Raw genomic sequence first — 115,343 nt, 5'->3', positions numbered from 1 at the left:
AGTTTCTCGACATTTTTATGCTCGGATTCGGATTGCTCGGTGCCATCTTGGCAGGGGTCACCATCCGGTACTTGCGTAAGAGCGGTTACTCGATGTTTTAAAGACGACAGAAATGTTCGTCTTTTTTTGGTTTCTGCCTACTTTTTTAGAAGCTGAACCGATATACTAGATAAGATAACGATTTAATTAGTAAGGGATGCGATACGAATGACATTACCGATGTATACGATCAAAAAAGTGTTGAATAATAGCGTTGTCATTTGTCAACATGATACGGATCCGGAAGTCATTCTGCTTGGGAAGGGGATTGGCTTCGGCAAGAAAGCGGGCGATCTCGTCGACCCGGCCAGCGTCCCGGAGAAAGTGTATCAATTGACGGATAAGGAAGAGCAATCTCAATATCGTGAGCTCGTGAAGCACGTCGATGAAGACTTCATCGCCTTCATGCAAGACATCGTCGGCTTCATCGAGAGCAACACAGGAAAAAAAGTCGACCAACATATCCATATCGGCCTGACCGATCACTTGTTCTTTACGATGAAACGGATCGAGCAAGGGATGGAAGTGACGAATCCGTTCTTACTCGAGACTGAATCGCTCTATCCGAACGAGTACGCGCTCGCTGAACGGATCGTCGACATGATCCACGAGCGCCTCGATGTGTTGCTTCCTGATGCCGAGGTCGGATTTATCGCCCTTCATATCCATTCGGCGACGACGTTTAAAAACGTCCTCGAAGTCAATCGTCACAATCAAATCATCGGCCAGATCGTTCAGACGATTGAGAGTCGTTTGAACGTCAAAATGGACCGGACTTCGCTCGATTATAAGCGCTTACTTCGGCACTTAAGGTACGCCGTTGAGCGGGTTGCGACAGGTGAGACGGTCGAGGCCCCACAAAAAATAGAAAAGGTGTTGCGTGAAGAATATCCGCTATGCTATAGTACTGCTTGGGAGCTGATGGGCATCATGGAACGCGAATTAAAGCGTCCTGTCCCACGAGGTGAAGCGACATATTTGACGATGCATCTCCAGCGACTGACTACAAGTAGATAACTGATACCACGTATCTTACGTGTTACTGATTCGATCAGGCATGAGTAAGGAGTGGAACGGCTACGATTTCTCTATTGAGGAGAAGTCTACGTTCTATACCTTATTCATGCCTGTTTCTGTTTTTATAAACGTTCATTATGAAAACGTTTAGATACGTCGGTTGTCTGACATCTACGTTCGGTTTCAGAATAAACAATTACAAAAGGAGGATTTATCATGTTTAAGCAGATTTTTGGTGTTCTTCAAAAAGTCGGTAAAGCGCTTATGCTTCCTGTTGCGATCTTGCCGGCAGCCGGTCTTCTTCTCGCATTCGGTAACGCGATGCAAAACCCGGCCCTTACGTCACGCGCTGGTTGGTTGACGAACGCAGGCGTTGTCAAGTTTGCTCAGCTCATGGAGCAAGCAGGCGGAATTATCTTCTCGAACTTAGCACTCTTATTCGCAGTCGGTGTCGCGATCGGTTTAGCAGGGGACGGCGTTGCCGGACTCGCAGCCATCGTCGGGTTCCTCATCATGAACAAAGTCATGGGTGTTTGGCTCGAACTCACACCTGAGATCATCGCACAAGGTGACCCGGCTTACGCGTCAGTCCTTGGTATCCCAACACTTCAAACAGGTGTCTTCGGTGGTATCATCGTCGGTCTGATAGCGGCCTGGGCATACAATAAGTACTTCAACATCGAATTGCCACAATTCCTTGGCTTCTTCGCTGGTAAGCGTTTCGTCCCAATCGTCACAGCTGTATTGGCTGTCGTCGCTGGTTTCGTCATGCTTCTCATCTGGCCACCAGTTCAGCACGGTTTGAACACGTTCTCAAACTTCATGTTGGAAGAAAACCGTACGCTCGCAGCGTTCGTCTTCGGTTTGATTGAACGTTCGTTGATCCCGTTCGGTTTGCACCATATCTTCTACTCACCGTTCTGGTTCGAATTCGGATCATACACGGATGCAGCTGGCAACATCGTCCGCGGTGACCAAGCGATCTTCTTCGCTCAAATCCGTGACGGTGCCGAGCTTACAGCCGGTACGTTCATGACTGGTAAATACCCGTTCATGATGTTCGGTCTTCCTGCAGCAGCACTTGCGATGTACCATGAAGCACGTCCTGAGCGTAAAGCGGTCGTCGGCGGTCTCTTGGCTTCGGCAGCACTCACATCGTTCTTGACAGGTATCACAGAGCCGATCGAGTTCTCATTCTTGTTCGTAGCTCCACTCTTGTTCGCAGTACACGCAGTTTTCGCTGGTCTTTCATTCATGGTCATGCACATCTTGAACGTCAAAATCGGGATGACGTTCTCGGGCGGTTTGATCGACTACCTTCTCTTCGGTGTACTTCCTAACCAAACAGCATGGTGGCTCGTCATTCCAGTCGGACTCGCGTTCGCAGTCATTTACTACTTCGGATTCCGTTTCGTTATCCGTAAGTTCAACCTTAAAACACCGGGCCGTGAAGATGAAGTCGTTGAGCAATCAACAGCTACTGGTTCGGAACTTGCACAAGATATCCTCGTTGGTTTCGGTGGTTCACAAAACATCAAACACCTTGACGCATGTATCACACGTCTTCGCGTCGAAGTTAAAGATAAGAGCCAAGTGAACAAAGAAGAGTTGAAACGTCTCGGGGCAGCTGGTGTCCTTGAAGTCGGTAACAACATTCAAGCCATCTTTGGACCGCGTTCGGATGCATTGAAATCAGAGATGCAAGCGGTCATCGCTTCAGGTAACGAAAAGAAAGCAAACTAAGTATTAAGCCAATCCATTAAGGGTTGGCTTTTTTTGTATGGGGAAACGGTTTCAGCCTGGTATCAGATGGGGAAAAGTAAGTATTCTGACAAAAGGAGGAACCATGATGTGGAAGAAAGTGTTTGGCGTATTGCAGCGGATTGGGAAGGCGCTCATGCTTCCGGTTGCGATTTTGCCGGCAGCCGGTCTATTACTTGCATTTGGTACGGCGTTCCAAAATCCTGATCTCGTTTCGCTGTTACCTTTCTTGGCAAACGATGCACTCGTCCTCATTTGGCAAGTCATGACCGATGCCGGGGATATCGTGTTTGCCAATTTAGGTCTGTTGTTCGCCGTCGGGGTCGCCATTGGGCTGGCCAACGGAGACGGTGTTGCCGGGTTAGCAGCTATCGTTGGTTATTTGATCATGAACAAAGTTATCAGCACGTGGAACGGGATTACTGCAGAAATTGTCCAGGGGGATCCTGCCTATGCATCGGTACTTGGTATCCCGACGCTCCAAATGGGGGTATTCGGTGGTATCATCGCCGGTTTGATTGCCGCGTTCGCGTATAACAAGTACTTTAACATCAAGTTGCCGGACTTCTTAGGATTCTTTGCTGGGAAACGTTTCGTTCCGATTGCGACCGCCGCGTTCAGTTTAGTGATCGGGATCGCGCTCGCCTACATTTGGCCGCCGATCGGTACTGCCATTAATACGTTCTCGAGCACGATCATTGAGGCGAACGTCGCGGTTTCCGCATTCGTCTTCGGTTTGGTCGAACGGTCATTGATTCCTTTCGGTCTTCACCACATTTGGTACTCGCCGTTTTGGTTCCAGTTCGGGGAATATACGAACCAAGCCGGGGATCTCGTTCAGGGGGACCAACGGATCTTCTTCGCCCAGCTTCGTGACGGCGTCGAATTCACAGCCGGGACGTACATGACTGGGAAGTTCCCGTTCATGATGTTCGGGTTACCGGCCGCCTGTCTCGCCATGTACCACACGGTCCCGAAAGAGCGTCGTAAAGACGTGGAAGGACTTTACTTCTCAGCAGCCCTCACTTCATTCTTGACTGGTATCACTGAACCGGTCGAATTCTCGTTTGTCTTCGTCGCACCACTTCTCTTCGGTATTCACGCCGTGTTCGCTGGACTATCGTTTATGACGATGCATTTGCTCAACGTTAAAATTGGGATGACGTTCTCGGGCGGACTCATCGACTACCTGCTGTTCGGGGTATTACCGAACCGGACCGCTTGGTGGCTCGTCGTTCCAGTCGGTCTCGTCTTCGCGGTCGTCTATTACTTTGGATTCCGTTTCGCGATCACGAAGTTCGATTTGAAAGTTCCAGGTCGTGACGTCGTCGCCGAAGGGCGTGGCGCCCGAACGGTTGTCGACGATGACCTTCCGTACGAAGTGCTCGTTGGCCTCGGTGGCCCTGAGAATATCAAGCATCTTGATGCTTGTATCACACGACTCCGTGTCACCGTGAACGATGTCAAACAAGTCGATAAAGACTTGCTGAAAGATCTTGGTGCCGCCGGTGTGCTTGAAGTCGGGGATAACATTCAAGCCATCTTCGGACCGAAGTCCGATACACTCAAATCGCAAATCGCCGCCATCATCGAAGGTGGCGAGTACAAACCGAAAGAAAAAGCGGTCATCACGCCGGAAGCGGCCGAGCATGCCGACCATCGCTTCCTCGCACCGATGTCGGGTGTCATCTTGTCGCTTGACGATGTACCGGACCAAGTCTTCTCGGGCCGGATGATGGGTGAAGGGTTCGCGATCGAGCCGAGTTCCGGCCAAGTCGTGGCACCGGTCACCGGTCAGATCACGACGTTCTTCCCGACGAAACACGCGATCGGGCTGCTCGCGGACGACGGACGCGAGATTCTCATCCACGTCGGTCTTGATACGGTCAATCTGAAAGGGGAAGGGTTCGTCGCCAAAGTGAAAGAAGGCGACCGCGTCGAAGCTGGAGATATTCTGCTCGATGTCGACCTCAACTTGATCCGTGACAAAGTCCCGTCGCTCATCACGCCGATCATTTGGACGAACGGGGACGGCAAAGTCGTCGTCGTACCGTTCGGAGAGACGGTCGTCGCCGGGGAAGCGCTCGATTTTAGAACGGATGACAAAGGCGCGGAATAAGCGCAAAAAAAAGTGGCTCTCGCAAATTGCGAGAGCCACTTTTGATTATGCTTTAATATCGAATTTTTGGCTGATGAAGTTGACGACTTCTTCGGCTGTATCCATGTTGAGGACGTCGTTGACGATCGCTTCTGTTTCAGCTTTCGTCAAACGTTTCACGAGGCTACGTGCGCGAAGGACGCTTGAAGCCGACATCGAGAACTCGTCGAGGCCAAGTCCTAGCAGGATTGGAATCGCAAGCTCTTCTCCAGCCATCTCGCCACACATGCCGACCCATTTGCCTGCTTTGTGTGCTTCTGTGATGACGTTGTGGAGAAGGTTCAAGATGGCCGGGTTGAACGGCTGGTACAAGTACGAGACTTTCTCGTTCATGCGGTCAGCTGCCATTGTGTATTGAATCAAGTCGTTCGTGCCGACAGAGAAGAAGTCGACTTCTTTCGCGAATTGTTTCGCCATGACGGCTGTCGAAGGAATTTCGACCATCATTCCTGTCTCGTAGTTACCGACAGCGACGCCTTCTGCTTTCAACTTCGCTTCTTCTTCGAGAAGAAGGGCTTTCGCTGCGCGGAACTCTTCAAGTGTCGCAATCATTGGGAACATGATAGCGAGGTCACCGTGAGCCGAGGCGCGGAGAAGGGCGCGAAGCTGTGTGCGGAACAAGTCCGTTTCTTCGAGGCAAAGGCGGATGGCGCGATAGCCGAGGAACGGGTTCATCTCTTTCGGGAGGTCGAGGTAAGACAATTCTTTATCTCCACCGATGTCGAGCGTACGGATGACGACTTGTTTGCCTTCCATGCCTTCGATTACTGTTTTGTATGCCGTGTACTGCTCTTCTTCAGTCGGGAATGTTTCTGAATCCATGTAAAGGAACTCTGTCCGGTAAAGACCGATCGCATCAGAACCGTTTTTAAGAACGCCTTCAAGGTCGTTCGGTGTCCCGATGTTCGCCGCGAGTTTCACTTTATGACCGTCTGCCGTGACAGACTCTTCGTTGACGAGTTGTTTCAACTCTTCTTTGTAGGCTTCGAATGACGCACGTTTAGCGACGTATTCATTGACGAGTTCTTCAGACGGATTGACGAAAACGTCTCCTTCTGTCCCGTCGATGACGACGAGGTCGCCGTTCTTGATTTCTTCGAGTGCGACTTTCGTTCCGACGACTGCCGGGATTTCAAGTGAGCGCGACATGATGGCCGAGTGTGATGTACGACCGCCGATGTTTGTCGCGAACCCTTTGACGTATTTGCGGTTGAGCTGAGCCGTGTCAGACGGTGTCAAATCTTCAGCGATGATGATGACTTCTTCAGAAATTGAAGCAGGTGTCATGAACGTGACGCCGAGGATGTGGGCCATGACGCGTTTTGTGACGTCGCGGACATCAGCCGCGCGCTCGCGCATGTACTCGTTGTCCATCGATTCAAAGATCATGATCATCGTTTGAGCGACTTCATCGAGCGCTTTCGCAGCGTTCATGTGTTCGCTTTCAATTTTTTCGTTCACTTGCGAGACGATCTCTGGGTCTTCCACGATGAGCAAGTGAGCCGAGAAGATCTCAGCCTTGTCTTCTCCGAGTTCACGCAGTGTGATCTGGCGGATTTCTTCGAGTTCTGTTTTCGACTGAGCGATGGCTGCTTGGAAGCGTGCCTTCTCAGCGGCTACGTCCTCGATTTTGTTCGTCGGGATGTCAAATGAAGGTGTCTCCATGACGAATGCTTTCGCAACTGCGATTCCTGCAGATGCGCCAATACCTTTAATGTGTGACATAAGCGTAATCCCTCTCTTCAAAGAAATAGTGTTTTTTCCAACGTTACCTCGTTAGTTCTTACCCGAAATGAAAAAGGAACTAACGAAAACCCGGAAGATTAAAGTAGCAACGGTCTACTACTAGGGGAAGCCTCGACCGAACAAAATGGCCTCGCCTCGAGCACGAGGGATGCCTGATTGCGTACTTTCCTATCCTATCATAAAATAAAACATCGTCACAACGAGGAGATAGCCTTTGAATTTGAAGAATTAGCGACGATTGCGCATACTATTTCATTATTTCGATGAAGTTCGTTATGCTTACCTTATATAAAGAAGGGAAGTGGCAAATATGTATCAATTCGCTGAATTAGACTGGACCGGTTCACACGACACGGTCGTTGTCGGAATCGGGGCGGCCGACGCCGTCGAAACAGGGCTCGACACGTTGTTCAACGGGCGCGTCAAATCGCTCATCCAGTCAGCTGACATCTCGACGAAGACAGGGGAAGTCTCGATCGTGCCGACGTTTGAGGGGAACATCAAACGCGTGCTGTTCGTGGGTTTAGGACAACGCAACGATTCGTCCGTCGAAAACTTGCGGAATTGGTTCGGGAAAGTCGCGAAAGAAATCAAAGCCCGCGCCTTCACGGACGTCGCGGTCGCGCTCGACACGTTTGAACCAGGCGTGGCGAGCTTGTTCGCAGAAGCGTATGAGATGGCGACGTATGAGCATCCTACATATAAGTCGGCGCCAAAATCGGCGACACCGGACGTGACGATCACCCTTTTAGGAGACGCGAACGAAGCGGACGTCGAAGCGGGTGCCGCTTACGGGCGTGGGGTCAACGTCGCTCGGACGTTGACGATGATGCCGGCTAACATTTTGAACGCAGTGGCACTAGCCGACTACGCCGTCGACCTGGCCGAGCGTCATGGTTTCAGCCATCGAATCATTGAAAAAGAAGAGATGGAGGCGCTCGGTATGGGGGCGCTGCTCGCTGTCAATCAAGGTTCGGTAATTCCACCGAAGTTGATCGTGCTTGAGTACAACGGTGCCGGGGACGATGCGCCGATTGCCGTCGTCGGAAAAGGTGTCACGTTCGACACGGGCGGTTACTCGATCAAGCCGAAAGACGGGATCGTCGGGATGAAAGGTGATATGGGTGGTGCGGCCACCGTGCTCGGTCTGTTTGAGACGCTCGCGACGACGAAACCGGCTGTCAACGTGCTCGGTGTCATTCCTTCAACGGACAACATGATTTCAGGAGACGCGTTCAAACCGGACGACGTCATTACGGCGATGAACGGGAAAACGATCGAAGTGCTCAATACCGATGCGGAAGGACGACTCGTTCTTGCCGATGCGGTGACGTTCGCGAAGACGTATGAGCCGAAAGCCATCATCGACGTAGCAACGCTGACAGGCGGTGTACTCGTCGCGCTCGGTACTGAGGTGACTGGTTGCCTGACGAACGACGACTCGCTCTATGAGGCACTAGAGACGGCGAGCCGAGCAACGAATGAGCTCGTTTGGCAAATGCCTTACTTTGATGTGTTCATCAAGCAAGTTCGGAAATCTGAAGTCGCCGACTTGAACAACTCACCGGGCCGTTACGGTCATATGATTTTCGGTGGCGCGTTCGTCGGCGAGTTCGTCGGTGACACGCCGTGGCTCCACCTCGATATCGCGGGAACGAGCGAGCGCTCTTCGGCGAGTGACCTCGGTCCAAAAGGCCCGACTGGTGTCATGGTACGGACGCTCGCGTCAATGCTCGAAGGATGGAAGCGTTGAAATTCGGATTGATGTTAATCGGTTTGGCCATCGCCGCAGGCCTCGGCTATGCGGCTTGGCCGAGCCAGTTGTTGTTGGGGGTATCCGTCTTTAGTGCGGTGCTCGGAGTTTTGTTTTTGATTCAGGAGGGACGCCGTGGTCGGAGTAGGAATTGATGGGGCACGCGGAGGCTGGGTACGAATCACGTACGATAGCATCTCGCTGTGCTTGACCATCTCAGAACAGTTGGAAGATTTATTGATTGACGGGGCAATGCACTTCGTCGATATGCCGAACGATCTCGGGACGATCTCAAACCCGGACCGGACGTGCGATGCGTGGATGCGGGCCCAGTTGAAGCAACGGAAGTCGTCGATCTTCACGCCGCCGATTCAAGACGTCGTGATGGAACAGACGTATGAAGCCGCCAATGTGAGAAGCCGCGAACTGATTGGAAAAGGAATCAGCAAGCAAGCATGGAACCTCGTGCCGCGTATTCGTGAGTTTCAAACGATCACGGCTGAAGACGTGTATGAGTCGCATCCGGAGGTCTGTTTCGCCGTCATGACCGGACACGAGGCCGATTTCAGCAAAAAGACTGAGGCCGGCGAAGCCGAACGGATCGAGCTGTTGCGGCGCTATTCGAAAAGTTCGCCGTGGAAGTGGAAGATGTCGAACGTCAAAGTCGACGATATCATCGACGCATGTATCCTTGCCGTCGCCGCCTATGAGGCCGGGACGACAGGCTTAGAGACGCATCCGCATCAAACAGAGGGATTACCGTTCGTAGCGGTACCGAAGACAAAAGAGCGATGACGCGGTCATCGCTCTTTTGGTGTCTGGATCGGTCCGAGGACGAACTTCCATATGTAATGAAATACTTGGGCGTTGTAGAGTGCTTTCAGCAATACCGCGAGGACTGGTCCTAAAATGAAACCGAGGACACCGAACAGTTGCAGACCGACAAAGATCGAGATCAAAGCCGCGAGTGGATCGAGGCCGATATGAGAGCCGACGATCTTCGGCTCGGCCAAGTTGCGTTGGACGATGACGAGGATGTAGAGCACGAGAAGCCCGATCGCGCTGAACCAGTCGCCTGAGATGGCCGCGTAGGCTGCCCATGGCACTAAGAGTGTTCCGACACCAAGGTAAGGCAACAGATCAAAGAACGCGGCTAACAAGGCGAATGAGAACGGATTGTCGACACGTAGAATGAACATCCCGATCAAGACGATTCCGAACGTGATGGAAATGAGGGTCAATTGGGCCCGGACATAGCCGAACAAAGCCGAGCGTAAATTGAGCATGACGAGTTCGAACTCTTTAAAGCCTTTTCGTTTGTTCAACCGCTCGATCGAACGCATGTAAGACGGCCAGTCTTTCGTGATGAAGAACCAGGCTAGGACGATGACGACGAACAAGAGCAGGACGAGCGGGAGTGCGCTCAGGATGTCTTGCAGGAGCCCGGCGACACCTCGAGACAGGACGCCGATCGCGGCACCGAGTTGGACGCCGATTTCAGTGATGCCACCTTCGAGCGATGTCGTTTGCCCAGGGTTTAACCGTTGGATGCTGTCGTAGGCGTCGTTGACGAACGGGGCGATTTTTTGATTGAACATACGCTGCACGTAGGCAGTGAACGTCTCGATCTGGTCTGGAAGTTTTTCGGCCGCAATCGTCAAGTAACGAATCAATTGGGTGACGACGATGGCGATGACGCCGCTGACAAGACTCATAACGATTAGCAGTGAAACGAGGGTGCCAAGGGCACGCGGCATCTTCGTCTGACGCTCGAACAAGTTGACGAGGGGGACTGTCAACAAGGATAACAAGAAAGCGAACACGAAAGGATACGTGTACGTAAAGAGGACGCTCAGTCCCCAAATAACGAGCACGAGTCCGATGCCGACAAGGAGAAATCGAAGTAATTGCCAAAGTCTTACAGGAGACATGAGGGGTTGCCCCTTTCCTAACAATTGGATTGAGCATAGTATACCACGCAACTGGTAAATGAAGAGGATGGATAGGTGATTAAATATGAAGGAGATTCAACAGAAAATCGATCGGATGATTATCCACTTAGGAGGGTATTGGCGGCCGCTATCAGGCTTGGCCAGATTATTAGAAGAAGTGGGAGAAGTGGGTGGTGCCTTGCATGACCAGGACGAGGCAGCGCTCGTGGAAGAGCTGTTAGATGTATTCGTCATTTCAACTTGTCTCGCCAATCAGTATGCGATCGAACTTGACGATCAATCGAACGGACGAGGCGAGCGCCTCGTTCATCGCGCTTACTATTCGCTCGTTCGTGAAGCGGGGGAGGTGGCCCGGACCTTGAACGCCTACGAAGGGGATAAAAAATTGAAAGCATCATCGACGCCGGGTTCGTTACAGTATCGAATCGAGAGCGTCCAAGCAGCGGTGTTCGATATCGCACGCGAGATTGAGCTTGATTTGTATGCGGAAATCGGTTCGCTGATCGATGAGAAATCCGCGCGCGATTTCGGGCGGTTCGACCATACGCCTGACCCGATCACCGAATCGGCGGTGCGATTGTACACGCGTTTTAAATCTGGTCGATATTGGGGAGGAATTGAGGCTAAACCTTCGGAGGAAGCGAGCCGATATAGAGAACGAGAATATAACATGGAACGATTCTTTAAGATTGCCCATGTCGAAGGGCTGGATGGGTTCGTCATTCTTCAACCAGACGATCCGTTCATCATGACGTCCTCTCTCGAGCAAGACTGGAAGGTGCCGGAATCGTTCATAATCGACGAAGAATGGCATGGGATAGACAAATTTATTATTATTCGTAAAAACTGGTAGAAAAGTATTCCCCTTTTTATCAAAAATATTCATCTTTTTTTCAAATACTTACTTTTTTTTAAAAAGCGTTATGCTACTATGAAGGTGTTGTTAGTATAAATTAGCGCGAGAAGAAAGGAATATTTTGGATGAAAATGAAGCTATTGAAAGTTGCTCTCATCTTATCGCTGTTGTTGTTCGGTGCTCAAATCCCTGCGGTTGAGGCATCGACATTAGATGGCGAAACGACTGTCAATTTAAACGTTCGATCGACACCAAGCACGACGGGAGCGGTCATCACGACGTTACCGAAAGGCACAAAAGTAAAGTATGGGACTTATAACCAATCATGGCATAAAGTGTATCTAAATAGTCGCACTTACTATGCTTCGGCCCCGTACATTAAACGGATCGCCTCGTCACCGACGACGATCACGACGCAAGCAGCATCATCGACAGGCGTCACGACAGAAAACTTGAACATTCGAGTGACGTCACACCGTGATGCGAAAATCGTTACGACGCTCAAAAAAGGCACTGAAGTGAACTATGCCGTCCATAACTCATCATGGGCCAAAGTGTTCTTGAATGGAAAGACGTACTATGCGGCGAAAGCTTACCTTGCGCCAAAGTTAGTCGTTTCAGCGCCTAAAAAGCAATCGGGCTACACGAATCGCGACATTCAGCTGTTCAATCGCACGCTACAAACATCACCGGTCGCGAAAACGATCCCGGCCAAGCGCGCTGTCACGTTCAGCATCCACAACTCGAGCTGGTCGGTTATTTATGAAGGCACGAAGACCTACTACACACCGACTCGAGGAATTACAGCCGGAACACTGAAGCCGGCGACGACGACAGAGACTGGCTACGCGAACCGGGACTTGAAATTGTTCGATACGCGCAACCAGGCATCGAAAGTCGTTAAAGTACTCCCGTTGAACACGGTAGTCGCATCGAGTAAGTACAACTCGAGCTGGTCGACTGTCTATATCGGCAGCGACACGTACTATACACCGACGGCATGGATCACACCAGGCGTTGCCCCGGTTCAACCGCCGACAACGACAAAGCCAGTCGAGACGAAAGTTCAAGGATACGCCAACCGCAACATCAACTTGTTCGGTAAAACGCACCAGAGTTCGTCGGTATTGCTCGTCTTGCCGCAGTACACGGCCGTCACGTACAGCACATACAACTCAAGCTGGTCAAACGTTTTCGTCGGGACGAAGACCTACTTCACACCGACTTCATGGTTGACTGCTGGTAAGGCACCATCAGCACCCGCTGCATCGCCACAAGGGAAAGTGTATATCAACACGCCGGGTGATGTCTTGAACGTCAGAGCGACGGCTTCGGCCAGCTCGACGATACTCGGGAAACTTGCACACGGCACGCAAGTCGACCACTACGGTTCATCGAACGGCTTCTACAAGATTAAATACAACAACCGTGATGGTTACATCTCAACGGCGTATGCATCGGCTTCAAAGCCTAGCGTATCAAGTGGTGCGGTCATCGTTCTCGATGCCGGACACGGTGGAACCGATCCGGGTGCAGTGAGAAGTTCGCTTTATGAGAAAACGGTCGTACTCGACGTGACGAAACGTACGGAAGCGTATCTTCGTTCGAAGTATGGTTACGAAGTCCGGTTGACACGTTCGACAGACGTTTACTTGACGCTCAATCAACGTGTCCAAGCGGCCAGAAACTTACGTGGCGATCTCTTCGTCAGCCTGCATACGAACGCGGCGACGACATCCGCGGCGAACGGAGTCGAAACGTTCTACTCGACCTCGTCGGCCCATAGTGCCAAGAGTCGGGTGCTCGCAACGAACATCCAATCGAATTTGATGGGTGAAATGTCAGGGATGAGAAACCGCGGTGTCAAGACGGCGAACTACTACGTCATCACGTATAACACGATGCCGTCAGCACTCGTCGAACTCGGGTTCATCTCGTCTCCGCAAGATATTGTCCACCTTCGCAGTGAAGCATCGCGCCAGCGCATGGCAATCGGTGTTGCTGAAGGTATTGCCCAATACGTGAGAGCGTACCATTAATTCCAACCTGCTCGCGCAGGAGTATACAGAAGGCCCCAGCTCAACACGAGCCGGGGCCTTCCTTTTATGTAGTAAACAAGCCCTCGTCCGAATGGGCGAGGGCTTGGCTTATAAGTCGTCGAAACCGTTGGCGTCAGTCACTTTCGCGTATGAGCGTGATTTTTGTTCGAAGAAATCGGATTTCGTCGCGTTGAGCGAGTCGTCCGAATAGGCACGGATCCACGGCATGACGTCCTCGTTGAAGCCTTCATACAAATCGTTCAACCCGATGACGCGCAGGCGTTTGTTGGCAAGGTATTTGATGTAATCACGCATCTCGCTGACGTCGAGGCCATCGAGGTCACGGAGTACGTATTCGCACCACTCGATCTCGAGGTCGACCGCTTGTCCCATCGTGTCGTAGACGAACTGGCTGAAGCTTCCGTCGGCGTCGATTTCCGGGTTCTCGGTCAAGACGGCGCGAAGCAGCTGGCTGACGAAATGCGAATGTTGCATCTCGTCCCGTTGGATGTAGCTGATCATCGTCGACGTCCCGACCATCTTCTGATGACGGGCGAGGTTATAGAAGTAGGCGAATCCGGAATAGAAGTTGATGCCTTCAAGGATGACCGAGGCGACGAGAGACTTCGCGAAGTTCTCTGCGTTCGGCACGGCCCGGAAGTCTTCATACAAGTCTAAGATGAACTGATTACGTTTCATGACCATCTCGTCATCTTTGGCGATATCGAAGATGCGGTTCTGCTCGCTGAGCGGAACGAGACTCGACAACACGTAGCTGTACGATTGATTATGGACGACTTCTTGCTGGGCGATGATGGCGAGCACCGAGTGGACCGACGAGTCGGAAGAGAACATCGCCGACTCGAGAATGTAGCGCGTCTGCACCGAGTCGAGAATCGACAACAAGCCGATGATGCGCTTGAACGCGTCTTGTTCACGCTCGGTCAGTTGCGGCCATTGTTGCATGTCTTTTGACATCGAGATCTCATCTGGGATCCAAAAGTTAGACAGCAACTGTTTATAAATTGTATAAAATTGTGGATAGGCGATATCGTTCCAGTTGACGATCGAACTCGTCTCGCCACCGATAATGGCTGTCGCCCGATTAGGATGTTTGGGCGACAGTAGTTTGATCTTTTGAATAGTCATAGACGTGTACTCCTTCTTCGACGTTTCGTGCCAACCGTTCGGTCCAAGCACGGACGTTGTACGGTTGGTTGCGCGGCGACTGTTCGATTTTCAACAGTTCACCGGCAAGGGGGATTCCAAACTTCGAAAGGTGGTATGCCATCTCGTCGACAGCGCGGCAGAAATGAACGAACATCTTGTCACCCGTCCCGAAGACGGCGGCTTGACGAATCGGTACCGACTGCTCTTTCAAGAGAAGCCGGAACGTATCTTTCATCTCGTCTGGCAAGACGCCATCGGCCCACGTGTACGACCCGAAATAGACGAGGTCGTACGTGGCGAGCGCTTGGGCCTCGCGATGGCCGATGCGGTCCGCTTCGTACAAGACGGCACGGTCGCCCCGATTGACGTGGGTCGCCTGAATCAACTCGGCGACCTCTTCTGTATTCCCGCTCATTGAACTATAGACGATTGCGACGTTCATGGTTAGGTCCCACCTTTCGTTAAACAGATGTTACGACGAACACGATTCGCATTCATCGACTTCGACGGTCGTTGAACGCGTGTAATAGATCGATTTCATACCGAGCGACCATGCCTCGAGGTGCATCCCCAGCATTTCAGTCGCCTTCACGTCGTTCTTGACGTATAAGTTGAAACTGATCGCTTGGTCGATGTGGCGTTGGCGGGCCGCGTTTTGACGGATGCTCCAAAGTTGGTCGACTTCAAACGCTGATTTGTAGAACCAGTTCGTCTCCGAGTTGAGGTCAGGGACGGTCACTGGGATCTTATAATTTTTCTTCTCTTCCGAATATACTTTCTTATAGATCGGGTCGATCGAAGCGGTGCTGCCGGCGATGATCGCTGTCGACGAGTTCGGTGCGACGGCCATCATGTAGGCGTTGCGGACACCGTTTTGGTGAACCTCAGCCGCGAGTCCGTCCCAGTCGAGCTCGTCGTGCGACCGGTAGTTGCGGCGACTGAAGTATTCGCCCGTGTGCCATTCCGAACCTTCGAACACGCCGAACGCGCCTTTTTCTTTCGCAAGTTCCATCGAAGCGTGAATCGTGAGATAGGCGATTTTTTCGTAAAGTTTCTCAGCGTAATGGACGGCGTCGACCGATTCCCAGCGTATGCCTTCGAGGGCGAGCAAATGGTGCCACCCGAACGTGCCGAGACCGACAGAACGATATTTCTGGTTCGTGATCATCGCTTGCGGCACTTCGATCGTGTTGAGGTCGATGACGTTATCGAGCATTCGCATTTGAATCGGGATGAGGCGCTCGAGCACGTCGGATTTGACGGCACGTGCGAGCGCGATCGAGCTCAAGTTACAGACGACAAAGTCGCCTGGCGTCTTCGTGATAACGATTTTCCCGTCTGCTGTGTACTCTTCATCGATTGTCGTCGCCGACATGTTCTGGGCGATTTCTGAACAGAGGTTCGAGCTGTAAATCATACCCGCATGTTTGTTCGGGTTGGCGCGGTTGACCGCATCCCGGAAGAACATGTACGGCGTGCCCGTCTCGAGCTGTGAGCGCATGTAACGTTTGACGAGGTCGATGGCCGGCACGGTTACACGTGTGAGCTCTGGATTATTGACACAAGCCGTATATTTCTCGGTGAACGAACCGCCGTTGTCCGTCTCGTCGTAGAAGTCTTCAAGGCTGAAGCCCATGACCGTGCGGATCTCATGCGGGTCGAACAAATGCCAATCGCCCCGCGCTTCGACGGTACGCATGAACAAGTCCGGTAAACAGACGCCGGTGAACAAGTCATGAGTGCGGAGGCGCTCATCGCCGTTGTTCAACTTGGCATCGAGGAATTCAAAGATATCCTTGTGCCAGATGTCCAAGTAGACGGCGATCGAGCCTTGACGCATGCCGAGCTGGTCGACCGAGACGGCCGTGTTGTTCAACTGCTTCATCCAAGGCAACGCACCGCTCGAGACACCTTTGAATCCTTTAATGTCACTTCCGCGTGAACGGATTTTGCCGAGGTACACCCCGATGCCGCCGCCGCCTTTTGAAAGTGTGGCCACGTCCGTGTTCGAGTCGTAAATACCGCGGAGTGAATCATCGACCGTATCGATGAAGCAAGAGCTAAGCTGCCCGTACGATTTACCGGCATTCGAGAGCGTCGGCGTCGCGACGGTCATGTATAAGTTCGATAGCGCCCAGTAGGCTTCTTCGGCAAGTTGGACCCGTTTAGACGCGGCCTCGTTTTGCATGAGCGTCATGGCGATGACCATAAACCGCTCTTGTGGGAGCTCATATAAGTTTTTGACGTGATCGCGTCCGAGGTAACGGTCCGATAACGTCCGTAGGCCGATGTAAGTGAAGAGGCGATCGCGTGACGGGTCGATCAACGTCTCTAAATAAGCGATATCTTCTTTAGAGTATGTGTCAATTAACGCCGACGTGAAGATGCCTTTGTTCGTCAGCGTCTCGATCATCGAATAGAGTGAGCCGTAACGCATCGAAGCGTCATACCCGCGGTTGCGTGCTGCTTCAAGGTAGAGACGGTTTAAGTACATCTCGGTCGCGACGAACGTCCAGTCCGGCTCTTCAGCCTTCAACATATCGAGGGCGTGCATCGTCATCAAGTCATATACTACATCTTGTGTCAGTGATTTTGAATCGAGTGCTCGAATCAAACGTTCCTCGTAGCGTGCGACGCTGAGCTGCGGGTAGCGTTGTGTTAAGGATTGGATCAATGTTGCTACGTCGGCAAGGGTTGGTGTTGCCGGCAACATCGTCTCGTGGTGGATAGGGGATGTCAAAACGATCACTCCTTCTTCAGGTGTAGAAATTATAAAGGTATAGCGGAACTAGTCCGATACAACGTCAATGGGGATAGAACGTGATAAATATCCGTTAACTATATATTGACGTTTTATTCTCTTTTTAATCATAAATCACCCATATTTAGTTTTGCAATCTTTGAAATTCATAAAACTGTGACGCTATGAATTACTTTTACTCTAAAACGGCGCTCTCAACCGTTTTGAGACGTGATATGAGACGAAAAAAAGATTTACTGACTCCCGAGGTCAAAGCTGTCCGCTTTTTTTGTAAGCGTTCAATCCGATTTGTCAATACGGAAATCAAGAAGAATGTCACTGATTCAATAAATTATTAAAAAGGTTATGACCAGGAACCAATACTAGATATAGTGTTGGCTCGATTTGAAAAAGCGGGAAATCCGAGGTAAGGCTAGCGCCATCGTCAAAAGTGCGGTAGATTGAGGAAGTACGATATAATATCAAGGCTAAAAAGAAGGGTTTTAAAAATGCGTTCAGAAGATTTATTATTAGCATGGGACCCGCTCGGTTACGGGCTTGGGTCTTACGGGCCAGAGTTCGATGACATCACAGTGGCGCTCGTGCAGATCGACTCGGAAGCGGAGTTGAATGAAACGATTCGTCGTATTCTGACGGATTCGTTTGGAGAGTGCCCGTCTGAGGACGATACGCGCGCCATGGCCAGACAATTACTTACATCTTCAGAAGCTTGTCAATTATAAGGGGGAACCAACATGTTACGAATCGATCCAACACCTAATCCAAATGCAATGAAAATCACACTTCCTGAAAACGTCTTCGGAGCTAAGAGCCAAAGCGTGAAAGCCGGCGAATCAACAGAGCAACCGCTTCTCGCGAAACTCGTCACGATCGAAGGTGTCGAGAGCGTCTTCGCTTACGGCGATTTTGTCACAGTATCAAAAGAGAACGGCGTCAGCTGGGAAGCAATCTTACCGCACGTCGAAACTGCTTACCGCGGATGAACCCGCTCGTTTCGATCGTCATTCCGGCCTACGCGCGCGAGGCGGAACTGACGGAACTGCTCGAAAGTTTGACGGTACAGACGTTTCAACAGTTCGAAGTGCTTGTAGTAAATAATGATGGGCCGCCAAAGCAACATCTTTTGGCGCCTTTTTTGAATCGATTGTCGGTTCGGTTGATCGAGCTTGAAGAAAATCATCACGTCAAAGCGCGAAACCGAGGCGTGATGGAGGCAAGAGGCGAGTATATTCTCTTATTAGATGACGATGATTTACTAATGCCGACCCATATCGAACGAGCGCTCGATGATTTGACGACGGCAGACCTCGTCTTCACCGATGCGGAACTGTTTCGGTTCACATGGCAAGACGGGCGGCGGGTCGTCACGGAGTGGGAGGCGTTCGCCTACGAGCTCGACTTGGACCGGATTCGGCAAGACTCGACGTTCATTCCGTCCGGCACGCTTTACCGCAAGCGGCTTCACGACGTCATTGGCATGTTCGATGAGACGGTTTATAACTATTGGGACTGGGACTTTATCTTACGTGTAATCGAGCACGGGACGGTCGTTCATCCAGCCCGGGCGACGGTGCTCTACGCTTTTAACGGAACCGACAACTTATCGGCGAAACAAGATGAGGCGCGTCGACGCTATTTTGAGCGGTTTTGTCAAAAACACGGCTTGGTGAATATGGAGATGAAGAATTTTCATATCGTCCAGTCTGAACGGCGGGACTACGTGAGACAGACAGAAAGGTCGTTCGCAGGGACGTTTCCCGGTAGAACGGAAGGAGACAACTAATATGTACACAACAAAAGAGTTAGAACTTTTGGAATTGCTTGAAGAAAAAGGATACCTCGAGACGAAGTTGCTCGCGGACTTGCTCGCGACCGATGAGGCGACCGTCGAAGCGATGCTCGAGAAGTTCAAAGCGGACGGCATCTTGCTCGGTTTCCGGGCGATGATCAACTGGCAGAAGATTAACCGTCACGATGTCACGGCGTTCATCGACGTCAAAGTCACACCGAAGCGAGGTCGCGGGTTTGACGAGGTCGCGGAGCGGATTTACCGCTTCCCGGAAGTGACGGCTCTCTATTTGATGTCGGGCGCGTACGACCTGCAAGTCGTCATCCGGGCGAGTTCGCTCCAAGACGTGGCGTCGTTCGTCTCGGACAAACTGTCACCGCTTGACTCGGTCGTGTCGACGACGACTCACTTCAAGTTGAAGACGTACAAGCATGACGGTATTTTGTTCACCCCACAAGTCGAAGACAAACGGTTGAACATCACGCCATGAAGTCGCTATCGAATCAAGTCGTCTCGATGAAGCCGTCTGGCATTCGCCGTTTCTTCGATTTGGCACAGACGATGGAAAATGTCGTCTCTCTTGGGGTGGGAGAGCCGGACTTCATCACGCCATGGAACGTCCGCGAAGCGAGCTACGCGGCACTCGAGCAAGGCTATACGGCTTATAGTGCCAACGCGGGTCTGCTCGAGCTGCGTGAAGCGATTGCTCGTTACATGACCGACCGTTTTGACGTCACGTATGACCCGGCGACCGAATTGATCGTCACGACAGGGGCGTCTCAGGCGCTCGATATCGCCTTCCGTGCTTTATTGAACCCAGGTGACGAGGTTCTCGTCGTCGAGCCAGCTTTCGTCTCCTACGGGCCGCTCATTGAATTAGCCGGTGGGACCGTCGTCCCGGTCGCTTGTCGTCCGGAGTCCGGGTTTCGCTTGAATCGGGAAGACGTCGCAGCAGCGATCACGGAACGGACAAAAGCGATTTTGCTCTGCTTCCCGTCGAACCCGACCGGCGCGACGATGACGGGCGACGAACTCGCCGAAATCGCGGAACTCGCTACGAAACACGATTTGTGGGTTGTGAGCGATGAGATTTACGCGGAGCTGTCTTACGATGCCCCGTTCACGAGCTTTGCGACGCTCCACGACATGCGCGAGCGGACGATCGTCGTCAACGGTTTTTCAAAAGCGTTCGCGATGACCGGATGGCGCCTCGGCTTCACGTGCGCCCCGGAAGTCGTGACTCGGGAAATGCTTAAAGTGCATCAGTACGGCATGATGTGTGCGCCGACGCTCGTCCAATTTGGAGGGCTTGAGGCGTTGCGCAGCCGCGACCAACACGTCCCGAAGATGGTGAAGAGTTATCGCCAGCGTCGTAACTATTTTATCCAGGCGTTAAACGACGCAGGTCTCCCGACCCACGTCCCGGGTGGTGCGTTCTATGCATTCCCGTCCATCCGCCATACTGGGCTTTCGAGCGAGGAGTTCGCCGAACGGTTGCTGCTTGAAGAGCGAGTGGCGGTCGTTCCGGGCAATGCGTTCGGAGCGAGCGGGGAAGGCTTTGTCCGTGCGAGTTATGCGACGTCGATCGAGCAGCTTCAAGAAGCGATCCGCCGTATCGATCGGTTCATGAAACAGTTTGAACTGGCAACGTCAACGACAGACTCTCAGCGATGAGGGTCTGTTGACGTTTTAGCGATAAGGTGAATGGTGATCGCGCCTCGCCCACGACCGAATATCGACCGATTATTCTAAAATGGGTTGAACGATGTAACATAAAATGGGAAGATATACGAAAGTGGCGTGTGAATATAGATTATGGGGTCGAGATTGAGGGCGGATTAGAAGGTAAATGAGTGAAGCACCCGAACCTTGAACATTCGTACGAACCGACCGCGACGGACTTGGGGATATCGGTCGGTCGATTCGCGATGAGTTTGGACGAGATGGCTAGTGGGGATGTCTATGAAATCAGCTAGCAGCGGACGTTTGCGACATCTTAAAACAAAAAAAGGGCTAGGCGTTAGCCTAGCGGAATCAGGGGGGAATACTTGAAGTCTTGCTTGATTTGTATTTACCCTGAGGTGCGACTTTGAAACGTCAAAATAATCCTAAATAATCTTTTTTACTATTTTCTACACTTTATCGAAAAAAGTATGTTATAGTAAGTTGATGAATTTAGCATAGGAGTGTTTGTAATGGCAAAATACGAAAAAGATCAAGTTTTAAAAGGTAAAGTAACAGGAATTCAACCTTTCGGTGCGTTCGTCGCACTCGACGACGAGACACAAGGTCTTGTCCACATCTCTGAAATCTCACACGACTACGTGAAAGACGTGAACGAGTACGTTCAAGTCGGCCAAGAAGTTGAAGTGAAAATTCTTGATGTTGATGAAGCATCTAAGAAAATCAAGCTTTCAATGAAAGCGACACAAGAAGCACCAAAACGCGAGAAGTCGGCTAAGCCAGCTCGTCGTGGCGCACCACGCCGCAACGAAGCTTCAAACTTCAAGCAAGAAGAAGCGCCAGGCTTCACAGTCCTTAAGGACAAGCTCGAAGACTGGATCAAAAACACGAACTTCAAAAAGTAAGTGATGAAAGGCGGCCTATTCCAAATAGGTCGCCTTTTTTTTTGTACAGGAAATTGAACAGATGTTCCCGAAAGAGATAGAGAAAGGAGTAGATTTACATGAAAATTGGAATCATCGGGACGGGCGGTATCGCCACAAACGCACACATCCCGCATTACATCGCGGCCGGGGCGGACGTCGTCGCGGTCATGAACCGGACACGGGAGCGCGGGGAGGCGGTTGCCCGTCAGTTCGGGATCGAACGGGTTTATGACACGGTAGCGGACATGCTCGCAAACGAGCAGCTTGATGCGGTCAGCGTCTGCACACCGAACGCCCTGCATAAAGACCATGTCATCCAGGCGCTCGATGCCGGTTGTCACGTCCTTTGCGAGAAACCGCCGGCCATCTCGGAGCGTGAGGCGGACGAGATGCTACAAGCGGCCAAGCGGGCCGGCCGGACGCTCCATTACGGCTTCCATTTCCGGCATCGGACGGACACGCAACTGCTGAAACGTTTGATTGACTCAAATGAACTCGGTCACATCTATGCGGCGACCGCGCTCGCCCTAAGGCGCCGTGGCATCCCGGGTTGGGGCGTGTTCACGGACAAAGAACTTCAAGGAGGCGGGGCGCTGCTTGATATCGGCGTCCATATGCTCGACCTCGCCCTCTATTTGATGGATTATCCGAAACCGGTCGACGTGGTCGGTCACGTCGGACAGTATCTTGGGACGCGTCCTGGTGTCGGTCTGATGGGCGACTGGGACGCCGACAACTTCTCGGTTGAAGACACGGCCCGGGCGATGGTCACGTTCGAGAACGGGGCCTCACTCTTTTTAGACGCGAGCTTCATGGCGAACATCGGGCCGAAGGATACGATGAACGTGGAACTGAGAGGGACAGCCGGCGGGGCGTCGTTGTTCCCGCTCACGATCCATACGGAAGAACATGGCGCTCTGTTTGACAAGACGCCGGCTCATTTGACGTTACAAGACCCGTACGCGACACAGATTCGCTCCTTCCTTGAGGCGTGTCGGCATGAGCCGTCATACGAGCAGGCCGAACAGGCGGTCCTGCTTCATCAAATCATCGACCGCATATACAGTCAGGGCTAATCACTTTTCAATCCAGAAAAACAGGGTATATAGTGTAGGTGTTACATATTTTTGAAGGAGGATGACTTATGCACAACTTTGAATACAAAAACCCAACGAAATTGATCTTCGGGACGCATCAGATCGAGAAGCTCACAGGCGAGCTCAAAGCGCTTGACGCGAAGAAAGTGATGCTCGTCTATGGAGGCGGGAGCATCAAGAAGAACGGGACGTATGAGGAAGTCGTTGCTGAATTAAATAAAGCGGACATCGAGTTCGTCGACTTCTCAGGTGTCGAACCGAACCCGCGGATTGAAACGGTGAGACGTGCGGTCACGAAAGCGCGCGAAGAAGGCATCGACGCCTTGCTCGCGGTCGGCGGCGGTTCAGTCATCGATTGCACGAAATTGATCTCGGCAGCGATCCCGTATGACGGCGACGCATGGGACATCGTCCTCCGTGACCATATCCCGACTGAAGCGGTACCGTTCGGGACGGTGCTCACGCTCGCGGCGACAGGTTCTGAGATGAACTCCGGTTCGGTCATCACGAACTGGGAGACGCAAGAGAAATATGGTTGGGGCCACCCGCTCGTCTATCCGACGTTCTCGATCCTAGACCCGCGCTATACCGTGTCGGTGCCGAAAGACCAAACGATCTATGGCATCGTCGACATGATGAGCCATTGTTTCGAGCAGTACTTCCACCCGAACCACGCTCCGGTCCAAGAGCGGATGACCGAAGGCGTCTTGAAAGCGGTCGTCGAGTCGGCACCGAAGCTCGTCGACGACTTAGAGAACGTCGACTTGCGTGCCATCATCTTGTTCGCAGGCACGATCGCCTTGAACGGGGTCTTGCAGATGGGCGCTTCTGGTGACTGGGCGTCGCACAACATCGAGCACGCCGTTTCGGCTGTCCATGACATCCCGCACGCCGGCGGTCTCGCCATCCTCTTCCCGCGCTGGATGGAGCACGTCCTTGAAGAAGACAACGCGGCACGGTTCGCACGACTCGGGACAGAAGTGTTCAACGTCGAACCGGGTGCGACTGACCTCGAGACAGCGAAACGCACGATCACAGCGGTTCGTACTTTCTTCGACCAACTTGGTGCGCCAAGTTCACTCCGCGACTATGAGATCGACGAGTCGACGTTTGAGGCGATCCTTGATTCAGCGATGAAGCGTGGAGCGTTCGGACGTTTCCGTACACTCGAACGCGAAGACGTGGCTGCGATTCTTGAATTGAGCAAATAAGGCGATTTGATGCCTATTTTGCAATAATGATTGAACGAATCCGTCGTTTCCGTTTATGATGGGTCATGTATGGCTCTTAGATGAGCGATTTAAAGGAGGAAATGCCATGTCAACAGTACGTTTCGATTATTCTAACGCCCTGTCTTTCGTCGGGGAACACGAAGTCGATCAAATGCAAGAAACGGTGAAAGCACTCCATTCGGTCATCCACGACCGGAGCGGTGCCGGCAGCGATTTTCTAGGCTGGGTCGACCTTCCAACGAATTTTGATACGGATGAGTTCGCACGCATCAAGGCGGCCGCTGAACGAATCCGTGACAACTCGGACGTCCTCGTCGTCGTCGGAATCGGTGGGTCGTATCTCGGCGCTCGTGCAGCCATCGAGATGCTGCAACATTCATTCTTCAACGTGTTGTCAAAAGAGGAGCGTAACGCCCCGCAAGTCTTCTTCGCGGGCCACAACATCTCGTCAACGTACATGACGGAGTTGCTTCAAGTACTTGAAGGCAAAGAAGTCTCAGTCAACGTCATCTCGAAATCGGGAACGACGACAGAGCCGGCAATTGCTTTCCGTGTCCTCAAGCAGTTCATGGAAGAGAAGTACGGCCAAGACGGCGCACGCGAGCGCATTTATGCGACGACAGACCGTGCCCGTGGCGCTTTGAAGACGCTCGCTGATGCAGAAGGTTACGAGACGTTCGTCATTCCGGACGATGTCGGTGGACGGTTCTCTGTCCTCACACCAGTCGGTTTGCTTCCAATCGCGGCGGCAGGCATCGATATCGATGCCCTCATGGAAGGTGCGCGTGACGCGGAAAATGCCTACAGTTCACCTGAACTTTCAGAGAACGAGGCGTATCAGTACGCGGTCGTCCGTAACGCCATGTATGCGAAAGGTAAATCGATCGAACTTCTCGTCAACTACGAGCCGGCACTTCACTATGTATCAGAGTGGTGGAAACAGCTTTACGGCGAGTCGGAAGGCAAAGACAACAAAGGGATCTTCCCGGCGGCAGTTGACTTCTCGACTGACCTCCACTCGATGGGACAATACATCCAAGAAGGTCGCCGCGACTTGTTCGAGACGGTCATCCGTGTCACGAACGTCCGTCACGCGTTGAACGTCCCTGAAGACGCACAAGACCTCGACGGCTTGAACTTCCTTGCCGGTGAGACGATCCAATTCGTCAACGACAAGGCGACGGAAGGAACGCTCCTCGCCCACACGGACGGAAACGTGCCGAACCTCGTCGTCGAATTGCCAGAGATGACGCCATATCATCTCGGCTACTTGTTCTACTTCTTCGAGAAGGCGTGCGCGATGAGCGGCTACATTCTCGGAGTCAACCCGTTCAACCAGCCAGGTGTTGAAGCATATAAAGCGAACATGTTCGCGTTGCTTGGAAAACCAGGTTACGAAGAACAAAAAGCTGAGCTTGAAAAGCGCTTAAACCAATGATTTGTTGTAGGTCCGCCTCGGCGGGCCTATTTTTTTGTTTGAAACTAGGGTGAGACAAGGTAAAGTGAGAGTAGACACGGGAAAGAAAGGGATGGACTATGTTGACATTCACGGACTACTATCACAATAAAGTCGAGTTGAGCTTCGAGCACTATCCATTTTCGGATACGCCGCTTCACGTCTGGGTCGTCGCCCGCTATGCGGACAAATGGGTGCTCACGAAGCATAAGCAGCGCGGACTCGAATTTCCGGGAGGGAAAGTCGAACCCGGAGAACACGAGGATGACGCGGCGATTCGGGAAGTGTACGAGGAGACGGGAGGCATCGTCAAGACGCTCCATTATTTAGGGCAGTACCGGGTGCTCGGGCGTGGTGACACCGTCATCAAAAATATTTATTTTGCGGAGATCGAGCGGTTCGAGGATCATCCGGCCGTCGATGAGACCGATGGGGCCGTCTTGTTGGACACGTTACCGACGAACCTGCTCCGTAACGGCCGCTACAGTTTCATGATGAAAGATAAAGTGTTGCCCGAGACGATGAAAGTACTCCATGACAAAAAGTTGGTTTGATCGAGTCGACGTCCTGCCTCCTTATGCGGGATACCCCGTTCATCGAGGTTGGTACGAGACGAGTGACGGGGAAGAAGTCGTCGCCTACACGATCACGCCAAAACGCCCAAACGGCCAGGTCCTGTTTTATTTACGAGGCGGCACCGGAAGGATCGGTGACGTCCGGTTGCCTCGGCTGATGCAATTCGCGGCGAAAGGGTTCCATGTCGTGGCGCCGGTCTATCGCGGAAACCACGGGGGGACCGGGAAAGAGGATTTCGGAGGCGCCGACTTAGAGGACGTCGTGTCTCTGTATGACCGCGTTAGCCGGACGCACGAGACGATCCACGCCCTCGGCTTTTCCCGGGGCGGCATGATGGCGTTGTCGCTCGCATCAAAACGTCCCGTCACGTCGGTCACGTCGTGGGCGGGTGTGACGAATTTGGAGTGGACGTATGAAGAACAGCGTTCGATGCGGAAGATGTTGCGCCGGATGACCGGGGGAGACCCGGAGGCGGTCCATGAGGCGTATGTCGAACGGTCTCCGCTCTTCAAAGACTGGCAGGCGCCGACGCTACTCATTCATGGGACGGACGACGAGCAAGTCCGGCTTCGTCATGCGACCGCCCTCGCCGACAAGATCGGTTCGCAAGCAGAGCTTTGGATCTTGCCGTTCGCCCATCAGCTCCCGTTCTGGGAAAAATGGAAGACGACGGACCGAGCGATGGATTGGATGTTGGCGATTGCAAGAAAAAAATGACTAGTACCCGAGCGGGGTACTAGTCATTTTGAGTTAAAAGACGATTGGGCCGGCCGCGATGACTTTCTCACTCGCTTTCGTGAATCGTTTAAAGTTTTGTTGGAACTTCAAGGCGAGCGCTCGCGCTTCGACATCGTAATGAGCCGTATCTTTCCAAGTGTCACGTGGGTTGAGCACGTCTTGTGGGACGCCATCGATATGGACCGGGATGTCGACGTTGAAGATGTCGTGCTTCACAGTGTCGACGGCACGCAATTGACCGTTGATCGCGGCGTTCACCATGGCCCGTGTGTAGCTGAGCTTCATACGTGACCCTTCACCGTAAGCCCCGCCGGTCCAACCCGTGTTGACGAGGTAGACGTCGACGTTATGCTGCTCGATCAACTTACCGAGCATGTCGGCGTACCGTTCCGGGGCGAGCGGCAAGAACGGTGAGCCGAAGCAAGTCGAGAACGTTGCTTGTGGCTCAGTCACGCCGCGCTCCGTGCCGGCTAGTTTTGACGTGTAGCCGGATAGGAAGTGATACATCGCCTGCTCTTTCGTCAACTTGCTGATCGGCGGGAGCACCCCGTAAGCATCGGCCGTCAAGAAGACGATCGTGTTCGGGTGACCGGCCCGTGAAGGGAGCATCGCGTTATCGATAAATTGAATCGGGTAAGCTGCTCGCGTGTTCTCGGTAAGCGAGATGTTTTTGTAGTCGGCTGAGCGGTCTTCGTTCAAGACGACGTTTTCAATCAACGAGCCGAAACGGATGGCGTCATAAATTTGCGGCTCGTTCTCACGCGACAAGTTGATCGTCTTGGCGTAGCAACCGCCTTCGATGTTGAAGATGCCGTCTGGCGACCAACCGTGCTCATCGTCACCGATGAGATGACGTTCCGTATCGGCCGAGAGCGTCGTCTTGCCCGTGCCCGATAGTCCGAAGAAGAGCGCCGTCTCCCCGGCGTCCGAGACGTTGGCCGAGCAATGCATCGACAAGACGTGCTGTTCAGGTAATAGGAAGTTCATGACCGAGAAAATCGATTTTTTAATTTCGCCGCCGTATTCTGTTCCCCCGATCAGAATGGTACGTTTGGCGAACGAGACGAGGATAAACGTTTCTGAGTTCGTCCCGTCAACTGTTGGATCGGCCTTGTAGCTCGGTGCATAAATGACCGTGAATGGGTCAAACGCAGCTCTCGTCGGCCACTCTCGCAAGAACAACTGTTTCGCGAACAAGCTGTGCCACGCATACTCGGTGATGGCGCGTACAGGTAGCGTGTAGTGCTCGTCAGCTCCAGCCGAAGCTTCGAGATAATACAGCTTCTGTTTCGTCTCGAGATGAGTGAGGACTTTGTCGAGAAGAGCGGTGAACTTGTCTTCTGCGATCGGCTGATTGACCGGACCCCAGTCCACTAACGAGTTGCTGACTTCATCTTGGACGACGAATTTGTCTTTCGGTGACCGCCCTGTGAATTTCCCTGTACTGACCGATAAAGCCCCGTCTTTCGTCAGTACGCCTTCACCGTTACGAATGGCTTCTTCCACCAGTTCTGGAACCGTTAAGTTCCGTAATACATCGGCACCCTTAATTAATTCTTCGATTTTCAGGAGCGTAGTCGCCATCCTGAATCCCACCTTTCCCCTAAATAGATGTGGATGAAATCCGCATACTTCCGCGATTAATTAGTATGACACTTTTTATTATATGTGACACACTAATCAAAAACAAGCATTTCTTTACCCTTTAAAGTAAGCGCTTTCTTACAAAGACATTCTAACATATTCTGTATAAGCGGGGAGTGAAAAAACGGAAACCGTCAAAAAAATGTTTGATATTTCACAAACATAAATGATTTCCGTGATTACGAAGAAATTTACAAATTAAGCGGATACGCTTGACAGAACGGTATGGCATTTATATGATGGTGTTCGTAACGGATACTCTTATTCTGAGCGGTGGAGGGAACAAGGCCCTACGAAGCCCAGCAACCGTCCGATCCTGTAGTCTTTTTCGGAAAAGGTGCTATCCTGAAGCGAAGCGACAGCTTCGAACGATAAGAGGGTAAGGAAGAACGATTCAACCTTTCCCATTGAACGTGGCGAAAGGTTTTTTTCATTACCGTCCCAAAGCAACGCGTAAGGGGAACGAGTACCGTCCACACATCACCCTTATTAATAGGAGGTTTTTCGAAATGTCAAACTTGAACCGTCGACTTTTCACTTCGGAGTCCGTCACTGAAGGACATCCGGATAAAATTTGTGACCAAATCTCAGATGCGATTTTGGATGCAATTTTGGCTGAAGATCCAAACGCCCGCGTTGCGGCTGAGACGTCTGTCACGACAGGTCTCGTGCTCGTAGCTGGTGAAATCACGACATCGACTTACGTGGATATCCCGAAAGTTGTACGTGAAACTGTTCGTGAGATCGGCTACACGCGCGCCAAATATGGTTTTGACGCTGAGACTTGTGCTGTACTCACAGCAATCGACGAGCAGTCGGCAGACATCGCACTCGGTGTCGACCAAGCGCTCGAAGCTCGTGAAGGTCAAATGACTGACGAAGAAATCGATGCGATCGGTGCCGGTGACCAAGGCCTCATGTTCGGTTATGCAACGAACGAGACACCTGAACTCATGCCGCTCCCGATCTCACTCGCTCACAAATTGTCACGTCGCTTGGCAGAAGTCCGCAAAAACGGAACGCTCACTTACCTTCGTCCAGACGGTAAGACGCAAGTAACTGTCGAATACGACCAAGACAACAACCCGGTCCGTATCGATACGATCGTCATCTCGACGCAACACGCAGAAGACATCACGCTCGAGCAGATCCAAGCGGACCTTAAAGAACACGTGATCGAAGCAGTCATCCCGGCTGAACTCATCGACGCCGAGACAAAATACTTCATCAACCCGACTGGCCGTTTCGTCATCGGTGGACCACAAGGTGATGCAGGTCTCACAGGACGTAAAATCATCGTCGACACATACGGTGGATACGCTCGCCACGGCGGTGGTGCGTTCTCAGGTAAAGATCCTACCAAAGTTGACCGTTCGGCAGCATACGCGGCCCGCTACGTGGCGAAAAACCTCGTGGCAGCTGGACTTGCTGACAAAGCGGAAGTTCAACTTGCATACGCGATCGGTGTCGCACACCCGGTTTCAATCGCGGTGGACACGTTCGGCACTGGTAAATTGAGCGAGACTGAACTCGTTGAACTCATTCGTGAGAACTTCGACCTTCGTCCGGCCGGCATCATCAAGATGCTCGACCTTCGTCGCCCGATCTACAGACAGACAGCAGCTTACGGACACTTTGGTCGCACAGACGTTGAACTCCCATGGGAGCAGACGGACAAAGCGGCAGTGCTTGAAGAAGGCGCAAAACGTTTCGCATAAGCAATAAAAAACGACCTTTCGCGAGAAAGGTCGTTTTTTATTATGCTTGTGGTTTATTTTCGTTTGTTGCGTTCTCGTTGCCAAGTGCCGTATCTTTCGCCTCGACGACTTTCTCGCCAATATCTTGCAAATCTGATTTTGCTTCCTGGGCCGTCTCGACGACTTTGTTCACGTCTTGTTTGACCGTGTCGACTTCACCGACAACTTTTTCATAGACGTTTTGCACATCGGTCGACACTTCTTGAATCATACCTGAAGCCGATTTCACTTGCTCGATGACTTGAGACGCTTTACCGGCCGGATCTTCTTTGATCGTGTCGACGAGACCGCCGACAGACGACTTCGCATTCGTGAGTGACTGTTTCGTCGTCTCACGGTTCGACGAGCTAAGTAGGGCGATCAGACCGCCGACGAGCGCACCGAGAAGCATTCCGGTCACGACGTTGATTCTAGGACCACCCGAGTTGGTTTGGTCGAATTGGCGATTCGGGTTGTTAGCGTTAGCTGCGTGCGGATCGTTTTGTAATGTTGGTTCCATGTCTAAGCACTCCTTTGTAAGTTGGCATTGGTACTCATATACCCTAGTTAAAATAGAAAATAACGTTCTGCTTGATTTCGACACGAAAAAGTAATAGAAGGGCAGGATATTTTTTACGTGATGGGGAATGATAGTACTAGATTGGCCAAAAGGGGGAAGCTGTTATGAAGATGCGGGAAGCCGTACCAGAAGATGCCGCCACGATTCGAGATATCGCACTTGCGACCATCAGTGTGACAGATGACGTTCGGTCTAAGGTGATGGAGCGCGCCTATCAACAAGAAGAGATCGTCCGGGCCATCGGTTCGAGTGAAGAAGCGAAAGAACAGTTGTTCATCGTCGGTGAGGCCGAAGGAGACGTCATCGGGTTTTACCATGCGATCGACCGCGGTGATACGTGGGAAGTGCTTCGTCTCTATCTTCATCCGGCTCACCATCGCCAAGGACTTGGGGCAGAACTGCTGACGCATCTCCAAGAGCGGAAAGCGCAGCCGATCGAGCTGTACGTCGAGAGTTCGAACGAGCAGGCGATCGCGTTCTTAAGCCACCAAGCGTTCACCGAACTGAACCGAATTCAAGAAGAAGTGTACGATCAACCGATGGAGCTCATCCATTTGCGTTACGACCCACGCTAAGACTCCAGACGGATTTTCTTTCAAACATCAGTCAGCGGCTGATGTTTTTTGTTAGAATTGATGAGACATACTAATAATGAGGTGACAGCATGACATATGAAGAAGAATCACGAAAAGGGGTCATCGTGATCGTTTACCCGTTGCAGTTCACGTCCCGACTCAGCGAAGCATTTTTGCAGCGACTCAGTGTCGACTATGAGGTGCTCGTCGTGACCGGACAGACGGTCGGACTAACGGCAGAAGACCATAAACAGCTGATCAAGAACACGCTACGGGAAGCGAGTCAGTCCAAACTACCGATTCACGTCATCGCCTTCAGTCTCGGGGCGCTCTTGACGAACCGCCTCCTGCAAGAGTACGACGTGCCGCTCGGGAGTTTGACATACATCTCCCCGCTCTTTGATTGGCATTCGTCCCGCCAAATCGGCGGGCTCAAACAAGTCGTCGCCAGTGCGGTCGACCGGTTCCGCCCCGATTTGCCGCTCAGTATGATGACGTTCACCGGTGGTGGGGAAGAGTCATCTCGTTTCGGCGAGATCACATACGCGCAGTACCGCGAAATCGAAGAAGAGATCGTCGAGCATCAAGAGGAGAAGAAACATTTACCTCGCTTACCGCTCGCTTGCTTCTACGCGCCGGACGATCGTTTCGCCGACGTGAAGCTGACGTTGAACGTCTGCCGCAAAATCGGCGGCGACCAAGTCTACATCCGTCGACTCGAAGGGTTCCCGCACTTTGGCTATGAACGGTTGAACACGAAGTTCGCGGAGACGCTGTTAACGTTTTATGAATTGATTCGGGAATAAATAACAGGCGACTCGCGTGAGTCGCCTGTTTTCATGCCCGTTTTTCGATCGCCACGATGAATGGCGGATGATTGATTTGGTTGACGAAACCGTAACGGAGAACGCCGGCTCGTTTTTGGTCGAGTGACTCGACGTACGTGAGCACCTCGTCCCGCTCGACTTTCCCGCTCTCATGGCCATGGTAGATGACGACGACGATGACACCGCCGACGGCCATCACGTCGAGCAATTGCTCGAGGGCGTCGATCGTCGTGTTGCCGGTCGTTGTGATCGACTTGTCGCTCCCGGGCAAGTAGCCGAGATTGAAGACGGCCGCCGTGATCGGGCGGGTTTCATCCGCGACGACCGCCTTGACCGTGTCGTGGCTGTCGTGGACGACCGAGACACGATCAAGCAGATCGGCGGCGGTGATGCGGTCTGTCGTCGCCTTGACTGCCGCCTCTTGGACGTCAAACGCGTAGACGTGGCCGCTTCCGACTCGTTCTGCTAAAAACAATGTATCGTGTCCGTTGCCGGCCGTCATATCGATGGCGACGGCACCGTCTGTAACGTGTTCACTTAATAGATGCTTCGCGAACGGTAAAACTCTCATTAATCCCATAGATCTCATCCTTCTTTTTTCCTTGGAAGGAATCACGACGTTTCAACTCGGCGTTGATAGCGTTCAAGACGGCCATTTTGTGCCGGCTCCACGTCGGTCCGATCAATAAGTCGGGTGGACCGTCGCCCGTTAATCGATGAATCACGATTTCAGGCGGTAAGTACTCGAGCTGATCGCAGACGAGCGAGACGTATGTCGTCTCGTCCATGAGTTCGAGCAGCCCCAACTCGTATTGTCTGGCGAGCGGCGTCTGTTTTAAGACGTGGAGCAAATGGATCTTGATTCCTTGTATATCCATTTTAGCAACTTCTCGGGCCGTGTCGAGCATCATGTCTGGCGTTTCACCGGGAAGCCCGTTGATGATATGGACACAGACGGAAATGTTCCGGCTCCGCAGTTTCGCGAGACCATCGAGGAACGTCTTATAGTCGTGACCCCGGTTGATCTTTTTCGCGGTTGAATCATGGATCGTCTGCAGGCCGAGTTCGACCGTGAGTGACGTCCGCTCGTTCAACTCAGCGAGATAGTCGACGACGTCGTCTGGCAGACAGTCGGGACGTGTCGCGATCGACAGGCCGACGACGCCTTCTTCTGCGAGTGCCGGTTCGAACAGCTCGCGCAAGCGCTCTACAGGTGCGTACGTGTTGCTGAACGCTTGGAAGTAGGCGATATACGACGCCTGCTTCCATTTCCGATGCAGACGGGCCGTGCCCTCGGCGAACTGGACCGGGATCGGATCACAGGCGTTGCCGGCAAAATCGCCGCTGCCATCATCCGAACAGAACGTGCAGCCGCCTTTTGAGACGAGGCCGTCGCGGTTCGGACACGTGAAGCCGCCATCGAGCGGGACTTTGAACACTTTCTCGCCGAATTCGCGACGATACGCTTCATTTAATTTGTGGAATCTAGCTTGGCCAAACGGATTATTCAATGCTATCCTCTCCTTCCTTGCTCATGCTATCACAAGGTGGAGCTTGCTTTACTTCATAATAAGTAATTTTTCTTGACAGTTATGTAGCGTTCCGTTAGCTTGGAGAAGGACTCATCACAGATTCGGCCGTCGTGCCGGATTTTTTATCGTTTAAAGGAATGAAAGGAGTAACGGGTATGAACAATAAAATGCCGATTTCGGTATGGATTCTAGTCATTGCGATGGCGCTCAACACAACGGCGGCGTCTTTTTTATGGCCATTTAACACACTCTATATTAATGGATATTTAGGCGAGTCGATGACGCTCGCAGGTATTGCGCTGCTCGTCAACTCGGCGCTCGCGATCGCTGGTAACTATATCGGCGGGACGTTGTTCGACCGCATCGGCGGGAAGCGGACGCTCGTCATCTCGGTCGGGCTGTTGCTCGCGAGCTCGCTCGGCTTCTTATTGTTCCATGCCACGTTCTTCGGGTATTTGGCTTGGCTCGGTTTGATCGGGTTCTCGGGAGGTCTCGTCTTTCCGACCGTATACGCGTTTGCCGGTTTGATCTGGCCTGAAGGCGGTCGACGCTCGTTCAACGCGATCTACGTCGCCCAAAACGTCGGTGTCGCCCTCGGGACGGCGATGAGCGGTCAGATCGCGCGTATCAACATCGAGTGGATCTTCTATGCGAACTTCTTCTTGTCGGTCCTTTTCGTCGTTGTGCTGTTGTTCGGCCTGCGCTACTTAAAAAACCCGGGTCGTCCAATCGTCCAGTCTCAGCTCGAGGCCGCGGCGACGACGCTCTCTGGCGCGACGATGAAATCGATGTGGTTTGTCGCCATCGGTTATGCCGCACTCTGGTTCGTCTACGTCCAGTGGCAAGGAACGATCGCCGTCCATTCGAAAGACCTCGGTGTGACGATCAGCCAATATTCATTGCTGTGGACGGTCAACGGGGCGTTGATCGTGTTCGCCCAACCGCTCCTTAACCGGGCGCTGCGCTACTTTGAAGACGATTTGAAGCGCCAACTCGTCGTCGGTGCTGTCATTTTCCTCGCTGCTTTCATCATCGTCCCGTTCGCGGGAGGATTTACGATGTTCATGGTCGCGATGATCGTCATGACGATCGGTGAGATGTTCATCTGGCCGGCCGTTCCGACGATCGCCGCAAAACTTGCACCTCCAGGTAAAGCCGGACAGTTCCAAGGACTCGTCAACATCGCCGCGTCGGTCGGACGGATGATTGGACCGACGCTCTCAGGACTCACGTTCGATTTGCTCGGGATGAACGCTGTGTTTGGATTGCTGCTTCTACTCATTGTCACAGCGCTGTTCTTCTTTATGAAAATCAGTTCGTTGAATCGTCAAACTTGATTCGAATTGCACATCGACCGCGTATTCAATTCGCATGCGATGTTGCAATCTCATTTAAAATCTAGGTAAAGGATCCTTTCACATAATCGTTCCGTCGTTTCCTGTTTCTAGCCGATGAGGGGATGTACACCATGAACGAAGAAGTCAATTTACTCGTGCTCGCGACCCAATACATGTTTTGGGTCGGATTTGTCGGAATGGCCGCCGCGACGCTCTATTTTCTAGTGGAACGAAACAGCCTCGACCCGGAATATCGTTCCGTCGCCACGGTCGCTGCCTTGGTCACGTTTGTCGCTGCCATCCATTACTATTTCATGAAGGACGCCGTCGGGGATACGGGACTGTTGTCTGAAATCACAGGTTTCCCGACCGAGATTCGTTATATCGATTGGCTCGTGACGACACCGCTCTTGCTCGTGAAGTTCCCGTTGCTCCTCAGTTTGAAAGGGAAGATGAAGTCGGGACTGCTGACGAAATTGATCGTCGCCGACATTATTATGATCGTTTCGGGATATCTCGGTGAATCGTCGATCAACTTGAACGGCGGCTTCACGCAACTTGGATTGTGGGGCTATCTAGTCGGTTGTTTGGCCTGGATCTATATCATCTACTTGCTGTTCACGAACGTCACGAAAGCGGCGGAATCGTCGCCGGCCCCGATCCGGAAAGCGCTGCTCAACATGCGCCTGTTCATCTTGATCGGTTGGGCGATTTACCCGATCGGTTACGCGGTCACCCTGTTCGCGACCGGGGTAGAGGTTCAGTTAGTGCGTGAGCTCATCTACAACGTCGCCGACTTGGTCAACAAGGTCGGATTCGGATTGATCGCTTTCTTCGCAGTGAAAACGATCTCGACGCTCAAACAAATTAAAACGTGATTGTAAGTTCACATTGACGTGGATTTTTATCTTGCGCTAGAATGAAGAAGTGAGATAAAAATTGCGTTGATAAGGAATAGTATCGTAAGGTCGATATTGTAGAGAGCCGGTGGTTGGTGTGAACCGGTATATGGACCCCGAGAACTCGCCTTGGAGCTGTTCGCCTGAACGAAAAGTAGGGTGAACCGAAGTTACGCCTCGTTACCGGCGTCTCAAGTGGCAGACATGCAACATGGGTGGTACCGCGGAGAGCTTTCAAGCCTTTCGTCCCATTTACCGGGGCGGAGGGCTTTTTATTATGCAGAGGAGGAATAATTTTGAGCTATTTTAAACATCAAGACATCGAGCCGAAATGGCAAAAACGTTGGGAAGAGAAAGAGTCATTCCGGACGACGGAAGACCCGGACAAGGAATGTTTCTACGTCCTCGACATGTTCCCTTACCCGTCAGGAGCCGGACTTCACGTCGGTCACCCGGAAGGTTACACGGCGACAGATATCATCGCCCGTATGAAACGGATGCAAGGCTATAACGTCCTTCACCCGATCGGTTGGGACGCGTTCGGTCTTCCGGCCGAACAGTACGCCCTCGATACAGGAAACGACCCGCGCGAGTTCACGGAGCGTAACATCGGGACGTTCCGCCGTCAGTTGAAAGACCTCGGCTTCTCGTACGACTGGGACCGTGAGATCAGCACGACCGACCCGAAATACTACAAGTGGACGCAATGGATCTTCACGCAGCTCTATGAGCGTGGCCTCGCCTACGTCGACGAAGTGGCGGTCAACTGGTGTCCGGCCCTCGGTACGGTACTCGCTAACGAGGAAGTCATCGACGGATTGTCTGAACGTGGGAACCATCCGGTCTACCGCGTCCCGATGAAACAGTGGGTGCTCCGCATCACGCATTACGCGGAGCGGTTGCTTGATGATTTAGAAACACTCGACTGGCCAGAGAGCGTCAAAGAGATGCAACGCAACTGGATCGGAAAATCGGTCGGCGCCGAAGTCGACTTTAAAGTCGACGGGCACGATAAAGTCGTTACCGTGTTCACGACGCGGCCTGATACTCTTTACGGAGCGACGTACGTCACACTCGCGCCGGAGCACCCGTTCGTCAAAGCGATCGCGACGCCGGAACAACTCGTCGCGGTCGAAGCGTACGCGGAAGAAGTCTCGAAGAAGACCGATCTTGAACGGACTGACCTCGCCAAAGAGAAGACGGGTGTCTTCACGGGCGCTTATGCGGTCAACCCGGTCAACGGGGAACAACTTCCGATTTGGATCGCTGACTACGTCTTGTCGACATACGGCACGGGTGCGGTCATGGCCGTACCGGGCCACGATGAGCGAGACTATGAGTTCGCGAAGACGTTTGACCTCCCAATCCGTGAAGTCGTCAAAGGCGGTAACTTGGATGAGGCGGCTTACACGGAAGACGGCGAACATGTGAACTCAGGAGCGCTCGACGGTCTCAATAAAGTCGATGCCATCGCCAAGATCATCGAAGAACTCGAACTTGCCGGCACGGGCCGGGCGAAGACGACGTATCGTCTCCGTGACTGGTTGTTCAGCCGTCAACGCTATTGGGGCGAGCCGATCCCGATCGTTCATATGGAAGACGGGACGCTCAAGACGGTATCGATCGAAGAGCTTCCGCTCGAACTTCCGATCATCGATGAGATCAAGCCGTCAGGCACAGGCGAGTCACCACTCGCGAACGCAGACGAGTGGTTGACGTACACAGACCCGGTGACGGGTGAGAAGGGTCGTCGTGAGACGAACACGATGCCGCAATGGGCCGGCAGTTGCTGGTACTACATCCGCTACATCGATCCGCATAACGAAGACATGATCGCCGATCCTGAGAAGTTGAAACGCTGGCTCCCGGTCGACTTGTACGTCGGTGGTACGGAGCACGCGGTCCTGCACTTGCTCTACGCGCGTTTCTGGCACAAAGTGCTCTACGACATCGGGATCGTCCCGACGAACGAGCCGTTCCAAAAGCTTTACAACCAAGGCATGATTCTCGGTGAGAACAACGAGAAGATGTCGAAATCAAAAGGCAACGTCGTCAACCCGGACGATATCGTCAAATCACACGGTGCCGACACGCTTCGTCTCTATGAGATGTTCATGGGACCGCTTGATGCGGCGATCGCGTGGTCGACGAACGGCCTTGACGGGGCACGTCGCTTCCTCGACCGTGTCTGGCGTTTGTTCGAACAAGCGAAACTCGAAGACGTCGCTGCGACGGCCGACTTTGAGCGCACGTACCATCAGACGGTGAAAAAAGTGACGGAAGATTATGAGGCACTTCGCTTCAATACAGCGATCTCGCAACTCATGGTCTTCATCAACGAAGCTTACAAACAAGACACGTTACCGAAGCAAGAGATGGTCAACTTCATCAAGATGCTCGCTCCGGTCGCACCACACTTGGCTGAAGAGTTGTGGGAGCGTCTAGGGATGGCAGAAGAATTGACGTATGCGGCGTGGCCGACGTTTGACGAGTCGAAACTCGTCAGCGATACGATCGAGGTCGTCATCCAAGTGAACGGTAAGCTCCGGGCGAAGATGCACGTGACGCGCGACGCTTCAAAAGAAGCACTTGAGGCGGAGGCACTCGCGAACGAGCGTGTACAAGAGTTCACTGAAGGAAAAACGGTCCGTAAAGTGATCGTCGTCCCAGGTAAACTCGTCAACATCGTCGTAGGATAAGTTAAGGAATGTGTGACATTGTCACACGTTCCTTTCTTTTTGGGGATGCCGTTTTCTTTTTGAGGCGGTTTTGTTACACTAAAGGGCGACACTGAATATAAAGGGGACTAAGCGTCCATGAAACGATCTTACGTACTGTACACGACATTGTTTGCGGTCGTGGTCGGCGTGATTCTTTGTTACGTGTTCGTTTTTTCAGACGAAGACATTCAAAGCCAAATCGCTGCGACATTTGAAAAGATTGAGATTCAAACGAGTCATCAAGCGACGTCGATGCCTCCGGTTGAAGCCTCGCCAGACGAAGAAGACATCGATACGACCGATGCGCTCGAACAAATACAGAATATTGACGAGGTTTACTATAGCGACACGATCGGGGCTTATTTGGTCTTGACGAAAGATAACGACTTCTTTGAAGTGAGCGGAAACGCGAATCGAGTGAACGCTTCGCTCAAGCTCGAGACCGAGAATCAATCGTTCCCGCTCGGTGACTTTATCGGGATGCGTATGATTGCAGAAGATAAAATTTATGCCGTCACATCGACCGGTGTCATCGTGACGATCGAGCGAGAAGAAGGACGTTGGATGGAGCGCGAACGAAAAGCAATCGGCGGGCTTGTTTCGACCGATCGGCTGTTCGGGCTCGGTTACGACCAAGAGACGGAACGGCTCATCATCATGAACCGTACGGCAGCGGCACCGGATATCGAACTCATCTACGTTCAAGAACGGATTATGAAGGCGGAAACGCCGGATGAAGCCGAAGCGACACCGGATGAGGAAGCCGAACCAGCAACGGATGAACCGACCCAATCGGCTGAAGAAACGATCGAGACGGATGCTGTCTCTCCGGAAGACGAGGCACTTCAATCGGAAGGAACGGAAGAAACAGAAGACGTCGAACCGTTGACGGAGTGGACGATTGAATCACGCAAGCCGCTGACGACGGAAGGGATGAGTGCCTCGATTCAACAGAAGTTTGAGAAGTTCCGTGGGGTCGGTCTTGTCGAACGGCAAGGACGGATTTACGTCCTTGATTCGGAAGAACTCGTGTTATACACGATCAACCCAGGCGAAGGGACGATGAACGGTCAAATGGTGACGCCCCGCGTCTACGGTTCGACCGGCATGTTCCTGCAAGACAATGAAATTTTTGCAATCGTACGACCAGACGTGTTCGACCTTGACGCGTTCGTCTCGGTCGACTGATAGGAGCGGATCAAATGAGTAAACGTTATTTTTATGAAGAAGTACGTCAGTTTCACGAAACGTTCGGTCACCCGGAAGCAAGCGTGCCGAGCCCGCTCGAACTTGACCGGGCCGTGAAACGGTCGGTCTGGACGGCAGAAGAAGCGGTCGTCGAATTTTTGCACCAGTCAGCCCGGACGGAAGACGAGTTTTTGCAAGCCGTCGCGACGTTCCAACAAGGGTTTGAGAAAGCCGTGCACAAATCGCTCCAAGAAGCGCCGCCGACGAACGACGTCGACCGGCTCGTCGGTCAAGGGGACGCGCTCACGGACGCACTCTATTTCGTGATGGGGAGTTTCGTCGAGCTCGGGCTCGACCCGGTGCCGCTGTTTGAAATCGTCCAGCGTGCCAACATGGCGAAACTCGGCCCGGACGGATTGCCGATCCTGCGCGCGTCAGACAATAAAGTCATGAAGCCTGAAGGGTGGATGCCACCTGAGCCAGAGCTCGAGGCTGAGGTCCGTCGCCAAATGGCAGAAAAATAAGAGAGCGTGGTCACTAGGACCACGCTCTCAGATTGTTGATGAACCAAATCGTAAACAGCGATCTGGTTCATCTTTTTTTATGTTCGATGGCCTTAAGGCGCTCTGTCTAACATAAAATTGAAGTCGAGTCCGCAGTAGATCGATGTCGACCGTTTACGTTGCTCGTCAGACGGCGCCCCGACTCCTGCAGGAAAGCAATCCGCCGGAGACCCAGCAGCGACGTTAGTCGCGATGCGGCTCCGGGATTACCTGCGGAAAGCGTGGGCGCCGATAGGACGAGCGATATCACTCCTGTTAGTCCACGCTCTCTTTACGTTGTAGGCTCGAGTGTGGAGAATTCCGCCGCATGTGACCCGGCACAGTGGCCGGTCGTGAAAGCGGCCGTAATGTTATAGCCGCCCGTGTATCCATGAATATCGAGCACCTCGCCGGCGAAGAACAAACCGTCTGCTTTCTTTGACATCATCGTCTGCGGGGCGATTTCTTTGACCGAGACACCGCCACCCGTGACGAACGCTTTGTCGAAGTCGAGCGTACCTGTCGCGTGCAGCTCGAACGTCTTGAGACGCGTCGCGACATCGATGACCGATTGTCGTTTCAACTGGCTCGCGTCTTCTTCGCCGAAAGCGAGTTCAGCCAAGAGGAGGTCGAGCATCCGCTCCGGGATGAACCCTTTCCAGACGTTTTTGACGGCACGTTTCGGTTGGGCTTGCACTTGATTCCACAACTCTTGAACGAGCTCGTCGCGCGCTATGTCCGGGAACAAGTCGAGTGACAGTGCGACGATCCGTTCTTTGCTGCGCTTGCGTTCTTTGATCGTATACTGGCTGCATCTGAGTGCGATCGGACCCGAGATCCCGAAGTGGGTGAAGATCATATCGCCGCGGTGCGTCTTGATCGGTTTGCCTTTTTTACCGTGCACGGTGAGTGCGACGTCACGAAGCGACAGTCCTTGCAACTGTTTCGTCCCGATGAACGAATCGTTCAAGAGAATCGGCACTTCGGTCGGGAATAGTTCTGTGATCGTGTGCCCCGCTTTCTCGGCCCACGGGTAGCCGTCGCCTGTCGAGCCGGTGTGGGGGACAGATTGACCGCCGACGGCGATGACGCAAGCCTTGGCCTCGATTCGTTCCCCGTCCTCTAATTCGACCGCTTCGAACTCATTTGCTTCATTAAAATGGAGCGTCTTCACTTTCGCGTTCTTCCGAATCTCGACCCCGAGCGAATCGATGGCGCGGAGGAGCGTGTTGACGACGTCCTGAGCTTTATCCGTCACTGGGAACATTCGGCCGTTGTCTTCTTCTTTCAACGGGATGCCAAAGCCCGTGAACAAATCGATGATGGACTGGTTATCGAACTGGGCAAGGGCGCTATATAAAAAGCGGCCGTTCCCAGGAATGAACTGAATCAACTCGTCGACCGGTTTCCGGTTCGTGACGTTACAACGCCCGCCACCTGAAATGGCGAGCTTGCGTCCGAGCTTAGAGCCCTTATCGATCAAGAGTGTGTTCGCTCCGGCTTTCGCGGCGGCGTAGGTCGCCATCAGGCCGCTTGGGCCACCTCCGATGACGATGACATCTTTCCTCATAGTATCCCTCGTTTCTGTTTCAAACCAACTAGTAAAATTATCGTAACTTTATTATCCGCAACAGTAAGAGTATAATGAGAAACGGTTGTTTTGTAAAACAAGGACATTTCAAACGTTGTATGAATAGATGGAGGTATCTCATGTCATCAAGCGTCAAACAAGATTCAGGACGAGAATCCTTCGTCAAAGGAACGCTGCTCTTATCAGCCGGGAACTTGATTTCCCGTGCGCTCGGACTGCTGTACACGTTTCCGTTCCAAGCGATGGTCGGGATCGCCGGTGTTACATTATACCAAGCGGCATATACGTATTATGCGCTCATGATCGCCATCTCGACGGCAGGGATCCCAGTTGCCGTCTCAAAGTTCATCGCCAAGTATAACGCGCTCGGCGAATACGGCACGAGTCAACGGCTGTTCCGGCAAGGGATGAAGCTGATGCTCGTGACCGGTGTCGTCGCGTTCTTATTGCTCTTTTTTGCCGCTCCATGGTTATCGGAGCTCATGGTCCGCAATTCGGATAATAACCAACAATACATCGATTCATTGACGCTCGTGACGCGTAGCGTCAGTTTTGCGCTCTTGCTCATCCCGGCGATGAGCATGGTCCGTGGTTATTTCCAGGGACATCAAGATATGGCTCCTACGGCCATCTCGCAAGTCATCGAACAGATCGTACGCATCATGTTCTTGCTCAGCGGGACGATGCTCGTCTTGTTCGTGTTCTCTGATTCAGAGTTGATCCGTCCGCTTGCTGACACGCTCGGCGGGACGGCTGCGGTCGAGACGACCGAGCTGAACGGATTAAAAGTCCTCGCCGTGACGATTGCGACGTTCAGCGCCTTCATCGGTGCGATCGGAAGCATCGTCGTCCTCGCTATGTACTGGCGGAAACGGAAAGACATTCATCGACAGACCGACAATCCAGAAGGGACGCCGGTCCGTTCGATGAAATCGCTCTTGCTCGAATTGCTCAGCTATTCGATTCCGATCGTCATGGTCGGTTTATCGACACCGCTCTACCAGTTCGTCGACCAGTTGACGATGGTCAACACGCTCCTTAACGCCGGGAAATCGGTATCTGAGGCGACATCGGCGTTCGGTTTCTTGACCGGTAACGCCCATAAGATCGTCTTGATTCCGGTATCGATCGCGGCCAGTGTGTCGATGGCGACGATTCCGCTCGTCACTCGGTCGTTCACGCACGGGGACATGGATAAAGTCCGCAACCAAGTCAATCATATTTTCCAAGTGTCGTTCTTCGTGACGATTCCAGCCGTCATCGGACTCGTCGCGCTCTCAGAGCCTTTGTTTGGGACGCTCTTCCCGGGTGACCGGGAAGGGTGGGTCTACTTGCTCCATTACGCACCGAGTGCATTCTTCCTCGCCTATTACTCGGTCGCTGCGGCAATTTTGCAAGGGATCAATAAACAATACTTCACGATTTTCGCGACAGCGATGGGGCTCTTGACGAAAGTCGTCTTGAACGTCCCGTTCGTATACGCGCTCGGCGGCATCGGGGCCGGGTATGCGACGATTGCCGGATACATCGTGGCGATCATCCTCATGGTGTGGAAGATTCAGCGGGCACTTCAGTTTCCATATAAACAACTGTTACGTCGCACGATCCTCATGTTTGCGATGGGTGCGGCGATGTTCGTTGCGGTGTATGGGTCGTTGTTCGTCACGCTGAATGACCAACCAAGTTGGAGCAATGACATCGTTGCGACCGTCGTCGGCTTCGGGATCGGGCTCGTCGTGTATGGCTATCTCGGATGGAGAAGCCACTTGGCCGGGAAACTGTTAGGAAAACGATTCCAATATCGGAGGAAAAATAATGCGAATTGATAAGTTGTTAGCCAATATGGGCTATGGTTCACGTAAAGACGTGAAACTGTTATTAAAACAGGGAGCGGTTCGAATCGACGACCAACCTGTGAAAGATGCGAAACGTCACGTCGACACGGACAGTGAGACGGTCACCGTGCTCGGTGAGCCGGTCGAGTACCGTCCGTTCGTCTACTTGATGATGAATAAGCCGGCTGGTGTCATCAGTGCGACCGAGGACAAAGTTGAGTCGACGGTCATCGAATTGATCGACCCGGCTTACGCCCATTACGAGCTGTTTCCTGTCGGTCGTCTCGACAAAGATACGACGGGCCTGCTGCTCATCACGAACGATGGGGCGTTCAACCACGCTCTCATGTCACCGCGTAAACACGTCGACAAGGTGTATATCGCCGAAGTCGACGGTGAGATTGCGGTCGAGGACATCCGCACGTTCGCGGAAGGAGTCGCTCTCGAGGACGGATACACGACGAAACCGGCGCGTCTTGAAGTGCTCAGTCAGACGGGCCAAAAATCGGTCGTTCGCCTGACGTTGTCGGAAGGGAAGTATCATCAGGTCAAGCGGATGATCGCTGCGGTCGGTAAGCACGTCGAACAGCTCGAACGTGTCCAAATTGGACCGCTCGAACTCGATGAATCGTTACAGCCTGGTGAATACCGTGAACTGACTGAAGCAGAAGTCGAACAGTTTTTGTCATGAATCAGGAGTGAAAAGTGAGACCGGATGTCGGAAAGGCATCCGGTCTCATTTTTTATGTAAAAAAAGAGGCCCCGCTCGCGGAACCCCTTGTAATTATATTCAATTTGCCGTCTTCAGTGAACGTTTCGATGACGTCCACGTGCCGCGACTCGGACTTTCTACAAGATTGTTGTATTCAAGTACGTTCAAATCACGCTGGACAGTGCGTGATGTGATGCCGAACTCTTCTACTAGTTCTGAAGTGGTAACGCAATCCCTTTCGTTGATAAATAAATAAATCGACTTAATACGGGTTAGCATACGATCTGTTGAACCTTTCATTGGATGACCTCCCAATGCGTAGAATGGTGAAAGACGAAACCGACGGACGACGAATGAAATATGAAATTGTTATTTTCTAAAATTACATCTTAAGTATAACGCTCCTAAACAGAAAAGCAAGAGAAAAGAACGAACGATTTCAATGTAAAGAACATGTTATGAACGTAAATATCGAATGAAAGAACTGTAAATCATCGATTATATAACTGAAAGACGAACGAAAAATTATTTTCGAAATAAATGTTCGTCTTTCTGACATTTGGATATACTAATAAGGGAGAGAACATTCGCAAAGGGGAGATTGACATGAACTGGAGACAAGAAGTCGACTTACGAAAAGATGCGTTTTTAAACGATCTTAAAGGATTACTTACAATTCCGAGCGTGTTAAACGAATCGAAAACAGGACCGAACGAGCCGTTCGGCCCAGAAGTCCGTCAAGCGCTCGACTATATGCTCGAGCTAGGTCAACGTGATGGCTTTATTACAAAGGATGTCGACGGATATGCGGGACATTTAGAATACGGCGAAGGTGAAGAACTCGTCGGCATCTTGTGCCATCTCGATGTCGTACCGGCCGGGGACGGGTGGACGTATGGGGCGTTCAACCCGACAATCACCGACGGCAAAATTTTTGCACGCGGTAGCAATGACGATAAAGGGCCGACGATGGCTGCCTATTACGGACTGCGGATCGTCAAAGAGCTCGGTTTGCCACTATCGAAACGGGTCCGGCTCATTGCGGGCTGTGACGAAGAGAGCGAGTGGCGTTGCGTCCGTGAGTACTTCAAACAAGAAGAGATGCCGACGTATGGGTTTGCGCCTGACGCCGATTTCCCGATCATCAACGCCGAGAAAGGTCTATACGATGGCGTGCTCAAGCAACTTCCGATCCAGCACGGCACGGGAACGAAACATCACCTCGTCTCGTTCATCAGCGGGGAACGCCCGAACATGGTGCCAGACGTTGCGACAGCGGTGTTGAAAACGAATGAAGTGCTCGAAGACCAATTCGAGGCGTATCTCGAGAAGTATGAAGCGGACGGGACGTGTGTTTTTGAAGAAGGGATGTACACGTTCACAATAAAAGGCGTCGCGGCCCACGCGATGGAACCAGACAACGGGGTGAACGCGGCCTACGTGCTCGCAGGCTTCCTGCTCACGCTCGCGCTCGATATTCAAGGTGAGCGCTACATCGAGTTCGTCCGTCACGTCTTTGCGGACTCACGCGGCATCTCGCTCGGTATTGAAGCGAGCGACGAGACCGGGGATTTGACGATCAACGGTGGCGTCTTCCGCTACAACGACACGGAGCGGATGGCGACGGTCAACATCCGTTACCCGTATACGGCAAAGTTCACGGAACGTCTGCAAAACTTGAAAGAAATCGCGTTGTCATTCGGTTTCGAATTGACGACAAAACACCATATGCCGCCACACCACGTTTCGGAAGACCATCCGCTCGTGACAACATTAGCAGGCGTCTATGAGCGCCAAACTGGTGAATCAGCGCACCTGATGGCAATCGGAGGCGGTACGTATGCCCGCTCGCTCGAAGCCGGCGTCGCGTTCGGCGCGTTGTTCCCGGGAGCGAAAGATGTCGCCCATCAGGTCGACGAGTATATGGAAGTTGAAGATTTATTACGTGCGGCCGCAATCTATGCGGAAGCAATTTACGAGCTCGCTAAATAATAACCTTTGAGAGCTGACTGCATCGGTCGGCTCTCTGTCTGTTAGGAAGGAAGTTGAACGTGAACCAGCAAAAAAAATCGTTTCAATCGATTTATGTCGCCATCTTTTTCGCACAAGGCGCCCTCATCCCTTACATGGCCTTGTTCTTCTCACAAGCACGTTTTGATTTGTCACCAAGTGAGGTCGGGACGATCGTCGCTATCTTGCCCATTTTATCGATTGGTGTACAACCACTCTGGGGCATGCTGGCCGACCGCACGGGCCGAACCCGCGTCTGGTTAATGTTAGCAATGATTGCGGCTGCGGCAATCTCAATCACATTTTTATTTGCGACATCGTACGTCTGGATCATTCTGTTGATGATAGTCTGGTCGATATTTCAATGTGCCCACATTCCGCTCGTCGATATGATGACGCTCGATTACACGTCCCGCGCTAAAGTCGATTACGGAGCCATCCGTTTGTTCGGCTCGGCCGGGTTTGCTATCGCGGTCTTCATGATCGGCCGGATTGCGGATACGTCATGGGGGTTATCGAGTACGTTTCTGCTTAGTGCGATCGTGCTCGTCGTCGGAACCGTCGCCTTGAAGCAAATTACGGATACGGGTGTAACCCATACGACGACAGCAGCCCCGTTCGCTTGGTCAGCCATTTGGAATGCACCGTTCGTGGCGTTTTTAGTCGGCGGCATGCTCGTCTTTGGTCCGATTTACGCAAACAACTACTACTTTGGCATTTATGTGACGAGCATCGGCGGCTCGACGACGCTCGTCGGGACGTTGTTTTTAGTGGCGGTGCTCTGTGAGATCCCGTTTATGAAAGTGGCGCATCAAATTGTCGCACGTCTCGGCACTGTCAACGTACTCGCTGGGGCAGCTTTGATTTCAGCGCTTCGGAACGGTTGGCTCGCACTCGAACCGTCGTTGTGGGTCGTTTGGTTGCTCGCCATCGTTCAAGGACTCGTCGTCGGATTGCTCATTCCGGTTGCACTTCAGTTTGTCCGAAGTCTCGTCAGCTTAAACGTCACCTCGACAGCGATTGGCGTCTATATGGCTGTCACATCGGGCTTGGCGACGGCCGCATTCAATCAGTTGAGCGGGATTATCATTGAAGTAGACAGCATTATCGGTGTATTTTGGATGTACACAGCAGTCAGTGTCATCGGCGCGATTTTATTCTTGGGACTGAGACGGTTCCGTGAGAAAGGATGACGAGCGATGTCGACACATTATTTTATAGCGCTCCCAATCGAAGCGCGACAGTTTGAACAAATCCAACGGGACATCTTACCGTTTTATTCCTATCGCCGCGTTTATCGACCAGAGGAATTTCATTTGACGCTTCAATTTTTAGGGGCATTAGACGATGACCAAGTAGAGGCAGTCAAAGAGATTACTCGAGACGTGGCGCACGAAACGGCGCCATTCACGTTACGTTTTCAGCAGATTGATCATTTTGGGAGACCCGATCGTCCGCGCGTGCTGACAATCATCCCGAATCCGTCTGTAGCGCTTTCGACATTCGTCAGTACGCTTCGGCGCAAATTGGCAGAAGAGATTTCAGCAATCGATCGGAAACCGTTCGCAGCACACGTCACCCTTGCAAAGAAATGGGATACCGGCGAGCGGATCCCTTATATCGCACCTGCGTTTGACGTGGAAGAAGCAATCACAGAAGTAGTGCTCTATCGAATCAATCCGACAAAGACTCCTGCCTATGAAGCAGTTGAAGTATTTCCGCTAGCGCATTCAGAGGAGGACACATGGCGATCCCGATTAAAATTTTTGACGTAATTTCTAAATATGAACGGAACATGCTCGATCAATTCAATCGTTTTCAAGAGTATATCGAATCCGATACGGCGCGAATGCGCAGACTCTACGACTCAAATCGGCTAACTCCGCCGGAAATCATGGAGTTTGAAAACCCGTGGTGGAAATTTTGGCGTCGTACGGAGCGCATCGAGCTCGAAGCGAACCCGTTGACGGAAAAACAATTTCAAACGCTGCTCACAAACCGGCGCCGCATCCAAAAGCTTCAATTTGCGTGCGAAGGGGCAACAGAAGCGGATATGCCACTATTAGCTTTTTTGCGGGACTATAGTTATCGGCATATGCTCACAGAATGGAACGAGCATCACTTTTTCATGTATCGTCCTGTCGTCGAGTGGAACGGGGCCATGGTTGAACTAAGCCATATCATCGTTGGGCCGTCGCATATTTATCTCGTTGAATGGCTTGAAGGTGACCGCAGCATCTATCACGTATCGAAACAGAAGACTTGGATTCATCAACCACTCAAAGGGGAAAATAAACGTGTAGTCAATCCGCTCATCGCATTGACACGCACCGAAGAAATCGTAAGGCAGTTTCTTCCGTCCTATGATGGGGTCATCCAAAAAGTGGCGTTGGCTCCGAACGGCTATTTCGATCATGTGCCGGAGACACGCGCGACCCAGTTTGTTTCACGGTCGGATTACGACCAATGGATGAAACAAGTCAATGCGAGGGCATCCATCGTGAAAGCCCAACAAATTCGAGATGTGGCGAAACTTCTAGATACGACAGCACAGATGCCGTTTCGACAATTTTTGGATCAGTAGGAGAGGATGGAACGAGTATGTATCACACACCTGATCAACAGGCGACAACGCATGTGACAATCGAGCGGGCAACGCTCCTCTCATTTGAGACGGTTCGACTCGAAGTCATCGCCGAATATGAGTCCATTCCAGTACAAATCGAACAAAATGGGCGCCCTGTTACTTACGTGGTGCTCGAAGAACGATCAACTGAGGCCGGGACGATTGAACGGGACATCCGTCTCGCGCGCCCGGTAACGCTGGAATCGGTTTATACCGTATTTCATCCTGGACATAAAACAATCGTGGTCGTCCCGAGAGAAATTGTCCAGACGAATGAATTTGAACGCAGATACGCCTACGATGGACCGCTCGGACTCCTCTTTGGCATAAATGTGATTGACGTATTCGTCTGGTCACCTGTCGCTTTCTCGATTTGGGTGACGGTGCATGATGAAGACACGCATCGGGAAATCGAGCGATTTCGGATGACGCGTGGTAGCCGCGGCGTCTGGCATGCCGAGGTGCCAAAAGGTTACGAAGGTTTACTGTACCGTCTTCAAGTCAAAACACCGGTCGAAACGAACGATATCGTCGACCCTTACGCGAAAGCCGTCAGCCTGAATGGCGAATTTGGCGTATTGGTCGATGTCGAAGCCGAGATTGCGAAACACGTTGAACCGGTGTTACGGCCGCCGCTCCGAAAAGCGACTGACGCCGTCATCTACGAACTTCATATCCGCGACTTCACGAGCCACCCCGCTTCGACGAGCCGTCTAAACGGATTGTACGGCAGCATCGTCGAAACCGGGATTCGGACGACCGGTGACAAGAGTGCCGGTCTCGATTACTTGAAAGAGTTAGGCGTCACACATTTACAATTGCTCCCGGTGCATGACTTCGGCAGCGTCGACGAGTTGACACGCATGCCTTATAACTGGGGGTACGACCCGATTCATTGGTTCGCTTTAGAAGGGAGCTACGCCTCAGACCCAAGCGCCCCGACAACAAGAGTGCTCGAATATGCCCGAATGGTGAATGAGTTACACAAAACCGGGATGCGCGTCGTCGTCGATGTCGTCATGAACCATGTGTTCATTCGTGAACAGTCGTCGCTCGAAGCGCTCGTGCCGTATTATTATTTCCGGTATGAGCACGACGGAACGGTCGCAAATGGTACCGGTGTCGGGAATGACACAGCGTCTGAGCGGTATATGATGCGTCGCATGATTGTCGATTGCATCACTTATTTTGCGACGACGTATCAAGTTGACGGTTTTCGATTCGATTTGATGGGGATCCATGATGTGGAAACGATGAACCAAGTTCGGACGTCGCTTGATAAAGTCGACAGGTCTATCTTGATCTATGGAGAAGGTTGGGATTTGGCGACACCGCTCGGCCCGTCCTTGAAGGCGTCTTCCCACAATGCGGCGCATATGCCACGAATTGGTCATTTTAACGATATGATGCGAGATGCGCTGAAAGGTTCCTCGTTCAACGAGCGCGAGCGCGGCTTCGTATCCGGGAACGAATGGCGGGAGTGGGAACTTCGTGAATGCATCACCGGTGCCGTTCAGATTCCGAACGTCACCGTCGGTCGGTTCCCGAGTCCGCAATATACGATCAATTATGTGGAAGCGCACGATAACTATACGACGTTTGATAAATTGCTGCTCGCTTGTGAGGATACGGATGAGACGACGAGGTTACGGATGCAACGGCTGGCCACAGCGATCGTCATCACATCACAAGGCGTTCCGTTCCTTCACGCCGGACAAGAGTTCGGTCGGACGAAACAAGGCGTAGAGAACAGCTACAACGCCCCTGATCGGATCAATCATTTTGATTGGGACCTTCGTGACAGTCGGGCGACAGAAGTGGAGTATGTGAAAACGCTGCTCAAGTTACGCCGGCGCCACACGTGTTTCCGATATGATACCCGGCAAAAAGTAGTCGAGCAGTTCAAGTTTCTCCCGTCGCCGCCTGGTGTGATCGCTTACGAACTGACAGCAAGCCATTCTTACGATGCTTGGCAGCGAGTGCGTGTGTATTTGAACGGGACGTTCGAGCAAGTGACGTTCCAAGCAGAAGGCGACTGGAACGTATACGTGCAAGGGGATAAGGCGAGTTTGACACCGATTGTTCGAAACCCGAGTCAGATTCAAGTCGAGTCGTTGTCAATGACGATTATCGCGTGTTAATATTGTGATTGTATCTTTTTAACTTCCAATGAGATTTGAGCGTGATGAACATGTATTCAGATATAATCGGTGCCCTCGGTGAAGAGTGGACAGTGGCTTCCGCAGGCGGGATTACGGGTGAAGCGTACGTAGCGACGACGCACCAACAAAAAATCTTTGTTAAACGGAATTCGTCTCCATTTTTAGCGATTCTATCCGCCGAAGGCATCGTCCCGAAACTATTGTGGACGAAGCGGATGTTCAACGGAGACGTTCTCAGTGCCCAACAGTTCATCGAAGGTCGCGAGTTATCGCCTGCCGACATGGAGCGTTCCGAAGTGGCGGCGCAACTCGGAAAGATCCATCATTCGAAAGAGCTATTATTCATGTTACAGCAGTTAAACCATACACCGGTCACTTCAGAACTGTTGTACCGGCAATGTGCCGCCTATGAGCAAGATGAGGCAGATGAGACGATCGATGAGGCGGTCCGTTGGTTATCAGACCATCGGCTGCCCGATGACGAGCGCGAACTGGTCGTTTGTCACTCTGACCTCAATCACAATAATTGGATTGAGGATGAGTCGGGACTTCTTTATTTGACCGATTGGGACGACGCCATTATCGCGGATCGCGCGTTTGATTTGGCGATGGTCGTCTATAGCTATGTCGATGAAGTCGATTGGGAAGAGTGGTTCAGCCATTACGGGATCACGCTGACCGCCGATCTTCATTACCGGATGCACTGGTACGCGATTGCCCAGACGGTGTTGACCATCTATGGTGAACAGAGCGCCATGGCAAGAGCTGAAGGTTTGACCGTGCTTCGTGAGCTTCTCGACGAAGCGGATGAACGGACGCAATGAAAAAAGGGATGGCTCACGAATGTGAGTCATCCCTTTCGATATACATCAGACATCTTCAGGTTTCATAAAGTACGCCCAGACGAACGTAGCGATGACGGCGCCGAAAAACGTGAGCGGGGCCGCATAAAAGATTAAGAATTGATCTAACGTGCTCATTGATTTAACCTCCTTGTGAGGGATGATTCATGTTCATTAAACAATGATTTCGTGTATAATCGCAAGGGGACTGCTCGCGTGAAGCGGCTCAGTCAGCAGAAACTTGAACATTTCATGAACGAAAGGTAGGATTTCAATGCGCTTACGCCATAAACCTTGGGCTAAAGACTATATGCAAGCCCAAGAACATGTATTTATCACGAATCCCGAACAGTTGAAAGGGAGTTGGAAAACCGAATTCGGTAACGACAATCCACTCTTTATCGAGGTCGGTTCTGGGAAAGGGCAATTCGTTCTCGGGATGGCCCAACAGTTCCCGGACGCCAACTTTATCGCCATCGAGCTATTCGAGAGCGTTGCCGTCTCGATCGTCCAAAAACTCGTCGAAACGCCGATGCCAAACGTACGCGTCTTGACCGTCGATGCGAAGCAACTCGTCGATTACTTCGAAGCAGGGGAAGTCGACCGCGTTTACTTGAACTTCTCGGACCCTTGGCCGAAGACGAGACATGCGAAGCGTCGCTTGACGTATAAGACGTTTTTAGCCACATACGAAGCGATTCTGCCTCGCGGGGGCGAAATCCACTTTAAGACAGACAACCGAAGTCTGTTCGAATATTCGCTCGAGAGCATGAGCCAATACGGCATGTACTTCACGGATATTTCACTCGATTTGCACGCAAACGAACCGGGTGACAACGTTCGTACCGAGTACGAAGAGCGCTTCAGCGCCATGGGTCAGCCGATCTACCGGATGGAAGCAGCGTTCCGACCGAAAATTTGACACGCTTTTTTCTTATTTTGATAGCATTTTCTTCACACTTTTTTCTTTCTTCTTGGTACAATAGGAATGACGCTAAATTGGAATTAGAGAAGGGGGAATATGGGGATGTTGAAAAAAGCATGGGCAAGCCTGCTTGCAGTAATCTTCATTCTAACAATCGCACCACTCAATACCTCGGCAAACGAGGCGTTCTTAGACGCACTCGAAGAGGATTTGAAAGCGACGCATTACGACTATAAAGAAGGAACGGCTAAAATCGTCAAAGAAGAGACGCTCACGCACTCGAACGGCAACGAAGTCATCGCAGCGGTCGTCGAACTCGATACGGTACGTGACGGCATCTTCATCACACGTAAGACGGAGTTCCATTATTACGATGCGACGGACAACAAGATTCTTGCAACGGCTGACCTTGTCGAAGTCGAAGGTGCGACCGAGTTTTCGGACGCGAACATCGACATGCTCGGTCAACAGATCATCTACTGGCTGCCGGTCTTGATCATGTTGCTCTTAATCGCGGTTCCGGCGCTCATTCTTTTCTTCGTCGTACCACGCTTCTACTCGACGACAGATTACATGAATCCGATTTATGAGAAAAACGATAATCCACGTTAAAAAAGAGCCGAGAGGCTCTTCAGCTTGTTGACTAACATCAATAGAATCGCTCGTCCTTCCGGCGCCCACGCTTTCCTGCAGGAGTCGGGGCGCCGTCGGACGAGCAACGCAAACGGTCGCCATCTGGCGGCCGTTTGTCTTTTTCTGAGGCCTCGATGGCCGACGAGAAAAGCCCTGGATATGTTCTTAGAACCGATGAAAACGGAAAACGGTATGTATGGACCGTCACCGCCTCCGAACAGGAAGGGAATCATCATGAACCGATCCGCACCGAAGCCTCGTTAGACCAGGTGGTCCCGAAAAACCACCTCGTCCGTAAGATTGACCGCCATGTCGACTTTTCCATCGTCCATCGCGCCAACCTTATGGCAGCCACCGCATAAAACATGAAGAAGTTGGCCAGTTCACTGGCCTGGAGAGACTGTATACATACCATTTTTTCAATCTTGTGCCGGGCAGAGCGCCTCAAGGTCATCGAACATAAAAAAAGATGAACCAATTCGCTTTTCGCGAATTGGCTCTTTTTTTACGTCATTTTCAACTGTTCCATAATTTGATCAAGACCCATGCCGTTTCCTGAAGAGACGGCTGCGACGAACGCGCTCTCGACAATCGGGCCGTCATAGAACTTGATTTTCTTATCGCCTTCATACATATCGATGGCAAGCTCAGCGTTCATCGTCGCCGATCCGATATCGGACAGGATGAGTGCCTCTTTGCCGACGGTTTCGATGGCCTCGAGGATACGGGTCACATCGGTTCCGATACTGCCGTCTTCTAGTCCGCTCGCAAGATGAATCGGAACGGCTGGAGCCATCTCTTTCATCAAATCTTGAATCCCTTCACCAATTTTAGCGCTATGCGAAACGATGATGAGCTCTACGATGTCAATCGACCTCCTTCATGATCGCTTTCAAGACGATTGAACTGGACAACGCGCCAGGGTCGATTGTACCGCGAGAGTTCTCTCCGAAGTATGAGGCGCGGCCTTTCGTCGCGAGCATCCCCTCCGTCTCATTGACGAGATGATCCAACTTTGAGGTGAAATCATCTGATTCACTCAAACCGTCTAAAAATGGCTCCCAGACGTCGACCATTGTCTTTTGCCCGGCGGTGGACTTGCCACGAGCTTTGATCGCAGCCGTCCCTTCCTCTAGCGCTTCTTTCACGAGCGCGAAGTCGGCCTCGGTCGCGTCACCAAATTTCGGTGCTGCTTTGACGAATGCCGAACCGTAGAGTGGACCGGCCGCACCACCGACTTTTGACATGAGCGTCATCCCGACTTTCTTACTCAACTCACCGAGAGAAGCGTACTCATCGTCGAGGATCGCAACGACCGCATCAAAGCCGCGTGACATATTGATGCCGTGGTCACCGTCCCCGATCGCCCGGTCTAGGTCTGTCAGTGTATCTTTATTCGCTTCAATCTCAGATTGGGCATGGCGTAGCGCTTGTTTGAACCCTTCAATCGTCAACATCGATTAAACACCTCGTTTGTTAGATTTTGAAACCGAGCGCCGCTGATGGCGCGTCAAGATAACTTGTCAATTCATCGTCGAGCGGTAACAGGGTGATGGAGAAACCATGCATCTCGAGAGATGTCATATAGTTACCGACGTATTTACGTTTTAACGTGTAACCAGCTGCTTCTAATTTTTTGGCAACGAAGTGGTACGTCACGTAAAGCTCAGACAGCGGTGTCCCACCCATACCGTTGACCATGACGGCGACTTCTCCAGGCTCGACTTCTTTTGTCAAATGTTCGAGTAGGTCGTCGACAATCGAATCGACGTCGGTCGTCGGTTTCCGTTCGACACCGCGCTCGCCGTGAATCCCGATTCCGATTTCCATCTCTTCCTCGTTCAGGTCAAAGCCGGGTTTACCGCTCACGGGCATGTAGCACGGCTCGACCGCCATTCCCATCGAGCGGACGTGAGATGCGACTTTCTCGGCAAGCGCTTTCACTTCTTCCAATGACTTCCCGCTCGCTGCTGCGGCTCCGGCAATCTTATGCACGAACACCGTGCCCGCTACGCCACGGCGGTCTTCTTTATTCGCAATCGCGACGTCATCAGCGACGACGACGTGATCGACTTTGATCCCTTCGGCGTCGGCGAGTTCGCCGGCTAGTTCAAAGTTCATGACATCACCAGCATAGTTTTTGACAACGAGTAACACACCATTGCCGCCGTCTGCCGCTTTGATGCCTTCGAGTACCATGTCTGGGGTCGGGGACGTGAACACTTCACCACAGACAGCGGCGTCGAGCATCCCATCGCCAACGTAACCGGCGTGTGCAGGTTCATGCCCGCTTCCGCCACCTGAGACGAGTCCGACTTTTCCGGACTTGGCGCCGTCCGCTCTGCAGATGACGTTCACCCCTTCGACGCGACCGTACAGTTCAGGATGGGCGTGGACCATCCCTTCGACCATTTGCGACACAAGTTCACTTGCTTCACCAATCAGTTTTTTCACGTGGGATCACTCCTTTTTAAGTTTGAAAACTACCATTCTCAATTTTCCACTCTTTCGAACGGACTAAACAAAAAAGTCGGCGAATTGTTTCGCCGACTTTGTTTCATGCATATTCAAGTAAAGCGCCAGTCTCTGAATCGACCGTGAATTGGTACGTTTTTTCTTCGTCGCTCTCGAGGACCGAAATCCCGCCTTTGTAAACATCATACTCACGACCGTCATAAGTATAAATCTCTGGTGATGCCGAGATCCATGCGCCTTGGACGTGACCTTTCGCTGAGAATGCCCGTTTCGTGTACTCGAGCGCATCTTCAGCCGATAAGCTTCGTTCATCTAACACTTTTTTCGTCATAAGTGCGGCAACGACGGCAACCCCGATTCCAACTAACCAATACCTTTTCTTCATATGACTACCTCCCCTTGAACTATGGCTATCACATACATCGTACCAAAACCTGTACCCCATTGGAATGAAAAGCATTCGCTTCCATCGAAATATTCTGTATATAATGAGACCAGAACGAGTGAAAGGATGAAATAAAATGGAACAAAAAACGAGAGAATTATTTAAGACGTTGACAGAATTGCCAGGAGCGCCTGGTTTCGAATCAGAAGTTCGGCAATTTGTCCGCGATCGGATCACCCCGCACGTCGATGAAGTGATGACGGACGGAATCGGTTCAATCTTCGGGAAACGAGTCGGGGACGAGTCGGGACCACGCATCATGGTCGCCGGTCATATGGATGAAGTCGCGTTCATGGTCACACGGATCACAGAGAACGGCATGCTGTACATACAACCGCTCGGCGGCTGGTGGAGCCAAGTGCTGATGGCACAACGGTTCGACATCATAACATCGAACGGGAAAATCCCGGGTGTCGTCGCCTCGACGCCTCCGCATTTACTCGGGCCTGAGGCACAGAACAAACCGATGGAAATCAAGCAGATGTTCATCGATATTGGTGCCGACTCAAAAGAAGAGGCGGAGTCATGGGGCGTCCGGCCAGGAGTTCCTGCCGTGCCGACGAGTGAATTCACTCCGCTCCACCATCCGAAAAAAATTATGGCCAAAGCATGGGACAACCGCTACGGCGTCGGTCTCGCCGTCGAGTTGCTCGAAGAAACGACCAAAGCAGATCACCCGAACATTTTGTTCTCGGGTGCGACTGTCCAAGAAGAAGTCGGCCTGCGCGGGGCCCAGACGGCTGCCGAGATGATTCAGCCGGACGTCGCGCTCGTGCTCGATGCGTCGCCAGCCAATGATGCTTCCGGCAATAAGACGGAATTCGGTCAGCTCGGCGAAGGCGCGCTCATCCGGATTCTTGACCGCGTCATGGTCATGTCTCCTGAGATGCGTGACTTCTTGCTCGATACAGCGTCAGATGAAAACATTAAGACACAATATTTCGTGTCACCAGGTGGGACGGACGCAGGTCGTATCCATATGAGTGGGCAAGGTGTGCCGACCGCCGTCATCGGCGTCGCAGCCCGTTACATTCATACGCACGCCTCGATTTTGCACACGGATGACTACGATGCGGCCAAAGCGCTTCTAAAAGCGCTCGTCAAACGGTTAGACCGCTCGACGATGGAAACGCTTCGCGCATCCCGTTAATGAACGACGCCACTTTAACCGAGTGGCGTTTTTTTCTGTTGATATTTACCGGGAAAAGATTATACTGATAAAAGTGTGAAGACAGAAACTTTACGACTGACAAGACAATAGAAAGAGGGGTGAATCCCATGCTCAAGAAGAAAGGGATCACGCTCAGCCCGTCACTCTACTTTGTGACGGCGCTCAGCTATATGGCACTCGGATTATTCAGTACACTCATTATCGGGTTGATCATGAAGACGATTGGCGGACAATTGCTCGGCACGAGCGTTAGCGGTCTCGGTGATACACTCCAACAAATCGGAGACGTCGCCATAAGTTTGACGGGACCAGCCATCGGGATTGCAATTGCCTATGCGCTCCAGGCTCCGCCACTCATCTTGTTTTCAGCGCTCGTCGTCGGGACGTTCGGCTATGAGTTCGGGCCGGCGGGTAGTTACGTCGCGACGCTTCTTTCGGTCGAACTGGCCAAACTCGTTTCGAAGTCGACGAAGCTTGATATTTTAGTGACGCCATTCACGACGATCGCGATCGGCTACTTGAGTGCGACGTATATCGGGAAATATGTCGGTCTGTTCATGACCCAACTCGGCACGTGGATCGAGTGGGGGACTGAACAACAACCGCTCGTTATGGGCGTCATCGTCGCGACGCTCATGGGTCTCGCGTTGACGGCCCCGATTTCAAGCGCGGCCATCGCGCTCATGCTCGGGCTTAGCGGGATCGCCGCCGGTGCGGCGACGGTCGGTTGTGCGGCCCAAATGGTCGGGTTCGCGATCACGAGTTACCGTGACAACGGCATCGGCGGATCGGTTGCTCAAGGGATCGGCACGTCGATGCTTCAAGTCGGGAATATCGTCAAAAATCCATGGATCCTACTGCCCCCGACGGTTGCCGGTGCGGTGCTAGCCCCGATCGCCATCTTGTTGTTTGAATTAGAGAGTGTCGCGGCCGGAGCCGGGATGGGGACGAGCGGCCTCGTCGGTCCGATCGTCATGCTCGAAACGATGGGCTTCAGTTGGCATACGTTGATCGTCGTCTTCGGTTTCTTGATCGTCGGTCCGGCCATACTCAGCTATGCGGTATATCAAGTATTGACCCGGATGAACCGGATTCAGCCGAATGATATGAAAATCGAATATTGAACCGACACACAAAAATAAGCGTCTCGCCAAGTTGCGAGACGCTTATTCATTTGACGCCGAGCAGATCACCAGCCGAAGAAGTTACGGACGGTCTCGACGGTTTCGCGCGGGATTCTAAAGCTGACGAAGAACAGCGTGAGTATCAATGCGTAGATGGGAAGTAAAAAACGTTTCCTGACAATCGGCAAGTAGCGGACAAGGCGTTTCAATCCACGTTCTACGATGTAAATGATGGCGAATCCAACGATGAGCCAAACGAGAATCTGACTTCGTGTCTTATCTGTATCGATGAACAAGTACCCGTAGCGGAGAATAGAGAGCATTCCGACGGCGCCGACGAGCTGTTCGAGTGGGTGTTTCATATCCGGATTTAATTGTTCACGCGTCCATTTTGTCATATCGTCACCTTTTTCAAATAGTCTTCGCCCTTGATTATAGCAAAACACGAGAGCGGATTGTGAGAACGGACTTATGCTATCATTAACGAGGAAAATAGAACAGGAGTGATGAAGATGAAACGACTGACAACGATGACTGAATATACGGAAGCGAAGCAAGGAAAGACTGTGTTTATGTTCTCGGCGACATGGTGTGGCGATTGCCGCTTCCTCGATCCGTTCATGCCCGAACTTGAATCAAAGTTCAATGAGTGGACGTTCTACTACGTCGACCGTGACGAATGGATGGAGCTCGCACAAGAACTCGATATTTTCGGAATTCCGAGTTTTGTCGCTTTTAACGGTGGGCAAGAAGTGGACCGCTATGTCGGACGCGAACGTAAAACGCCGGAGCAAGTCGAAGCATTTCTTAGCGAGTTAGGGTGATCTAGATGGAACGGAATGAACTGCGTCGAGCGATCGAACGTCAATTCACTGACGGGTATCGGACGTCTTATGACAGAGAAAATGAAGTGTTGCGAATCGAACGGGCAGCTGACCGGTTCGGCGTCAACATTCGACTGGCCCCACTTGTTGCCAAAGCAAAAGTTCGCGGCAATGTTGCGGTTGAAGAAGTCGTCGAATATATAAAAACGGCCCTTACAGCCGACCAAGAGATTGAATTAGTCGGCAATGAAGCCCAAATTTTCCCGGTCATTCGGGCCGGTTCGTTCTCGACAGAAACAAAAACCGGACAAGCGCTCGTCATGACACCGCATACGGCGGAGACGGCCATCTACTATGCCCTCGACCTTGGCAACGGGTATCGTTTGATTGAAGAGCGGCATTTGAATGCGACGATGACGAAAGAGCGAGTCGATCAAGTGGCGCGGGATAACGTGAAAAAGTTACCGACCGACTTAAAAGAAGACGATGTCGCCGGCAACAAATTCTATTTCCTATCTGCCCGTGACGGCTACGAGGCGTCTCGTATCCTCAATGACGAATTTTTACGGGTCATGGATCGACGAATCGAAGGAGACATGTTAGTCGGGGTGCCGCATCAAGATGTGATGATCATCGCCGATATCCGGAACGATCAAGGATACGACGTGATGCAACAGCTCATGTTCGACTTTTTTACGAACGGACGCATCCCGGTGACAGCTCTTGCGTTTCATTATGAGGACGGCGTTCTCGAACCAATTTTTATTGTTGGAAAAAAGAACCCACCAACGGACGCATAATCTGCTAAACTATTTGTGTCTAGTTTGAAAGAAGGGGCGTATTTACGTATGCAAATTAATGCTTTTTATAACCGTGAAGGAATTGGCGATGTTCTCATGGTGTTGTTAAAAGAAGGTGATCGCCATCATCAAGTCGTCGAACGAAAAGACGATGTCGCCATCGTTAAAGCGGCGGACGGATCAGTGAACGGCTACAACGTGTTCAATGCGAGTAATTATTTCAATGTCAGTGACTGGCATGGGTCGGTCGACTTGACGGCAGAATTGATTGAGACGCTCGGTGTCATTTTACGTAAGCAAAATATCGAAGCGGATTTATCGGGCGTCGACTTCACACCGACGTTCGTTGTCGGTTATGTCGAATCGGCTGAGAAACATCCCGATGCGGATAAATTATCGATCTGCCAAGTCGAGATCGATCAAGGTACGGTTCAAATCGTTTGTGGAGCACCGAACGTTGCGGCCGGGCAGAAGGTCGTCGTCGCGAAACCAGGAGCGGTCATGCCGTCTGGTCTCATTATCCGGCCGTCTAAACTCCGTGGCGAGAGCTCGCACGGGATGATTTGTTCAGCACGCGAGTTGAACCTTCCTGATGCACCGCAAGAAAAAGGGATTTTAGTGTTAGATGACGAATATGAAGTAGGGAAAGCATTTGAAATCGGTCGCTAAACTCGACCGATTTTTTGCTAAATTAGGATTGAGTGAAAAAGCGAGGAATCGACTATGGATGCATATGAACGTTCATTAAAACAGCAAGCAGAGCGAATTCGGCGCGAACTATCCCAAGAAGGGAAGAAGAGTGCGCCTGCACCAAAACCTGAACCAACGGGCGAGTTCATTCCGTCTGACGTCCCATCTCCGATTTATGGATATGCGCGACCGAAACCAAAGATCAACTTACCGACCGAGCATTCGCCCGAGACGAGGGACGATCTGTCCATCAATCAAAGCGAGCCTGATATTGATCCAGAACCATCGACTGTAGTGCCTGTTACCGAGGAAATAGTCGTCGACGAACCTGTGCAAGTTACAGAACCTTTCGTTCCAGACGAGGTTGTCGTGGAAGTGAACGAGTCGGTGGAGTCTCCATTCGTGGTAGAGGAAACGATCTCGGCAGAACATCAGACTGTGGCCGAGCCTTCTGAGCCAGAAGAGGCGACTATTTCCCAGGAAACGTCTGACGTGAGCGCTGATGAGTCTTCTGTGTCGGAGGCCGACAACGCATCCGACTCGTCGAGTGATCTGAAACCGTTACTCGGAGACGTATCTATTTTAGAAGACGGTTTTGCCTCGGTGTTCATGGGTTCGACCCATTTGAAAACGTCAAAGATCGTCGTCCGTGAAGAAAAAGAAGAGGCAGCTTCAACGGACGTTTCAATCGGAGTGACATCGGTCGAAGAAGTAGCTCCTGTCGTCGAGGATGTTGCAAAAACATTACAGACCGATACCGACGAGCCCTTTCACGCTCTTGACGAAGCCGAGTTGACACCTGCTGTCAACGTGTCTTACAAAGCGGATAGCCCTCCATTGAACGTCATGATGACTCCGCAAGACCGGATGGCGATGTACCGCAGCCGACGCCTTGCTCAAAAAAACAATAATCTGTAATAGCACGACTCCATGAGTTTTGCTATAATGACAAAGGTTTGTCGCTTTTTCTGCAAACCGCAATGAATTAGGGGGGCTATTTACAGATGAACCGTTATCACTTCGTCGGAATTAAAGGAACGGGCATGAGTCCTTTAGCTCAAATTTTAAATGATATGAACAATGAAGTCCGAGGTTCGGACGTTGACAAAACATTTTTTACAGAAGAAGCATTGAAACGGAAAGGTATCGAAATTCTTCCGTTTGATCCTGAAAATATTACTGAAGGTCAAATCGTCGTTCAAGGAAATGCGTTCACTGACGATCATCCTGAAATCTTGCGCGCGCGTGAGCTCGGTTTGACGATTTATAAATATTACGAGTTCCTTGGTGAACTAGCGGATCATTATACAAGTGTCGCCATCACAGGATCGCATGGAAAGACGTCTACTACGGGTCTGCTCGCTCATGTCATGCGTGGGATTGAGCCGACGTCATTCTTGATCGGAGACGGTACGGGCGAAGGCGTGGAAGACTCGAAAAACTTCGTGTTTGAAGCGTGTGAGTATAAGCGTCACTTCCTTTACTATCGCCCAGACTATGCGATTATGACGAATGTCGATTTTGATCATTCAGATTATTTCTCTGGCTTAGACGATGTCATTGATGCGTTCCAAGAAATGGCGAAACAAGTGGAAAAAGGTATTATCGCTTGTGGTGACGATGAGAATCTTCAACAGATTCAAGCGAACGTGCCGATCGTCTATTACGGGTTTGGTGCCCATAACGATTTCCGTGCCGAAAACGTGAACTCGACGGATAACGGGACGACGTTTGACGTCTATTTGCGTGACGATTTCTATGGGACGTTCCGCATTCCGGGATATGGTAACCACAGCGTCTTGAACGCCCTTGCCGTCATCGCGACGTGCGACTACGAGAACTTATCGAAAGATCTTGTGAAAGAGCGCCTCGAGACGTTCAACGGCGTTAAACGCCGTTTCAGTGAATCGACGCTCGATGGGCAAGTCCTGATCGATGATTACGCGCATCACCCGCGCGAAATCAGTGCCACCGTCGAAGCGGCACGTAAAAAGTACGCCGGACGGGAAGTCGTCGCGATTTTCCAACCGCATACGTACACGCGTCTCAAGTCGTTTATGGATGACTTCGCGTCATCACTCGCCGAAGCGGACGCCGTTTATTTGTGCGATATCTTTGGCTCAGCCCGAGAACAAGAAGGAACGGTCACGATCGAAGACCTTCAATCGCGGATCGACGGTGCGAACGTATTGAAACGTCCTGATGTCGGCGTTCTCCGTCAACATCGTGATGCGGTCTTGTTGTTCATGGGAGCAGGAGATATTCAGACGTATCAACGCGAGTATGAGAACTTCGTCAAACTCGAAGCGTAAGTTGTGAGCGGATGGCCCGGGCCATTCGCTTTTTTTTGTGTTTAAACTCGAATAAAGAAGGAAATAGTATTATCGACTGAACACAAAAAAGGAGATGTTAAGGATGGCAAGCCAAGGCTCATTGAATACGTTGAACAAAGAGGTGGCCAACTACGGCCTATTATTCGTCAAACTTCATAACTACCACTGGTATATTAGCGGACCTCACTTCTTCACATACCATGAAAAATTAGAGGAGCTTTACAACTTGGTCGCTGAGCTGTATGACGATGTCGCCGAGCGTTTACTCATGAATGACGGGGAACCGTATGCGACGATGAAAGAGTATTTAGAGCACTCGACACTACAAGAAGGTGATCGTCACGCCGATACAGAACAAATGATCAAAGACGTGATCAATGACTTCAAACAAATTCGTCAAGAGATGCAAGATGCGATGGAAAACTTTGAAGACGGGGACGAAGCGATCGAAGATACGTTCGTTTCCCACATCGAGCGTCTCGAAAAAGAAATTTGGATGATGTCTGCTGCTCTCGGCAGAAAGACGAAACTATAACGAAAAGGTGCGCCAATTTGGAGGCGCACCTTTTTTTTGTTCATTTTAAGTTTTCTGGATTCAACGGTTGTAACGTGTCGACGACGAAACGGCCGTCTTTCCGGATCAAGACGTCGTCAAACCAAATCTCACCGCCGCCATAGTCAGGACGTTGGATATTGACGAGGTCCCAATGGATGGAAGAGTTGTTGCCGTTATAGGCATCGTCATACGCTTGTCCCGGGGTGAAATGGAAACTGCCATCGATTTTCTCATCGAATAAAATATCTTTCATCGGGTGTTGGATGTAAGGGTTCACGCCGATCGCAAATTCGCCGACGTAACGAGCTCCTTCGTCCGTATCGAACACTTCATTGATGCGCTCGGTATCGTTCGCCGTCGCTTCGACGATTTTTCCGTCTTTAAATGTCAGCGTCACGTTCTCGAACGTAAAACCGTGGTACGGCGATGGCGTGTTGTACGTGATGACGCCGTTGATTGAATCTTTGACCGGTGCGGTGAACACTTCTCCGTCCGGGATGTTCATTTGACCTGAGCACTTGATGGCTGGGATGTCTTTGATTGAGAACGTGAGCTCCGTGCCTGGTCCTTTAATCGTGACACGGTCGGTCTGGTCCATGAGCGTGACGAGTGCGTCCATAGCCCGGTCCATCTTGCCGTAATCGAGTGTGCAGACGTTGAAATAGAAGTCTTCGAACGCCTCCGTCGATTTTCCGGCGAGTTGGGCCATTGACGGTGATGGGTAACGTAAGACGACCCATTTCGTCCCTTTGACGCGATCTTCCGTATGCATTTTACCGATTGTGGCGCCGACAAGCTTTTGTTGCTCGGCGGGAACGTCCGACAGCTCGTTAATGTTATCACCCGCACGGAGACCGATATAGGCGTCCATCGCTTGCATTTGCTTGCGTTCGATGTCGGCCATCAACTCGAGTTGTTCCTTGCTTGCTTGCGTGTATAACTTCCGCAAGATACGGCTTTCTTTCAACAAGACGAACGGCTGCCCCCCGGCTTCGTACGCTTTTTCGACAAGTGCCTCGACGAGCGACTCCTCGACGCCGAAATTCTCGATGAGAACGCGTTCGCCTGGCTTTAATTCGGTTGAATAATTGATCAATCCGTCTGCCAATTGCGTGATTCTTGGATCTCTCATACAAACACCCCTTAAACTTTTTTTAATTTATTTCTATTTTAGTGTAATCGAAAACATAAAAACGGGTAAAGGAATAATCAGACCGGATGGCGAAAACGGTAGTGACAAATCTTTTCAGTCATAATGGTGCTATAATGAAACCACCACATAATCGAACAGGAGGAATGGACGAATGGAAATCACCTTAGGAGGCATTGCAGGGCTCATCGCAGCACTTGCATTTGTCGTACTCGTATTTTTCTTGGCTCGCGTCTTGTCGAACGTCAATCGCACACTCGGCAGCGTCGCGAATACGACAGAAAATTTAGAACGTCAATTAGATGGCATCACAATGGAAGTGACGGCGCTCTTACATAAGACGAACCGTCTCGTAGATAACGTGGAAGAGAAGACAGAGTTGCTCGCACCGGTGGCACATGCCCTCGACGAACTTGGTACTTCGCTAAATGAAGTGACTGAGTCGGTACGAACAGTTTCTTCATCGGTTCACGTGGCAGCAGACGAAAATAAAGACCAGATTGCCCAAGCTGTACGTTGGGGCTCGGTCGCAGTAGAATTATTCAAGAAAAACAAAACAGAAACTTCTTCAGAAGAGCGCCCGTCACGCCGTCGTGGCCGCCGGGAGCGTAAGCAAGACACGCCGTCGGTCTCACCAGGATTAATCGCGACAGACGATACAATCAAATCATAACAAGCCCAAGGAGGATATATTATGACATACGTTAAAAAAGACCAAACAAATCAAGATCAGCAATCAAGCGGCGGATTCCTAGCCGGCGTCGTCCTCGGCGGTATCATCGGTGCAGCCGTTGCCTTGCTCACCTCGCCAAAAAGTGGACGCGAAGTACGTACTTATCTCGATGAGAAAACATCGACTTCACGTGAACGCTTGACCGTCAAATCAAAAGAAGTACGTGAAAAAGCTGAGCCGGTCGTCGGGGAATGGATCAAAGTAGCGAGCGACAAGGCTGCTCCGGTCCTCAATCTCGTCAAAGATAAGGCACGCGAGGCTGCTGAACTGAAACAGCAAGTCGACGAAGATGAACTCTCAATCGAAGAAGCGATGGAAAAAGCGGATCAGCTCGTCGCGGAAGCGGAAGCCGAAGTGAAAGAACAGCTCGATCAAGCAGCAGAAGAGACGTCAAGCGAAGCAACAAAACAAGCTGACACGGACGCTAAACCAGAATCGGCCCAATCAAAAGGCGAGTCAAACTCGAAAGCGAACAATTCGAATGCGAACAAATCGAACACGAATAAGTCGAATGCGAGCAAGCAAGAGCCGAAGAATAGTCGCGACGAGTCGACGAACTATGAGTCGGATTTCGAGGCACCTGTCAAAGACTTGCTCGACGATGAATCAAAACAAGAGCTGAAAGAATTGAAGAACGACTTGAAGAACGGCAATAAATAATGCGTCAAGTGTCCGGACAATCCGGACACTTTTTTTGTGGATTTTGTGTCACAGCCCATTTGTCTATGACAAAGCGAATAAAGTTCGCTATAATTAAGATTCTGGAAAGAACGGATTAGGAATGAGAGGGAAATTATGAGTCCACAAGATCAATTGAATCGATTACGTCGTGAAATGGATGAGTTGAACCGTGAGATGCTCGACTTGATTAGTCGTCGTGGAACGCTCGCGGTCGAAATTGGAAAAGTGAAACGTCTTCAAGGTGTGGAGCGGTATGACCCGGTTCGAGAACGAGAAATGTTAGATTTCATCGCCGCCTCGAATCCCGGTCCTTTCGAGACGTCACGCCTTCAGCATTTGTTCAAAGAAATGTTTAAAGCGTCTGCCGAGTTGCAAGGAGAAGACCGAGATAAAACGTTGCTCGTGTCGCGCAAGCGTCAAGCCGAAGATACGATCGTCACATTGCAAGATGTAGTCATCGGTAACGGCCGGCCGCAATTGATTGCCGGTCCATGTGCGGTCGAATCGTTCGAGCAAGTGAATGCAGTTGCTGAGAAATTAGCGTTGTCCGGCGTGAAAATCATGCGCGGCGGCGCCTATAAGCCGCGGACTTCACCGTACGACTTCCAAGGTCTCGGATTTGAAGGGCTCAAACTGTTGAAACAAGCGGCCGATCGCCACGACTTGCGTGTCATCTCAGAGATTATGACACCGGGTGCGGTCGAGTCAGCGCTGCCTTACGTCGATATCATTCAAGTCGGGGCGCGCAACATGCAAAACTTCGATTTGTTGAAAGAAGTCGGAAAGACGTCAAAACCGGTTCTACTGAAGCGGGGTCTTGCGGCGACGATCGAAGAATTCATCTATGCGGCGGAATACATCATGGCGAGCGGCAATAGCCAAGTCATTTTGTGCGAACGCGGTATCCGGACGTATGAGCGGGCGACACGTAACACGCTCGACATCACGGCCGTGCCGATTTTAAAACAAGAGACACATTTACCGGTCATGGTCGATGTCACCCACTCAACGGGACGACGCGATTTGTTGCTTCCTGCAGCGAAAGCGGCGCTCGCGGTCGGGGCCGACGGCGTCATGGTCGAAGTGCACCCGAATCCGGCAATCGCCTTGTCTGATGCCCAGCAGCAGCTTGATTTCGATCAATTTGATCAGTTCATCGATGGGCTCACAGCTCAGTTCCCTCAACTTGATTTGGTTAAAAAATAAGCTTTCCAATTGGAAACGTTTTATATAGCGTGAAGACAGGGTAAAATGATGACAGATACCTGTCTTCCTTTTTTGATACGTTTTTTGAAAATCGTTTGAAAATCATTGCTTGTAGGAGGAGTTTTAATGAATAGTAACAATATCACAATCTATGACGTCGCACGCGAAGCAGGGGTGTCGATGGCGACCGTCTCACGTGTCGTCAACGGAAACCCGAACGTGAAGCCGACAACCCGTAAAAAAGTACAGGAAGCAATCGATCGACTCGGCTATCGTCCGAACGCCGTCGCACGTGGTCTCGCGAGTAAAAAGACGACGACCGTCGGCGTCATCGTGCCAGACATCTCAAACATCTTCTTTGCTGATTTAGCACGCGGAATCGAGGACGTGGCGACGATGTATAAATACAACATCATCCTCGGCAACTCGGACTCGAACCGCGACAAGGAAATTCATTTGTTGAACACGTTGCTCGGTAAACAAGTCGATGGGATCATCTTCATGGGCGGCCGTCTTCACGAAGACCTCGTCGATGAGTTCAAAAAATCACCGGTCCCGATCGTTCTTGCAGCGACGTTGAACCAAGGGTATGACCTCCCAGCGGTCAATATCGACTATGAGCAGGCTGCTTATGACGCAACCAAAATGTTGATCGGCCACGGCCATAAACAAGTCGGCTTCATCACGGGGCCGCTCGAGCAACAAATCAATGGCGAGAAGAAGTTCTCTGGCTACCGCCGTGCCCTTGAGGATGCGGGACTTCCGTTCCGTGAGAACGATGTCATCCTTGGGAACTATACGTATGCGTCTGGCCTCGAAGCGATGCAAAAGATGCTCGGACGCGATGACTGCCCGAAAGCAATCTTCGCCGGTACGGACGAGATGGCACTCGGCGTCATCCATGCGATTCAAGACGCTGGGTATTCTGTGCCGAACGACTTTGAAGTCGTCGGTCACGATAACACGCGTCTCGCCACGATGATTCGTCCGAAGTTGACGACGGTCGTTCAACCGATGTATGACATCGGAGCTGTCGCTATGCGATTATTGACGAAAATCTTGAATGCTGAAGAAATCGAAGAGAAGAACGTCGTCTTGCCGCACCGGATCGAGCGTCGTGACTCGTTACGAAAAGACTGAATCAAAAAACCCGATGTGAGTTGGCAATTGCCAACTCACATCGGGTTTTTCATAAGTAAAGTGACTTGCGGTCGTTTGAGATGAACGGCCAAAATGCGCGTTTCGTCACTTCCCAGTTCTTCTCTTCGATTTGTTGCCGTCGCGGAATATGGTCGAACGTGTACGAATGGTCATCCCATGTCGTCGGCAACGGCTGGTCTGACTCTTTTTGCCACCGTTCAATCCAAGCGGAGGGGATGTCGCCTGCGTACGGAGCTTCGCGTGTCAATCCGGCCCATACTTGCGACCAGGCGCGCGGGACAGCTCGGAACCAGTCGTACCCGCCGCCGCCTAGGGCGACGAGTCGTCCTTCTGTGTACTCGTCGGCGAGGCGAGAGGCGATTTGAGGGATTTGTTCGAACGTATGAATCGTCGAGGCGAGATGCGTCAACGGGTCGAACGCGTGCGCATCAGCCCCGTTCTGCGTCAAGATGATATCTGGTTTGAACCACTCACACGCTTCCCGGAGCACGGTCTCGTAACAGCGCAGGAACGATTCGTCTTGGGTGAAAGCATCAATCGGGACGTTCCAACTATAGCCGTAGCCGTTCCCGTTGCCGCGCTCTGTGACCGCGCCTGTGCCTGGGAAGAGGTAGCGGCCGGTCTCGTGGATCGATAGCGTCATCACATCAGCGTCATCATAGAACAGCCATTGGACACCGTCTCCGTGGTGAGCGTCTGTATCGACGTAGAGGACCCGCGTCCCGTATTGCTTGCGGACGTGAGCGATGGCGACGGCCGCGTCGTTATAGACGCAAAAGCCGGACGCTTTTCGTCTCATCCCGTGATGGAGCCCGCCACCGACGTGAAAAGCGCGTTCGACTTGTCCGCTCGCGACGAGTTCAAGCGCATGCATCGTTCCGCCGACGAGCCGGGCAGCTCCTTCGTGAATAGCTGGGAAGATGGGTGTATCTTCCGTCCCGAGTCCGAATTTATTTGCTTTCAGCCCTGACAGTTTACCCGCGGCAGCTGCTTGGACGGCCTCGATGTAGTCGACGTCATGGACAAGCGCGAGCGACTCGACTGAAGCGATCGGTGAGGCGATCCACTCAGAGGCTGACAGTTTTCCGGAATCGACCAGAAGAGATGTCGTCAGCTCCAAACGGATCGGATTGAACGGATGATCCGCGTGGAAGCGGTACGAGTTCTCATTCTCCCCGAATATGTAGGCGGGTCTCATTGGAACATCTCCGGACCCAGTACGTCAAAACCTTCTCGCTTTAATCGATCGATGATGCGCAGCGGGTTCATCGTTTGAACACGGAATGAGATGATTCGCTTATATGGATCGGGTGTCGGATGGACGAAGACGTTGATAATATTCACGTTCGTTTTTGCTAAGAGCCGCGTCACTTTTTCAAGTGCCCCGGTCGTATTCTCGACAAGGATCTCGATTTGCGAGCTCGGTTCGAGTGCGCCCGTCAATTGGACGAAATAACGAAGTAAATCGGTTTCGGTCAACACACCGACAAGTTTTCCTTGTTCGACGATCGGCAGGCACGTCAAACGATATTCATAGAACAGGGCGGCCGCGTCTTCAAAAAAATCGTACGGGTGGGCTGTCGTCACGTCTTGACGCATAATGCTCGAGACCGGGTTTTTGAAGTCGGCACGCTCACTCTCTGGATGAAATACACTTGTGGCGCCGCTCATCTCGAACTGACCGACAATCCCGACGACTTGCCGGGCCGGATTGGTGACGATCAAGTGGCGTACTTTATGGTCGCGCATGAGTTTTGCCGCGTGCGCAATCGTATTGGTCGGTTGAATCGTCACGACGTGGCGATTCATCATTTGCTCAATCAGCATCGTAACCCTCCTCAGTCATACATGAACCGGCGGCGAAGCCGGAGTGAATCGAAGTGATCGATCGATTCTTGCCGCACGTTTTTTCCGATGCGGGCCATCAGACAGTTGGCCGGGTGGGACGCGATTTCCGGGTCGTCCGTCGGATAGAAGACAAGACCGCCGTGGTTCATCATTTTCTCCATCACTTTGCGGTAGTCCCAAATCGACAGACCGCTTCCTTTTAAATCCCAGTGCCAATAGTATTCCGTCGTCAAGATTAAAAAATCATCCATATGTGGATCCAGCATCGACACTTCGAGTAGCTGTTTACCGATCCGTTGTCCCCGGAAGCGCGGGCTCACCTCGATGGCGCCGAGCTCGAGAATATACGGATCATTGCCCTCGCTCCAACGTTCATACGGGTCCGGATATAAATACGTGACGTAACCGATGACGAGGTCGTCAACGCGCGCGACGATGATCCGTCCTTCTTTCAATCCGGCAATTTCAACGAGCGCCTTATGTTGGTCTTCTGGCTCTCGAAACGCGGTCAAGCCTTCATCAAGCCGATACGTTGCGAGCACGTCGCTCCCGATTGGTCCATCGATGATTACGGCTCCGAGTGAGGTTTCCCACACTTTTGAATGATATTGTTTTTCCATGGAGTCACCACCTTCTTCACGTTCTATTATAGCGCTTTCATTGCACAACGTTCACACTGTTTTGGAGTTTTTGGAAATTCATTGATTTGTCATAATATTAACACTATACTGAAAGTGGATACACCATTCACTATAGGGGGAGGCGAATCTTTGACGATGGAAAAATTGAAAGCGTTATCAGGGGAACATCAATTAGCGTCGTATGAAGAGGCTTGTCAGTCGTTCGAGTGGACACAAGCAGAAGCACTGTTGTCTTGGAACTTGACTGGAAATGTCAACATGGCGTACGAGGCGATTGATCGTCACGCTGAAGGGGAGCTGGCGGGCAAACTGGCACTGCTCTATTTCGATGGGGATCGGGAAGAGCGGTATACTTACGCGCAGATGAAACAGGAAAGCAATCGCGCTGGAAATGTTCTGAAATCGGTTGGGGTGGAGAAAGGCGATCGTGTCTTTGTCTTCATGCCGCGGAGTCCAGAACTTTATTTTATTTTACTCGGTGCGTTAAAGCTCGGTGCGATTGTCGGACCGCTATTTGAGGCGTTCATGGAACAGGCGGTACACGACCGGTTGCTCGACGCGGAAGCGAAAGTCATCGTGACGACAGAGGCGCTGTTGCCGCGTGTACCCGTTGATCAATTGCCACATCTTGAGACGATTTTGCTTGTTGGCGACGACGTCGACGAGTCAGGGAAAATCATCGATTACCGGAAACTGGCGCATGACGCATCGACCGATCTTGATATTACGTGGGTCGACCGGGAAGACGGCATGATCTTGCATTATACGTCGGGCTCGACCGGGAAACCGAAAGGCGTCTTGCACGTCCATAACGCCATGGTCCAGCACTTGATGACCGGGAAATGGGTGCTCGATTTGCAACCGGACGATATTTACTGGTGCACCGCCGATCCGGGCTGGGTGACGGGTACGAGTTATGGGATTTTTGCGCCGTTCTTGAACGGGGCGACGAACGTGATTGTCGGCGGACGGTTCAACCCTGAGTTTTGGTACTCGGTCATCGAGAGGTTCGGCGTCACCGTCTGGTACAGCGCGCCGACAGCGTTCCGGATGTTGATGGGCGCGGGGGAGGAAGCGTTCGAGAAGTACGACTTGTCATCACTGCGCCACATTCTATCGGTCGGAGAACCGCTCAACCCGGAAGTCATTCGCTGGGGCAACGAATCGTTCGGGCTACGCATTCATGACACGTGGTGGATGACGGAGACAGGAGCGATGATGATCTGTAACTATCCGACGATGGACATTAAACCGGGGTCGATGGGGAAAGCGATTCCTGGCTGTGAGGCGGCGATCTTAGACGACCGTGGCCAACCGCTACCACCGCATCGGATGGGCAACTTGGCATTGAAGACGCCTTGGCCGTCGATGATGCGTAAAATTTGGAAAAATGATGCGAAGTACGAGAGCTACTTCTGGGGTGACTGGTACGTATCTGGTGATTCGGCCTATATGGACGAGGACGGTTATTTCTGGTTCCAAGGCCGAGTGGATGACGTCATCATGACGGCAGGAGAGCGGGTCGGACCGTTCGAAGTCGAGAGCCGCCTTGTCGAGCATCCGGCTGTCGCCGAAGCCGGAGTCATCGGGAAACCGGATCCGATCCGCGGTGAGATCATCAAAGCGTTCATCGCGCTTCGCAAAGGCTATGAGCCATCGGACGAATTGAAAGCAGAAATCCAAAAATTCGTCAAAGAAGGTTTGGCGGCCCATGCGGCACCGCGTGAGATCGAGTTCAAAGACAAATTGCCGAAAACGCGGAGCGGGAAAATTATGCGTCGCGTCCTCAAAGCGTGGGAGTTGAACCTTGAGGCCGGAGACTTATCGACGATGGAAGATTGAGCATAAAAAAGGTCGACACGCGATGTGTCGACCTTTCGTTTGGCTTGCGTTATGAAGCATCCGCCTCTTTCTCGGCTTCTTCTTTTGCTTTCGCTTCATCTTCAGCTTTCTTCTTTGCTTCAGCTTCGGCTTTTTTAGCAGCATCAGCTTTTTTCTTTGCTTCTTCTTCGGCTTTCTTTGCGGCCTCAGCTTTTTGTTTTGCTTCAGCTTCAGCGTTTGCTTTTGCATCAGCATCACGCTTTGCATCGGCATCTTGTTCTGCCTGTTCAGCTTCTTCTTTGGCTTCTTCGGCTTTTTGTTTTGCTTCTTCAGCTTTCTTCTTCGCTTCCTCTTCTTTCTTCTTCTCTTCGAGTTTCTTCTTCTCAGAGAACGTTCCAGAGTCTTTGAAGTCGTCTGGTTTTACGCTAGCTGGTTGAACGAAGCGGGCATTCGAGTTGAATACTTCCGGACGATCGAGATATACATTGTTGGCAATCTTAGACCACATACCTTGTGTCCGTTGGTAGTAACGGCCGTAACCTCCACCATCACTTAATGGATATTCTTTGTCGTATCCAGTCCAGACGGCAAGGGTGACGCCCGGTGTCGAACCGACCAAATACGAATCACGAATGTCTTGAGTCGTACCGGTCTTGCCCATCCAGTCGCCAGGGACGTTCAAGAGCGACTTCGCGTAAGTCGCCGTGCCTGACGTGTAGACGTCGCGTAACATGTCGACGATGAGATAAGCGGTACGGTCCGAATAGACCTGCGTTTTCTTAGGATTATTCTCATAAATGACCTCATCTTGATACTCGACGCGGTCGATGATATACGGTTCGACGTGCTCACCACCGTTAGCGAGCATGGCGTAACCTGATGCGAGCGATGCGAGTGAGACCGAGCTGACACCGAGTGCCATCGATGGAGCGACACGTACGTCTTCAGGGACGTTGATGCCCATTTGGATAAGTTTCTCCGTATCTTTTCTAAAAGCGGCCCGCTCTTCATAAATCTTCACAGCCGGGACGTTTCGAGACAGTTTCAAGGCATCACGAGCCGTCATCGCCCCACGATATCCGCGATCTTCATTTCGCACTGGGATTGTATTAGGGTTTGAACCGTTTTGATATTTATACTCCTCGTCGATGATCACCGTATCGGTCGTGATCAGTCCTTGTTCGATTGCGTTCGCGTAAACGAGGAGCGGTTTTGCCGTCGATCCGATTTGACGCTTCATCAGACGGGCCCGGTTAAAGTCATCGGCTTTACCGTTCACGTAACGACCACCGACGAATCCGAGGATGCGGCCAGTCTTGTTGTCGAGCATGATGGCTGCTGTTTGCTCCGGTCCTTGCTCAGGATCGACATTCTTATCTGGGTTACGAGGTCCAAAGTTATTTACGTTCCGGGCCGGTTGTTGCATCGATTCGTGAACTTTTTTGTCGAGCGACAGGTGAATCTTATAACCACCTTGACGAAGCGCGTTATGGGCGCGGCGTCCGTACGTGCTCAAAATTTCTTCACGATCGTCAGAGCTTAAGTCATTTAAGTCGACGCCATCTTCTTTCAAAAGATGATCGCGGACGATGAGTAACGCATCTTCTTCTGCCCATTGGACGACGTACGGATAACGATCGCGCGGCTTCGATTGTGTCTTCATGAAGTCTTGCGTGATGTCGTAGTTGTACGCGGCGTCATAGTCTTCTTTTGTGATTTTGCCGGCGACGTACATCCGGTTGAGTACCGTCTTCATCCGATTGATGGCCGGTGACACGTCCTCTTTGATGACACCGCCTTGATAATACGGTGTATACAGGAACGGGTTTTTCGGAATCCCGGCGAGGAAAGCGGCTTGCGGCAACGTCAGCTTCTCGGCCGACGTGTTGAAGACGCCACGAGAGGCGGCCTCGATGCCTGAGATGTTGCGTCCCATCGAGTTACGTCCGAACGAGACGACGTTCAAGTAGGCGTTTAAAATCTCATCTTTGTCCATCGCTTTCTCTAAACGGAGGGCAAGCAGGATTTCTTTTGCTTTCCGTTCGAATGAGACCTCGTTCGTCAGCATTTGGTTTTTAATGAGCTGTTGGGTTAGTGTTGAACCACCTGTCCGCTCTTCCGAACCGGTCGCTTCTTGCAGGATGGCCCGAAGCGTCGCTTTCGGGACGACGCCGTCGTGTTCATAAAACTCGACGTCTTCGGTGGCGAGTAAGGCATCGACGACGAAAGGTGAAACTTTATCGACCGTGATTGGTACCCGAACTTCATCGGTCGTATAGTTCCCAATCCGTTCACCGCTTCCGAAGTAAATCTCGGACGTCGATGAGTACGTATTGATTTGTGACGTCATCGTTTTATAGGCTGGAGTCGGCATATCTTTAACGAGTGATGCGAAATATCCGGCCCCGATCCCGGCACCTAAGAAACCGATGAGGACGACAGAGATGATGGTGAGGAGCAAAACGTTCCACGACACATCATAAAATACATTGGCATAACGGCGGGCTTTCAACGACTTTGGTGTGTTCCATATGTCTCGAATCTTCTGCAGCATGACAGCCTCCTTAATATGGTGTAAAACTATTTTAGACAGTATTATATACGATTATAGCACAAGTCCTTGCCCACCTTATCGTGAATGAGCAGACTAATGCAAGTTTCAATCTTGCAGTTGACAACGAGGAAACGTAACTTATAAAATGAATAGCATAGTCAATAATAGTAGACGCGATGAAAAAAACGAAGTAGTCGGTTGACCGCTTGTCCAGAAAGCTAGTGGGTGCTGTGAACTAGCCAATGTCAACGATGAATTACACTTTTGGAGCGTGCCATTCGGCCGGGTTGGGACCGTTATCTCTCGTTTTAAGTGGCCACAGCTGTGGCAATTAGGGTGGTACCGCGGAATCTCCGTCCCTTCTCATTTGAGAAGGGGCGTTTTTTTATGTCAATTGAAGGAGTGGAAAACATGGAACTATTAAAAGATTTAGAATTTCGAGGGCTCGTCAACCAAATGACGGATGAGGCAGGATTGAAAGAGCAACTGAGCAAACCGACGACACTATACACAGGGTTCGACCCGACGGCGGACTCGCTCCATATCGGACACTTGCTACCGATCTTGACGTTGAAGCGTTTCCAAGAGGCGGGACACCACGTCATCGCGCTCGTCGGTGGCGCGACCGGGATGATTGGCGACCCGTCAGGACGGTCGGACGAACGCTCGCTCAACACGCTCGATACGGTCAAAGAGTTTTCGGACCGGATCAAAGATCAGTTGAGCCGCTTCCTCCCGCTCGAAGGGGAGAACCCGATCACGATCCGCAACAACTATGAATGGACAGAAGAGCTGTCGATCATCGATTTCTTACGTGACATCGGCAAGCATTTTCCGATCAGCTACATGCTCGCGAAAGACTCGGTCGATTCGCGCATGGAAAACGGGATTTCATACACGGAGTTCTCATACATGTTGCTCCAATCGTTTGATTTCTTGAAGTTGTACGAGACAGAGAATTGCCGTCTCCAAGTCGGCGGTAGCGATCAGTGGGGCAACATCACGGCCGGGCTTGAATTGATCCGTCGCTTCGGCCATTCGGAGAAGGCGTTCGGTCTGACTGTGCCGCTCGTCACGAAGTCGGACGGACAGAAGTTTGGGAAGACGGCCGGTGGTGCGGTATGGCTCGACGCGGACAAGACGACACCGTACGAGTTTTACCAGTTTTGGATCAACGTCGACGATGCCGACGTCATCAAGTTCATCAAGTACTTCACGTTCATGACGCATGAAGAGATCGACGCGCTCGAAGCGGAAATGACGGCAGCACCTGAAAAACGTGCGGCACAGCGCCGTCTTGCCGAGGAAATGACGAAGCTCGTCCACGGTGAGGCGGGTCTTGACCAAGCGGAACGCATCACGACAGCGTTCTTCAGCGGCGATTTGAAGACACTCAAGCCCGAGGATATGGATGCCGCGTTCAAAGGGATGCCGCAGTTCGAACTCGACGGCGAACGCAATCTCGTCGATCTTCTCGTCGAGGCAAAAATCGCTCCATCAAAACGCCAAGCGCGCGAAGATGTCCAAAACGGGGCGATCTACTTGAACGGCGAACGCGAGCAAGCGCTCGACAAGCTCGTCACGCGTGAAGACACGCTCGGGGACTTCACAATCATCCGCCGAGGCAAAAAGAAATACTTCGTGATCCGTCACGTCTAACCGATCCGTCCATGTCCGCAAAGTTTGCGGACATGGACTTTTTTTGTTGTGTCAAATCAGGTGTGGTCTGATACCATTTCAAATATAGAGAACGAGGAGGACGTCTAATGGATATCGAAGAGTTTTTTGGCGAACAGTTTCATCAGTGGCGGGAACGGTTCCGCTATTACGAGATGGCGATCACGGAGCTTGAGAGCGACCTTGGCATCATCGACCTCGATTGGCAGACCCGACTTGGCTATTCGCCGATCGAACACGTGAAGACGCGGATGAAGACGTTGCCGTCGATCATTCGGAAGATGAATCAAAAACAGCTCCCACTCGAAGTGGAAGCGTTATGGGACAATATTTATGACGTCGCCGGCGTACGGATCGTCACGAGTTTCCGCGATGACATCTACGCGATTCTCGATCACTTGAAAAAGCGGGACGACTTACAGATCGACGTCATCAAAGACTATATCGAACATCCAAAGCCGAGCGGTTACCGCAGTCTCCATCTGATTGTGCGGACGAAAGTGTACTTGGCGGAACGTGTCATCTGGGTGCCGGCCGAGATTCAAATTCGGACGCTCGCGATGGACTTTTGGGCGGCGACCGAACATAAGCTTCAATACAAGTATCAGCATCAAATCCCCGAGACGTCACGGCAAGAGCTCATCGAGGCGGCCCGAATGGCGGACGCGCTCGATACGCAGATGGGCCGGATTCGCGAACAGATCTTGATATAAAAAAATCCCCTTCTCGAGAGAAGGGGATAAAAGCATTAACGTGAGTAGTACTCAACGATGAGTTGCTCTTTGATTTGGTCGTTCAATTCAGCGCGCTCAGGAATACGTACGTACGTACCTTCGAGTTTCTCAGCGTCGAACGTGATGAATTCTTTTGTAGCTGGTGCTACTTCAAGAGCTTCAGCAATCGCTTTGAAAGTTTTCGATTTTTCGCGAACCGAGATGACTTGACCTGGTTTTACACGGTAAGACGCGATGTCTACGCGTGAACCGTCAACTTGGATGTGACCGTGGTTGACGAGTTGGCGTGCTCCACGACGTGTGCGAGCGAGGCCCATACGGTAAACGAGGTTGTCAAGGCGTGACTCGAGCAAGAACATGAAGTTCTCACCGTGGATACCTTGCATTTTCCCAGCATCGTTGAAGATGCGACGGAATTGCTTCTCGTTGATTCCGTACATGTGACGGAGTGCTTGCTTCGCTTGAAGCTGAAGACCGTATTCAGAGATTTTACGACGACCATTGCCGTGTTGGCCTGGTGCGTAAGGACGTTTTGCTAATTCTTTACCCGTTTCGCTAAGCGAGATGCCTAAGCGACGCGAGAGTTTCCAAGCTGGACCTGTGTAACGAGCCATGATTGGACTCCTCCTTGTTGTTCATGTATTTTGCACAAAAGAACAACGGTGTCAAAGACGGGTGACGCCCCTTTCTAGGTTCAAGCACCTTCACTTGATAGCGAAGCTACAAGATGCTCCTCCGACTCAGTCGAGGCCCGAAAGGTGGATACGTCTGTCTAGGACTGCTATCGTCATTTCATGCACAAAAATCAGTATACGATGGATCGGGCAGCTTGTCAATCAGATGAAGCGAAGTAATGTCTGGCAAAATTGCTCTAAGCCTTGGCGATCGACTTCTGAGAAGCGATCGAACTCGGGACTGTCGATATCGAGGACGCCGATCGTTTTGCCGTCACGGATGAGCGGGACGACGATTTCAGAGTTCGAGGCCGCATCGCAGGCGATATGGCCTGGGAATTGGTGGACGTCGGCGATCAACTGTGTCTCTTGTGTCGAGGCGGCCGTGCCGCAGACGCCTTTGCCGAAGGCGATATGGACGCAAGCAGGAAGACCTTGGAACGGTCCGAGGATGAGGCTGTCGTCACCGTCAGTCAAATAGAAGCCGACCCAGTTGATGCGGTCAAGAAACTGGTTGAGCAGAGCGCTCGCGTTCGAAAGGTTAGCGACTTGGTTCGTCTCTCCTTCGAGCAGGGCAGCGAGTTGTTTGTTAAGTAAGTCATAGCCGGCGGCCAGGTCGCCAGAGTAAGTAGTAGTTTGGAACATTTGTTTCCCTCCTATATCAAGATGTATTTCAGATTAGCATCATGGTACACGCATTTTTTTATTTTGTCTCCCAAAAAGATTTTCGCGGAAAATAACATTCTCTCCCTAAACCGTTGGAAAACCTATGCAAAACATTGTTTCTATAATATGATTATTAATATCTATACTTATAAAATACTTCATTTTCTTCTTAAAGATACATAAGTCCACGAAAGCGGCTTGGAGGTTGTTACAGAGATGGATTACGGAATATACGGAATTTTAATTGGAATTATTGTTATCGCTCTAGGAGCAATGTTAGGTAGTATGCTAGCTAGACGAAGTTTTTACCAGAAAATTGATGATTTGGATATGCGAAAACAAGGCATCCTGAGTGCGAGTGTCCCGGCCGAGCTTCAAAAGTTCAAACAGTGGCCGATGGAAGGCGAAACGAAAGAAAAATTCGAACGCTGGCACCAGTCGTGGGATGAACTCGTCAGCGTCCACACGGGTCAAATCGATGAGGCGCTATATCGTTCAGAGGAAGACCTCGACAAATATCGTTTCCTTAAAGTCAAATCAGACTTGGCTGCGACCGAACAGTTGATCGAAGAACTCGAATCGATGGTTCACGCGATGCTCGATGAGATGGCAGAGTTTAACGACTATCATGCCTCCCTGCTAGATATCGTCAAAAAAGACGAGAAAGAACTGTATCAGTTCCGCAAGACGCTCATTTCTCAAAATAGCGCTTTTGGCCCGACATACGATCTCGTCGAAACCGAAATCGCTGTTGCGGAAGCGAAACGGACCGAGATGATGACCCTCAAGCAAGAAGGGCAAGTCTCAGAGGCGTTCATGGCCGGCCAAGTCCTGTCTGAAAAGGTGACGAAGATCCGTGAACTCGTTCAAGTGATTCCCCAGTTTGTACGGACGGTTCAATTTGACTTAAAGCACCAACTGAATCAACTGCGTGCGGGTCATAAAGAAATGCAGATGGATGGCTACGCCCTCGAGACGCTCGGGTTAGTCGAAGAAATCGAGCAGGCAGAAGACCGCCGTCTTGCGCTCATGACTCGGATCGAACAGCTTGATTTTGAACACTTTGAAACGGACATGCAGCAACTCAGTTCGGATATCGATCAATTGTTCGAGGCGTTCAGCTCCGAGGTCGATGCAAGGCAGTACGTAAAAAAAGAGTTTGCTGGGGTCAAAGAACGCGAACGGCAGACGAACGAATTGATGACGCGCCTTCACCAAGAGATGTCGCGGCTTGTCAGCAACTATGAGATCAATGCCCGGGTCGGTGAGGAGTTCGAACAATTGGACCGGGAACGTGCGGTGCTCGCTGCGAACGTCCTCGATATCGAACAAGCACTCGTCGCTCAGGTGATTCCGTTCAGTCTGATCAAATCAAAAGTGCAAGATGCGAAACGGTCACTCGACCAGTTCGGTGCGATGCATGAACGGTTTATCGAAAATACGAACTCGCTTCGTAAAGAAGAGCTCGAAGTTCGGAATAAACTCGAGTCATGGAAGAAGGAATTGTCCGCTCACCGTCGCCTCTTGGCGAAGAGCGCGATGCCGGTCGTTCCGACTGATTTGACGAGTGACATGCGACAACTTCAAAAAGGGGTGCAGTCGCTAGATGAACAGTTCGAGAAGGCACCGTTCAACATGACGTATATCGTCGGCCTCAGTCACGATGTCGAGGAAACGATGGATAACTTCCGTGACCGCGTCAAAGCACTGCTCCGGCAAGTGACGTATGCGGAACAGTTGCTCCAGTATGCGAATCGGTACCGTCGTCGTGATAACGAGGTGCATGTCGCCTTGACGCTCGCTGAGAACAAGTTTTTACACGGCGAGTACGGTACGGCCGTCGAAATCGGTGAACGTGTGCTCGGGCGCTTCGACGAAGGAGCGGCTCGCGAGATCCGTCAACGTGTTGAAAAAGGTTTGGAACAACAAGATATGCTTCGAAAATAATCTATGCATGAAGATTGACGTAAACGGGAATTAACGTAGACGTCAATCTTTTTTGAATCGAGGAGGAATTTTGTGATGGGAACGCTTTGGGTAAACGGAAAGATCTATACGCTGAACAAAGAACATGAAATGGCACGGGCGATGTATGTCGAGCACGGACGCGTGTTGAAACTCGGGGAGGAAGGTCATCTTCGCCGTACATACGCGGGCCGGATCAAACAGATTGTGAACCTCGAAGGGAAGAGCGTGTATCCGGCGTTTACGGACTCGCACATTCACTTGATCGGATATGGCGAGGCGCTCGACCGCATCGACGCGACCGAGACGACGGATTTAAACGCCTTGCTCGAAGCGATGAAAGCGAAGTCGGGAGGGGACGACTGGATCGTCGCTGAAGGCTTTAACGATCGTCTGCTCGGACAGATGCCGACACGTGAGATGATTGATGCCGTCATTCCGGATCGCCCGGTCGTCTTAAAGCGCGTCTGTCGCCACGTCGCCGTCGTCAACTCGAAAGGCCTCGAGCGCTTAGGCCTCATTCATCACACCGTCATTGAAGGCGGGAAGCTCGGACGTGATGACGACGGGAAATTGAACGGCGTGTTGTACGATGCGGCGCTCGATCTGCTCCATAAAGAGCTCGGCGGAAATCGTGAGAAGAACGTCGCCTCGATCCGTCGGGCCGTCGACTCGTTGTTCGCCCATGGGATCGTCGGAGCCCACACGGAAGACTTGTTCTACCACGGAGACCCGCTCGAGACGATTCAAGCATATGAAGATGTGCTTCAAGAACTGCCGTTCCATGCCCATCTGCTCGTCCATGAACAAGTCGTTGATCAATTGCTGCAAAAAGATGCGCTTGCGAAGCGCCTGCGCTTCGACTTCGGGGCGATGAAGATTTTCGTCGACGGTTCGTTCGGCGGCCGGACGGCGCTCTTGTCCGAGCCGTATGCAGATGAAGTCGGGCAACGCGGGATCGAAGTCCACCGCCCGGACCACCTCGAGGCGCTCGTCAAAAAGGCGCGCTCATACGGGATGAACGTTGCGGCTCATGTCATCGGAGATGCGGCGGCTGAGCAGTTCATCACGCTGCTCGAGAAGTATCCGGCGAAACGAGGGACGCGCGACCGCATCATCCACGCTTCGCTATTGAACGATTCGCTGTTGAAGCGAATCAGTGCGTTGCCGGTCCTCATCGACGCGCAACCGGTCTTTTTGTCGGATGATATGGATTTGTTGTTCGACCGCCTAGGCAACGAGCGGGTCGACGACGCGTATCGGTTCAAATCGATGCTCGATACGGGTGCGCTCGTACTCGGGGGTAGTGATGCCCCGATCTCTTCTGTCGACGTCAGAAAGGGGCTCTATGCCGCTGTGACACGACAATCGTTTGAAGCTTCGGGTGCACTGAATCCAACGGAACGTCTGTCGATGTACGAAGCGCTACGGAGTTTCACCTACTCACCGCGTGTCGCGACTGGGACGCATGGCCGTGATGGCTTGTTGATTCAAAGCTATAATGCGACGTTCACCGTATGGGAAGAGGATTTCTTCGACTTGAACGGACAAGATATTTTGAGCAACCGACTTGTCATGACCGTCGTCGAAGGTTCGCCCGTCTACGAGGCAGACGTCATCAAAGCATGAGAAAAGGCTAGTCGTCCGCAATGGACGACTAGCCTTTGTCAGTTCAGAAGAAAGAGCGTTGCACTTTGTGCCAGAACGAGTTGGTTTTCAACTTGACCGTTTTGACGACCTTGTCCGACAATTCGATGTCGATCCGGTCTGTATACTTCAAACTAAGCGCTTCGTTATCCATACCGATAATCGGATAATCGTTTCCGTCTTCAACGATGCGGAGCGACAGCTTACGTGAATCGTGGACGATGAACGCTGAGCCGAGCGTGCGGTAACGGTTGTTGTTCACCGAAGCGATTTCACTCACTTGCATGCACGGGATGAGCGGGTCGACGACCGCGCCATTCAACGATTTATTGTAGGCGGTCGATCCGGTCGGTGTCGACACGACCATTCCATCCCCGCGGAACGTCTCGAAGTGGAGGTCGTCGATGTAGACTTCGATCGCGAGCGATTTGATGATACTCGATTTGATCGATGCCTCGTTCAAACAGAGGAGTGGCGACGATTCATTGATTGAAGCGGATAAGAGCGGATATTTCCGTACTTCGAGACCGGCTTCGATCCGGGCAGAGTTATCCGAGAATAAACGGTCGACTTCGTCGAGTTTATGTATATCGAAGTCGCAGTAAAATTCGTTGAGGCCGCGGCCGAAACCGACATAGATGGCGTCTTGACGGAACCCGGTGTAACGGACGGCCTGTAAAAACGCGCCATCTCCCCCGATGGCGACGATGATGTTGGCATCTTCCGGGCGGTCCATGATGTTGAAACCATGTTTCTCCCCGATCTCTCTTAATTTTTTTACCTCTTTCGTGAACTCGTTGACGTTACGATGGTGCAGATACACGTTGTTTCTCATCTAAATCATCCCCTTTGTCAATTGTGTCCTTCTCATTATAACTTGTTTTAGGCGTCCGATATAGGGAAAATGACAATCAGGCCGTCTGAAGCAGGATGCTTGTCTTCGTGACGGCACCATCGATATGATGAAGAAGTAAAATTCAGAACAAGGGGATGATTTGATGCCAACATTTAAAGGGAATACAGTCACATTGCAAGGGAATCCAGTGAAAGTGGGAGATGCTGCACCCGATTTCACCGCCCTCACGACTGCACTCGAAGAAGTGTCGCTCGCGTCTTACCCAGGGAAGAAATTGATTAGTGTCGTCCCATCGATCGATACAGGACTATGCGACACGCAAACTCGTGCGTTCAATGAAAACGCGGCATCGCTCGGTGGAACGGTATTGACCGTCTCGAACGATTTACCGTTCGCCCAGCGACGCTGGTGTGCGGCGTCAGGTCTCGATAACGTCATCATGTTGTCAGATCACCGCGACCAGTCGTTCGCGCATTCGTACGGCGTGCTCATGGAAGAGCTTCGTTTGCTAGCCCGGTCAGTCTTCGTGATCGACTCGGAAGGAACTATCCAATACGTTCAGTATATGGATGAGATGACAGACGAAGTCGATTTTGACGCGGCGCTTGAAGCGTTCGACGCGGCAAACTGATTCACTTGGCGAAACGTGGACGAATAGCTTACACTATATTGTAGTTAACCAACCGGCTCTCGAAACGAGAGCCGGTTTTGTATGGAGGAGATGAACGACTATGGAACGATTTGAACAGTTGTACCGAGATTGGAAGAAAGAAACGAAAAAATTGGTGGGCGACCTCGATTTATTGCCGCTCGAAGCTTTGATCGAAGTGTTTGAACGAGTCGACGTTGAATCGGAGAAACCGGATGACGTGCGCAAGGCAGTGAGTCTGCTTGTGCTTGAAGAGACGACAACGCTTCCGCCGAACCATCAACCGACACCGGACGCAGTCAGCTTATTCATCGGATATTTGGCGACGAAGCTCGTCAAAGACGGAGCGAACGTGCTTGAACTCGGAAGCGGCACCGGGACTCTCGTCCACGCCATTTTATCGCAAGTGAAAGACGCGACCGCACAAGCCGTCGAAGTCGATGAACTGATGCTTCGTTTGTCATATGCGATCAGTAATTTGCTTAAAAAGCCGGTTTCTTACTTCCATCAAGACGCACTTGCACCGCTGTTCGTCGAGCCGAGTGACCTCACACTCGTCGATTTGCCGATCGGTTATTATCCGAACGACGAAGTGGCGAGCGGTTATGAGTTGAAGCGAGAAGAAGGTCATTCCTATTCTCACTTCTTGATGATCGAGCAGGCGATGCGGCATACGTTGCCGGGAGGCCATGGTGTCTTCGTCATCCCGAACAATTTGTTTGAACAGGATGATGAAGGGAAATTAAAACAGTGGATGGACCGAGAAGCGGTCGTGAAAGGTGTCCTCCAACTGCCGACGACGATGTTCAAAGATGAACGGTATGCGAAGAGTATCCTCATCTTACAGAAGCAAGGAGAGGGCGTCACACGCCCGAAACAAGCGCTCCTCGTCGAGTTGCCATCGTTCACTGATGTGCGCGCTGTTGCCAATATTGTGAAACAGATTGATGAATGGTTTAAAACAACATAATATTTATTGGGCAAAAGACTTGAAAAACATATGCCATATCAAGTATCTTCATTATGATACAGTTATCGGTTTTTAAGAGAACAGATAAAGAAACGTGTTTAAATCGAAAGGTAAGAGGTGTATGACATGACAAAAATTATGGCAGTCAACGCAGGTAGTTCGTCACTGAAGTTCCAACTTCTCGAGATGCCATCTGAGAACATGCTCGCGCTTGGTCTCGTCGAGCGCGTTGGAAAAGACGATGCGATCTTTACTATTAAATACGGCGAAGGGCAAAAGTTCAACGTCGTCACACCGCTTCACACACATAAAGAAGCGGTCGAGCTTGCGCTCGAAAAATTGATTGACCTTGGAATCATGGCTTCGTTCGATGAAATTTCGGGTGTCGGGCACCGTGTTCTTCACGGGAAAGAACTTTACGCGGATTCAGTCGTGATCGATGAGGAAGTGATGAAGAACATCGAATCGTTCGTCGAACTCGGACCGCTTCACATCCCACCTAACTTGACTGGGATTCGTGCGTTCCAAACGATTTTGCCGAACGTGCCGCAAGTCGCCGTGTTTGATACGGCTTTCCACCAATCGATGCCGGAAGAAAACTTCTTGTACAGCCTCCCGTACGAGTACTACACGGAACACGGTGTACGGAAATATGGTTTCCACGGGACGAGCCACAAATATGTCACGCAACGTGCTTCTGAGCTACTCGGTCGTCCGCTCGAAGATTTGCGCTTGATCTCATGCCATCTCGGCAGTGGGGCGTCAATCGCGGCGGTTGCCGGCGGTCGTTCAATCGACACGACGATGGGCTTCACGCCACTTGAAGGAATCACGATGGGAACGCGCTCAGGATCACTCGATCCGGCCCTCATCCCGTTCCTTATGCAAAAAACGGGCAAGTCGGCTGAAGACGTATTGAACGTCATGAATAAAGAATCAGGCGTTTACGGTCTCTCGGGTATTTCAAGTGACTTACGTGACATCGAGCAAGCTGCAGCAGAAGGTAACCACCGGGCTGAAGTGTCACTTAAAATCTTCTCGAACCGGATTCACGGTTACATCGGTCAGTACGCTGCTGAGATGAACGGCGTCGATGCCATCATCTTCACGGCGGGTGTCGGTGAAAACTCTGACGTCATTCGTGAGCGTATCCTGCGTGGGCTTGAATTCATGGGCGTCTACTGGGATCCATCACTCAACAACGGAGCGCGCGGCAAAGAGTTGTTCATCAACTATCCGCATTCGCCGGTCAAAGTCATCATCATTCCGACGAATGAAGAATTGGTCATCGCCCGCGATACAGTTCGGATCGCAAACCTTTTAGAAACACACGCTTAATCCACACAATTTAACCTCTCTAGTCGCGCTGTTCATCCGAACAGCGCGACTTTTTTTAGTTCTTTTGTCATAGTTCATCCGGGAAAATTGTGTCTAAAGGATTATCCGGGAGACGCGCGCTGTAATAAAAAGAGTCGGAAAACGATACGTTTGTAACGTTTGAGTCATATTGAAACCAATAATTGGAATTTAATATGACACAAAAGGTCGTATATCTGTAAAGTTGTCATCCGTCGTTAAAATAGTCCGTTTTTGTAACACTCCTGTAATTTTAGTGTCATTCAAATGAATTTTAGTTGTAAACGCACGTCCGGTTGTTTCGTCATATAGTTATCTGGACGAAACATTACTCGTCTTGACGCATCGTGTTTATGTTTGAACGTAACAATCACCAAGAACTGACAACTATGAAAAACGACAAAACAAACCGACTAGGAAAGGACGAACCTCATGTTTAAAAAAATTGGAACGGTCTTATTACTGACGGTCATGACATTCGCCATGCTTTTACCGCAACAACCAGTAGAGGCGTCTTCTAAAATTTATGTAAAAAGCCAAGTGAACGGATTGAACGTTCGCTCAGCGGCTACGATTAATGGTAAGGTACTTGGAAAAATCAATAAAGGACAACAACTCCAGCGCACTGGTACAAAAGGGGCTTGGATTCGCGTCAACTATAAAGGCAAGGCCGGTTGGATCGCAACCAAATACTTACGCACCGTTAAACCGGTTGCGAAAGCGAGCGTGAAATCGTATACGATGAACGCTTCTGCCTACACACCATACTGCAAAGGGTGTTCAGGTAAGACGGCACTCGGATGGAACGTTCGTACACAAAAACATAACGTCGTCGCTGTCGACCCGCGCGTCATCCCGCTCGGTTCTAAAGTACAAGTGTATGTTGGTGGGAAGTTGATGGGTACGTACACGGCGGCTGATACAGGCGGCTCTATCAAAGGACATAAGATCGACATTCTCATGTACTCGCAAAGTGCGGCCATCAACTTCGGTCGCAAGACGGTCACGGTCAAAGTCTTATAAGCCAATAAGAAAGAGTCATCGCAAACGCGATGACTCTTTTTTAATGAAATTATTGACGAACGATCAAGACGTCGCACTTCGAGTACCGGACGATGCTCTCGGATACGCTACCGATAAAGAAGCGTTCGACCGCATTCAAGCCGGTCGCTCCACAGATGATAAGGTCAATTTCGTGATTCGGTGCGATTTTTTTCGCAATCGTCACTTTAGGCGAACCGTATTCGATGACCGTTTCGACTTCTTTGACACCACGTTCTTTGGCCCGATTGACATAGTCGTCGAGCAGTTCTTTCGCATAAGTTTCTGCACGTTCGGTAATCGTCCGATCGTATGCTTCGACCGTTGCGAACGTCCGTGTATCGATCACGTGACCGATATACAGTTTTCCGTCGTTTCGAAGTGCGACGTCGATTGCTGTTTCGAATGCGCGTTCCGCCTCTTTCGAGCCGTCGACGGCAGAAAGGATATGTTTGTAGACAATTGCCATGTAAATCCCAACCTTTCGCTTGAAATGTACGTGCGGCTTACATATATAGTATACCACTTCACTCGAAATTCACGCCCGCTTCTTTTGAGAATGTGTGAAATTTTCACAACTTTCTTACGGAACAGGTTGAAGTTTGGAAATCAATAGATGGAACGGGTAAGATGATACAGAGGAGGGATGACGATGAAACACGTAGTCATCACGGCTGGTGCGAAAGGGATCGGCCGGGTTGTAACGGAACGACTGTTGGAGGAAGGCTGGTATGTCAGCGTGCTTCAACGAAAACCGATTGATTGGGAGCACGAACGGCTACATATGATCGAGACACCGTTGACGGACCGAGAAGCGGTGACGGCCGGTTATGACGAGGCGGTGAGCAAGTTCGGTAAGCCGGACGCTTTGATTTTGAACGCGGGTCCATATATTTTCGAACGAAAATGTCTCGTTGATTTGACGGACGAGGAGTGGGAGGAAGTGATCACCGGGAACTTGTCCGCCTCGTTTTGGCTGATGCGTCGGGCGATTCCAGATATGCGGGCGAAACAGTTCGGTCGTATCATCACGTACGGCTTCCCTGAGAGTGCGACGGCACCGGGCTGGTTGCACCGGTCCGCCTTTGCTGCCGCGAAGACCGGTCTCGTCAGTTTGACGAAGACGGTCGCGCTCGAGGAAGCGGTGCACGGTATCACGGCGAACATGATCAATCCGGGTAACATCGTCGGTGCGCAGAAAGAGATGCGGATCGAATCCGCTGAACCGGATAATCAAACACCGGTCGGTCGGCATGGGACCGGCGAAGACATCGCGCGAATGATCATGTTCTTGCTCGCGCGGGACTCGGACATGGTCACCGGGGCGGTCATCGATGTGACCGGAGGCGTCAACGTCGTCCACCAATATCGAAAGTAAGGAGTGCTTCATATGAAGTTGGCCATTTTGACGGACATTCACGGGAACGTCCAAGCGTTAGACGCGGTATTGAACGAGTTGGACGGTCAAGGGATCGATGACATCTGGAGTCTCGGCGATATGATCGCGATGGGGCCAGATTCGAACGAAGTGATGGCGCGACTCCTCGACCGAGGTGTCAAGATGATCACGGGAAACCACGATGAAGCCGTCCTCTCACTGCTCGCGGGAACGGGACATCCCGAAAGTTATGCCCATACGCGGCCTCATCACGAATGGGTCGCGCGAACGTTGCGCCCTGACTACGCCGATGCGCTTATGAAATTGCCGCGGACGATTGAGCAAACGATAGGCAGGGAGCATATATACGGCATTCATTACCACATCCCGGCTGAAAAGCGTGAGGCATCGATCGTCGACGAGCCGTTTCATGACATCGTCGAAGCGACGCTTCCGAACATGCAGCGCTTATTTGGTGATTACGCGGCGGACGTCGTTTGTTTCGGCCACCATCACCCGGTCCACGCGTTTCAAGATGAGCGCAAACGGTATTTCAATCCAGGGGCGCTCGGCGTCGCCAAAGACGATTTGGCCCGCTACGGGGTGCTGCAGTGGGATGAGGCGGGACTGCGTGTCAGTGCGAAGACGATCCCGTACGATAAACCGTCTTTCATGAACAAGATGGAGCGTGACGAAGTGCCACAGCGCGAAGTGATGTGGCGCCTGTTCTATTGAAAAAGAGGTTGAAGACATATGCCTTCAACCTCAAGTTGTTGACGAACGAGGTCGCTAAAAGCAATCTCGTTCGTCTTTTATTATGTCCGAAGACCTTGAGGCGCTCTGCCCGACATGAAATTGAAGAAATGCTATGTAACGGTCGTTCTCGTCCGCGGTAGAACGTGAAACGGCCGCCCGAGGGCGACCGTTTGCTTTGCTCGTCCGATGGTACTAAGGCTCAGGGATTGCCTGCGGAAAGCGTGGGCACCGGAAGGACGAGCGAATTTGATTGTGTTAGTCAACCTCTTTTAAATTTCTTGTAACGTCTTCGGGAAGCTCGTCAACAAGATTGGTCCGCTTTCGGTCATCACGATGTCATCCTCGATGCGGACGCCGCCGACACCAGGGAGATAAATGCCTGGCTCGACCGTGAACGTCATGCCGACCTGGGCCGTCATATCGTTGTTGGCTGCCATCGATGGGAACTCGTGGACCTCGATGCCGATACCGTGACCGACGCGATGGGTGAAGTATTCCCCGTATCCGGCCGTCGTGATGACTTGGCGGGCGGCGATATCGATCGAGCCGAGCGTCGTCCCGACGTTCGCCATCTCGATGGCGGCTTCTTCGGCCCGGAGCACGGTCTCGTAGATTTCCCGTTGTTTTGTGCTCGCCTCACCGTAGACGACGGTGCGGGTGATGTCTGAACAGTAGCCTTGCCAGACGACACCGAGATCGAATAAGGCGAAGTCACCTTTTTTGAGTCGGTTGTTGCCAGGAACACCATGCGGATCGGCGCTATTTTCACCGAACAAGACGAGTGTGTCAAATGACATTTCACGGACACCTTGCCGTTTCATGGCGTATTCGATCTCGGCGATGACTTCAAGTTCGGTCACCCCTTCACGCAACGCGCGGATGCCGGCTTCGATTGCCATGTCGGCAAGTTCGGCCGCGCGTTTCATGACCCGGATCTCATCTGTCGACTTGATCATTCGGAGCGCTTGTAATTCTTCCGTCAAATCAATGATCGACAGTCCGGCAAATCCGGCACGCAGTTGTTCGACGCGGTTATATGGTAAATGCTCGCCTTCAATCCCGATTCGTTCCGGAATGATTTGTTGGTCGAGAAACAGTTTGACGACTTTGTCCCACGGATTTTCGTGGTCCATGTACGTCACGATCTCACCGTTCCAGTCGCTCGCTTCGACGATTCCTTTTTCAAGGGCCGGACAGACGAGCGCCGTTGTCCCGTTCTTCAGTACTAGGATAGCGATCAAACGTTCATGGGCCTCGGCGTATACTCCTGAAAAATAGAAGACGGACGCTTTTGACGTGACAAACGCGGCGTCTAGCCCTTTCGTGGCCAAAGATTGTGCAATGTGGTTGGTTCGTTGATTCAACTCGATTCCCTTCCTTCTTGTTCAGTGGCTTTCTCGTTCATTATAGCGTTTTCCAAAATGGAAAGGAAATGTTGCATTTTCAGTAGTACAGTTTGAACAAGGTTCACTGATACAGTATACTGAGGATGACAGAAAATGTATTGAGGAAAGGGACTCGTGACATGACAACAAAACATGAACAGATCATAGCACATATCGAGTCGCTCGATGTCGGGTCTAAAATCTCCGTTCGCCAAATCGCAAAAGAACTTGCGGTATCAGAGGGGACGGCTTATCGGGCCATTAAAGAAGCGGAGAACTTGGGGTTCGTGTCAACGATCGAACGGGTCGGCACGATCCGCATCAAGCGCAAACATAAAGAGAACATTGAAAAACTGACATTTGCCGAAGTCGTCAACATCGTTGATGGTCAAGTGCTCGGCGGACGCGACGGCCTGCATAAAACGCTATCTAAGTTCGTCATCGGGGCGATGAAGCTCGAAGCGATGATGCGATATATCGACGTCGACTCGCTCGTCATCATCGGGAACCGGGAGAAAGCGCATGAACTCGTCTTGCAATCAGGCGGGGCCGTACTGATCACCGGTGGATTCGATACGACCGACGAAGTGAAACGGATGGCGGATAAGTACAACATGCCCGTCATCTCGACTTCCTATGACAGCTTTACCGTGGCGACGATGATTAACCGCGCCATCTATGACCGTTTGATCAAAAAGGAAATTCTGCTCGTCTCGGATATCGTCATTCCGTTACACGATACGTTTTATTTAAAAGTGGACGATACGGTCAAACGTTGGCACGAACTCAATGAACGGACGAAGCACAACCGTTACCCGGTCATCGACGACCAGATGAAAGTCGTCGGCGTCATCACCGCCAAAGATCTCATCGATCGGCCACACGATACAGAAATCGAAAAAGTGATGACGAAAAGCCCGATCACGGCCGGCGTTCAGACAAGTGTCACGAATGCGGCCCACCAGATGGTATGGGAAGGGATCGAGATGTTGCCGGTCGTCGACAACTACGGTCGCCTGCTCGGCATCATCAGCCGTCAAGACGTCCTAAAGGCGCTTCAGCTCGCGAACCGGCAACCACAAGTCGGTGAGACGTTTGATAATATGATCACCAATCAGTTGAAAGAGGATCCGACTTCGAATGGGACGGCGTTCACGGTCGAAGTGGCACCTCAAATGACGAGCCACATGGGGACGGCGTCGTCCGGAGTCTTGACGACGCTTCTAGTCGAAGGGGCGACCCGGAGTTTGCGGCATATGAAAAAAGGCGACCTTGTCGTCGAGAATATCACGGTCTACTTCATGAAACCGATTCAAATCGAGAGTCAAATCCGCGTCTCGGCGAACGTGTTCGACCTCGGACGAAAGTTCGGGAAAGTCGACGTCGAGATGACACAAGGGACACAACTCGTCGCCAAAGCGCTCGTCACGGCGCAACTGATCGACCGGTAAAGAAAAACGAGCTGATGATGTCATCAGCTCGTTTTACATATTAAGATTGGTTGATTGGTTCTTCAGACGCCTTCGGGAAAATCTTGCGATAGCGAATGATCCCGACGATTGCGTTGCCAAGCCCGAGGACGAGCATGACGATGCTGACGATCCAGCCGATGGTCGAATTGAGGCCGAGGCCGCCGAGCATCTGGTTGATGGCGAACAGCGCCAAAAACAAGCTGAGCCAGATGAGCGCTTGCGTGTTGAACAACGCTTTCCGGTACGGCGTCTTCGTCAAGAAGGCCCGACGTTTATAGACCAAATACGCACCGAGTGAGAACAAGATGAGTCCGATCATGATTAATTGACTCAAGTGAGAAACCCCTTTCAAACGTATAATCTGTTATCATCATACCATAGAATGGACATCAAGAAAGCGAGGAACGACCATGGCACATTGGCCTGAAGCAACAACGATATTGAAGTTAATCGAGGCGGCGGACACGATTATGATCCATCGACACGTCCGTCCCGATCCGGATGCGCTCGGAAGTCAACTCGGCTTAAAGCGGATCATCGAGCGGGCTTACCCGGATAAACACGTTTACGTCGTCGGCGGGATTGCCCGCGACCTCGAATTTTTAGGGAAGATGCAACACGTGGAGCCGGAGATGTATGACGAGGCGCTCGTCCTCGTGCTTGATACAGCGAACCACGAACGAATCGATGGACCATACGCCTTGAAAGGGAAGACTGTCGTCAAGATCGACCACCATCCTGACGAAGACGAGTATGCGACACATCAGATCGTCGATACGACGGTCAGTTCGACGTCGGAGATTGTGGCCGAGCTCGCTCGGATATGGGGCTTGGCTATCGATGAGCAGTCGGCGTTCTTACTTTTCGCGGGTATCGTCGGTGATACGGGACGCTTCCAGTTCCGGAACGCGACGCCGCACACGTTTGAGATCGCTGCTGACTTGATCAGTTACGGTATCGACACGAACCGCTTGTACCGCCAAATGTATAAGACGAACTTGGCGACACTCCAACTGCAAGGTTACGTCCTGCAAAACGTCCAAGTGACAGAGGCGGGCGTCGGATATGTCAAAATCGACGCCGACGTGCTCCGGACGTTTCATGCGACGCCAGAAGCGGCGTCGTTGCTCGTCAACAGCTTCTCTGGACTGGAGGGGTTGAAATGTTGGGTCATGTTCGTCGAGAACAAAGATGAGATTCGTGTCCGTATCCGCTCGAAAGGCCCGGTCATCAATGAAGTCGCCAAACGTTACCGTGGCGGCGGGCATCCGATGGCAGCCGGTGCGACAATTGACACGTGGGAAGAGATGGACGATGTGATTGCCGCACTAGAAGAAGTGGCCGCACCGTTCGAATTTGAAAATGAAGAGAGCTGACCGCGGTCAGCTCTCTTCATTTTGTATCGTCGTCTTGTGGAATGAACCACGTGCCGCGATCGGTGACGTCTTCGACGACGTCTAGTTGGTACTCGGTAATGTATTTGCGCAGCCGTTCGATAATTTCAGGACTGTCGGCAAATACGGTCTGTCCGTTCTGTAAAAGTTCTAACTTGTCGCGCGCGATTTTACCCCGATTAATAATCATACGCTTTTACCCCCTTTTATCATTCGTTTTGTCTATAATTATTGTATCAGAGAAGCATCGAGATGAGTTTGACAATTAAGAAAAAAGAGAGGGGGGCGCTTGTGCTCCATTTAAATGTAAGATCAGCGTTTAGCTTGATGCATAGCACGATTCGCTTAGAACAATATGTCGCCTCGATGGCGGAGCGGGGGAGTAAGTCGGTCGCGGTCGCAGATGACGCGTTTTATGGCGTTCCTCAATTTGTGAGACTATGCGAACGCTATGCGGTCAAGCCGGTCATCGGTCTACGGACGAGCCTTCATGTCGATGGGCTCGAGTTGGCCGTGCTCGTGTATGCGATGACCGACCTAGATATTCCAAAGCTGTATCGCATCGTCGAGGCAGGCGGATTGACCGAACCGACGGATTTATCGGTCGTCATCTTACCTGAGAATTGGAAAACGAGTGACCCGGTCCACCGACGTCGTTTGTTTAACCGTATACTCGGCTTTGTGGCAGAAGAACGGTTATGGCTCGGGTTGCCTGCTCCGCAGACGACCGAACAGACGCTCATCGTCAAACAGCTTCGGGGGATGCGCGAAGAACTCGGTGTTCGTTTAGTGCCGACGCCAGAGACATGCTATATGCGACCAGAAGATTTTGAAGCGTATCGTGCCATCGTCGCAATCGGGGAAGGCGAGGTCATCTCCCAAGAGGACGTTCATCAAAAAGGCAAGTATGTGCGGCTGCCGAGCGAGATGAACGACTGGTTCGAACCCTTGGAGCTCGAGGAACTCGCGCGATTCGAACAACTTGCGTCGGTAACGCAGATTCCGGCCGCGACTGCCGCGATCCCGGAACTGCCTGATGCCGTCGATCGACTCAAACGTCTCGTCGCGGAGCGATTGAAAGCACTTGATTTGCTCACCGAGACGTATATCGATCGGGCCCGGTACGAGCTTGACGTCATCGCCGGTACGGGGTTCGCCTCATACTTTTTGATTGTCGAGGACATCGTTCGCTTCGCCAGGGAGCAGGGCATCGAAGTCGGTCCAGGTCGTGGTTCAGCGGCCGGGTCGCTCGTCAGTTTCGCGCTTCATATTACAGAAGTCGATCCTGTTCGCTTCGATTTGCTGTTTGAACGTTTCTTGAACCCGGAACGGATCAGTATGCCAGATATTGATTTAGACTTCGAAGACGAACGGAGAGACGAGGTCGTCCAGTACGTGCTTGACAAGTATGGGCTGCATCACGCCGCTCAAATCGGTACGTTAGCGACGTTCGGTGCGAAGGCGGCGCTGCGTGACGTGGCCCGCGCTCTCGGGATGACGCTTGAAGAAGGCCAGGCTGCCAGTAAACAAGTCAAGGACGACGGGATCGCGGGCATTACGAACAATCCGACTAAAATGAAGTGGTTTGCCGGAAGTCAAAAACGGTCGCATCTGTTGACGATCGCGTCTCAATTGGAAGGGTTGCCGAGGCAAGCGTCGATCCATGCGGCCGGGATCGTCTTGAGCCGAGATCCGCTTGACACGGTAACGCCGCTGCAACCGACGGACGGGGGCCAAGTGACACAATATAATATGAAGGATCTCGAGGCGCTAGGACTGCTAAAAATCGATTTGCTCGGTCTCCGGAACTTGACACGATTGCGCGAGATGGAGATGTTGATTCGTGACACCGATTCACTATTCTCGCTGAAATCGATCCCGCTCGATGACAATCGGACGTTACGTGTTCTCGCACGAGGCGATACAGACGGCGTCTTTCAGTTTGAGTCGGACGGGATGAAGCAGGCGCTGCGGCAAGTGAAGCCGACCGAGTTTGAAGATATCGTCGTCACGATGTCGCTTTATCGCCCTGGACCGATGCAGTTCATCGAGACGTATGCCAAACGCAAGCACGGGATGCCGTACAAGCCGGTCCATCCGATCGTTGGCGAAGTGATGGAGACGACTAAAGGCGTGCTCGTCTACCAAGAACAAGTCATGAAGTTATTGCGCGAACTCGCCGGATATTCATACGCCGAGACCGATTTGATTCGTCGAGCCATCGCTAAAAAGGATATGGCCGCCATCGAGGTCGAGAAAACCCGTTTTTTGGAGAAGACGGCGGAGTACGACACGGATTCGATGCGACAAGTGTTCTCGTGGATTGAAAAATTCGCAGGCTACGGGTTCAACCGGTCGCACGCCGTCGCCTATAGTTTGATCAGTTATCGATTGGCGTATGTGAAAGCACACTTTGAACGCATTTTTTATCTCGTGACGTACGATAAGACGAATCAACTCGTGCGTATGCTAAGGAAAGGGAAAATCCCCGTCTATCCTCCTGACGTCTTGCACGGGAAAGCGGGAGCGTCTCTAGAAGGTCCGGGAGTCCGTCTCGGCCTCAAGGCGATTCAAGGATTGACGAAGCGGGACGTGGAACGATTGATTGAGCATCACGATCAGTTCACCGATGTGAAACGACTCGTGGAACTGATGGACTGGGGAACGAAAGATCAGTTGAAATTGCGCCGTCTGCTCGGTTCCGGGGCGTTAGACCGCATGTACCACGGCGATCGGAGCCGGGCTTTCCGGGCTGTGGAACGCTTGCGGGAAGAGGCGGGGACACATCTGCTCCCGGATGAACTGTCGGCCCTCGGCTTGAAACGGACCGAGGCGCCGGAACCGAATTGGTCGGAAGAAGAACGCGAGGCGCTCGGGACGTGGATCGTCCACTCACCTTTGACGACGGTGGCACCCCTTCAAGTGGACACGTCCACAATCGAGGAAGTGTTGCGCGGCGACAGAGGATTCATCGTCGTCTACGTCGATGCGATCCGGACGTTCAAGACGAAGAAAAACGAGGAGATGGGTGTCGCCATGGTCGATGACGGGGTCTCGCAAGATGAGGTCGTCATCTTCCCACGCGTGTTCGCAAACTACGCCCGCTCGCTCTATGTCGGGAACGTCCTGTTGCTCGAGGTTCATCCAAACGAGCGGGACGGGCGGATTCAACTCGTCGTGGAGCGGGTGCGGCCGTTAAATGGTCAAGCGTTGTTCGTCCGGCTTCGCCGTGAATCGTTCGCCGAGCTCGAAGAACTCCTTCATACAGCAAGTGGGGACGTCCCGGTGATTTGTCGCTTCTCCGACTCAAAAGAGGTGAAGCAATTGGCGTCTGCTTACTCGGTCAATCCAACGGAATCCTTCATGACCGCTTTGAAGAGCCGGTTCGGGGAAGCGGACGTCGTCTTAAAGCGGGTCGATTCAAAAACGTCCGGCGCGGGAACTAGTACCAAGTCATAAAAAGTGGTATAATCTGTTTGATTGGTCTGACCACTTTAAAGAGAATGCCATCCGAAAAGGAGTTGAACGGTCAGATGCATGGAAAATACGCATCCTCATTTCACGAAAACATTTCTAAAATTAGATCGTTGATCGTTCAGGCATCGCTCGCGCCGGGCGACCGTCTTCCATCCGAACGTGAACTGGCCGAGACGCTTTCAATCAGCCGCGCTTCGGTCCGAGAGGCGCTTCGGGCCCTCAGCTTTCTTGGGATCGTGGAGACGCGTCACGGGGGCGGGACGTTTTTGTGCGAGCAAGATCGGCACCGCTACATCGAGATCTTGTCTGAGTTTATCGTCACGAAACAGACGAAAGCGTCCGACATCGTCGACATGTTGCGGTTGCTTGAGCGCCTTGCGTTCTCTGAAGTCGAGCCGACACCGGAGCGGGTCAAGCTGCTCGAAGCGAACTTAGCGAATGATCGCGAGTTCCGTCAACAGCTGATTCTAGGCCTAGACAACGAGCTCTTCATTCGAATTTGGAGTGAAGTGAACCGATTTTATGACGGGACGGACGCAGGTGAACTGTATACGATCGAAGAACGAACACAATTATTGGAGATGTGGCGCAAGGTGAGGATGCCGGAATGAACGAGGGGGAAGCGATGACTGCTTTTTTCAAGAAACCAAAACGATACATGCCGTTGCGTCAACGAGAACCGAAAATTGACGCACCACAAGGATTGATGACGAAATGTCCATCCTGTAAATATATGCATTACACGAAACAATTGAACGAACACCATAAAGTGTGCGATTGTGGCTACCATTTCCCGCTCAGTGCAGATGAGCGGATTCGATTGCTCACTGATGAGAACTCATTCGTGAAATTTGCTGGACCGCGCGTGAAAGAAAATCCGCTCGGTTTTCCAGATTATGAAGAAAAATTAAAAAAAGACAGGGAACGAACTGGGATTGAAGAGGCGATTGTCTGCGGCCGGGGAATGATCTCTGGCCGTCACGCCGTCATCTGTGTCATGGACGCGCGCTTCCGGATGGGGTCAATGGGAGCTTACGTCGGGGAAGCGATCGCTTCAGCCGTCCGGACTGCGACTGCGGAACGATTACCTGTCGTGTTGTTCACCGCTTCAGGCGGTGCGCGCATGCAAGAAGGGATGGTCAGCCTCATGCAGATGGCGAATACGTCCATCGCGCTCAAGCAACATGACGAGGCCGGATTGCTGTATATCGCCTACTTGACCCATCCGACGACAGGTGGCGTCTCGGCTAGTTTTGCCATGCTCGGTGACTTGAACGTCGCCGAACCGGGTGCGTTGATCGGCTTCGCCGGACGGCGGATCATCGAACAGACGATTCGTGAAAAATTACCAGACAACTTCCAAACTGCTGAGTTCTTGCTAGAGGCTGGTCAACTCGATGCCGTCGTTCATCGTGAACAGATGCGTTCGTTCTTAAAGAACATCATCGATTTACATGACGGGGGGGCACATCATGTTTGACTCAACGAAAGAATTGAACGAACAACTCGTGAAGTTGCGCGAGATGGCGGAAACGAAAGGGATCGACCTATCCCGGGAGATCCGCCATCTCGAGACGAAGCTCCACCGATTAGAAAAAGACAATTATGGGAATATGAAACCGTGGGATCGCGTGCAATTGGCACGGAACCCGAAACGGCCGACGACGCTCGACTATATCGATCAGCTGTTCCCAGATTTTATTGAACTGCATGGCGACCGACATGGATATGATGATGCGGCGATCGTCGCGGGGATTGCCACGCTCGACGGTGTCCCGGTGACAATCATCGGCCATCAACGCGGCCGCAATACGAAAGAGAACATGTTGCGAAACTTTGGCATGCCTCATCCGGAAGGTTATCGCAAAGCGTTACGGTTCATGAAGCAGGCCGAGAAGTTCAACCGGCCGGTCATCACGTTCATTGACACGAAAGGTGCTTACCCGGGTAAGGCGGCCGAAGAACGCGGACAAAGCGAGGCAATCGCACGCAACTTGTTTGAGATGGCGACGTTGAAAGTCCCGATCGTTTCTGTCGTCATCGGCGAGGGCGGTTCTGGAGGAGCGCTCGGCATCGGTGTCTGCGACCGGCTGCTCATGCTCGAGAACAGCACGTACTCGGTCATCTCGCCAGAAGGTGCGGCAGCACTGCTTTGGAAAGACGCGAAGCTGGCGGAACGGGCCGCTGAAACGATGAAGATTACAGCACAAGATTTGCTCGATTTAGGGATTGTCGATGAGATTGTGACGGAAGTGTTTGGCGGAGCCCACATCGATGTGTCACTACAGTCTTCGCTCTTGAAGCCTGTATTAACACAGCATGTCAGTGAGTTGGTGAAACGCTCGCGCGATGAGTTGCTGCAAGGGCGCGCTGCCAAATATCATCAAATTGGCACATTTGGCTCGTGAAAACGGTAACAACCGCTTGAGGTTCACGTTAAACCACTCACGAAATGACTGCTTCCGACGGTACCCCATGCATTTTTTTCACATACTTGTGTTGTAAAACAAAGGTCAGACATGGTATTTTTATTTCAGATTTCGTTAAAACACATAAGAGGTGAGTGACGTGAATTTAAGACGAATTGCGGTATTGACAAGTGGGGGAGACGCCCCTGGAATGAACGCTGCAGTCCGTGCAGTGACCCGAAAAGCAATTTTTGAAGGTCTAGAAGTGTACGGTGTGTATAACGGCTATCAAGGTTTGATTGAAGGCGATCTCGTTGAATTGAACCTAGGTTCAGTCGGCGATATCATTCAACGCGGAGGAACGTTCTTACGTTCTGCCCGTTGCCCAGAGTTTAGAACTGAAGAAGGCCGGGCTAAAGCGGTCAAACAGTTGAAGAAATTCAACATCGATGCGCTCGTCGTCGTAGGCGGAGACGGTTCTTACCGTGGAGCTCAGAAGTTGACGGAGCTAGGTTTCCCGACAATCGGGCTGCCTGGCACGATCGACAATGATATTCCGGGAACGGACGCGACGATAGGATTTGACACAGCGCTCAACACAGCGCTCGATGCGATCGATAAGATTCGTGACACGGCTTCTTCACATGAACGTACGTATGTCATTGAAGTGATGGGTCGCGACGCGGGTGACATCGCTCTTTACGCCGGTCTTGCCGGTGGAGCGGAGTCGATCCTCGTCCCAGAACGTCCTGAAGACTTGAGTGCGATTGTGGAGCGGATCAACCATGGTGTTGCCCGCGGCAAGAAACATTCGATTGTCGTCGTTGCTGAAGGAGCTGGCAGTGCCGAAGAGATTGGTAAACTCATTGCTGAGCAGACAAACTCGGAAACACGTGTCACGATCCTTGGACATATCCAACGTGGTGGTTCACCAACTGCCGCCGACCGCGTGCTTGCTAGCCGGATGGGCGCTTACGCCGTTGAAATCCTGTTAGAAGGCAAAGCTGGACGGGTCGTTGGAATCCGTGGCGGTAAAATGATGGACCTCGATATCGACGAGGCGCTCGACCATAACAAGCATACGCTTGACATGAAGTTGATCGACCTGTCGAACCAACTTTCGATTTAACGAGTGACAGTGAACTCCACAGAGACGGGATCAGGTCAATCGACCCCCCGTTTTCTGTGTGTAAATGTAATACATCCCCTAGGAGGTTTTTATTTATGCGTAGAACGAAAATTGTATGTACGATCGGACCAGCTTCAGAGAAGCTTCTCCCAGAAATGATTGAAGCTGGAATGAACGTGGCTCGTCTTAACTTCTCACACGGTGACTACGAAGAGCACGGAGCACGTATCCGCGACATCCGTGAAGCATCACGCGTCGCAGGCAAAATCGTGACTGTCCTTCTCGATACGAAAGGTCCTGAAATTCGGACGCATACGTTCGCAGACGGAAAGGCACTCCTTGAAAAAGGGAAAGAAGTGACAATCGTCTCAACAGAAGAAATCGTCGGAACGAAAGACCGTTTCTCGGTCACGTACGAAGGATTGTTCGATGACGTCGAAGTCGGTTCTAGCATCATGCTCGATGACGGACTCATCGGTCTCCGTGTCGTCGAAAAACTTCCGAACCGCGATCTTCGTTGCATCATCGAAAACGAAGGCGTCATCAAGACGAAGAAAGGTGTAAACTTGCCGAACGTCAAGGTTAACCTTCCTGCCTTAACAGACAAAGATATCGCGGACATCGAGTTCGGTATCTCGCAAGATATCGACGTGATCGCGGCTTCATTCGTACGTCGTGCGTCTGACGTCGTCGCCATTCGTCAACTTCTCGAGAAGCACGATGCGTCGCACATCAAGATTTACCCGAAAATTGAAAACCAAGAAGGTGTCGATAACATCGACGAAATCTTGTCTATCTCTGACGGTTTGATGGTTGCGCGTGGTGACCTCGGTATCGAGATCCCGACTGAAGAAGTCACACCAGTACAAAAAGAATTGATCAAGAAGTGTAACGACCTCGGTAAGCCGGTCATCACAGCGACACAAATGCTTGACTCGATGCAACGCAACCCGCGCCCGACACGTGCGGAAGCGTCTGACGTTGCCAACGCCATCCTCGATGGTACGGATGCGGTCATGCTCTCAGGTGAGACGGCTGCAGGGGACTACCCAATCGAGTCAGTTCAAATGCAAGCAGCGATCGCTGTTCGTACAGAGCGTATGCTTGACTACAAAAACTTGCTCAAAGATCGTCAAAAACGCAGTGAGCATACGGTAACGGATGCGATCTCACAAGCGGTTGCCCATACGGCAATCAACTTGAACGCGAAAGCGATCTTGACACCAACACAATCAGGTTACACGGCTGCCCGTACAGCGAAATATCGTCCGGAAGCAAACATTATCGCGGTGACTGAATCAGAGCGCGTCGCTCGTCAGTTGAACCTCGTTTGGGGCGTATACCCGATCGTTGCTGACACGATGCCGAACAACACGGATGAGATGTTGGTTCAAGCATCTGAAGCAGCTCGTCACGCTGGACTCGTCACAGACGGCGACCTCGTCGTCATCTCAGCAGGTATTCCGGCAGCGACTTCTGGTACGACGAACATGATGAAAATTCACATCGTCGGACACGCTCTTGCAAACGGACGCGGCATCGGTGAGCGCGGCCTCGTCGGAGAAGTCGTCGTTGCGAACAACGCGGACGAAGCGAACGCTAAAGCAAAAGACGGCATGATCCTCGTGGCACCGTTCACTGATAAAGAAATGATGCCAGCGATCGAAAAAGCAGCCGGCATCATCACAGAAGACGGTGGATTGACGAGCCATGCCGGCATCGTTGGACCATCGCTCCGTAAACCGGTCATCGTCGGTGTTGAATCTGCAACGTCTACGTTCCGTGACGGACAGATGATCTCGATCGACCCGCTTACTGGAAAAATTTATAACGCGTAATCGAATGACAATCGAACCGACCTTCTCATGAGGTCGGTTCTTTTTCCATTCAGAAAGAGGGATGAATCATGGGTGCTTATTTATTTCTGCTATTACTCGTCTTGATCGGCGTGATTTCCCATAATCAATCGGTCATAATCGCGAGCAGTGTACTCTTAATCATTAAAGCAATCGGCTTCGGTGACCAGCTGTTCCCGACGCTCGCCGCAAAAGGGATCCATTGGGGTGTGACGATCATCACGATCGCAGTCCTCGTCCCGATCGCGACCGGAGACATAGGTTTTAGAGAATTGTGGAATAGTATTAAAGGACCGGTCGGCATCATTGCCTTTTCGTCCGGTATCTTCGTCGCCCTCGCCGCCGCCCAGGGCGTGCAACTGATGCGTGTCGACCCGGTCGTGACGACGGCCTTGCTCGCAGGCACCATTCTTGCGGTCGGATTCATGAAAGGCGTTCCGGTCGGTCCGCTCGTTGGTGCCGGGATTGCCGCGCTCATTTTAGGGGGATATAACCTTATCGAGAAGTGGGTTTGACATTTTTTTACGACTGGATACGCTTACATTTCTTTTTTTCAGTAAATTGTTTATACTAGACGGAGGACAGGGTGGCGCGAACTCGATACGTGCTGGGGAGATTTATCGAACCCCCACCCTTATTCCCTGCAAACAGACTGTATGATGCGGTCGACTACTTTCAAAGACTGAGGGGGAGTTATTAATGTCAACAACTAAAGGGTTAGAAGGAATTGTGGCGGCAGCCTCAAAAGTCAGTTCGATCATTGATGGACAATTGACTTATGGAGGATACACAATCGATGACTTGGCAGACCATGCCACGTTCGAAGAAGTCGTCTTTCTATTATGGAACGACCGCCTTCCGAAGGCAGATGAATTAACGAAACTCTCAGAAGCGCTCGTTCAAGAAGCGAAGTTGCCAGAAGACGTCATCGCGACACTCGAGCGGGCACCAAAGTCTGCGAACGCGATGGCCACGATTCGTACGGCACTCTCTCAACTCGCGTTGTACGATGAAGAGGCTGAAGACATGAGCGAAGAGGCAAACATGCGTAAAGCGATTCGTCTTCAAGCACAAATCGCGACGATCGTGACTGCTTTCGCGCGGTTACGGAAAGGTAAGCAACCGATTGCGCCGAAGCAAGGCTTGTCGTATGCAGCCAATTTCTTATATATGTTGAACGGGGAAGAGCCGAATGAAGTCGCCGAGACGACGATCGACAAGGCGCTCATTCTTCACGCCGACCATGAGTTGAACGCTTCGACGTTCACAGCCCGTGTCTGCGTAGCGACGCTCTCAGATATGTATTCTGGTGTGACGGCAGCGATGGGCGCACTCAAAGGTCCACTTCACGGTGGCGCCAACGAGGCGGTCATGAAGATGCTTCACGAAATCGGTTCGGTCGACAAAGTTGAAGACTACGTGCGCGGCAAGTTCGAACGCCGTGAGAAGATCATGGGCTTCGGTCACCGTGTTTATAAGGACGGCGATCCGCGTGCGAAACACTTGAAAGAGATGAGTCGCCAACTGACGGCTCAAATCAATGAGCCACATTGGTACGAGATGTCTGAGAAGATCGATCACCTTGTCGAGACTGAAAAAGGGCTCAAACCGAACGTCGACTTCTACTCGGCTTCGACGTACTATGCGCTCGGTCTTGACGAAGAGCTGTTCACGCCGATCTTCGCGGTCTCGCGGATGTCAGGCTGGATCGCGCACATCCTCGAGCAATACGCCGACAACCGTCTCATTCGTCCGCGTGCCGAGTACGTAGGCGAAACGAATCGTTCATACGTACCGGTAAACGAGCGTTAATTGACGCATCGTTCGAAGATTGCGTCACAATTTAGACATAAACTTTGGTAAACTAACAGATGACGTAGGTCGGCGCTCGCGTCGGCCTACATAAATGTACTTAGGGGGATTCATATGTCAACACAAGGTCAAAAGATTACAGTAGAAAACGGTGCACTTAACGTACCAAACGTACCAACGATTCCATTCATCATCGGAGATGGAACAGGCCCAGACATCTGGAACGCTGCAGTCCGCGTCTTTGATGCAGCTGTCGAGAAAGCATACGGCGGCGAGAAGAAGATCGAATGGAAAGAAGTGTTCGCTGGCGAGAAGGCGTTCAACCAAACGGGTGAGTGGCTTCCTAACGAGACGCTCGACGAGATCCGTGAATATTTGATTGCCATCAAAGGACCGCTCACGACACCGGTCGGCGGCGGAATCCGTTCACTCAACGTTGCGCTCCGTCAAGAACTTGACTTGTACACGTGCTTGCGTCCTGTCCGTTACTTCACTGGCGTCCCGTCACCGGTCAAACGTCCTGAAGACACAGACATGGTCATCTTCCGTGAGAACACAGAAGATATTTATGCAGGGATCGAATACGCTTCAGGCAGCGACGAAGTGAAGAAGTTGATCACGTTCTTGAAAGAAGAGATGAACGTCAACAAGATCCGTTTCCCAGAAACATCGGGTATCGGCATCAAGCCGATCTCGTCAGAAGGAACAAAACGTCTCGTTCGGGCATCTCTCGAATACGCGATCGCGAACAACCGTAAATCGCTCACGCTCGTCCATAAAGGTAACATCATGAAGTTCACAGAAGGCGCCTTCAAAAACTGGGGGTATGAACTCGCAGAAGAAGAGTACGGCGACAAAGTGTTCACATGGGCCCAGTATGACCGCATCAAAGAAGAGTCAGGCGAAGCTGCTGCGAACGAAGCGCAATCGAAAGCGGAAGCGGAAGGCAAAATCATCGTGAAAGATTCAATCGCTGATATCTTCCTCCAACAAATCTTGACTCGTCCGCGTGAGTTCGACGTCGTCGCGACAATGAACTTGAACGGTGACTACATCTCGGACGCGCTCGCTGCTCAAGTCGGCGGAATCGGGATCGCACCAGGTGCGAACATCAACTACGTGACAGGACATGCCATCTTCGAAGCGACACACGGTACGGCACCGAAGTATGCCGGTCTTGACAAAGTCAACCCGTCATCTGTCATCTTGTCAGGTGAGATGATGCTCCGTCACATGAACTGGAACGAAGCGGCTGACCTCATCGTTCGTTCGATGGAGAATACAATCGCATCGAAAGTCGTCACATACGACTTTGCCCGTCTCATGGACGGCGCGACAGAAGTGAAATGTTCAGAGTTTGCGGATGAACTGATCAAAAACATGTAAGTAGCACTCAAGTTTGGACTAAACCAAGGGGGAGAGCACAATGATTCGTCGCAACAAGATTTCTGTTATCGGTAGCGGATTCACGGGGGCCACGACGGCACTATACTTGGCTCAAAAAGAGTTAGGAGACGTCGTCCTTCTCGACATGCCAGAGTTTGAGAACCCGACGAAAGGAAAAGCGCTCGATATGCAAGAAACGGCGCCGATTCAAGGATTTGATTCATTGATCACCGGGACGTCGGATTACGCTGACACGGCTGATTCGGACATCGTCGTCATCACGGCTGGTATCGCCCGCAAGCCGGGCATGAGCCGGGACGACCTCGTCACGACGAACGCTAGCGTCATGCGGTCGGTCACGAAAGAGATTGTCAAGTATTCACCTGACGCGATCTTGATCGTCTTGACGAACCCGGTCGATGCGATGACGTATACGGTGTTCAAAGAGTCGGGCTTCCCGAAAGAGCGCGTCATCGGCCAGTCCGGTGTGCTCGACACGGCGCGGTTCCGGACGTTCGTCGCTTCGGAGTTGAACGTCTCTGTGAAAGACGTGTCCGGGTTCGTCCTCGGCGGTCACGGCGACGACATGGTGCCGCTCATCCGCTATTCGTATGCAGGAGGCATCCCGCTCGAGAAGTTGTTGCCGAGTGAACGCATCGACGCGATCGTCGCGAGAACGCGTAAAGGTGGCGGTGAGATCGTCCAACTCCTTGGCAACGGTTCGGCGTACTACGCGCCGGCCGCGGCCATCGTCGAGATGGTGGAAGCGATTTTAAAAGATCAACGCCGCATTTTACCGGCCATCACGTATCTTGATGGAGAGTATGGCTTCCGTGACCTCTATCTTGGCGTGCCGACGGTTCTCGGTGCGAACGGGATCGAGCGTGTGCTCGAACTTGACCTGACGGACGAAGAACAAGCCGCGCTCAAGCGCTCGGCTGACTCGGTCCGTTCCGTCTTGAACGTCCTAACTTGAAAGCAAGTCTAGTCTGCGTCGCAGGCTAGACTTTTTTTGTTGGATTCGTTTTTCTTCCAAGCGTGCTAAAATGGAGATAGACAGTGGATTTGTTTTGTTTTTGTAAAGAATTGCTTTGAAGTTGGTCGCGAGTGGGATTGATTTGTAAAATAGGTAGTGTAAACGACTGAACAGATAGATTCGAGGAGGAACTAGTGTGGCCGATAAAGTAATTGTTGTTGATGACGAAGTATCGATTGCGACGTTATTAAAATTTAATTTAGAACAAGCCGGATTTGAGGTCGAGACGGCCCATGATGGAAAAGCGGGGCTTGAATTAGCCGAGAAACAAGACGCGGTGTTGATTATCCTCGACTTGATGTTGCCGGAAATGGACGGGCTTGAAGTATGTAAACGGCTGCGCCAACAAAAAGTGAACACGCCGATCTTAATGTTGACGGCGAAAGACGACGAGTTCGATAAAGTGCTCGGTCTCGAACTTGGCGCTGACGACTATTTGACGAAACCGTTCAGCCCGCGCGAAGTCGTGGCCCGGGTCAAAGCGATTTTGCGCCGGTCAGGTCCACAGGAAACGCCGACGGTCGACGCCGACGTCATCGAGATCGGAGACGTCAAAATCATCGCTTCGAACTATGAGGTTTTCAAAAAAGGCGAACGTCTCGAATTGACGCCGAAAGAGTTTGAACTGCTGGCTTATCTCGCCAAAAACAAAGGCCGTGTGTTGACGCGTGATCAATTGCTGTCAGCCATTTGGAACTATGATTTTGTCGGTGATACGCGTATCGTCGACGTTCATATTAGTCATTTGCGTGAAAAAATTGAGCCGGTGACGAAGAAACCGACGTACATCAAGACGATCCGAGGTCTCGGTTATAAGATGGAAGAACCGATGCCCGAATGAAGACGTATCGCTCGCGTTTTTTGACGACACTCATCCTGCTCGTGACGGGCGTGTTGCTGACACTCGGGATCGTGCTCGGTCAACTGTTCAAAGATTTCTATTTGGACTCGGAGCGCGACCGGTTGAAAGAAGACGCCCAACTCGCCGCCTTGTATTTGGACGGGGGTGAGCTTGAGGAGATTCGTGACTACGTTCGACAAATCGATGATGAGAGCAGTTTCGACATCTTGCTGTTGAACCGAAGGATGGAAGTGATTGCCGGCACGCCGTTCCGCGTCGGAGCGTTCGAATACCGGATTGACGCCGACACGATTCCGGTTAACGGTGCGTTCGGCAACGCGACACGCGACGATTTGATCCAGTTCACGAAACCGATTGAACTGTCGACCGGTGAAACGGTCTACCTTAGCTTCATCCGCTATATTTCTGACTTAGAAGGTGTCTACAATCGGATTTGGCTGACGGTCGCGCTCGCATTGTTCTTCTCATTCTTCCTCATTTTATTCGTCCTCCACAATCTGACGAACCAGTTCATCCGGCCGATCGATGAGGCGACGATCGTGTTACGCGAACTCGCCGACGGGAATTACCGGGCCCGTGTGTATGAACTACGCAACGATGAAGAGACGGGAAGTCTGGCCGGGTCGATTAACGTCCTCGCCCGTAACTTAGAGACGATCTCGCTCGGGGAGTCGGTGCAGCGGGCAAGGCTCGAGTCACTGATCGAGTATATGGGAGCCGGTCTGTTGCTCGTCGATGAACGCGGTATCGTCACGCTCGTCAACCGATCGTACCGGGATATGTTCCAATACGACGATTTGATGATCGGCCAGTTTTACCATGGCATTTTACCGAGTCCGGACGTCGAGACGTTGATCGAGGACGTCTATTTGACAGAAGAGCCGCACCGTCGCCAGCTATCAATTCGAATCGGGTTCAACCAAAAGACGTATATGGTGTCAGCTGCCCCGATCTTTAGCGATACCGGCATGCTGCGCGGGACGACTCTATTGTTTAACGACATCTCCGAACTGAAACGGCTTGAGAAAATGCGGAAAGATTTCGTTGCGAACGTGAGCCATGAATTGAAGACGCCGCTCACTTCGATCAGAGGCTTCAGTGAGACGTTACTCGACGGGGCGAAAGAAGTGCCCGAGTTGCGCGATCAATTTTTGGATATCATCCAAAAAGAAGCGACTCGCATGCAAATGCTCGTCGAGGACTTGCTCGAACTGTCACGGCTCGAGCAGGAAAATTTCCATTTGGAGTTCACGCCTGTCCAACTCAATCAGCTCGTCGAAGAGGTGTGTCTCGTCTTAAGCCAGAAGGCGGAGCAAAAATCAATCCATCTTGAAGCGCATCACGAAGGCGACGTCGTCTTGCAAGCGGACTTGAATCGGATCAAGCAAGTCATCTTGAACCTTGTCGCGAACGCGATCAACTATTCGCCAGAAGGCAGCCAGATCGAGATTACGGTCGAGAAGCGGGAGACGACGGCGCGCTTGATCGTCAAAGACGACGGGATCGGCATCGCTCCAAAAGAAGTGAGCCGTATATTCGAACGGTTTTACCGGGTCGACAAGGCCCGGAGTCGAAATTCTGGAGGGACCGGCCTTGGCCTCGCCATCGTCAAGCACATCGTCGATCTTCATCATGCGACGATCCATGTTGACAGCGACGAAGGCGTTGGGACGACGTTCACAATCGAATTCCCGCTCGCTTAACAAGGAATTTATATCGCGTTCACACGACCTTTACAAACAGATGCTACTCTATTGATGAGACCTCTTCATCATCTCGTATCCCGGCCGGTGCTCATCTCCACTCGGTCGAGAAGATTGACCCTTTTCTAGTACTTAGAAAAGGGTCTTTTTTTTCGAGCGCATGTGCCCGTATGATATGATGGATACAGAAGAGAATGGAGGTTGGACGATGAATAAATTACTGCTCCTCGATGGAAACTCACTGACGTATCGTGCGTTTTTCGCGTTGCCTCCGATGACGGATGCATCGGGACGAAACACGAACGCGGTATATGGGTTCACGATGATGCTTTTAAAATTGATGGAAGACGAGCAACCGACGCATTTCGCGGTCGCGTTCGATGCGTCGAAGAAGACGTTCCGCCACGATACATATGCGGACTATAAAGGTGGGCGGCAGAAAACACCAGGTGAGCTCCGCGAACAGTTCCCGATCGTTCGTGAACTGTGTGAGGCGTTCGGGATCAAAGTGCTCGAACTCGATCAATATGAGGCTGATGACATAATCGGGACACTTTCGAAAAACGAGGCGTTCGAACAAGTCACGGTCGTCACGGGTGATAAAGATTTACTTCAACTGATCGATCAGCGAGTCACCGTCTACTTAACGAAACGTGGCATCACTGACGTCGAGACGATGGACGAGGCGGCGTTCCACGAACGTTACGAGGGCTTGGCACCTCGCCAAATGATCGATCTCAAAGGGCTGATGGGCGATAAATCCGATAACATACCGGGAATTCCGGGTGTCGGCGAGAAGACGGCGCTCAAGTTGCTGTCAAATTACGGCTCGGTCGAAGGGCTGTATGAACATACACATGAGTTAAAAGGGAAGCAAAAAGAAAAAGTCGAGGCGAACGAGCAGGAAGCTCGAATGTCAAAACAACTCGCGACGATCCATACGGACGTCCCGATCGACGTCAGTGTGGATGACTTACAGTTCCATCCGTATGACGCGGCAAAAGTCAAACCGTTGTTCATGAGCCTTCAGTTCAAATCACTGGTCAGTAAGCTGAACACCGATGCGACGACGGAAGAGGCGGCAGAAGCGCGAGACGTGACGCACGTCGGCATCGAACAGCAAGATTTGTCGGAAGCCGTCCTGTTTATCGAACAGCTGCGGGACGACTATTTCGAAGACGACATCATCGGTGTGGCGATCGCATCGAAAGTCGGTGTGACCGTCGGTGATATGTCGTTGTTAGACGTACCGGACGTGAAGGCTTGGCTAACGGACGAGACCCGGAAAACGATCTGTTTGGATGCCAAACAGACGATCGTTCAATTGAAACGGAACGAATTGACACTTCGCGGCTACGAAGACTTGCTCGTCGCCGGCTATTTGCTCAACTTGTCGGGCGGAACGACGCTCGATTCGATCGCCGCGCACTTCGATTACGCGTTGCCTGAAGACGAGGCCGTCTACGGGAAAGGGGCGAAACTGCACGTGCCGGAACAAGCGGTGCTCGACCAACATCTTGGCGAGAAGGCGATGGCTATCTTCACGTTGTTCGCGAAAGTCATTCCGGAAATCGATGAAAACGAGCAGACGTCACTTTATCAAGATTTAGAACGTCCGCTCGCCTCGGTGCTCGCGGAAATGGAATGGGCCGGAATTCACGTCGACGTGGCGACGCTTCAAGCGATGGAAACCGATCTCAGGGACCGCCTTGATCAGCTCGAGACAGAAATTCACGGATTGGCCGGCGAGTCGTTCAATATCAATTCGCCGAAACAGCTTGGCGTCATCTTGTTTGAGAAGTTGGCACTCCCACCCGTGAAGAAGACGAAAACCGGATACTCAACGGCGGCCGACGTGTTAGAGAAGCTGGCGCCGCTCCATCCGATCGTCGAACATATCATGCATTACCGTGAGCTCGGAAAACTGCAGTCGACGTACGTCGAGGGCTTACAAAAAGTCATCAAAGCGGACGGGAAGATTCATACACGCTACACGCAGACGCTCACACAGACAGGGCGACTGTCATCGGTCAATCCGAACTTGCAAAACATCCCGATTCGGCTCGAGGAAGGACGCCGAATCCGTAAGGCGTTTACGGCAAGTGAGCCGGGCTGGGTGCTGTATGCGGTCGACTACTCGCAGATCGAGCTGCGGATCATGGCGCATATGTCGCAAGACGCGAAGATGCTCGAGGCGTTTTTAAATGACGAAGATATTCATACGTCGACGGCGGCTAACGTGTTCCGTGTCGCCAAAGAAGAAGTGACGTCGCTCATGCGGCGTCAAGCGAAGGCGGTCAACTTCGGGATCATTTATGGCATCAGTGATTATGGGTTGTCGCAAAACCTCGGCATCAGCCGTAAAGAAGCGCAGACGTTCATCGACACGTACTTCGAGCAGTTCCCCGGTGTGAAACGCTTCATGGATGCCGCTATCGAGCGGGCGCGGGAACATGGGTATGTCGAGACGATGCTCAAACGTCGCCGTAACATCCCGGACATCCATTCACGTAACTTCAACTTGCGGGGCTTTGCCGAACGGACGGCTATCAACACGCCGATTCAAGGAACAGCGGCGGACATCATTAAAAAAGCGATGATTGACGTCGATACGGCGCTTCAAGCATCGGGTCTGCAATCGAAACTATTGCTTCAAGTCCACGATGAACTCATCTTTGAAGGACCGCTTGCTGAGACGTCCGCGCTTGAAAAACTTGTGAAACAAGCGATGGAACATACGATCACACTCGATGTCCCGCTTCGGGCGGACGGCTCGTTCGGTGAGACGTGGTTCGACACGAAATAAAGTAAAGGAAGGAAATCGATATGCCAGAATTACCAGAAGTAGAGACGGTCTGTCGCCGACTGCGACCGTTCGTCTCCGGAAAAACGATTCAAGACGTCAATGTACGCGACGCGAAAATCATTCGCGGACATGAGGCCGACGTGTGGGTACAACAGCTGATCGGCGAGACGATGGTCGACGTCGAGCGGCGCGGCAAGTTCATTTTATTTAAATTGACGAACGGCTACCTCGTCTCTCATTTACGGATGGAAGGGAAATTCTTTCCGCACAGCGAAGCCGTCGATCCGGTCAAGCATACGCACGTCGTCTTCACGTTCACCGACGGTACGAGCCTGCACTATAACGACGTCAGGAAGTTCGGCACGATGGAACTTCGGACGAACGACGAGTTGTTCGTGACGCCACCGCTGTCGCTGCTCGCGCTCGAGCCGTTCGACCCTGAAGTGACGGCCGAAACGTTGCACGCCCGTCTGAAGCGCATGAACGTGAGAGCGATCAAGACGGCGTTACTCGATCAATCGATTTTTGTCGGTCTCGGCAATATTTATGTCGACGAGACGTTGTTCCGGGCACGGATTCATCCGACCCGGCCAGCAGCCTCGCTTTCACTCACTGAAGTTGAGACCGTCCGTCAAGAAGCGGTCGCTGTGTTATTAGAAGCGATCGAGCGGGGTGGAAGTACGATCCGCAGCTATACGAATCCGGACGGGGCGGCTGGAACGTTTCAAGAGACGCTTTACGTCTACGGGCAGACCGGTGAACCGTGTCACAATTGCGGTCGGCCGATTGAAAAGATGAAACTAGGCGGACGGGGGACGCATTACTGTCCGCACTGCCAACAGTAAGAGGTGGACACAATGTTGAAAATTGGTTTGACAGGCGGCATCGCGACAGGGAAGTCGACGGTGTCCCGCCTATTCCGACAACAAGGGATTCCGATTATCGATGCCGACAAGATTGCCCGTACCGTCGTCGACCCTGAAGGTAAAGCTTACTCTGCTGTCCGAGAAGCGTTTCCGCGCTGTTTTGAAGGTGAGCAGTTGAACCGGCCGGCGCTCGGGCGAGAGATCTTCCATGACGAAGCAAAAAGGAAATTGTTGAATCAGCTCATGCATCCGGCGATCCGGGAAGAAATGCAGGAGCAGATGCATTCCTTTGCGGCAGCAGGGGAATCTGTCGTCATCTTTGACATCCCGCTCTTGTTCGAAGGGACGATGCGTGACCTCGTCGATTATACGGTCGTCGTCTATTGCCGGGAAGAGATGCAGTTGATGCGTCTCATGGAGCGTAACGGCTTGACGAAAGAAGAAGCGCTCGCAAGGATCCACTCGCAAATGCCGATCGAAGAAAAGAAGCATCACGCTGACTTTTTAATCAACAACAACGGGGCACTCGGAGACTTGTTGCCTCAAGTGACGCGTCTCGTCGAACAATTTCAAGACATGAAAAAAGAAGGCGACTGACGCCTTCTTTTTTTGTTCAGTTGAGCGGATCTGCGTCCGGTTGCCCTTTTTTCCATGTGTCGAAAATAGCGCGCCCGTCACTTGGATGTCCGTTCGAGTAATAGATCGGATAGAGCGAGAAGAACACATAATAAAACGAGAAATAGGCGAACTGATACGTGTAGAGTGTCGGTTCAATCTCCCGTGTCAGGATAAACCAGTTCACGATTAAGATACTCGATAGATTGAAGATCGACCCGCCCGCGTAGACGATACTCCTCGTCAAGCGATTACTGTATTTCAAGTCCGAGAATTGGCACCAGGCGTCATAGAAGTAGACGCGGTTAAACTGCATGCGCCCGACCTTGAATAGCTTCTTCCCGGTCCCAATCTCCATATCGAGTGATCCCCCGAATAATTTCGCGAAAAAGAAATGCCCGAATTGATGGATAATTGTCACAATCGGCAAGATGACAAAAAACGAGATGACAAATTTGTCTAAGTCTGTCCAATCAAACATATAACGTAGCTCCTTTCCAAGCTCTACACCAAATTTCCCTCTTTTTCAAAAACGAAACTGTAAAAAAGTGATAAAAATGTGACGATACATAGTGAAAACGCTTCCATTTTTCCGTTATAATGGTGTCGTAACGCAGAAAAAAGGGGGAACTGGAATGGGGACGAAAGTTGCAATCAACGGGTTTGGACGAATCGGGAGAATGGTGTTTCGTAAATTGATGCTTGAAGGGCGTCACGACGTCGTGGCAATCAATGCGAGTTATCCGGCGGAGACGCTTGCTCACTTGATCAAGCACGATACGGTCCATGGGCCGTTTGAGCTCACTGTTCGAGCGCATGGGGATACGCTCGTTGTCGACGGGAAACAGATTCGGTTAATCGCAGAGCGTGACCCGGAACGATTACCATG

The 115,343-nt window shown here is 51.7% G+C and carries 109 protein-coding genes, 2 pseudogenes, 1 riboswitch and 2 other annotated features (2 of these 114 cut by a window edge); of the genes and pseudogenes, 81 read left to right on the top strand and 30 right to left on the bottom strand.

Annotation, left to right across the window (positions count from 1 at the left end):
• The 4 genes and pseudogenes from EVJ23_RS02340 to ptsG (EVJ23_RS02325) form a co-directional block, all read left to right on the top strand.
• Window positions 1-101 carry the final stretch of a YuiB family protein gene (locus EVJ23_RS02340; RefSeq protein ID WP_070328765.1) on the top strand. The gene continues 217 nt to the left of window position 1, outside the view, so only the last 101 of its 318 coding nucleotides appear in the window; its start codon lies off the left edge, out of view; its stop codon occupies window positions 99-101.
• Window positions 102-207: 106 nt separating this feature from the next.
• Window positions 208-1,056, top strand: coding sequence for a glucose PTS transporter transcription antiterminator GlcT (gene glcT, locus EVJ23_RS02335; protein ID WP_131441442.1), 849 nt, complete (start codon window positions 208-210; stop codon window positions 1,054-1,056).
• A gap of 216 nt (window positions 1,057-1,272) precedes the next feature.
• Window positions 1,273-2,772: pseudogene (ptsG, locus tag EVJ23_RS02330) on the top strand (glucose-specific PTS transporter subunit IIBC); the annotation flags it as partial.
• A 133-nt stretch (window positions 2,773-2,905) separates the two neighbouring features.
• A pseudogene (gene ptsG, locus EVJ23_RS02325) lies at window positions 2,906-4,843 on the top strand (glucose-specific PTS transporter subunit IIBC); the annotation flags it as partial.
• 138 nt (window positions 4,844-4,981) lie between these two features.
• On the opposite strand, the gene ptsP reads toward ptsG (EVJ23_RS02325), so the two are convergent.
• Window positions 4,982-6,700 (bottom strand): phosphoenolpyruvate--protein phosphotransferase, encoded by a 1,719-nt coding sequence (gene ptsP, locus EVJ23_RS02320; protein WP_070328769.1) that lies wholly within the window; start codon window positions 6,698-6,700, stop codon window positions 4,982-4,984.
• Between the two features lie 331 nt (window positions 6,701-7,031).
• On the opposite strand from ptsP, the gene EVJ23_RS02315 reads away from it, so the two are divergent.
• Genes EVJ23_RS02315 through EVJ23_RS02310 form a run of 3 tightly spaced genes read left to right on the top strand, consistent with a single transcriptional unit; the run spans window position 7,032 to window position 9,269 of the window.
• A complete protein-coding gene (locus tag EVJ23_RS02315; protein ID WP_131463900.1) occupies window positions 7,032-8,474 on the top strand; it encodes a leucyl aminopeptidase in 1,443 nt (480 codons plus the stop codon).
• Window positions 8,475-8,485: 11 nt separating this feature from the next.
• Entirely contained in the window at window positions 8,486-8,629 is a 144-nt protein-coding gene (locus tag EVJ23_RS15185) for a hypothetical protein (RefSeq protein ID WP_161567324.1), read from the top strand.
• Entirely contained in the window at window positions 8,610-9,269 is a 660-nt protein-coding gene (locus EVJ23_RS02310; protein ID WP_131441446.1) for a DUF429 domain-containing protein, read from the top strand. The genes EVJ23_RS15185 and EVJ23_RS02310 overlap by 20 nt, the downstream gene beginning before the upstream one ends.
• A gap of 5 nt (window positions 9,270-9,274) precedes the next feature.
• Here the strand turns inward: EVJ23_RS02310 and ytvI are convergent, their stop codons facing one another.
• Complete coding sequence (gene ytvI / locus EVJ23_RS02305; protein ID WP_131463898.1) at window positions 9,275-10,405, bottom strand: sporulation integral membrane protein YtvI; 1,131 nt, start codon at window positions 10,403-10,405, stop codon at window positions 9,275-9,277.
• 85 nt (window positions 10,406-10,490) lie between these two features.
• Here ytvI and EVJ23_RS02300 point away from each other — a divergent pair, with 85 nt between their 5' ends.
• Together EVJ23_RS02300 and EVJ23_RS02295 are read left to right on the top strand one after the other, a co-directional pair.
• Window positions 10,491-11,279 carry a MazG nucleotide pyrophosphohydrolase domain-containing protein gene (locus EVJ23_RS02300; protein WP_131463896.1) on the top strand — a complete coding sequence of 263 codons (789 nt, stop codon included), beginning with the start codon at window positions 10,491-10,493 and terminating at the stop codon, window positions 11,277-11,279.
• Window positions 11,280-11,407: 128 nt separating this feature from the next.
• Complete coding sequence (locus EVJ23_RS02295) at window positions 11,408-13,321, top strand: N-acetylmuramoyl-L-alanine amidase (RefSeq protein WP_131463893.1); 1,914 nt, start codon at window positions 11,408-11,410, stop codon at window positions 13,319-13,321.
• Between the two features lie 108 nt (window positions 13,322-13,429).
• Here the strand turns inward: EVJ23_RS02295 and EVJ23_RS02290 are convergent, their stop codons facing one another.
• From EVJ23_RS02290 to EVJ23_RS02280, 3 genes are read right to left on the bottom strand one after another with little or no spacing between them, the layout of a single operon-like run.
• Window positions 13,430-14,470, bottom strand: a complete 1,041-nt coding sequence (locus EVJ23_RS02290; RefSeq protein WP_070328775.1) for a ribonucleotide-diphosphate reductase subunit beta — start codon at window positions 14,468-14,470, stop codon at window positions 13,430-13,432.
• Complete coding sequence (locus EVJ23_RS02285) at window positions 14,427-14,933, bottom strand: flavodoxin domain-containing protein (RefSeq protein WP_131463891.1); 507 nt, start codon at window positions 14,931-14,933, stop codon at window positions 14,427-14,429. Before EVJ23_RS02285 ends, EVJ23_RS02290 begins: the two co-directional genes overlap by 44 nt.
• A 30-nt stretch (window positions 14,934-14,963) precedes the next feature.
• Window positions 14,964-17,231 carry a ribonucleoside-diphosphate reductase subunit alpha gene (locus tag EVJ23_RS02280; RefSeq protein ID WP_255569835.1) on the bottom strand — a complete coding sequence of 756 codons (2,268 nt, stop codon included), beginning with the start codon at window positions 17,229-17,231 and terminating at the stop codon, window positions 14,964-14,966.
• Window positions 17,232-17,740: 509 nt separating this feature from the next.
• On the opposite strand from EVJ23_RS02280, the gene EVJ23_RS02275 reads away from it, so the two are divergent.
• The 12 genes from EVJ23_RS02275 to EVJ23_RS02225 all read left to right on the top strand — a co-directional run bounded on the left by EVJ23_RS02275 (window position 17,741) and on the right by EVJ23_RS02225 (window position 26,728).
• Window positions 17,741-17,974, top strand: coding sequence for a DUF1871 family protein (locus EVJ23_RS02275; protein WP_016509787.1), 234 nt, complete (start codon window positions 17,741-17,743; stop codon window positions 17,972-17,974).
• Between the two features lie 12 nt (window positions 17,975-17,986).
• On the top strand, window positions 17,987-18,235 hold the full coding sequence (locus EVJ23_RS02270; protein WP_070328777.1) for a NifU N-terminal domain-containing protein: 249 nt from the start codon (window positions 17,987-17,989) through the stop codon (window positions 18,233-18,235).
• On the top strand, window positions 18,232-19,035 hold the full coding sequence (locus tag EVJ23_RS02265) for a glycosyltransferase family 2 protein (RefSeq protein WP_131463887.1): 804 nt from the start codon (window positions 18,232-18,234) through the stop codon (window positions 19,033-19,035). Before EVJ23_RS02270 ends, EVJ23_RS02265 begins: the two co-directional genes overlap by 4 nt.
• Before the next feature lies 1 nt (window position 19,036).
• Window positions 19,037-19,531, top strand: coding sequence for an Lrp/AsnC family transcriptional regulator (locus EVJ23_RS02260; protein WP_070328779.1), 495 nt, complete (start codon window positions 19,037-19,039; stop codon window positions 19,529-19,531).
• Window positions 19,528-20,715, top strand: a complete 1,188-nt coding sequence (locus tag EVJ23_RS02255) for an aminotransferase (RefSeq protein ID WP_070328780.1) — start codon at window positions 19,528-19,530, stop codon at window positions 20,713-20,715. Before EVJ23_RS02260 ends, EVJ23_RS02255 begins: the two co-directional genes overlap by 4 nt.
• Before the next feature lie 179 nt (window positions 20,716-20,894).
• Window positions 20,895-21,017 (top strand): hypothetical protein, encoded by a 123-nt coding sequence (locus EVJ23_RS15360; protein WP_255569834.1) that lies wholly within the window; start codon window positions 20,895-20,897, stop codon window positions 21,015-21,017.
• A gap of 219 nt (window positions 21,018-21,236) precedes the next feature.
• On the top strand, window positions 21,237-21,629 hold the full coding sequence (gene yugI / locus EVJ23_RS02250; RefSeq protein WP_016509788.1) for a S1 domain-containing post-transcriptional regulator GSP13: 393 nt from the start codon (window positions 21,237-21,239) through the stop codon (window positions 21,627-21,629).
• Window positions 21,630-21,727: 98 nt separating this feature from the next.
• A complete protein-coding gene (locus tag EVJ23_RS02245; RefSeq protein WP_131463885.1) occupies window positions 21,728-22,726 on the top strand; it encodes a Gfo/Idh/MocA family protein in 999 nt (332 codons plus the stop codon).
• A gap of 68 nt (window positions 22,727-22,794) precedes the next feature.
• Entirely contained in the window at window positions 22,795-23,958 is a 1,164-nt protein-coding gene (locus EVJ23_RS02240; protein ID WP_131463884.1) for an iron-containing alcohol dehydrogenase, read from the top strand.
• Between the two features lie 106 nt (window positions 23,959-24,064).
• Entirely contained in the window at window positions 24,065-25,417 is a 1,353-nt protein-coding gene (locus EVJ23_RS02235) for a glucose-6-phosphate isomerase (protein WP_131463882.1), read from the top strand.
• Window positions 25,418-25,515: 98 nt separating this feature from the next.
• A complete protein-coding gene (gene ytkD / locus EVJ23_RS02230; protein WP_131463880.1) occupies window positions 25,516-25,989 on the top strand; it encodes an RNA deprotection pyrophosphohydrolase in 474 nt (157 codons plus the stop codon).
• Complete coding sequence (locus tag EVJ23_RS02225; RefSeq protein ID WP_131463878.1) at window positions 25,970-26,728, top strand: alpha/beta hydrolase family protein; 759 nt, start codon at window positions 25,970-25,972, stop codon at window positions 26,726-26,728. Before ytkD ends, EVJ23_RS02225 begins: the two co-directional genes overlap by 20 nt.
• 33 nt (window positions 26,729-26,761) lie before the next feature.
• Here EVJ23_RS02225 and pckA read toward each other — a convergent pair whose 3' ends face one another.
• Window positions 26,762-28,333 (bottom strand): phosphoenolpyruvate carboxykinase (ATP), encoded by a 1,572-nt coding sequence (gene pckA, locus EVJ23_RS02220; RefSeq protein WP_131463876.1) that lies wholly within the window; start codon window positions 28,331-28,333, stop codon window positions 26,762-26,764.
• 318 nt (window positions 28,334-28,651) lie between these two features.
• Window positions 28,652-28,771, top strand: a riboswitch (SAM riboswitch).
• A 131-nt stretch (window positions 28,772-28,902) separates the two neighbouring features.
• On the opposite strand from pckA, the gene metK reads away from it, so the two are divergent.
• Window positions 28,903-30,111, top strand: coding sequence for a methionine adenosyltransferase (gene metK, locus EVJ23_RS02215; RefSeq protein WP_070329402.1), 1,209 nt, complete (start codon window positions 28,903-28,905; stop codon window positions 30,109-30,111).
• A gap of 40 nt (window positions 30,112-30,151) precedes the next feature.
• Here metK and EVJ23_RS02210 read toward each other — a convergent pair whose 3' ends face one another.
• The gene (locus EVJ23_RS02210) at window positions 30,152-30,649 is read right to left on the bottom strand and encodes a YtxH domain-containing protein (protein WP_131441460.1); all 498 of its coding nucleotides are present in this window, start codon (window positions 30,647-30,649) and stop codon (window positions 30,152-30,154) included.
• A gap of 164 nt (window positions 30,650-30,813) precedes the next feature.
• On the opposite strand from EVJ23_RS02210, the gene EVJ23_RS02205 reads away from it, so the two are divergent.
• The gene (locus tag EVJ23_RS02205; protein ID WP_071397869.1) at window positions 30,814-31,284 is read left to right on the top strand and encodes a GNAT family N-acetyltransferase; all 471 of its coding nucleotides are present in this window, start codon (window positions 30,814-30,816) and stop codon (window positions 31,282-31,284) included.
• Between the two features lie 89 nt (window positions 31,285-31,373).
• Entirely contained in the window at window positions 31,374-32,090 is a 717-nt protein-coding gene (locus EVJ23_RS02200; RefSeq protein ID WP_070329405.1) for an alpha/beta fold hydrolase, read from the top strand.
• Window positions 32,091-32,121: 31 nt separating this feature from the next.
• Here EVJ23_RS02200 and mnmM read toward each other — a convergent pair whose 3' ends face one another.
• Both mnmM and mnmL read right to left on the bottom strand, forming a co-directional pair.
• The gene (gene mnmM, locus EVJ23_RS02195; protein WP_070329406.1) at window positions 32,122-32,691 is read right to left on the bottom strand and encodes a tRNA 5-(aminomethyl)-2-thiouridylate-methyltransferase MnmM; all 570 of its coding nucleotides are present in this window, start codon (window positions 32,689-32,691) and stop codon (window positions 32,122-32,124) included.
• Window positions 32,645-33,622 (bottom strand): tRNA modification radical SAM protein MnmL/YtqA, encoded by a 978-nt coding sequence (gene mnmL / locus EVJ23_RS02190; protein ID WP_131463874.1) that lies wholly within the window; start codon window positions 33,620-33,622, stop codon window positions 32,645-32,647. The genes mnmM and mnmL overlap by 47 nt, the downstream gene beginning before the upstream one ends.
• Window positions 33,623-33,798: 176 nt before the next feature.
• Between mnmL and EVJ23_RS02185 the strand changes: the two genes are divergently transcribed.
• The 5 genes from EVJ23_RS02185 (at window position 33,799) to EVJ23_RS02165 (ending at window position 40,311) form a co-directional block, all read left to right on the top strand.
• On the top strand, window positions 33,799-34,980 hold the full coding sequence (locus EVJ23_RS02185) for an MDR family MFS transporter (protein WP_084812919.1): 1,182 nt from the start codon (window positions 33,799-33,801) through the stop codon (window positions 34,978-34,980).
• Between the two features lie 131 nt (window positions 34,981-35,111).
• Window positions 35,112-35,858 carry a bacteriorhodopsin-like gene (locus EVJ23_RS02180; RefSeq protein ID WP_071397866.1) on the top strand — a complete coding sequence of 249 codons (747 nt, stop codon included), beginning with the start codon at window positions 35,112-35,114 and terminating at the stop codon, window positions 35,856-35,858.
• A 57-nt stretch (window positions 35,859-35,915) separates the two neighbouring features.
• Window positions 35,916-36,133: a binding site (T-box leader), on the top strand.
• Window positions 36,134-36,175: 42 nt separating this feature from the next.
• Window positions 36,176-38,578: a leucine--tRNA ligase gene (gene leuS, locus EVJ23_RS02175; protein ID WP_131463872.1), complete on the top strand. Its 2,403-nt coding sequence runs from the start codon at window positions 36,176-36,178 to the stop codon at window positions 38,576-38,578.
• Between the two features lie 117 nt (window positions 38,579-38,695).
• Window positions 38,696-39,787 (top strand): hypothetical protein, encoded by a 1,092-nt coding sequence (locus EVJ23_RS02170; protein ID WP_131463870.1) that lies wholly within the window; start codon window positions 38,696-38,698, stop codon window positions 39,785-39,787.
• 14 nt (window positions 39,788-39,801) lie between these two features.
• Window positions 39,802-40,311 carry a pyrophosphohydrolase domain-containing protein gene (locus EVJ23_RS02165; RefSeq protein ID WP_131441468.1) on the top strand — a complete coding sequence of 170 codons (510 nt, stop codon included), beginning with the start codon at window positions 39,802-39,804 and terminating at the stop codon, window positions 40,309-40,311.
• Between the two features lie 310 nt (window positions 40,312-40,621).
• On the opposite strand, the gene EVJ23_RS02160 is transcribed toward EVJ23_RS02165, so the two are convergent.
• Window positions 40,622-41,899, bottom strand: coding sequence for a BaiN/RdsA family NAD(P)/FAD-dependent oxidoreductase (locus EVJ23_RS02160; protein WP_131463868.1), 1,278 nt, complete (start codon window positions 41,897-41,899; stop codon window positions 40,622-40,624).
• 140 nt (window positions 41,900-42,039) lie between these two features.
• Here EVJ23_RS02160 and EVJ23_RS02155 point away from each other — a divergent pair, with 140 nt between their 5' ends.
• Together EVJ23_RS02155 and EVJ23_RS02150 are read left to right on the top strand one after the other, a co-directional pair.
• A complete protein-coding gene (locus EVJ23_RS02155; RefSeq protein WP_131463866.1) occupies window positions 42,040-43,746 on the top strand; it encodes a putative polysaccharide biosynthesis protein in 1,707 nt (568 codons plus the stop codon).
• Window positions 43,736-44,446: a pseudouridine synthase gene (locus EVJ23_RS02150; RefSeq protein WP_131463864.1), complete on the top strand. Its 711-nt coding sequence runs from the start codon at window positions 43,736-43,738 to the stop codon at window positions 44,444-44,446. Before EVJ23_RS02155 ends, EVJ23_RS02150 begins: the two co-directional genes overlap by 11 nt.
• A gap of 99 nt (window positions 44,447-44,545) precedes the next feature.
• Here the strand turns inward: EVJ23_RS02150 and EVJ23_RS02145 are convergent, their stop codons facing one another.
• Window positions 44,546-44,767 carry a DeoR family transcriptional regulator gene (locus EVJ23_RS02145; protein ID WP_083274163.1) on the bottom strand — a complete coding sequence of 74 codons (222 nt, stop codon included), beginning with the start codon at window positions 44,765-44,767 and terminating at the stop codon, window positions 44,546-44,548.
• Window positions 44,768-45,073: 306 nt separating this feature from the next.
• Here EVJ23_RS02145 and pepV point away from each other — a divergent pair, with 306 nt between their 5' ends.
• The 6 genes from pepV to EVJ23_RS02115 are packed head-to-tail and all read left to right on the top strand — an operon-like array spanning window position 45,074 to window position 52,089.
• On the top strand, window positions 45,074-46,459 hold the full coding sequence (gene pepV, locus EVJ23_RS02140) for a dipeptidase PepV (RefSeq protein WP_131463862.1): 1,386 nt from the start codon (window positions 45,074-45,076) through the stop codon (window positions 46,457-46,459).
• 59 nt (window positions 46,460-46,518) lie between these two features.
• Window positions 46,519-47,670 (top strand): MFS transporter, encoded by a 1,152-nt coding sequence (locus EVJ23_RS02135; RefSeq protein WP_236633689.1) that lies wholly within the window; start codon window positions 46,519-46,521, stop codon window positions 47,668-47,670.
• 6 nt (window positions 47,671-47,676) lie between these two features.
• On the top strand, window positions 47,677-48,252 hold the full coding sequence (gene thpR, locus EVJ23_RS02130; RefSeq protein ID WP_131463858.1) for an RNA 2',3'-cyclic phosphodiesterase: 576 nt from the start codon (window positions 47,677-47,679) through the stop codon (window positions 48,250-48,252).
• Complete coding sequence (locus tag EVJ23_RS02125; protein WP_071397856.1) at window positions 48,222-49,061, top strand: NERD domain-containing protein; 840 nt, start codon at window positions 48,222-48,224, stop codon at window positions 49,059-49,061. The genes thpR and EVJ23_RS02125 overlap by 31 nt, the downstream gene beginning before the upstream one ends.
• 17 nt (window positions 49,062-49,078) lie before the next feature.
• The gene (gene pulA, locus EVJ23_RS02120; protein WP_201739211.1) at window positions 49,079-51,244 is read left to right on the top strand and encodes a type I pullulanase; all 2,166 of its coding nucleotides are present in this window, start codon (window positions 49,079-49,081) and stop codon (window positions 51,242-51,244) included.
• A 50-nt stretch (window positions 51,245-51,294) separates the two neighbouring features.
• Window positions 51,295-52,089, top strand: a complete 795-nt coding sequence (locus tag EVJ23_RS02115; protein WP_070329440.1) for a phosphotransferase family protein — start codon at window positions 51,295-51,297, stop codon at window positions 52,087-52,089.
• Window positions 52,090-52,134: 45 nt separating this feature from the next.
• Here EVJ23_RS02115 and cydS read toward each other — a convergent pair whose 3' ends face one another.
• Complete coding sequence (gene cydS / locus EVJ23_RS15440; RefSeq protein ID WP_438802343.1) at window positions 52,135-52,245, bottom strand: cytochrome bd oxidase small subunit CydS family protein; 111 nt, start codon at window positions 52,243-52,245, stop codon at window positions 52,135-52,137.
• Window positions 52,246-52,381: 136 nt separating this feature from the next.
• Between cydS and trmB the strand changes: the two genes are divergently transcribed.
• The 3 genes from trmB (at window position 52,382) to EVJ23_RS15180 (ending at window position 54,027) form a co-directional block, all read left to right on the top strand.
• Window positions 52,382-53,029, top strand: a complete 648-nt coding sequence (gene trmB / locus EVJ23_RS02110; protein WP_131463856.1) for a tRNA (guanosine(46)-N7)-methyltransferase TrmB — start codon at window positions 52,382-52,384, stop codon at window positions 53,027-53,029.
• A gap of 105 nt (window positions 53,030-53,134) precedes the next feature.
• Window positions 53,135-53,644 carry a hypothetical protein gene (locus EVJ23_RS02105; protein ID WP_233589570.1) on the top strand — a complete coding sequence of 170 codons (510 nt, stop codon included), beginning with the start codon at window positions 53,135-53,137 and terminating at the stop codon, window positions 53,642-53,644.
• A gap of 155 nt (window positions 53,645-53,799) precedes the next feature.
• Complete coding sequence (locus tag EVJ23_RS15180) at window positions 53,800-54,027, top strand: hypothetical protein (RefSeq protein WP_161566997.1); 228 nt, start codon at window positions 53,800-53,802, stop codon at window positions 54,025-54,027.
• Between the two features lie 143 nt (window positions 54,028-54,170).
• Here EVJ23_RS15180 and dhaM read toward each other — a convergent pair whose 3' ends face one another.
• The 4 genes from dhaM to EVJ23_RS02080 form a co-directional block, all read right to left on the bottom strand.
• Window positions 54,171-54,515: a dihydroxyacetone kinase phosphoryl donor subunit DhaM gene (gene dhaM / locus EVJ23_RS02095; protein ID WP_255569939.1), complete on the bottom strand. Its 345-nt coding sequence runs from the start codon at window positions 54,513-54,515 to the stop codon at window positions 54,171-54,173.
• Window positions 54,516-54,531: 16 nt separating this feature from the next.
• Entirely contained in the window at window positions 54,532-55,122 is a 591-nt protein-coding gene (gene dhaL, locus EVJ23_RS02090; RefSeq protein WP_071397851.1) for a dihydroxyacetone kinase subunit DhaL, read from the bottom strand.
• Between the two features lie 19 nt (window positions 55,123-55,141).
• Window positions 55,142-56,119 carry a dihydroxyacetone kinase subunit DhaK gene (gene dhaK / locus EVJ23_RS02085; RefSeq protein WP_071397850.1) on the bottom strand — a complete coding sequence of 326 codons (978 nt, stop codon included), beginning with the start codon at window positions 56,117-56,119 and terminating at the stop codon, window positions 55,142-55,144.
• Window positions 56,120-56,222: 103 nt separating this feature from the next.
• Window positions 56,223-56,525 carry a PepSY domain-containing protein gene (locus EVJ23_RS02080; protein ID WP_016508468.1) on the bottom strand — a complete coding sequence of 101 codons (303 nt, stop codon included), beginning with the start codon at window positions 56,523-56,525 and terminating at the stop codon, window positions 56,223-56,225.
• A 136-nt stretch (window positions 56,526-56,661) separates the two neighbouring features.
• On the opposite strand from EVJ23_RS02080, the gene EVJ23_RS02075 reads away from it, so the two are divergent.
• Together EVJ23_RS02075 and EVJ23_RS02070 are read left to right on the top strand one after the other, a co-directional pair.
• Window positions 56,662-57,735 carry a M42 family metallopeptidase gene (locus tag EVJ23_RS02075; RefSeq protein ID WP_070329426.1) on the top strand — a complete coding sequence of 358 codons (1,074 nt, stop codon included), beginning with the start codon at window positions 56,662-56,664 and terminating at the stop codon, window positions 57,733-57,735.
• Window positions 57,736-57,863: 128 nt separating this feature from the next.
• Window positions 57,864-58,880 (top strand): PTS sugar transporter subunit IIC, encoded by a 1,017-nt coding sequence (locus EVJ23_RS02070; protein WP_131463854.1) that lies wholly within the window; start codon window positions 57,864-57,866, stop codon window positions 58,878-58,880.
• Between the two features lie 65 nt (window positions 58,881-58,945).
• On the opposite strand, the gene EVJ23_RS02065 is transcribed toward EVJ23_RS02070, so the two are convergent.
• Entirely contained in the window at window positions 58,946-59,278 is a 333-nt protein-coding gene (locus EVJ23_RS02065) for an MLKL N-termimal domain-containing protein (protein ID WP_016508496.1), read from the bottom strand.
• 114 nt (window positions 59,279-59,392) lie between these two features.
• On the opposite strand from EVJ23_RS02065, the gene EVJ23_RS02060 reads away from it, so the two are divergent.
• The 6 genes from EVJ23_RS02060 to EVJ23_RS02035 all read left to right on the top strand — a co-directional run bounded on the left by EVJ23_RS02060 (window position 59,393) and on the right by EVJ23_RS02035 (window position 64,062).
• Entirely contained in the window at window positions 59,393-59,704 is a 312-nt protein-coding gene (locus tag EVJ23_RS02060) for a thioredoxin family protein (RefSeq protein ID WP_070329428.1), read from the top strand.
• 5 nt (window positions 59,705-59,709) lie between these two features.
• Window positions 59,710-60,504, top strand: a complete 795-nt coding sequence (locus EVJ23_RS02055) for a DUF1444 family protein (protein WP_070329429.1) — start codon at window positions 59,710-59,712, stop codon at window positions 60,502-60,504.
• 48 nt (window positions 60,505-60,552) lie between these two features.
• Complete coding sequence (ytpR, locus tag EVJ23_RS02050) at window positions 60,553-61,173, top strand: YtpR family tRNA-binding protein (protein ID WP_070329430.1); 621 nt, start codon at window positions 60,553-60,555, stop codon at window positions 61,171-61,173.
• 54 nt (window positions 61,174-61,227) lie between these two features.
• Window positions 61,228-62,112 carry a hypothetical protein gene (locus tag EVJ23_RS02045; protein WP_131463852.1) on the top strand — a complete coding sequence of 295 codons (885 nt, stop codon included), beginning with the start codon at window positions 61,228-61,230 and terminating at the stop codon, window positions 62,110-62,112.
• Window positions 62,113-62,198: 86 nt separating this feature from the next.
• A complete protein-coding gene (gene murC / locus EVJ23_RS02040; RefSeq protein WP_070329432.1) occupies window positions 62,199-63,506 on the top strand; it encodes a UDP-N-acetylmuramate--L-alanine ligase in 1,308 nt (435 codons plus the stop codon).
• A gap of 103 nt (window positions 63,507-63,609) precedes the next feature.
• On the top strand, window positions 63,610-64,062 hold the full coding sequence (locus EVJ23_RS02035; protein WP_016508447.1) for a Dps family protein: 453 nt from the start codon (window positions 63,610-63,612) through the stop codon (window positions 64,060-64,062).
• 40 nt (window positions 64,063-64,102) lie between these two features.
• Here EVJ23_RS02035 and EVJ23_RS02030 read toward each other — a convergent pair whose 3' ends face one another.
• Window positions 64,103-65,215: an aminopeptidase gene (locus EVJ23_RS02030; RefSeq protein WP_131463850.1), complete on the bottom strand. Its 1,113-nt coding sequence runs from the start codon at window positions 65,213-65,215 to the stop codon at window positions 64,103-64,105.
• Window positions 65,216-65,387: 172 nt separating this feature from the next.
• Here EVJ23_RS02030 and EVJ23_RS02025 point away from each other — a divergent pair, with 172 nt between their 5' ends.
• The 4 genes from EVJ23_RS02025 (at window position 65,388) to ccpA (ending at window position 68,993) form a co-directional block, all read left to right on the top strand.
• Window positions 65,388-65,906, top strand: a complete 519-nt coding sequence (locus tag EVJ23_RS02025) for a DUF948 domain-containing protein (RefSeq protein WP_070329435.1) — start codon at window positions 65,388-65,390, stop codon at window positions 65,904-65,906.
• Window positions 65,907-65,927: 21 nt separating this feature from the next.
• Window positions 65,928-66,626, top strand: coding sequence for a YtxH domain-containing protein (locus EVJ23_RS02020; RefSeq protein WP_070329436.1), 699 nt, complete (start codon window positions 65,928-65,930; stop codon window positions 66,624-66,626).
• Between the two features lie 135 nt (window positions 66,627-66,761).
• Window positions 66,762-67,853, top strand: coding sequence for a bifunctional 3-deoxy-7-phosphoheptulonate synthase/chorismate mutase (locus EVJ23_RS02015; protein ID WP_131440064.1), 1,092 nt, complete (start codon window positions 66,762-66,764; stop codon window positions 67,851-67,853).
• Window positions 67,854-67,979: 126 nt separating this feature from the next.
• Window positions 67,980-68,993, top strand: a complete 1,014-nt coding sequence (gene ccpA, locus EVJ23_RS02010; protein WP_070329438.1) for a catabolite control protein A — start codon at window positions 67,980-67,982, stop codon at window positions 68,991-68,993.
• 49 nt (window positions 68,994-69,042) lie between these two features.
• Here ccpA and EVJ23_RS02005 read toward each other — a convergent pair whose 3' ends face one another.
• From EVJ23_RS02005 to EVJ23_RS01995, 3 genes are read right to left on the bottom strand one after another with little or no spacing between them, the layout of a single operon-like run.
• Complete coding sequence (locus EVJ23_RS02005; RefSeq protein ID WP_131463848.1) at window positions 69,043-70,212, bottom strand: acetoin utilization protein AcuC; 1,170 nt, start codon at window positions 70,210-70,212, stop codon at window positions 69,043-69,045.
• Window positions 70,209-70,841, bottom strand: a complete 633-nt coding sequence (locus EVJ23_RS02000) for an acetoin utilization AcuB family protein (RefSeq protein ID WP_070329481.1) — start codon at window positions 70,839-70,841, stop codon at window positions 70,209-70,211. The genes EVJ23_RS02005 and EVJ23_RS02000 overlap by 4 nt, the downstream gene beginning before the upstream one ends.
• An 11-nt stretch (window positions 70,842-70,852) precedes the next feature.
• On the bottom strand, window positions 70,853-71,482 hold the full coding sequence (locus tag EVJ23_RS01995; protein WP_070329482.1) for a GNAT family N-acetyltransferase: 630 nt from the start codon (window positions 71,480-71,482) through the stop codon (window positions 70,853-70,855).
• A 156-nt stretch (window positions 71,483-71,638) separates the two neighbouring features.
• On the opposite strand from EVJ23_RS01995, the gene acsA reads away from it, so the two are divergent.
• Window positions 71,639-73,345 carry an acetate--CoA ligase gene (gene acsA / locus EVJ23_RS01990; RefSeq protein ID WP_131464908.1) on the top strand — a complete coding sequence of 569 codons (1,707 nt, stop codon included), beginning with the start codon at window positions 71,639-71,641 and terminating at the stop codon, window positions 73,343-73,345.
• Window positions 73,346-73,394: 49 nt separating this feature from the next.
• On the opposite strand, the gene EVJ23_RS01985 is transcribed toward acsA, so the two are convergent.
• A complete protein-coding gene (locus EVJ23_RS01985; protein ID WP_131463846.1) occupies window positions 73,395-75,878 on the bottom strand; it encodes a transglycosylase domain-containing protein in 2,484 nt (827 codons plus the stop codon).
• 167 nt (window positions 75,879-76,045) lie between these two features.
• Window positions 76,046-76,242: a binding site (T-box leader), on the top strand.
• A gap of 47 nt (window positions 76,243-76,289) precedes the next feature.
• On the opposite strand from EVJ23_RS01985, the gene tyrS reads away from it, so the two are divergent.
• Together tyrS and EVJ23_RS01975 are read left to right on the top strand one after the other, a co-directional pair.
• Complete coding sequence (gene tyrS, locus EVJ23_RS01980; protein ID WP_070329484.1) at window positions 76,290-77,537, top strand: tyrosine--tRNA ligase; 1,248 nt, start codon at window positions 76,290-76,292, stop codon at window positions 77,535-77,537.
• A 107-nt stretch (window positions 77,538-77,644) separates the two neighbouring features.
• Entirely contained in the window at window positions 77,645-78,268 is a 624-nt protein-coding gene (locus EVJ23_RS01975) for a GTP pyrophosphokinase (protein WP_070329485.1), read from the top strand.
• 35 nt (window positions 78,269-78,303) lie between these two features.
• On the opposite strand, the gene rpsD is transcribed toward EVJ23_RS01975, so the two are convergent.
• Both rpsD and EVJ23_RS01965 read right to left on the bottom strand, forming a co-directional pair.
• Window positions 78,304-78,903, bottom strand: coding sequence for a 30S ribosomal protein S4 (gene rpsD, locus EVJ23_RS01970; protein WP_016508465.1), 600 nt, complete (start codon window positions 78,901-78,903; stop codon window positions 78,304-78,306).
• A gap of 222 nt (window positions 78,904-79,125) precedes the next feature.
• Window positions 79,126-79,608 (bottom strand): GAF domain-containing protein, encoded by a 483-nt coding sequence (locus tag EVJ23_RS01965; RefSeq protein ID WP_070329486.1) that lies wholly within the window; start codon window positions 79,606-79,608, stop codon window positions 79,126-79,128.
• A 237-nt stretch (window positions 79,609-79,845) separates the two neighbouring features.
• On the opposite strand from EVJ23_RS01965, the gene ezrA reads away from it, so the two are divergent.
• Window positions 79,846-81,576 carry a septation ring formation regulator EzrA gene (ezrA, locus tag EVJ23_RS01960; protein ID WP_131443037.1) on the top strand — a complete coding sequence of 577 codons (1,731 nt, stop codon included), beginning with the start codon at window positions 79,846-79,848 and terminating at the stop codon, window positions 81,574-81,576.
• 75 nt (window positions 81,577-81,651) lie between these two features.
• Complete coding sequence (locus tag EVJ23_RS01955; RefSeq protein WP_070329488.1) at window positions 81,652-83,223, top strand: amidohydrolase; 1,572 nt, start codon at window positions 81,652-81,654, stop codon at window positions 83,221-83,223.
• 43 nt (window positions 83,224-83,266) lie between these two features.
• Here EVJ23_RS01955 and EVJ23_RS01950 read toward each other — a convergent pair whose 3' ends face one another.
• Window positions 83,267-84,076: an NAD kinase gene (locus tag EVJ23_RS01950; RefSeq protein WP_071397834.1), complete on the bottom strand. Its 810-nt coding sequence runs from the start codon at window positions 84,074-84,076 to the stop codon at window positions 83,267-83,269.
• 163 nt (window positions 84,077-84,239) lie between these two features.
• Here EVJ23_RS01950 and tpx point away from each other — a divergent pair, with 163 nt between their 5' ends.
• From tpx to EVJ23_RS15400, 4 genes are all read left to right on the top strand, one after another.
• A complete protein-coding gene (gene tpx, locus EVJ23_RS01945; protein ID WP_071397833.1) occupies window positions 84,240-84,728 on the top strand; it encodes a thiol peroxidase in 489 nt (162 codons plus the stop codon).
• A gap of 100 nt (window positions 84,729-84,828) precedes the next feature.
• Window positions 84,829-85,716, top strand: a complete 888-nt coding sequence (locus EVJ23_RS01940; RefSeq protein WP_070329491.1) for a class I SAM-dependent methyltransferase — start codon at window positions 84,829-84,831, stop codon at window positions 85,714-85,716.
• Between the two features lie 126 nt (window positions 85,717-85,842).
• On the top strand, window positions 85,843-87,054 hold the full coding sequence (locus EVJ23_RS01935; protein WP_070329492.1) for an acetate kinase: 1,212 nt from the start codon (window positions 85,843-85,845) through the stop codon (window positions 87,052-87,054).
• 450 nt (window positions 87,055-87,504) lie between these two features.
• Window positions 87,505-88,095, top strand: coding sequence for a 3D domain-containing protein (locus EVJ23_RS15400; protein WP_131463844.1), 591 nt, complete (start codon window positions 87,505-87,507; stop codon window positions 88,093-88,095).
• 49 nt (window positions 88,096-88,144) lie between these two features.
• Here EVJ23_RS15400 and EVJ23_RS01925 read toward each other — a convergent pair whose 3' ends face one another.
• Window positions 88,145-88,582: a universal stress protein gene (locus EVJ23_RS01925; RefSeq protein ID WP_016508455.1), complete on the bottom strand. Its 438-nt coding sequence runs from the start codon at window positions 88,580-88,582 to the stop codon at window positions 88,145-88,147.
• A gap of 183 nt (window positions 88,583-88,765) precedes the next feature.
• On the opposite strand from EVJ23_RS01925, the gene EVJ23_RS01920 reads away from it, so the two are divergent.
• Window positions 88,766-89,491 (top strand): SDR family oxidoreductase, encoded by a 726-nt coding sequence (locus EVJ23_RS01920; protein WP_070329494.1) that lies wholly within the window; start codon window positions 88,766-88,768, stop codon window positions 89,489-89,491.
• A gap of 12 nt (window positions 89,492-89,503) precedes the next feature.
• On the top strand, window positions 89,504-90,226 hold the full coding sequence (locus EVJ23_RS01915) for a metallophosphoesterase family protein (RefSeq protein WP_071397828.1): 723 nt from the start codon (window positions 89,504-89,506) through the stop codon (window positions 90,224-90,226).
• Window positions 90,227-90,516: 290 nt separating this feature from the next.
• On the opposite strand, the gene EVJ23_RS01910 is transcribed toward EVJ23_RS01915, so the two are convergent.
• On the bottom strand, window positions 90,517-91,611 hold the full coding sequence (locus EVJ23_RS01910) for a M24 family metallopeptidase (RefSeq protein WP_071397827.1): 1,095 nt from the start codon (window positions 91,609-91,611) through the stop codon (window positions 90,517-90,519).
• A gap of 161 nt (window positions 91,612-91,772) precedes the next feature.
• Here EVJ23_RS01910 and EVJ23_RS01905 point away from each other — a divergent pair, with 161 nt between their 5' ends.
• Window positions 91,773-93,083, top strand: a complete 1,311-nt coding sequence (locus EVJ23_RS01905) for a DRTGG domain-containing protein (RefSeq protein ID WP_070329497.1) — start codon at window positions 91,773-91,775, stop codon at window positions 93,081-93,083.
• A 40-nt stretch (window positions 93,084-93,123) separates the two neighbouring features.
• On the opposite strand, the gene EVJ23_RS01900 is transcribed toward EVJ23_RS01905, so the two are convergent.
• On the bottom strand, window positions 93,124-93,438 hold the full coding sequence (locus EVJ23_RS01900; protein ID WP_236633359.1) for a YtpI family protein: 315 nt from the start codon (window positions 93,436-93,438) through the stop codon (window positions 93,124-93,126).
• A gap of 76 nt (window positions 93,439-93,514) precedes the next feature.
• Between EVJ23_RS01900 and EVJ23_RS01895 the strand changes: the two genes are divergently transcribed.
• Window positions 93,515-94,480 carry a DHH family phosphoesterase gene (locus tag EVJ23_RS01895; protein WP_070326931.1) on the top strand — a complete coding sequence of 322 codons (966 nt, stop codon included), beginning with the start codon at window positions 93,515-93,517 and terminating at the stop codon, window positions 94,478-94,480.
• A 16-nt stretch (window positions 94,481-94,496) separates the two neighbouring features.
• Here the strand turns inward: EVJ23_RS01895 and EVJ23_RS01890 are convergent, their stop codons facing one another.
• A complete protein-coding gene (locus tag EVJ23_RS01890; RefSeq protein WP_016508471.1) occupies window positions 94,497-94,688 on the bottom strand; it encodes a YtzJ family protein in 192 nt (63 codons plus the stop codon).
• Between the two features lie 101 nt (window positions 94,689-94,789).
• On the opposite strand from EVJ23_RS01890, the gene dnaE reads away from it, so the two are divergent.
• The 15 genes from dnaE (at window position 94,790) to coaE (ending at window position 114,436) form a co-directional block, all read left to right on the top strand.
• Window positions 94,790-97,957 carry a DNA polymerase III subunit alpha gene (dnaE, locus tag EVJ23_RS01885; protein WP_236638835.1) on the top strand — a complete coding sequence of 1,056 codons (3,168 nt, stop codon included), beginning with the start codon at window positions 94,790-94,792 and terminating at the stop codon, window positions 97,955-97,957.
• Between the two features lie 128 nt (window positions 97,958-98,085).
• A complete protein-coding gene (locus EVJ23_RS01880; protein ID WP_233589565.1) occupies window positions 98,086-98,586 on the top strand; it encodes a FadR/GntR family transcriptional regulator in 501 nt (166 codons plus the stop codon).
• A 14-nt stretch (window positions 98,587-98,600) separates the two neighbouring features.
• Window positions 98,601-99,455 carry an acetyl-CoA carboxylase, carboxyltransferase subunit beta gene (gene accD, locus EVJ23_RS01875; RefSeq protein WP_070327893.1) on the top strand — a complete coding sequence of 285 codons (855 nt, stop codon included), beginning with the start codon at window positions 98,601-98,603 and terminating at the stop codon, window positions 99,453-99,455.
• Window positions 99,448-100,383: an acetyl-CoA carboxylase carboxyl transferase subunit alpha gene (gene accA, locus EVJ23_RS01870; protein ID WP_131443027.1), complete on the top strand. Its 936-nt coding sequence runs from the start codon at window positions 99,448-99,450 to the stop codon at window positions 100,381-100,383. The genes accD and accA overlap by 8 nt, the downstream gene beginning before the upstream one ends.
• 160 nt (window positions 100,384-100,543) lie before the next feature.
• Window positions 100,544-101,512: a 6-phosphofructokinase gene (pfkA, locus tag EVJ23_RS01865; RefSeq protein WP_083273929.1), complete on the top strand. Its 969-nt coding sequence runs from the start codon at window positions 100,544-100,546 to the stop codon at window positions 101,510-101,512.
• 95 nt (window positions 101,513-101,607) lie between these two features.
• The gene (pyk, locus tag EVJ23_RS01860; protein ID WP_070326936.1) at window positions 101,608-103,350 is read left to right on the top strand and encodes a pyruvate kinase; all 1,743 of its coding nucleotides are present in this window, start codon (window positions 101,608-101,610) and stop codon (window positions 103,348-103,350) included.
• A gap of 68 nt (window positions 103,351-103,418) precedes the next feature.
• A complete protein-coding gene (locus EVJ23_RS01855; protein ID WP_016508479.1) occupies window positions 103,419-103,883 on the top strand; it encodes a DUF441 domain-containing protein in 465 nt (154 codons plus the stop codon).
• Window positions 103,884-104,067: 184 nt separating this feature from the next.
• Window positions 104,068-105,180: a citrate synthase gene (gene citZ / locus EVJ23_RS01850; RefSeq protein ID WP_070326937.1), complete on the top strand. Its 1,113-nt coding sequence runs from the start codon at window positions 104,068-104,070 to the stop codon at window positions 105,178-105,180.
• Window positions 105,181-105,294: 114 nt separating this feature from the next.
• On the top strand, window positions 105,295-106,566 hold the full coding sequence (icd, locus tag EVJ23_RS01845; RefSeq protein WP_070326938.1) for an NADP-dependent isocitrate dehydrogenase: 1,272 nt from the start codon (window positions 105,295-105,297) through the stop codon (window positions 106,564-106,566).
• Between the two features lie 40 nt (window positions 106,567-106,606).
• The gene (mdh, locus tag EVJ23_RS01840) at window positions 106,607-107,542 is read left to right on the top strand and encodes a malate dehydrogenase (protein ID WP_070326939.1); all 936 of its coding nucleotides are present in this window, start codon (window positions 106,607-106,609) and stop codon (window positions 107,540-107,542) included.
• 196 nt (window positions 107,543-107,738) lie between these two features.
• Entirely contained in the window at window positions 107,739-108,443 is a 705-nt protein-coding gene (locus EVJ23_RS01835) for a response regulator transcription factor (RefSeq protein ID WP_071397818.1), read from the top strand.
• Window positions 108,440-110,167 (top strand): two-component system histidine kinase PnpS, encoded by a 1,728-nt coding sequence (pnpS, locus tag EVJ23_RS01830; protein WP_131463840.1) that lies wholly within the window; start codon window positions 108,440-108,442, stop codon window positions 110,165-110,167. Before EVJ23_RS01835 ends, pnpS begins: the two co-directional genes overlap by 4 nt.
• Before the next feature lie 208 nt (window positions 110,168-110,375).
• Window positions 110,376-112,973 carry a DNA polymerase I gene (polA, locus tag EVJ23_RS01825; RefSeq protein WP_131463838.1) on the top strand — a complete coding sequence of 866 codons (2,598 nt, stop codon included), beginning with the start codon at window positions 110,376-110,378 and terminating at the stop codon, window positions 112,971-112,973.
• Between the two features lie 20 nt (window positions 112,974-112,993).
• A complete protein-coding gene (gene mutM, locus EVJ23_RS01820; protein ID WP_070326943.1) occupies window positions 112,994-113,818 on the top strand; it encodes a DNA-formamidopyrimidine glycosylase in 825 nt (274 codons plus the stop codon).
• 12 nt (window positions 113,819-113,830) lie between these two features.
• Window positions 113,831-114,436 carry a dephospho-CoA kinase gene (gene coaE, locus EVJ23_RS01815; RefSeq protein ID WP_070326944.1) on the top strand — a complete coding sequence of 202 codons (606 nt, stop codon included), beginning with the start codon at window positions 113,831-113,833 and terminating at the stop codon, window positions 114,434-114,436.
• 16 nt (window positions 114,437-114,452) lie between these two features.
• Here the strand turns inward: coaE and EVJ23_RS01810 are convergent, their stop codons facing one another.
• Complete coding sequence (locus EVJ23_RS01810; protein WP_131463836.1) at window positions 114,453-114,935, bottom strand: site-2 protease family protein; 483 nt, start codon at window positions 114,933-114,935, stop codon at window positions 114,453-114,455.
• 154 nt (window positions 114,936-115,089) lie between these two features.
• On the opposite strand from EVJ23_RS01810, the gene EVJ23_RS01805 reads away from it, so the two are divergent.
• Window positions 115,090-115,343 carry the start of a glyceraldehyde-3-phosphate dehydrogenase gene (locus tag EVJ23_RS01805; RefSeq protein ID WP_131463835.1) on the top strand. The gene runs 778 nt beyond the window's last position, so 254 of the gene's 1,032 nt are visible here — the first part of the coding sequence; the start codon lies at window positions 115,090-115,092; the stop codon falls past the right edge of the window.

The organism is Exiguobacterium sp. SH1S1 (genome assembly GCF_004337245.1).
Taxonomy (GTDB): domain Bacteria; phylum Bacillota; class Bacilli; order Exiguobacteriales; family Exiguobacteriaceae; genus Exiguobacterium; species Exiguobacterium aurantiacum_A.
This window is presented reverse-complemented; position numbering and strand designations above follow the sequence as displayed.

What these genes read in the sequence shown, in the direction of transcription:
- glcT (WP_131441442.1), top strand. Translation starts at nt 208, where the DNA reads ATGACATTACCGATGTATACGATCAAAAAAGTGTTGAATAATAGCGTT.
- ptsP (WP_070328769.1), bottom strand. Translation starts at nt 6,700, where the DNA reads ATGTCACACATTAAAGGTATTGGCGCATCTGCAGGAATCGCAGTTGCG.
- EVJ23_RS02315 (WP_131463900.1), top strand. Translation starts at nt 7,032, where the DNA reads ATGTATCAATTCGCTGAATTAGACTGGACCGGTTCACACGACACGGTC.
- EVJ23_RS15185 (WP_161567324.1), top strand. Translation starts at nt 8,486, where the DNA reads ATGTTAATCGGTTTGGCCATCGCCGCAGGCCTCGGCTATGCGGCTTGG.
- ytvI (WP_131463898.1), bottom strand. Translation starts at nt 10,405, where the DNA reads ATGTCTCCTGTAAGACTTTGGCAATTACTTCGATTTCTCCTTGTCGGC.
- EVJ23_RS02300 (WP_131463896.1), top strand. Translation starts at nt 10,491, where the DNA reads ATGAAGGAGATTCAACAGAAAATCGATCGGATGATTATCCACTTAGGA.
- EVJ23_RS02295 (WP_131463893.1), top strand. Translation starts at nt 11,408, where the DNA reads ATGAAAATGAAGCTATTGAAAGTTGCTCTCATCTTATCGCTGTTGTTG.
- EVJ23_RS02290 (WP_070328775.1), bottom strand. Translation starts at nt 14,470, where the DNA reads ATGACTATTCAAAAGATCAAACTACTGTCGCCCAAACATCCTAATCGG.
- EVJ23_RS02285 (WP_131463891.1), bottom strand. Translation starts at nt 14,933, where the DNA reads ATGAACGTCGCAATCGTCTATAGTTCAATGAGCGGGAATACAGAAGAG.
- EVJ23_RS02275 (WP_016509787.1), top strand. Translation starts at nt 17,741, where the DNA reads ATGCGTTCAGAAGATTTATTATTAGCATGGGACCCGCTCGGTTACGGG.
- EVJ23_RS02270 (WP_070328777.1), top strand. Translation starts at nt 17,987, where the DNA reads ATGTTACGAATCGATCCAACACCTAATCCAAATGCAATGAAAATCACA.
- EVJ23_RS02265 (WP_131463887.1), top strand. Translation starts at nt 18,232, where the DNA reads ATGAACCCGCTCGTTTCGATCGTCATTCCGGCCTACGCGCGCGAGGCG.
- EVJ23_RS02260 (WP_070328779.1), top strand. Translation starts at nt 19,037, where the DNA reads ATGTACACAACAAAAGAGTTAGAACTTTTGGAATTGCTTGAAGAAAAA.
- EVJ23_RS02255 (WP_070328780.1), top strand. Translation starts at nt 19,528, where the DNA reads ATGAAGTCGCTATCGAATCAAGTCGTCTCGATGAAGCCGTCTGGCATT.
- yugI (WP_016509788.1), top strand. Translation starts at nt 21,237, where the DNA reads ATGGCAAAATACGAAAAAGATCAAGTTTTAAAAGGTAAAGTAACAGGA.
- EVJ23_RS02245 (WP_131463885.1), top strand. Translation starts at nt 21,728, where the DNA reads ATGAAAATTGGAATCATCGGGACGGGCGGTATCGCCACAAACGCACAC.
- EVJ23_RS02240 (WP_131463884.1), top strand. Translation starts at nt 22,795, where the DNA reads ATGCACAACTTTGAATACAAAAACCCAACGAAATTGATCTTCGGGACG.
- EVJ23_RS02235 (WP_131463882.1), top strand. Translation starts at nt 24,065, where the DNA reads ATGTCAACAGTACGTTTCGATTATTCTAACGCCCTGTCTTTCGTCGGG.
- ytkD (WP_131463880.1), top strand. Translation starts at nt 25,516, where the DNA reads ATGTTGACATTCACGGACTACTATCACAATAAAGTCGAGTTGAGCTTC.
- EVJ23_RS02225 (WP_131463878.1), top strand. Translation starts at nt 25,970, where the DNA reads ATGACAAAAAGTTGGTTTGATCGAGTCGACGTCCTGCCTCCTTATGCG.
- pckA (WP_131463876.1), bottom strand. Translation starts at nt 28,333, where the DNA reads ATGGCGACTACGCTCCTGAAAATCGAAGAATTAATTAAGGGTGCCGAT.
- metK (WP_070329402.1), top strand. Translation starts at nt 28,903, where the DNA reads ATGTCAAACTTGAACCGTCGACTTTTCACTTCGGAGTCCGTCACTGAA.
- EVJ23_RS02210 (WP_131441460.1), bottom strand. Translation starts at nt 30,649, where the DNA reads ATGGAACCAACATTACAAAACGATCCGCACGCAGCTAACGCTAACAAC.
- EVJ23_RS02205 (WP_071397869.1), top strand. Translation starts at nt 30,814, where the DNA reads ATGAAGATGCGGGAAGCCGTACCAGAAGATGCCGCCACGATTCGAGAT.
- EVJ23_RS02200 (WP_070329405.1), top strand. Translation starts at nt 31,374, where the DNA reads ATGACATATGAAGAAGAATCACGAAAAGGGGTCATCGTGATCGTTTAC.
- mnmM (WP_070329406.1), bottom strand. Translation starts at nt 32,691, where the DNA reads ATGGGATTAATGAGAGTTTTACCGTTCGCGAAGCATCTATTAAGTGAA.
- EVJ23_RS02185 (WP_084812919.1), top strand. Translation starts at nt 33,799, where the DNA reads ATGAACAATAAAATGCCGATTTCGGTATGGATTCTAGTCATTGCGATG.
- EVJ23_RS02180 (WP_071397866.1), top strand. Translation starts at nt 35,112, where the DNA reads ATGAACGAAGAAGTCAATTTACTCGTGCTCGCGACCCAATACATGTTT.
- EVJ23_RS02170 (WP_131463870.1), top strand. Translation starts at nt 38,696, where the DNA reads ATGAAACGATCTTACGTACTGTACACGACATTGTTTGCGGTCGTGGTC.
- EVJ23_RS02165 (WP_131441468.1), top strand. Translation starts at nt 39,802, where the DNA reads ATGAGTAAACGTTATTTTTATGAAGAAGTACGTCAGTTTCACGAAACG.
- EVJ23_RS02160 (WP_131463868.1), bottom strand. Translation starts at nt 41,899, where the DNA reads ATGAGGAAAGATGTCATCGTCATCGGAGGTGGCCCAAGCGGCCTGATG.
- EVJ23_RS02155 (WP_131463866.1), top strand. Translation starts at nt 42,040, where the DNA reads ATGTCATCAAGCGTCAAACAAGATTCAGGACGAGAATCCTTCGTCAAA.
- EVJ23_RS02150 (WP_131463864.1), top strand. Translation starts at nt 43,736, where the DNA reads ATGCGAATTGATAAGTTGTTAGCCAATATGGGCTATGGTTCACGTAAA.
- EVJ23_RS02145 (WP_083274163.1), bottom strand. Translation starts at nt 44,767, where the DNA reads ATGAAAGGTTCAACAGATCGTATGCTAACCCGTATTAAGTCGATTTAT.
- pepV (WP_131463862.1), top strand. Translation starts at nt 45,074, where the DNA reads ATGAACTGGAGACAAGAAGTCGACTTACGAAAAGATGCGTTTTTAAAC.
- thpR (WP_131463858.1), top strand. Translation starts at nt 47,677, where the DNA reads ATGTCGACACATTATTTTATAGCGCTCCCAATCGAAGCGCGACAGTTT.
- EVJ23_RS02125 (WP_071397856.1), top strand. Translation starts at nt 48,222, where the DNA reads ATGGCGATCCCGATTAAAATTTTTGACGTAATTTCTAAATATGAACGG.
- pulA (WP_201739211.1), top strand. Translation starts at nt 49,079, where the DNA reads ATGTATCACACACCTGATCAACAGGCGACAACGCATGTGACAATCGAG.
- EVJ23_RS02115 (WP_070329440.1), top strand. Translation starts at nt 51,295, where the DNA reads ATGTATTCAGATATAATCGGTGCCCTCGGTGAAGAGTGGACAGTGGCT.
- cydS (WP_438802343.1), bottom strand. Translation starts at nt 52,245, where the DNA reads ATGAGCACGTTAGATCAATTCTTAATCTTTTATGCGGCCCCGCTCACG.
- trmB (WP_131463856.1), top strand. Translation starts at nt 52,382, where the DNA reads ATGCGCTTACGCCATAAACCTTGGGCTAAAGACTATATGCAAGCCCAA.
- EVJ23_RS02105 (WP_233589570.1), top strand. Translation starts at nt 53,135, where the DNA reads ATGTTGAAAAAAGCATGGGCAAGCCTGCTTGCAGTAATCTTCATTCTA.
- EVJ23_RS15180 (WP_161566997.1), top strand. Translation starts at nt 53,800, where the DNA reads ATGGCCGACGAGAAAAGCCCTGGATATGTTCTTAGAACCGATGAAAAC.
- dhaL (WP_071397851.1), bottom strand. Translation starts at nt 55,122, where the DNA reads ATGTTGACGATTGAAGGGTTCAAACAAGCGCTACGCCATGCCCAATCT.
- EVJ23_RS02080 (WP_016508468.1), bottom strand. Translation starts at nt 56,525, where the DNA reads ATGAAGAAAAGGTATTGGTTAGTTGGAATCGGGGTTGCCGTCGTTGCC.
- EVJ23_RS02075 (WP_070329426.1), top strand. Translation starts at nt 56,662, where the DNA reads ATGGAACAAAAAACGAGAGAATTATTTAAGACGTTGACAGAATTGCCA.
- EVJ23_RS02070 (WP_131463854.1), top strand. Translation starts at nt 57,864, where the DNA reads ATGCTCAAGAAGAAAGGGATCACGCTCAGCCCGTCACTCTACTTTGTG.
- EVJ23_RS02065 (WP_016508496.1), bottom strand. Translation starts at nt 59,278, where the DNA reads ATGACAAAATGGACGCGTGAACAATTAAATCCGGATATGAAACACCCA.
- EVJ23_RS02060 (WP_070329428.1), top strand. Translation starts at nt 59,393, where the DNA reads ATGAAACGACTGACAACGATGACTGAATATACGGAAGCGAAGCAAGGA.
- EVJ23_RS02055 (WP_070329429.1), top strand. Translation starts at nt 59,710, where the DNA reads ATGGAACGGAATGAACTGCGTCGAGCGATCGAACGTCAATTCACTGAC.
- ytpR (WP_070329430.1), top strand. Translation starts at nt 60,553, where the DNA reads ATGCAAATTAATGCTTTTTATAACCGTGAAGGAATTGGCGATGTTCTC.
- EVJ23_RS02045 (WP_131463852.1), top strand. Translation starts at nt 61,228, where the DNA reads ATGGATGCATATGAACGTTCATTAAAACAGCAAGCAGAGCGAATTCGG.
- murC (WP_070329432.1), top strand. Translation starts at nt 62,199, where the DNA reads ATGAACCGTTATCACTTCGTCGGAATTAAAGGAACGGGCATGAGTCCT.
- EVJ23_RS02035 (WP_016508447.1), top strand. Translation starts at nt 63,610, where the DNA reads ATGGCAAGCCAAGGCTCATTGAATACGTTGAACAAAGAGGTGGCCAAC.
- EVJ23_RS02030 (WP_131463850.1), bottom strand. Translation starts at nt 65,215, where the DNA reads ATGAGAGATCCAAGAATCACGCAATTGGCAGACGGATTGATCAATTAT.
- EVJ23_RS02025 (WP_070329435.1), top strand. Translation starts at nt 65,388, where the DNA reads ATGGAAATCACCTTAGGAGGCATTGCAGGGCTCATCGCAGCACTTGCA.
- EVJ23_RS02020 (WP_070329436.1), top strand. Translation starts at nt 65,928, where the DNA reads ATGACATACGTTAAAAAAGACCAAACAAATCAAGATCAGCAATCAAGC.
- EVJ23_RS02015 (WP_131440064.1), top strand. Translation starts at nt 66,762, where the DNA reads ATGAGTCCACAAGATCAATTGAATCGATTACGTCGTGAAATGGATGAG.
- ccpA (WP_070329438.1), top strand. Translation starts at nt 67,980, where the DNA reads ATGAATAGTAACAATATCACAATCTATGACGTCGCACGCGAAGCAGGG.
- EVJ23_RS02005 (WP_131463848.1), bottom strand. Translation starts at nt 70,212, where the DNA reads ATGAGACCCGCCTACATATTCGGGGAGAATGAGAACTCGTACCGCTTC.
- EVJ23_RS02000 (WP_070329481.1), bottom strand. Translation starts at nt 70,841, where the DNA reads ATGCTGATTGAGCAAATGATGAATCGCCACGTCGTGACGATTCAACCG.
- EVJ23_RS01995 (WP_070329482.1), bottom strand. Translation starts at nt 71,482, where the DNA reads ATGGAAAAACAATATCATTCAAAAGTGTGGGAAACCTCACTCGGAGCC.
- acsA (WP_131464908.1), top strand. Translation starts at nt 71,639, where the DNA reads ATGGAAAAATTGAAAGCGTTATCAGGGGAACATCAATTAGCGTCGTAT.
- EVJ23_RS01985 (WP_131463846.1), bottom strand. Translation starts at nt 75,878, where the DNA reads ATGCTGCAGAAGATTCGAGACATATGGAACACACCAAAGTCGTTGAAA.
- tyrS (WP_070329484.1), top strand. Translation starts at nt 76,290, where the DNA reads ATGGAACTATTAAAAGATTTAGAATTTCGAGGGCTCGTCAACCAAATG.
- EVJ23_RS01975 (WP_070329485.1), top strand. Translation starts at nt 77,645, where the DNA reads ATGGATATCGAAGAGTTTTTTGGCGAACAGTTTCATCAGTGGCGGGAA.
- rpsD (WP_016508465.1), bottom strand. Translation starts at nt 78,903, where the DNA reads ATGGCTCGTTACACAGGTCCAGCTTGGAAACTCTCGCGTCGCTTAGGC.
- EVJ23_RS01965 (WP_070329486.1), bottom strand. Translation starts at nt 79,608, where the DNA reads ATGTTCCAAACTACTACTTACTCTGGCGACCTGGCCGCCGGCTATGAC.
- ezrA (WP_131443037.1), top strand. Translation starts at nt 79,846, where the DNA reads ATGGATTACGGAATATACGGAATTTTAATTGGAATTATTGTTATCGCT.
- EVJ23_RS01955 (WP_070329488.1), top strand. Translation starts at nt 81,652, where the DNA reads ATGGGAACGCTTTGGGTAAACGGAAAGATCTATACGCTGAACAAAGAA.
- EVJ23_RS01950 (WP_071397834.1), bottom strand. Translation starts at nt 84,076, where the DNA reads ATGAGAAACAACGTGTATCTGCACCATCGTAACGTCAACGAGTTCACG.
- tpx (WP_071397833.1), top strand. Translation starts at nt 84,240, where the DNA reads ATGCCAACATTTAAAGGGAATACAGTCACATTGCAAGGGAATCCAGTG.
- EVJ23_RS01940 (WP_070329491.1), top strand. Translation starts at nt 84,829, where the DNA reads ATGGAACGATTTGAACAGTTGTACCGAGATTGGAAGAAAGAAACGAAA.
- EVJ23_RS01935 (WP_070329492.1), top strand. Translation starts at nt 85,843, where the DNA reads ATGACAAAAATTATGGCAGTCAACGCAGGTAGTTCGTCACTGAAGTTC.
- EVJ23_RS15400 (WP_131463844.1), top strand. Translation starts at nt 87,505, where the DNA reads ATGTTTAAAAAAATTGGAACGGTCTTATTACTGACGGTCATGACATTC.
- EVJ23_RS01925 (WP_016508455.1), bottom strand. Translation starts at nt 88,582, where the DNA reads ATGGCAATTGTCTACAAACATATCCTTTCTGCCGTCGACGGCTCGAAA.
- EVJ23_RS01920 (WP_070329494.1), top strand. Translation starts at nt 88,766, where the DNA reads ATGAAACACGTAGTCATCACGGCTGGTGCGAAAGGGATCGGCCGGGTT.
- EVJ23_RS01915 (WP_071397828.1), top strand. Translation starts at nt 89,504, where the DNA reads ATGAAGTTGGCCATTTTGACGGACATTCACGGGAACGTCCAAGCGTTA.
- EVJ23_RS01905 (WP_070329497.1), top strand. Translation starts at nt 91,773, where the DNA reads ATGACAACAAAACATGAACAGATCATAGCACATATCGAGTCGCTCGAT.
- EVJ23_RS01895 (WP_070326931.1), top strand. Translation starts at nt 93,515, where the DNA reads ATGGCACATTGGCCTGAAGCAACAACGATATTGAAGTTAATCGAGGCG.
- EVJ23_RS01890 (WP_016508471.1), bottom strand. Translation starts at nt 94,688, where the DNA reads ATGATTATTAATCGGGGTAAAATCGCGCGCGACAAGTTAGAACTTTTA.
- accD (WP_070327893.1), top strand. Translation starts at nt 98,601, where the DNA reads ATGACTGCTTTTTTCAAGAAACCAAAACGATACATGCCGTTGCGTCAA.
- accA (WP_131443027.1), top strand. Translation starts at nt 99,448, where the DNA reads ATGTTTGACTCAACGAAAGAATTGAACGAACAACTCGTGAAGTTGCGC.
- pyk (WP_070326936.1), top strand. Translation starts at nt 101,608, where the DNA reads ATGCGTAGAACGAAAATTGTATGTACGATCGGACCAGCTTCAGAGAAG.
- EVJ23_RS01855 (WP_016508479.1), top strand. Translation starts at nt 103,419, where the DNA reads ATGGGTGCTTATTTATTTCTGCTATTACTCGTCTTGATCGGCGTGATT.
- citZ (WP_070326937.1), top strand. Translation starts at nt 104,068, where the DNA reads ATGTCAACAACTAAAGGGTTAGAAGGAATTGTGGCGGCAGCCTCAAAA.
- icd (WP_070326938.1), top strand. Translation starts at nt 105,295, where the DNA reads ATGTCAACACAAGGTCAAAAGATTACAGTAGAAAACGGTGCACTTAAC.
- mdh (WP_070326939.1), top strand. Translation starts at nt 106,607, where the DNA reads ATGATTCGTCGCAACAAGATTTCTGTTATCGGTAGCGGATTCACGGGG.
- pnpS (WP_131463840.1), top strand. Translation starts at nt 108,440, where the DNA reads ATGAAGACGTATCGCTCGCGTTTTTTGACGACACTCATCCTGCTCGTG.
- polA (WP_131463838.1), top strand. Translation starts at nt 110,376, where the DNA reads ATGAATAAATTACTGCTCCTCGATGGAAACTCACTGACGTATCGTGCG.
- mutM (WP_070326943.1), top strand. Translation starts at nt 112,994, where the DNA reads ATGCCAGAATTACCAGAAGTAGAGACGGTCTGTCGCCGACTGCGACCG.
- coaE (WP_070326944.1), top strand. Translation starts at nt 113,831, where the DNA reads ATGTTGAAAATTGGTTTGACAGGCGGCATCGCGACAGGGAAGTCGACG.
- EVJ23_RS01810 (WP_131463836.1), bottom strand. Translation starts at nt 114,935, where the DNA reads ATGTTTGATTGGACAGACTTAGACAAATTTGTCATCTCGTTTTTTGTC.